At 64.0% G+C, this 115,343-nt stretch carries 87 protein-coding genes and 1 tRNA gene (1 of these 88 only partly in view); 52 read left to right on the top strand and 36 right to left on the bottom strand.

The window, feature by feature from the left end; genetic code table 11:
* Positions 1 to 106: 106 nt before the first annotated feature.
* Both HDE78_RS06645 and pgmB read right to left on the bottom strand, forming a co-directional pair.
* A complete protein-coding gene (locus HDE78_RS06645; RefSeq protein WP_179477749.1) occupies positions 107 to 2,671 on the bottom strand; it encodes a TonB-dependent receptor in 2,565 nt (854 codons plus the stop codon).
* A gap of 69 nt (positions 2,672 to 2,740) precedes the next feature.
* Positions 2,741 to 5,773, bottom strand: coding sequence for a beta-phosphoglucomutase (pgmB, locus tag HDE78_RS06640; RefSeq protein WP_179477748.1), 3,033 nt, complete (start codon positions 5,771 to 5,773; stop codon positions 2,741 to 2,743).
* Positions 5,774 to 6,184: 411 nt separating this feature from the next.
* On the opposite strand from pgmB, the gene HDE78_RS06635 reads away from it, so the two are divergent.
* Positions 6,185 to 7,144, top strand: coding sequence for a LacI family DNA-binding transcriptional regulator (locus HDE78_RS06635; protein ID WP_179477916.1), 960 nt, complete (start codon positions 6,185 to 6,187; stop codon positions 7,142 to 7,144).
* A 36-nt stretch (positions 7,145 to 7,180) separates the two neighbouring features.
* Here HDE78_RS06635 and HDE78_RS06630 read toward each other — a convergent pair whose 3' ends face one another.
* Positions 7,181 to 8,776, bottom strand: coding sequence for a HAMP domain-containing sensor histidine kinase (locus tag HDE78_RS06630; RefSeq protein ID WP_345776037.1), 1,596 nt, complete (start codon positions 8,774 to 8,776; stop codon positions 7,181 to 7,183).
* 235 nt (positions 8,777 to 9,011) lie between these two features.
* Between HDE78_RS06630 and sucC the strand changes: the two genes are divergently transcribed.
* Together sucC and sucD are read left to right on the top strand one after the other, a co-directional pair.
* On the top strand, positions 9,012 to 10,256 hold the full coding sequence (gene sucC / locus HDE78_RS06625; protein WP_255457677.1) for an ADP-forming succinate--CoA ligase subunit beta: 1,245 nt from the start codon (positions 9,012 to 9,014) through the stop codon (positions 10,254 to 10,256).
* 15 nt (positions 10,257 to 10,271) lie between these two features.
* Positions 10,272 to 11,147, top strand: coding sequence for a succinate--CoA ligase subunit alpha (gene sucD / locus HDE78_RS06620; RefSeq protein WP_179477745.1), 876 nt, complete (start codon positions 10,272 to 10,274; stop codon positions 11,145 to 11,147).
* Positions 11,148 to 11,249: 102 nt separating this feature from the next.
* On the opposite strand, the gene HDE78_RS06615 is transcribed toward sucD, so the two are convergent.
* Complete coding sequence (locus HDE78_RS06615; RefSeq protein ID WP_179477744.1) at positions 11,250 to 12,170, bottom strand: LysR family transcriptional regulator ArgP; 921 nt, start codon at positions 12,168 to 12,170, stop codon at positions 11,250 to 11,252.
* Positions 12,171 to 12,298: 128 nt separating this feature from the next.
* Between HDE78_RS06615 and HDE78_RS06610 the strand changes: the two genes are divergently transcribed.
* Complete coding sequence (locus HDE78_RS06610) at positions 12,299 to 12,916, top strand: LysE/ArgO family amino acid transporter (RefSeq protein ID WP_179477743.1); 618 nt, start codon at positions 12,299 to 12,301, stop codon at positions 12,914 to 12,916.
* Positions 12,917 to 12,986: 70 nt separating this feature from the next.
* A complete protein-coding gene (locus HDE78_RS06605) occupies positions 12,987 to 14,609 on the top strand; it encodes an NAD+ synthase (protein WP_179477742.1) in 1,623 nt (540 codons plus the stop codon).
* Between the two features lie 76 nt (positions 14,610 to 14,685).
* On the opposite strand, the gene HDE78_RS06600 is transcribed toward HDE78_RS06605, so the two are convergent.
* Positions 14,686 to 15,519 carry an outer membrane protein assembly factor BamD gene (locus HDE78_RS06600; RefSeq protein WP_255457676.1) on the bottom strand — a complete coding sequence of 278 codons (834 nt, stop codon included), beginning with the start codon at positions 15,517 to 15,519 and terminating at the stop codon, positions 14,686 to 14,688.
* 92 nt (positions 15,520 to 15,611) lie between these two features.
* Here HDE78_RS06600 and rluD point away from each other — a divergent pair, with 92 nt between their 5' ends.
* Both rluD and pgeF read left to right on the top strand, forming a co-directional pair.
* The gene (rluD, locus tag HDE78_RS06595; RefSeq protein ID WP_179477740.1) at positions 15,612 to 16,586 is read left to right on the top strand and encodes a 23S rRNA pseudouridine(1911/1915/1917) synthase RluD; all 975 of its coding nucleotides are present in this window, start codon (positions 15,612 to 15,614) and stop codon (positions 16,584 to 16,586) included.
* Between the two features lie 24 nt (positions 16,587 to 16,610).
* A complete protein-coding gene (gene pgeF / locus HDE78_RS06590) occupies positions 16,611 to 17,378 on the top strand; it encodes a peptidoglycan editing factor PgeF (protein ID WP_179477739.1) in 768 nt (255 codons plus the stop codon).
* Here the strand turns inward: pgeF and otsA are convergent.
* From otsA to otsB, 3 genes are read right to left on the bottom strand one after another with little or no spacing between them, the layout of a single operon-like run.
* Positions 17,369 to 18,772 (bottom strand): alpha,alpha-trehalose-phosphate synthase (UDP-forming), encoded by a 1,404-nt coding sequence (otsA, locus tag HDE78_RS06585; RefSeq protein WP_179477738.1) that lies wholly within the window; start codon positions 18,770 to 18,772, stop codon positions 17,369 to 17,371. The genes pgeF and otsA overlap by 10 nt on opposite strands.
* On the bottom strand, positions 18,769 to 20,574 hold the full coding sequence (locus HDE78_RS06580) for a glycoside hydrolase family 15 protein (protein WP_179477737.1): 1,806 nt from the start codon (positions 20,572 to 20,574) through the stop codon (positions 18,769 to 18,771). Before HDE78_RS06580 ends, otsA begins: the two co-directional genes overlap by 4 nt.
* Positions 20,571 to 21,377, bottom strand: coding sequence for a trehalose-phosphatase (gene otsB / locus HDE78_RS06575; protein ID WP_255457675.1), 807 nt, complete (start codon positions 21,375 to 21,377; stop codon positions 20,571 to 20,573). Before otsB ends, HDE78_RS06580 begins: the two co-directional genes overlap by 4 nt.
* Positions 21,378 to 21,544: 167 nt before the next feature.
* Here otsB and clpB point away from each other — a divergent pair, with 167 nt between their 5' ends.
* Positions 21,545 to 24,142, top strand: coding sequence for an ATP-dependent chaperone ClpB (gene clpB / locus HDE78_RS06570; RefSeq protein ID WP_179477736.1), 2,598 nt, complete (start codon positions 21,545 to 21,547; stop codon positions 24,140 to 24,142).
* A gap of 78 nt (positions 24,143 to 24,220) precedes the next feature.
* On the opposite strand, the gene HDE78_RS06565 is transcribed toward clpB, so the two are convergent.
* Both HDE78_RS06565 and HDE78_RS06560 read right to left on the bottom strand, forming a co-directional pair.
* The gene (locus HDE78_RS06565; RefSeq protein WP_179477735.1) at positions 24,221 to 26,701 is read right to left on the bottom strand and encodes a TonB-dependent receptor; all 2,481 of its coding nucleotides are present in this window, start codon (positions 26,699 to 26,701) and stop codon (positions 24,221 to 24,223) included.
* A gap of 248 nt (positions 26,702 to 26,949) precedes the next feature.
* Entirely contained in the window at positions 26,950 to 29,364 is a 2,415-nt protein-coding gene (locus HDE78_RS06560; RefSeq protein WP_179477914.1) for a TonB-dependent receptor, read from the bottom strand.
* Positions 29,365 to 29,953: 589 nt separating this feature from the next.
* On the opposite strand from HDE78_RS06560, the gene HDE78_RS06555 reads away from it, so the two are divergent.
* The 18 genes from HDE78_RS06555 (at position 29,954) to HDE78_RS06470 (ending at position 45,442) form a co-directional block, all read left to right on the top strand.
* Positions 29,954 to 30,301: a zinc ribbon domain-containing protein gene (locus tag HDE78_RS06555; RefSeq protein ID WP_179477734.1), complete on the top strand. Its 348-nt coding sequence runs from the start codon at positions 29,954 to 29,956 to the stop codon at positions 30,299 to 30,301.
* A 103-nt stretch (positions 30,302 to 30,404) separates the two neighbouring features.
* Positions 30,405 to 32,171 (top strand): aspartate--tRNA ligase, encoded by a 1,767-nt coding sequence (gene aspS / locus HDE78_RS06550; RefSeq protein ID WP_179477733.1) that lies wholly within the window; start codon positions 30,405 to 30,407, stop codon positions 32,169 to 32,171.
* Positions 32,172 to 32,324: 153 nt separating this feature from the next.
* The gene (locus HDE78_RS06545) at positions 32,325 to 32,996 is read left to right on the top strand and encodes an alpha/beta fold hydrolase (protein ID WP_179477732.1); all 672 of its coding nucleotides are present in this window, start codon (positions 32,325 to 32,327) and stop codon (positions 32,994 to 32,996) included.
* A gap of 94 nt (positions 32,997 to 33,090) precedes the next feature.
* Positions 33,091 to 33,825: a YebC/PmpR family DNA-binding transcriptional regulator gene (locus HDE78_RS06540; protein WP_179477731.1), complete on the top strand. Its 735-nt coding sequence runs from the start codon at positions 33,091 to 33,093 to the stop codon at positions 33,823 to 33,825.
* 81 nt (positions 33,826 to 33,906) lie between these two features.
* Complete coding sequence (ruvC, locus tag HDE78_RS06535; RefSeq protein WP_179477730.1) at positions 33,907 to 34,428, top strand: crossover junction endodeoxyribonuclease RuvC; 522 nt, start codon at positions 33,907 to 33,909, stop codon at positions 34,426 to 34,428.
* Positions 34,429 to 34,492: 64 nt separating this feature from the next.
* Entirely contained in the window at positions 34,493 to 35,089 is a 597-nt protein-coding gene (gene ruvA / locus HDE78_RS06530) for a Holliday junction branch migration protein RuvA (protein ID WP_179477729.1), read from the top strand.
* A 43-nt stretch (positions 35,090 to 35,132) separates the two neighbouring features.
* On the top strand, positions 35,133 to 36,995 hold the full coding sequence (locus HDE78_RS06525) for a potassium transporter Kup (RefSeq protein ID WP_179477913.1): 1,863 nt from the start codon (positions 35,133 to 35,135) through the stop codon (positions 36,993 to 36,995).
* Between the two features lie 168 nt (positions 36,996 to 37,163).
* Positions 37,164 to 38,213: a Holliday junction branch migration DNA helicase RuvB gene (gene ruvB / locus HDE78_RS06520; RefSeq protein WP_179477728.1), complete on the top strand. Its 1,050-nt coding sequence runs from the start codon at positions 37,164 to 37,166 to the stop codon at positions 38,211 to 38,213.
* Positions 38,206 to 38,622 (top strand): tol-pal system-associated acyl-CoA thioesterase, encoded by a 417-nt coding sequence (gene ybgC, locus HDE78_RS06515; protein WP_179477727.1) that lies wholly within the window; start codon positions 38,206 to 38,208, stop codon positions 38,620 to 38,622. Before ruvB ends, ybgC begins: the two co-directional genes overlap by 8 nt.
* Before the next feature lie 144 nt (positions 38,623 to 38,766).
* On the top strand, positions 38,767 to 39,450 hold the full coding sequence (gene tolQ, locus HDE78_RS06510; RefSeq protein WP_179477726.1) for a protein TolQ: 684 nt from the start codon (positions 38,767 to 38,769) through the stop codon (positions 39,448 to 39,450).
* A gap of 14 nt (positions 39,451 to 39,464) precedes the next feature.
* Positions 39,465 to 39,914, top strand: coding sequence for an ExbD/TolR family protein (locus tag HDE78_RS06505; protein ID WP_179477725.1), 450 nt, complete (start codon positions 39,465 to 39,467; stop codon positions 39,912 to 39,914).
* Positions 39,901 to 40,842 (top strand): cell envelope integrity protein TolA, encoded by a 942-nt coding sequence (locus tag HDE78_RS06500; RefSeq protein WP_179477724.1) that lies wholly within the window; start codon positions 39,901 to 39,903, stop codon positions 40,840 to 40,842. The genes HDE78_RS06505 and HDE78_RS06500 overlap by 14 nt, the downstream gene beginning before the upstream one ends.
* A complete protein-coding gene (gene tolB, locus HDE78_RS06495; protein ID WP_179477723.1) occupies positions 40,839 to 42,176 on the top strand; it encodes a Tol-Pal system beta propeller repeat protein TolB in 1,338 nt (445 codons plus the stop codon). The genes HDE78_RS06500 and tolB overlap by 4 nt, the downstream gene beginning before the upstream one ends.
* Positions 42,177 to 42,421: 245 nt before the next feature.
* Positions 42,422 to 42,934 carry a peptidoglycan-associated lipoprotein Pal gene (gene pal, locus HDE78_RS06490; protein WP_179477722.1) on the top strand — a complete coding sequence of 171 codons (513 nt, stop codon included), beginning with the start codon at positions 42,422 to 42,424 and terminating at the stop codon, positions 42,932 to 42,934.
* Between the two features lie 51 nt (positions 42,935 to 42,985).
* Positions 42,986 to 43,777, top strand: a complete 792-nt coding sequence (gene ybgF / locus HDE78_RS06485) for a tol-pal system protein YbgF (RefSeq protein ID WP_179477721.1) — start codon at positions 42,986 to 42,988, stop codon at positions 43,775 to 43,777.
* 10 nt (positions 43,778 to 43,787) lie between these two features.
* Positions 43,788 to 44,480: a 7-carboxy-7-deazaguanine synthase QueE gene (gene queE / locus HDE78_RS06480; protein WP_179477720.1), complete on the top strand. Its 693-nt coding sequence runs from the start codon at positions 43,788 to 43,790 to the stop codon at positions 44,478 to 44,480.
* 138 nt (positions 44,481 to 44,618) lie between these two features.
* Positions 44,619 to 45,305 (top strand): 7-cyano-7-deazaguanine synthase QueC, encoded by a 687-nt coding sequence (gene queC / locus HDE78_RS06475; protein ID WP_179477719.1) that lies wholly within the window; start codon positions 44,619 to 44,621, stop codon positions 45,303 to 45,305.
* A 61-nt stretch (positions 45,306 to 45,366) separates the two neighbouring features.
* Positions 45,367 to 45,442, top strand: a tRNA-Lys gene (locus HDE78_RS06470).
* Positions 45,443 to 45,508: 66 nt separating this feature from the next.
* Here the strand turns inward: HDE78_RS06470 and HDE78_RS06465 are convergent.
* The 3 genes from HDE78_RS06465 to HDE78_RS06455 are packed head-to-tail and all read right to left on the bottom strand — an operon-like array spanning position 45,509 to position 48,572.
* On the bottom strand, positions 45,509 to 46,225 hold the full coding sequence (locus HDE78_RS06465; protein WP_179477718.1) for a VTT domain-containing protein: 717 nt from the start codon (positions 46,223 to 46,225) through the stop codon (positions 45,509 to 45,511).
* On the bottom strand, positions 46,222 to 46,782 hold the full coding sequence (locus HDE78_RS06460) for a nucleoside deaminase (protein ID WP_179477717.1): 561 nt from the start codon (positions 46,780 to 46,782) through the stop codon (positions 46,222 to 46,224). Before HDE78_RS06460 ends, HDE78_RS06465 begins: the two co-directional genes overlap by 4 nt.
* A 14-nt stretch (positions 46,783 to 46,796) precedes the next feature.
* Positions 46,797 to 48,572 carry a glutamine--tRNA ligase/YqeY domain fusion protein gene (locus HDE78_RS06455; protein ID WP_179477716.1) on the bottom strand — a complete coding sequence of 592 codons (1,776 nt, stop codon included), beginning with the start codon at positions 48,570 to 48,572 and terminating at the stop codon, positions 46,797 to 46,799.
* Between the two features lie 134 nt (positions 48,573 to 48,706).
* Here HDE78_RS06455 and HDE78_RS06450 point away from each other — a divergent pair, with 134 nt between their 5' ends.
* Both HDE78_RS06450 and HDE78_RS06445 read left to right on the top strand, forming a co-directional pair.
* Positions 48,707 to 48,985 carry a DUF2007 domain-containing protein gene (locus tag HDE78_RS06450; RefSeq protein ID WP_179477715.1) on the top strand — a complete coding sequence of 93 codons (279 nt, stop codon included), beginning with the start codon at positions 48,707 to 48,709 and terminating at the stop codon, positions 48,983 to 48,985.
* Between the two features lie 66 nt (positions 48,986 to 49,051).
* A complete protein-coding gene (locus HDE78_RS06445; protein ID WP_179477714.1) occupies positions 49,052 to 49,570 on the top strand; it encodes an adenine phosphoribosyltransferase in 519 nt (172 codons plus the stop codon).
* 41 nt (positions 49,571 to 49,611) lie between these two features.
* Here HDE78_RS06445 and HDE78_RS06440 read toward each other — a convergent pair whose 3' ends face one another.
* Both HDE78_RS06440 and HDE78_RS06435 read right to left on the bottom strand, forming a co-directional pair.
* Positions 49,612 to 50,214: a hypothetical protein gene (locus tag HDE78_RS06440; protein ID WP_179477713.1), complete on the bottom strand. Its 603-nt coding sequence runs from the start codon at positions 50,212 to 50,214 to the stop codon at positions 49,612 to 49,614.
* Between the two features lie 69 nt (positions 50,215 to 50,283).
* Positions 50,284 to 51,228: a LysR substrate-binding domain-containing protein gene (locus HDE78_RS06435; RefSeq protein WP_179477712.1), complete on the bottom strand. Its 945-nt coding sequence runs from the start codon at positions 51,226 to 51,228 to the stop codon at positions 50,284 to 50,286.
* Between the two features lie 186 nt (positions 51,229 to 51,414).
* Here HDE78_RS06435 and HDE78_RS06430 point away from each other — a divergent pair, with 186 nt between their 5' ends.
* The 3 genes from HDE78_RS06430 to HDE78_RS06420 all read left to right on the top strand — a co-directional run bounded on the left by HDE78_RS06430 (position 51,415) and on the right by HDE78_RS06420 (position 55,503).
* A complete protein-coding gene (locus tag HDE78_RS06430; RefSeq protein ID WP_179477711.1) occupies positions 51,415 to 51,954 on the top strand; it encodes a peroxiredoxin in 540 nt (179 codons plus the stop codon).
* Between the two features lie 160 nt (positions 51,955 to 52,114).
* On the top strand, positions 52,115 to 52,654 hold the full coding sequence (locus tag HDE78_RS06425; protein WP_179477710.1) for a carboxymuconolactone decarboxylase family protein: 540 nt from the start codon (positions 52,115 to 52,117) through the stop codon (positions 52,652 to 52,654).
* Positions 52,655 to 52,821: 167 nt separating this feature from the next.
* Positions 52,822 to 55,503, top strand: a complete 2,682-nt coding sequence (locus HDE78_RS06420) for a M1 family metallopeptidase (protein WP_179477709.1) — start codon at positions 52,822 to 52,824, stop codon at positions 55,501 to 55,503.
* Between the two features lie 85 nt (positions 55,504 to 55,588).
* Here HDE78_RS06420 and HDE78_RS06415 read toward each other — a convergent pair whose 3' ends face one another.
* Entirely contained in the window at positions 55,589 to 56,521 is a 933-nt protein-coding gene (locus HDE78_RS06415; RefSeq protein ID WP_179477708.1) for an alpha/beta hydrolase, read from the bottom strand.
* Positions 56,522 to 56,732: 211 nt separating this feature from the next.
* Here HDE78_RS06415 and HDE78_RS06410 point away from each other — a divergent pair, with 211 nt between their 5' ends.
* Both HDE78_RS06410 and prmC read left to right on the top strand, forming a co-directional pair.
* Positions 56,733 to 60,893 carry a hypothetical protein gene (locus tag HDE78_RS06410; protein ID WP_179477707.1) on the top strand — a complete coding sequence of 1,387 codons (4,161 nt, stop codon included), beginning with the start codon at positions 56,733 to 56,735 and terminating at the stop codon, positions 60,891 to 60,893.
* Positions 60,886 to 61,707, top strand: a complete 822-nt coding sequence (gene prmC, locus HDE78_RS06405) for a peptide chain release factor N(5)-glutamine methyltransferase (protein WP_179477706.1) — start codon at positions 60,886 to 60,888, stop codon at positions 61,705 to 61,707. The genes HDE78_RS06410 and prmC overlap by 8 nt, the downstream gene beginning before the upstream one ends.
* Before the next feature lie 44 nt (positions 61,708 to 61,751).
* Here the strand turns inward: prmC and dxs are convergent, their stop codons facing one another.
* Positions 61,752 to 63,638, bottom strand: coding sequence for a 1-deoxy-D-xylulose-5-phosphate synthase (gene dxs / locus HDE78_RS06400; protein WP_179477705.1), 1,887 nt, complete (start codon positions 63,636 to 63,638; stop codon positions 61,752 to 61,754).
* 179 nt (positions 63,639 to 63,817) lie between these two features.
* Here dxs and HDE78_RS06395 point away from each other — a divergent pair, with 179 nt between their 5' ends.
* Entirely contained in the window at positions 63,818 to 64,210 is a 393-nt protein-coding gene (locus HDE78_RS06395) for a low affinity iron permease family protein (RefSeq protein WP_255457674.1), read from the top strand.
* 13 nt (positions 64,211 to 64,223) lie between these two features.
* Here HDE78_RS06395 and HDE78_RS06390 read toward each other — a convergent pair whose 3' ends face one another.
* The gene (locus HDE78_RS06390; RefSeq protein ID WP_179477703.1) at positions 64,224 to 64,850 is read right to left on the bottom strand and encodes an HNH endonuclease; all 627 of its coding nucleotides are present in this window, start codon (positions 64,848 to 64,850) and stop codon (positions 64,224 to 64,226) included.
* A gap of 291 nt (positions 64,851 to 65,141) precedes the next feature.
* On the opposite strand from HDE78_RS06390, the gene HDE78_RS06385 reads away from it, so the two are divergent.
* A complete protein-coding gene (locus tag HDE78_RS06385) occupies positions 65,142 to 65,924 on the top strand; it encodes a SapC family protein (protein WP_179477702.1) in 783 nt (260 codons plus the stop codon).
* A gap of 52 nt (positions 65,925 to 65,976) precedes the next feature.
* Here HDE78_RS06385 and HDE78_RS06380 read toward each other — a convergent pair whose 3' ends face one another.
* On the bottom strand, positions 65,977 to 66,450 hold the full coding sequence (locus HDE78_RS06380) for a GNAT family N-acetyltransferase (RefSeq protein ID WP_179477701.1): 474 nt from the start codon (positions 66,448 to 66,450) through the stop codon (positions 65,977 to 65,979).
* A gap of 167 nt (positions 66,451 to 66,617) precedes the next feature.
* Here HDE78_RS06380 and HDE78_RS06375 point away from each other — a divergent pair, with 167 nt between their 5' ends.
* Positions 66,618 to 66,854, top strand: a complete 237-nt coding sequence (locus HDE78_RS06375) for a hypothetical protein (protein WP_179477700.1) — start codon at positions 66,618 to 66,620, stop codon at positions 66,852 to 66,854.
* Positions 66,855 to 67,056: 202 nt separating this feature from the next.
* Here the strand turns inward: HDE78_RS06375 and HDE78_RS06370 are convergent, their stop codons facing one another.
* From HDE78_RS06370 to HDE78_RS06360, 3 genes are all read right to left on the bottom strand, one after another.
* Positions 67,057 to 69,045, bottom strand: a complete 1,989-nt coding sequence (locus HDE78_RS06370) for a CocE/NonD family hydrolase (RefSeq protein WP_179477699.1) — start codon at positions 69,043 to 69,045, stop codon at positions 67,057 to 67,059.
* 156 nt (positions 69,046 to 69,201) lie between these two features.
* Complete coding sequence (locus HDE78_RS06365; protein ID WP_179477698.1) at positions 69,202 to 70,989, bottom strand: acyl-CoA dehydrogenase C-terminal domain-containing protein; 1,788 nt, start codon at positions 70,987 to 70,989, stop codon at positions 69,202 to 69,204.
* 90 nt (positions 70,990 to 71,079) lie between these two features.
* Positions 71,080 to 71,562 carry a hypothetical protein gene (locus HDE78_RS06360; RefSeq protein ID WP_179477697.1) on the bottom strand — a complete coding sequence of 161 codons (483 nt, stop codon included), beginning with the start codon at positions 71,560 to 71,562 and terminating at the stop codon, positions 71,080 to 71,082.
* On the opposite strand from HDE78_RS06360, the gene HDE78_RS06355 reads away from it, so the two are divergent.
* The 7 genes from HDE78_RS06355 (at position 71,561) to HDE78_RS06325 (ending at position 77,436) form a co-directional block, all read left to right on the top strand.
* Positions 71,561 to 71,725, top strand: a complete 165-nt coding sequence (locus HDE78_RS06355) for a hypothetical protein (protein WP_179477696.1) — start codon at positions 71,561 to 71,563, stop codon at positions 71,723 to 71,725. The two genes, HDE78_RS06360 and HDE78_RS06355, sit on opposite strands and share 2 nt — an antisense overlap.
* Positions 71,722 to 72,198 (top strand): SET domain-containing protein-lysine N-methyltransferase, encoded by a 477-nt coding sequence (locus HDE78_RS06350; RefSeq protein ID WP_179477695.1) that lies wholly within the window; start codon positions 71,722 to 71,724, stop codon positions 72,196 to 72,198. The genes HDE78_RS06355 and HDE78_RS06350 overlap by 4 nt, the downstream gene beginning before the upstream one ends.
* 102 nt (positions 72,199 to 72,300) lie before the next feature.
* Positions 72,301 to 72,846: a type 1 glutamine amidotransferase domain-containing protein gene (locus HDE78_RS06345; RefSeq protein ID WP_179477694.1), complete on the top strand. Its 546-nt coding sequence runs from the start codon at positions 72,301 to 72,303 to the stop codon at positions 72,844 to 72,846.
* A gap of 479 nt (positions 72,847 to 73,325) precedes the next feature.
* Entirely contained in the window at positions 73,326 to 74,219 is an 894-nt protein-coding gene (locus tag HDE78_RS21185; RefSeq protein WP_179477912.1) for a hypothetical protein, read from the top strand.
* A 128-nt stretch (positions 74,220 to 74,347) separates the two neighbouring features.
* Positions 74,348 to 76,363 carry a hypothetical protein gene (locus HDE78_RS06335; RefSeq protein ID WP_179477693.1) on the top strand — a complete coding sequence of 672 codons (2,016 nt, stop codon included), beginning with the start codon at positions 74,348 to 74,350 and terminating at the stop codon, positions 76,361 to 76,363.
* Positions 76,364 to 76,541: 178 nt separating this feature from the next.
* Positions 76,542 to 76,874: an SMR family transporter gene (locus HDE78_RS06330; RefSeq protein ID WP_179477692.1), complete on the top strand. Its 333-nt coding sequence runs from the start codon at positions 76,542 to 76,544 to the stop codon at positions 76,872 to 76,874.
* Positions 76,875 to 76,962: 88 nt separating this feature from the next.
* Positions 76,963 to 77,436, top strand: coding sequence for a GNAT family N-acetyltransferase (locus HDE78_RS06325; RefSeq protein WP_345776041.1), 474 nt, complete (start codon positions 76,963 to 76,965; stop codon positions 77,434 to 77,436).
* Between the two features lie 74 nt (positions 77,437 to 77,510).
* On the opposite strand, the gene HDE78_RS06320 is transcribed toward HDE78_RS06325, so the two are convergent.
* From HDE78_RS06320 to HDE78_RS06305, 4 genes are all read right to left on the bottom strand, one after another.
* Entirely contained in the window at positions 77,511 to 79,784 is a 2,274-nt protein-coding gene (locus tag HDE78_RS06320) for a molybdopterin cofactor-binding domain-containing protein (RefSeq protein WP_179477690.1), read from the bottom strand.
* Positions 79,781 to 80,311 (bottom strand): (2Fe-2S)-binding protein, encoded by a 531-nt coding sequence (locus tag HDE78_RS06315; protein ID WP_179477689.1) that lies wholly within the window; start codon positions 80,309 to 80,311, stop codon positions 79,781 to 79,783. Before HDE78_RS06315 ends, HDE78_RS06320 begins: the two co-directional genes overlap by 4 nt.
* Before the next feature lie 178 nt (positions 80,312 to 80,489).
* Positions 80,490 to 81,806 (bottom strand): amino acid permease, encoded by a 1,317-nt coding sequence (locus HDE78_RS06310; RefSeq protein WP_179477688.1) that lies wholly within the window; start codon positions 81,804 to 81,806, stop codon positions 80,490 to 80,492.
* A gap of 351 nt (positions 81,807 to 82,157) precedes the next feature.
* Positions 82,158 to 84,119 carry a S53 family peptidase gene (locus tag HDE78_RS06305; RefSeq protein WP_179477687.1) on the bottom strand — a complete coding sequence of 654 codons (1,962 nt, stop codon included), beginning with the start codon at positions 84,117 to 84,119 and terminating at the stop codon, positions 82,158 to 82,160.
* Between the two features lie 301 nt (positions 84,120 to 84,420).
* Between HDE78_RS06305 and HDE78_RS06300 the strand changes: the two genes are divergently transcribed.
* Entirely contained in the window at positions 84,421 to 85,194 is a 774-nt protein-coding gene (locus HDE78_RS06300; RefSeq protein ID WP_255457673.1) for an outer membrane beta-barrel protein, read from the top strand.
* Positions 85,195 to 85,267: 73 nt separating this feature from the next.
* Here HDE78_RS06300 and HDE78_RS06295 read toward each other — a convergent pair whose 3' ends face one another.
* A complete protein-coding gene (locus tag HDE78_RS06295; RefSeq protein WP_179477686.1) occupies positions 85,268 to 86,149 on the bottom strand; it encodes a PhzF family phenazine biosynthesis protein in 882 nt (293 codons plus the stop codon).
* Positions 86,150 to 86,354: 205 nt separating this feature from the next.
* Here HDE78_RS06295 and HDE78_RS06290 point away from each other — a divergent pair, with 205 nt between their 5' ends.
* From HDE78_RS06290 to murD, 4 genes are all read left to right on the top strand, one after another.
* Positions 86,355 to 87,869: a fumarate hydratase gene (locus HDE78_RS06290; RefSeq protein ID WP_179477685.1), complete on the top strand. Its 1,515-nt coding sequence runs from the start codon at positions 86,355 to 86,357 to the stop codon at positions 87,867 to 87,869.
* A 139-nt stretch (positions 87,870 to 88,008) separates the two neighbouring features.
* A complete protein-coding gene (locus HDE78_RS06285; RefSeq protein ID WP_345776036.1) occupies positions 88,009 to 90,633 on the top strand; it encodes a bifunctional aspartate kinase/diaminopimelate decarboxylase in 2,625 nt (874 codons plus the stop codon).
* 29 nt (positions 90,634 to 90,662) lie between these two features.
* Positions 90,663 to 92,006, top strand: coding sequence for a UDP-N-acetyl-alpha-D-muramoyl-L-alanyl-L-glutamate epimerase (murL, locus tag HDE78_RS06280; protein WP_179477684.1), 1,344 nt, complete (start codon positions 90,663 to 90,665; stop codon positions 92,004 to 92,006).
* Positions 92,006 to 93,364, top strand: coding sequence for a UDP-N-acetylmuramoyl-L-alanine--D-glutamate ligase (murD, locus tag HDE78_RS06275; protein ID WP_179477683.1), 1,359 nt, complete (start codon positions 92,006 to 92,008; stop codon positions 93,362 to 93,364). Before murL ends, murD begins: the two co-directional genes overlap by 1 nt.
* A gap of 14 nt (positions 93,365 to 93,378) precedes the next feature.
* On the opposite strand, the gene HDE78_RS06270 is transcribed toward murD, so the two are convergent.
* The 8 genes from HDE78_RS06270 to HDE78_RS06235 form a co-directional block, all read right to left on the bottom strand.
* On the bottom strand, positions 93,379 to 93,897 hold the full coding sequence (locus HDE78_RS06270) for a DUF4019 domain-containing protein (RefSeq protein WP_179477682.1): 519 nt from the start codon (positions 93,895 to 93,897) through the stop codon (positions 93,379 to 93,381).
* A gap of 100 nt (positions 93,898 to 93,997) precedes the next feature.
* A complete protein-coding gene (locus tag HDE78_RS06265) occupies positions 93,998 to 94,318 on the bottom strand; it encodes a hypothetical protein (RefSeq protein WP_179477681.1) in 321 nt (106 codons plus the stop codon).
* A gap of 81 nt (positions 94,319 to 94,399) precedes the next feature.
* Entirely contained in the window at positions 94,400 to 96,460 is a 2,061-nt protein-coding gene (locus HDE78_RS06260; protein ID WP_179477680.1) for a M13 family metallopeptidase, read from the bottom strand.
* A gap of 208 nt (positions 96,461 to 96,668) precedes the next feature.
* Positions 96,669 to 98,396: a DUF3300 domain-containing protein gene (locus HDE78_RS20820; protein WP_218862100.1), complete on the bottom strand. Its 1,728-nt coding sequence runs from the start codon at positions 98,394 to 98,396 to the stop codon at positions 96,669 to 96,671.
* Positions 98,397 to 98,593: 197 nt separating this feature from the next.
* Complete coding sequence (locus tag HDE78_RS06250) at positions 98,594 to 102,418, bottom strand: translocation/assembly module TamB domain-containing protein (RefSeq protein ID WP_179477679.1); 3,825 nt, start codon at positions 102,416 to 102,418, stop codon at positions 98,594 to 98,596.
* Positions 102,415 to 104,193, bottom strand: a complete 1,779-nt coding sequence (locus HDE78_RS06245; RefSeq protein WP_179477678.1) for an autotransporter assembly complex family protein — start codon at positions 104,191 to 104,193, stop codon at positions 102,415 to 102,417. Before HDE78_RS06245 ends, HDE78_RS06250 begins: the two co-directional genes overlap by 4 nt.
* Positions 104,194 to 104,410: 217 nt before the next feature.
* Complete coding sequence (locus HDE78_RS06240) at positions 104,411 to 107,032, bottom strand: glycosyltransferase family 2 protein (RefSeq protein WP_179477677.1); 2,622 nt, start codon at positions 107,030 to 107,032, stop codon at positions 104,411 to 104,413.
* 231 nt (positions 107,033 to 107,263) lie between these two features.
* A complete protein-coding gene (locus tag HDE78_RS06235; RefSeq protein ID WP_179477676.1) occupies positions 107,264 to 107,731 on the bottom strand; it encodes a Dps family protein in 468 nt (155 codons plus the stop codon).
* A gap of 114 nt (positions 107,732 to 107,845) precedes the next feature.
* On the opposite strand from HDE78_RS06235, the gene hrpA reads away from it, so the two are divergent.
* Complete coding sequence (hrpA, locus tag HDE78_RS06230) at positions 107,846 to 111,964, top strand: ATP-dependent RNA helicase HrpA (RefSeq protein ID WP_179477675.1); 4,119 nt, start codon at positions 107,846 to 107,848, stop codon at positions 111,962 to 111,964.
* Between the two features lie 25 nt (positions 111,965 to 111,989).
* Here hrpA and HDE78_RS06225 read toward each other — a convergent pair whose 3' ends face one another.
* Positions 111,990 to 112,463 (bottom strand): hypothetical protein, encoded by a 474-nt coding sequence (locus HDE78_RS06225; protein WP_179477674.1) that lies wholly within the window; start codon positions 112,461 to 112,463, stop codon positions 111,990 to 111,992.
* Positions 112,464 to 112,660: 197 nt separating this feature from the next.
* Here HDE78_RS06225 and HDE78_RS06220 point away from each other — a divergent pair, with 197 nt between their 5' ends.
* The 3 genes in view from HDE78_RS06220 to HDE78_RS06215 are tightly spaced (at most 12 nt apart) and all read left to right on the top strand, a layout consistent with a single transcriptional unit that may run on beyond the window.
* Complete coding sequence (locus tag HDE78_RS06220; protein WP_179477673.1) at positions 112,661 to 114,790, top strand: bifunctional (p)ppGpp synthetase/guanosine-3',5'-bis(diphosphate) 3'-pyrophosphohydrolase; 2,130 nt, start codon at positions 112,661 to 112,663, stop codon at positions 114,788 to 114,790.
* A 2-nt stretch (positions 114,791 to 114,792) separates the two neighbouring features.
* The gene (locus HDE78_RS21015; protein WP_255457672.1) at positions 114,793 to 114,924 is read left to right on the top strand and encodes a hypothetical protein; all 132 of its coding nucleotides are present in this window, start codon (positions 114,793 to 114,795) and stop codon (positions 114,922 to 114,924) included.
* A 12-nt stretch (positions 114,925 to 114,936) separates the two neighbouring features.
* On the top strand, positions 114,937 to 115,343 hold the 5' end (the start) of the coding sequence (locus tag HDE78_RS06215; RefSeq protein ID WP_179477672.1) for a tetratricopeptide repeat protein. It continues 1,330 nt past the right edge of the window; only the first 407 of its 1,737 coding nucleotides appear in the window; its start codon is at positions 114,937 to 114,939; its stop codon lies beyond the right edge, outside the window.

The following is a 115,343-nucleotide window of genomic DNA, read 5'->3' as shown; positions in this document are numbered from 1 at the left end:
GCGTAGTAATGGCGTGGTCCGACCCGTCTTGGGGCGAGAGTCGGACCACGCTTTTCGCACTAACTCAGCTCTGTTATTGCAGCCTTGTCAACGCCGGGCGCATCGATCAGAAACTGTATTTCGCCTGGAAGTTGACCTCGCGACCTTCCAGCGGACGGGCGAGAATCACACCGCCGGAAACGCCGGTGCCGAAGATGCGCGAGTTGCTCTCGGTCAGGCCCAGCTCGTTGGTGATGTTGGTCCCCTGCAGGCGCAGCTGCCAGTTCTGCTCGACGTTGGCGACGATACCGAAGTCCAGCGTGTTGTAGCTGCCCAGCTGCTGCAGGCCGGAAACGTCCTGCGTGTGTGCGCCGACATGCGTGTAGGTGACGAAGGTGGTGATGTCGCCCCAGCCGAACGGAATGCGGTAGCTCGGCGTAAAGGCATAGTGCACCTTCGGCTGACGCTGCAGCTGCACGCCGTCGATAAAGGCGCAACCGGTCTCGCCCGTTACCGTGTTCGTGAACGAAAGGCAGGAATTGTTGTGCGTGTAATGCCCATCGAGATAGTTGGCTACGAGCGACAGCTTCAGGTTCTCGACCGGTGTGACCGAGCCGATAAAGTTCACACCCTTCGAGTCGGAGCCGTACAGCGCCTGTGGACCGATCGGCGTACCCGAGGCGGTCGTCGGCTGATAGGTCAGGCCGTTGAACTGCTTGTGATAGACACTGATGTCGGCGTAGAACAAGGGCGACTGATACTTGAAGCCGCCTTCGAAGTTCTGGATTTTCTGCAGCGGCGCGGTATTGCCGGTGGTGTTGCCGCGCAGCGCATTGTCGAAGTCGCCGAAATGCACGCCCTTGTTGGCTCGCACGTACAGGCTCATGTTGTCGGCCAGCTCGTAGTTCGCACCGACCGTCCATGAGGTATGCGTTTTGTTGTACGCCGTATGCGCATAAGTGCCATTGCAGACGGGAACGGCGTTGTTGTAGAGGGTGTAGGGATTGTTATCCAGATCCTCGTTGGTCATGTTGCAGACGTTGAGCGTGGATTCTTGGTTCTCCAGACGCGCCGACGCGTCGAACAGCCAGCGGTCCAGATGCCAGGAGTCGGACAGGTAGAACGCCTTGTTGTTCGAGACGCCCTGCTCGGTGATGTCGTAGTTGCCGTTGAGGTTGCTGAAGCCCTGCGGATCGGTCACGTAATAGGTCTTACCGTTGAGCTGATAGCTCACCGCGATCGGCCGCGCGTTCGGCGTATTGGTCATCAGCATCTGGTTGCCCAGCGCCCAGGCGTCGTCGTCGGTGTAATGCGCCAGGTAGACGCCGGCAGTGAGGGTATTGCCGTCGAAGATTTCCTTGCTGAGGCGGAAATCGTTGTTCATGTTGCGCAAATGCTTGTGGATGTACCACCAGCCCTGCTGGATCACGCTTTGATTCGCGCTTACCGGACCTCCACCACCGGGGCCGGCGTAGGTCGCCGTATAGGTTGAGCCGGCCGGCAGCAGCAGGCCGTTCTGGCTGGCGGGCACGTTGTAGAGCTCGTCGTTGAGCGATGCCGGGTTCGAGCCGGAGAACAGCGCGTTGGTGTTGACGTCGCCTTCGTCGAACAGAAACTTGTCGCTCAGCGTGATGCCGTTGCCGAGGTCGTAGTCGAAGTTCGCGCCGAAGAAATTCATCTTGGCACCGCGACCGTTGGCGAGGTTCGCGTTCGAGCCGCCGTTGGGATACGCGGCGAGGAACACATGCTGCAGGTACTTGCTGTTGTAGGTGTCGGTTAGCGGATCGAAGCCGGGGTAGGCGCTGAAATGATCGCTGCCGCTCTGCAGCAGCGGGATCGGCGTGATGAACTGGTTCTTGTCGTCCAGTGTGCGCGCGTACAGGGTGAACGAGCCGTTGTCCGAATCGTGGGTCAGTGTGCCGGTGAGCTGGCCGCCCTTGTCGGCGGCGAACTGCGGATCGCGCACGCCGGAGGAGTCGCGATAGAAACCGCCCACGCTGCCGTACCAGTTGTCGGCGATCTTGAAGCCGTAGAAGCCGTCGACGCGCTTGAGGTCTTCCGAGCCGTAGGTCACGCCGATGCTGCCCGACGGTACTTCGGTGCCCTGCTTGAGAATGAAGTTTTCCGTTGCGCCGATCTGGCCGTCGGCGAACACGACGGATGGGCCACCCTGCACGATTTCGACACGCTCGATGGTGTCATCGAGGCGGAAGATCGATGTCTGTTCGAAGAACGACAGCGACGGCATGCCGTACAGCGGTGAGCCCATCAGCTGCACCGTGTTGAACGGCGCATCGCCGCCGCCCGGAAAGCCGGCGATTTCGATATTGGCGCCGGTCTGGCCGCCGGTGGATTCGGGCCAGAGTCCCGGCGAGATCTTCAGCAGATCGGCGGTACTCTTCGGATTGGCCTGCCGGATCTGTTCGGCATTGGCCGTGGTGATCGTGTAGCTGGCGTCGATTTTCTTGACCCCGGTAGCCGAGCCGGTGACCACGACCTGATCGAGGTTCTTGGTCGTCTTCGCATCGGTGCCGGCGGCATTTTTCTTTGCCGCCGCCGGCGGTGGCGTGGCGGTGGCGTTCTGCGCCGGCGCGCTGGTCTGCGCGCTGGCGGCCGCTGACATCAGAATGCCGGAAATGGTCGCCGACAGTACGAGCATGGCCATGGGCCGGTTGCGCTTGGTGCTTGTCATTTCATCTCTCCCCATCACTTTGGTTTTGATCGCGGCCCCTCGACAGTGAGGGGCCGCGCCAGCTTGCTTTTAGATTTCTGCAAAACGGCCGATGTCGAACGCAGCGACGTCGGGCAACACCACATCCGCCTCGGGCAGCGCGTCCGCGCGTCCGATTCCCACCGCCGCCATCCCCGCGGCATGAATGCTGGCGATGCCAGCCGCAGCGTCCTCCACGCCGAGGCATTCGCTCGGTATCACACCGAGAGCGCTTGCCGCAGCGATAAAAATTTCCGGATCGGGTTTCGAACGAGCGATCCGGTTGGCATCGACCACGTAGTCGAACAAGTCGGCGATGCCCAACCGCTCCAGCAGCAGCGGGGCGTTCTTGCTTGCCGAAGCCAGCGCCGTTTTCAGTCCGGCTTTCTTTACCGAGGCGATCGCTGCGCGCGCGCCAGGCAGCAGGTTTTCCGGTCCGAAATGTTGAACCTGCTCGCGATAGTAATCGTTCTTACGCGCGGCCAGTTCGAGCTTTTCATCGAGGCTGTACTGGCGCGTCGCGCGTTCCAGAACGATGTCGAGTGAGGCGAGCCGGTCGACGCCTTTCAAGCGTTCGCCTACGCTGTCGTCGAAGCCGATGCCGATCTCGTCGGCCAACTGCTTCCAGGCCGCGTGATGCACCACCGCCGTATCGGCGATCACCCCATCGAGATCGAAGATCACGGCTTTCAGCGGTCGTGGAAACGTATAGCTCGTCGCCGACGCGTCTGCGCAGGCAAGATGCAGCGGCCGTCCGGCGTTCAGCTGTTGCCGAACGCCGTTGTGCAGAAAAGTGAGGCTGTCACCATCGGTGAGCGAATAATGCACACCGTTGCGATCCACCTCGACGCGCAGGTGTGCATCGCGCCAGCGCAGGCCGAAGCGATAGCTGCTCCACGGCTGCGGCAGCTGCGGTGCGAGCGACGGCTCGCCGCCGCGTACCCGAAATCCGCCGAAGCCCCAGACCAGCGCCAGCCAGCTGCCGGCCATCGCGGCCATATGGATGCCATGCGCGGCGTTGCCGTGCAGATCGTCGAGGTCGACGCGCAAGGTATCGAGAAAATACTGGTAGGCCTTCTCGCCGAGGCCCACCTCGGTCGCCATCACCGCGAAGGTGGAGGCCGACAGTGTCGAGTCGTGTACGGTGACGCCTTCGTAGTAGTCGAAGTTGCGCCGCTTGGCCGCGGTGTCGATGCCGTCGCCGGCCAGCATCAGCGCCAGCACGGTGTCGGCCTGCTTGCATACCTGGTGGCGGTAGATGCTCATCGGGTGCAGGCGCAGCAGCAGCGGCTGATCGCTCGGCGCATCGGCAATCGCCGTAGGTAGACGCGGCTTGTCGAGAAAGCCGTCGTCCTGTGGAAAGATGTTCAGTCGGGCATCCACCGGCAGATACATCGCGTCGGCAGCGCGCTGCCACAGCGCGGCCTCATCGCTGGTCAGCTCGATGCGGCCGGCCAGCGCGGCGTACTCGGTCGGATGCGATGCCGCCAGCTGCGCCGCGACGGCTGCCGCATCGCGCAGGTGCCGCTGCGCCATGCGGTTGGTGTAGTAGTTGTTGTCGACCAGGGCGGAATACTCGTCCGGGCCGGTGACCTCATGGATGCAGAACGCGCCATCGTGACGCGCGTTGAAATGGCCGATGTCGAGCCAGATGCGCGCGGTTTCGAACAGCATCTCCGCACCCTGCGTGAGCAGAAACGCCTCGTCGCCGCTGGCGTCCAGGTAGAGCCGAATCGCCCAAGCGATGTCGGCATTGATGTGGTACTGCGCCGAACCGCCGGGGAAGTACGATGAACATTCGTCGCCGCTGATGGTGCGCCAGGCGTAGAGCGCGCCGCGCGGATGATCCAGTTCGCGCGCATGCAGACGGGCGCGGTCGAGCGTTTCGTAGCGGTAAGTCAGCAGGCTGCGCGCCAGGCGCGGCGCGGTGGATACCAGTGCGGGCAGCATGAAGGCTTCGGCGTCCCAGAAATAGTGGCCCTCATAGCCTTCGCCTGTGAGGCCCTTGGCTGCCGTGCTGCTGTGGCCGTCGCGCCCGCTGGACTGATACAGGTGGAACAGATTGAAGCGCAGCGCCTGTTCGATCTCGGCATCGCTGACGGCCAGATCGGCGTCGCGCCAGAACTGTTCCAGCGTGCGGGTCTGCCGGGCCAGCAGCGCAACGTAGCCCTGCGCCACGCTGGTCGACAGCGTACGCTCGACTTCACCGGTTAGATCGGTGTTCGGCTTGTCATCGTCCGGCAGCGACCAGGCATAGGCGACGTATTTTTCCAGCGTCACGCTCTGGCCCGGCAGCAGCATGCCGGTGAACGTCTGCGACACGCCGTCGGCAGCCGAGGAAGCGTGCTGAAAGCGCAGGCCGTCGTCGGTCAGTCGATGCTGTTGTCCGCAGGCCAGGCGGATGCGGCTGTTCGCCGTCTGCTGGCGAACCCAGCTGTGCGTATCGCCGGCCTGCGCGTCGATCGTCTGCAGGCCGCCGTGCAGCTGCGCGCCGATGCGCGGGTCGTCGCCCTGTCGGGCGGCGCCGTGTGCGGTGTTTATGGTCGACTCCAGGCTGATCGGCCCGGTGTAGTCGACCGACCTCACCTGGTAGCGCATGGCCAACAGGCCGGGCTCGTCCAGTGCCACGATGCGCTGGGCGGTGATTTCCAGCGTCGCGCCGGTGGGCGAACGCCAGCTCAGTTCGCGCCGGTAGCAGCCGCTGCGCAGATCGAGCGCGCGCTCGAAGCCCAGCCACTCGCCCTCGCCGAGCCGCACGGGCGCATTGCCCAGCTGCAGGCGAATGCCGGTGGCGTCGGCAACGGGCACGCGCGTATCGGTGGTGCGGGCATAGCCGGTAAAGCGCTCGTGATAGTCGATCGGCGAACGCTCCCACACGGCGGCCAGAAAGCTGCCCTGGCTCGCGCTCGGATACTCCTCGATTCCGCCGCGCACGCCGAGCGCGCCGTTGGCCAATGCGAACAGGCTTTCCTCCTGCGCAAAGTCCGCAGGGTTTGTGCCACGGCGCACGAGCTGCCACGGATCGACGGAAGATCCGTTGAAATCGGCCAGTTCGGATGGTTTCCCCTGTGTTGCTACTTGCATGTAGACAAGCTCGTGCTGACTTTCGATGGAGGCGCAACTTATGGCGAAGACGCAGGGCTTTTCGCCGAATGGCGGCGAGCTTGCCAGCAAATGATATCGTTATCAAGATATCGTTATCATTTGCTCAGGCGTTGCGGCACATGGGCTGGCGGCCGGAGGAATAGATGCCGTGACAGGCAAGGGCTGAGCGCAGGTACCTGCTGTGGCCGCCTGTGATGGACGAATGCGTCGCAAGTAGCCAAACTGCAAGGCATTGTTGCGTCGCGCCATCGGATGGGCGAATGGCGCAGGCAAACCAGCAGTTGAGAAAACGGGCGACGATACGACGATGCCGAGCACAGGTCAGGGGGCGGAAACTTGAGTCGCACGGGCAAGAAGCAGCCGGACCCGCTGGGTTCGATGAGCCTGACCATGGCCGATCTGGCGCAGCTGGCCGGCGTGTCGAAGATCACGGTATCGCGCGCACTCAGCGACAGCCCGCTGGTCACCCTGAAAACCCGCGAGCGGATTCAGGCGCTGGCGCGCGAGCACGGCTACAAGCTCAACGTCAGCGCACGCAATCTGCGCTTGCGCCGCAGTCATACGGTAGCGGTGATCGTGGAAATGAAGCCGTCGATCGATCGCACGATGTTCGACCCGTATCCGCTGGTGCTGCTCGGCGGCATCTCGCAGGAGCTCACGGCGGCCGGATACAGTGTGCTGCTGACCACGCGCCAGGGCGCTTCGGCGGCGGCGGTGCAGGCCGCCGACGGGCTGATTCTGCTGGGCCAGGGTGTGCACCAGGATGCGGTACGCCGCTTCGACAAGCTCGGCCTGCCGATGGTGGTGTGGGGCTCGCGCGGCAAGGGCGATACGCAGATCGTGGTCGGCGGCGACAACCGGCTGGGCGGGGCCATCGTGGCCGATCATTTTGTGGCGATGGGGCGGCGGCATCCGGTATTTATCGGCAACCCCAGCCATCCGGAAATCTTTGAGCGCTTGAACGGGTTCGTCGATGCGTTGGCCTTGCACGGCATCAAGCCGTTGCTGATGCGCCGCGACGAGTTCACCCCCGACTCGGGCATGGACGCCGTGCATTCGCTCCATGCGCGCGGCGTGACCTTCGACGCGATTTTTGCCTGTAGCGATCTGCTGGCGATGGGCGCGATCCGCGCGACCATGGAGTTGGGTCATTCGGTGCCTGGCGATGTCTCGGTCGTCGGCTATGACGACATGCCGGTGGGTGCGAGCTTCATGCCGCCGCTCAGCTCGGTGCGGCAGGACTGGCAGGAAGGCGGCACACTGTTGGCGCGCAAGGTGCTGGCCCTGATCAACGGCCACTCGACCAGCTCGGAAACCCTGCCGGTCACCTTGATCGTGCGTTCGACCTAGCGCAATCTGCGCCGCACGTGCCGCGCGCGGCTTGAATCACTTCGAGCCGGTTGCCGGCGTCAGAATCAGTCGGAAGCAGCTGCCGCCGCCGGCGACGCGCACGTATTCCAGTGCGGCCTGGTTCGCCTCGCTCATCTGCCGAGCGAGGTAGAGGCCCAGGCCGGTACCGTATTCGTTGGTGGTGTAGAACGGTTCGAAGATCTGCGCCGCGACCTTGGGCACGATGCCCGGGCCGCGATCGATCACTTCCAGAATCGGCACGCCATGCTCGCCCGCGCGCGCCACCACCATCACCCGCGCCGGTTCGCCCGGCAAGCGGCCGTAGCGCAGCGCGTTCTGTACCAGATTCCACACTACCTGCTGCAGCTGCTGCGGGTCGGCCACCGCCGTCACCGGCGCGCCGGTGGTGGCGACCACGCGCAGCGAGTCGGCGCCGAGGTCATTGCCTTCGCTGTATTCGGCCACGAAATGCTGCGCCCAGTTGCCCAGATCCAGCGTCTCCGGTCGGGAGCGCTCGCGGCGTGACAGCTGCAGGATGTTTTCGATGATTTCGTTGAGCCGTATACAGTGGTTGTTGATGATCTCGACCATGCGCTGGTCGGTCTGATCCATGCTCTTGGACTCGGCCAGCAGCTGTGCCGAGTAGCGGATCGCCGCCAGCGGATTGCGGATCTCGTGTGCGATCGAGGCGGACAGTCGGCCCAGCGAGGTCAGCGTGAGCTCTTCGGCGCGGCGCGACAGCAGCGAGGTGTCGTCGAGAAAAATCAGCACGTGCGAATCGTCGTTCGGCGCCAGGCGGCTGAAGCGCGGCACCACTTCGGGCACGCCGTCGGCCAGTTGCGTCGCGGTTTCGTCGAGCTTGCCCGAGGTCATCCAGTGATACAGGCGCCGCGACAGCTCGGGCGCCAGCTGGCCCAGGTCGCGCTGATCGGCGCCGGGGTTGCCCAGCAGCATCCAGGCCGATTCGTTGATTTGATGAATGCGATTGGCGTCGTCGACCAGCAGCACGCCGGTCTTCATGCGTCGGATGATCAGCTCGTTGACCTGGGCCATGTTGGCCAGGTCGGTGCTGCGCTGCTCCGCCAGCGCCTCGGTCGCGCGCAGCTGGCGCCCCAGCACGTGGCACAGGGTGGTGGCGGCGAAATAGGCCAGGCAAAACAATGCCGATTCGAGCAGGTCCCGATCGCCGGGTCCGCCATGGCTGGCCTGCAGAAAGGTGTGGCCGAGAATGCCCACGGTGGCCAGCGCCGCGAAGAAGCTGGATAGCCGCAGTGGCAGAATCAGTGCGCCGGCGCACAAGTTGACCGCCAGCATCATCGAGATGCCGATGCGCGTGTCGTCCATCGCCGAAATGGCCAGCACTGCCGCAGCGATGTCGACCACCAGCGCGGCAGACACGGCCAGCGTCACAGAGCCCATGCTGCGGCGGTTGAGCGCCAGCGACAGCAGCGCGAACAGCAGATAGAGCGTGACCACGTAACCGGCAAAATGGAGACTGCCGAGCTGAAACCAGCCCAGCCCCAAGGGCGTAAAGGCCAGGCCGACGTAGACCAGCGCCTGGATCACACGGAACACGTTGAGAAACGTGAGCTCGTGGCGGATCGTTTGGTTGCCGGCGTAGCTGGTCGTCACGGATGGAGCGCTGGACACGTGCGGGCATGCTCTGCGGTGGTTTGCGTGAGTATAGAGGCGAGATCGAGGCCGCGCGCGCCGCCTTGGCAGTGGCGGGCAGGCGCATCAAAACGCCATGCGTGACGGCCGGAACGCGCCGGCTCTTTCCATTGCCGCCGGCTTCCGCGAAAATAGGCGGCCGAATAGCGCGGTTTCCCCCCGCTGACGAGTCTGCAGCCCGCATCTCGCCAGCGCGATGCTCCGCCATCCGACCCTCCCGACCCACGCGTGGTTTTGCGTGCGGCCTTTATGTTTCTCCGTTCGCTCGAGGTATCGAATGAATTTCCACGAGTACCAAGCCAAAGAGTTGTTCGCGCAGTACGGCATCGCCGTGCCGCCGGGCAAGGTTGCCAATTCCCCCGACGCCGCTGTCGACGCCGCCAAGCATCTTGGTGGTTCGCAGTGGATGGTCAAGGCGCAGATCCACGCAGGCGGCCGCGGCAAGGCCGGCGGCGTCAAGTTCTGCAAGAGCTTCGACGACGTCCGCGCTGCAGCCAAAGGCATGCTCGGCACCCGCATGGAAACCTACCAGTCGGCCGGCCGTGCGCTGCCGGTGAACCTGGTGCTGGTGACCGATGCGACCAATATCGCCAAGGAACTGTATCTGTCGATCCTGGTCGACCGCGACAGCAAGTCGGTGTCCTTCATCGCCTCCAAGCACGGCGGCGTGGACATCGAGCAGGTGGCCAAGGAAACGCCGGAAGACATCCATACCATCGTCATCGACTTCGTCGAAGGCCTGCAGCCGTATCAGTGCCGTCAGCTCGGTTTTGCGATGGACCTCAACGGCAAGCAGGTCAATCAGCTGACCAAGATCATGCTGGGCCTGTACAAGCTGTTCAACGAAAAGGATCTGGCCCTGGTCGAGCTGAACCCGCTCGCCGTGCTCGAAGACGGCACGCTGGCCGCGCTCGACGGCAAGGTCGACTCGGACGACAACGCGGAATTCCGTCATCCGGATCTGGGCGCCATGCGCGACCTGACCCAGGAAGACGCGGCCGAAGCGGCCGCGGTGCAGAACAACCTCAACTACGTGACGATGGACGGCAGCATCGGCTGCATGGTCAACGGCGCGGGTCTGGCCATGGCCACGATGGACGTGATCAAGCTGGCGGGCGGCGAGCCGGCCAACTTCCTGGACGTCGGCGGCGGCGCGACCAAGGAGCGCGTGACCGAGGCGTTCAAGCTGATTCTGTCGTCGGATAAGGTCAGGGCCATCCTGGTCAACATCTTCGGCGGCATCGTGCGCTGCGACCTGATTGCCGAAGGCATCATTGCCGCCGTGAAGGAAGTGGGCCTGAAGATCCCCGTCATCGTTCGCCTGCAGGGCACGAATGTCGAGAAGGGCCGCGAACTGCTGGCCAACTCCGGACTGGCGATCACGCCGGCCGACGATCTCAACGACGCGGCGCAAAAGGCCGTGGCTGCGGCCAAGGCTTAAGGGAGACATGCAAGCATGAGCGTTCTCGTCAACAAAAACACCAAGGTCATCGTGCAGGGCTTCACCGGCCAGCAGGGCACCTTCCACGCCGAGCAGGCGATCGATTACGGCACCAAGGTCGTCGGTGGCGTGACCCCGGGCAAGGGCGGTTCCGAGCACATCGGTCTGCCGGTCTTCAACTCGGTCGATGAAGCCGTGCTGGAAACCGGTGCCGACGCGTCGGTGATCTTCGTGCCGCCACCGTTCGCGGCCGACTCGATCCTCGAAGCGATCGATGCCGGCATCAAGGTGATCGTGGCGATCACCGAAGGCATTCCCGTGCTGGACATGCTGCGCGTGAAGAACGTGCTGGCGCAGCATCCGGAAATCGTGCTGATCGGGCCGAACTGCCCCGGCATCATCACCCCGGGCGAATGCAAGATCGGCATCATGCCAGGTCATATCCACAAGCCGGGCAAGGTCGGGATCGTGTCGCGCTCCGGCACGCTGACCTATGAGGCCGTGTTCCAGACCACCAATGAAGGCCTGGGCCAGTCCACCTGCATCGGCATCGGCGGCGATCCGATCAACGGCCTGAACTTCATCGACTGCCTGAAGCTGTTTCAGGACGATCCGCAGACCGAGGGCATCATCATGGTCGGCGAGATCGGCGGTTCGGCCGAGGAAGACGCCGCCGAGTTCATCGGCGAGTACGTCACCAAGCCGGTGGTGTCGTTTATCGCCGGCGCCTCGGCGCCGGCCGGCAAGCGCATGGGCCACGCCGGCGCGATCATCTCCGGCGGCAAGGGCACGGCCGCGGCGAAGTTCGCCGCGCTCGAAAAGGCCGGCGTCACCACGGTGAAGTCGCCTGCCGATCTGGGCAAGACGCTCGCCAAGCTGATGTCCAAGTAAGTCGACACTTAAGCCAAGTCGCCGCCGTTTGGTGACACGAAAGGCCGCGGTCATGCCGCGGCCTTTTTTTTATGGGTGCCGGGCATGGCTATACCGATGGCTTTAGCGTCGGTGCCTTGTGCCGTCGGAAATCTGCAGGTCTTGGGCCGCTGCGCGCAGCAGCGCACCGGTCAGTTGCGTCAGGGCCGGCGAGCGGATCGTCCAGTGCTGCCAGTACATCGGTACGTCCAGCCAGCGCTCGGGCGCCAGCGTTTGCACGGCGCCGCTGACTAGCGGCCCGGCGAGCATGGCTGCGGGCGCCATCGCCCAGCCGAGTCCTAGCGCGGTCGCTTCAATGAACGCGGTCGATGACGGTATGTAGTGAATGGGCGGCGCCAGCTTGGCGCGCGTGACAGCGCGCATGAATCGCGTCTGCAGGGCGTCCCTGCGGTTGAAGATCAATACGGGTGCCTGGCCCAGCGCCGCGGCATTGAGACCGTCGCTGAAATACTTTTCGACGAAGGCCGGCGAGGCGATCGGCAGATAACGCATCACGCCGAGCTTTTTCACCGCGCAGCCCTGCACCGGCTTGGCATCGGCCGTGATCGCACCCAGCACCGAGCCGTCGCGCAATAAATCGGCCGAGTGGTCCTGATCTTCCGTTCGGATGTCGAACAGCATGCCGTGCCGCGCGTGCAGCTCCGCCAGCGCCGGCAGCAGCCAGCTGGCCAGCGAGTCGGCATTCGCGGCAATCGCCATGGTCGAGGCTGCCCGGTTTGCCGGATCGGTCGCGGCAAACTCGCCCAGCGTTTCGGCTTCCATCAATTGCATCTGCTGCACGCTGCGCAACAGGCGTTGTCCGGCTGGGGTGGCTCGGCATGGCAGGCGGCGCAGGATAAGCACCTGGCCCAGCCGATCCTCCAGCGCCTTGATCCGCTGCGAGATGGCGGAGGGCGTCAGCGACAGTCGTCGGGCGGCGGCATCGAAGCTGCCTTCGGCAAGCACGGCGGCGAAGGCGGTGAGCTGGGGATTCAACAGGGTCATCAAGGATGCCTTCGGCGTGCGCCGATGCGCTGTCATTAGCTTAAGTAAATCTAATGTAGCTGAAAAATATTTAGCTTTACTGATGCTTTGCACTGCCCCAGATTGCGGTTTACCTGAAGGAAGTCACCATGTCATCCACGGCTTATCTGGCTGGTCTCGGGACCGGCGCCAGCCTGATCATTGCGATCGGTGCGCAAAATGCCTTCGTGCTACGGCAGGGGCTGCAGCGGCAGCATGTCGGTCTGGTGGTGGCGATCTGCACGCTCTCGGATATGTCGCTGATCCTGCTAGGCGTCGCTGGCATGGGCTTGGTGGTGCAGCAACATGCGGGCCTGCTGCAATGGCTGCGTTATATCGGCGCTATCTTTCTGTTCGGCTACGGCTTGCTTGCCGCGTGGCGTGCCTGTCGTGGCACATCCGGACTGCAGCCTGCAGGCAGCGATATCGATGGCACCCGCTGGCGCGTAGTTGCGGCCAGCCTGGGCTTCACCCTGCTCAATCCGCACGTCTATTTGGATACCGTGGTGTTGCTGGGATCGGTGTCCACGCATTACGTGGGTGCGGCGCGCTGGTGGTTTGCCGCTGGTGCCGCGACGGCAAGCGTGGCTTGGTTCATCAGCTTGGGATTTGGTGCGCGATTCCTGTTGCCTTGGTTTCGCAGCGCACTGGCCTGGCGACTGCTGGATGCCTTCGTCGCCGTACTGATGCTGCTGCTGGCGGCCGTGCTGCTCGGTCTTTTCGGCTAAGCGGCGCCGCCGTGGCGGTGCGGCGCTCGGTTATCATGCGCTTCTGCATTCGACGTCGGATCTTTTGGGCATGACCACCTTACGCTTCGCGCTGGCGCAATTCGATTTTTCGGTCGGTGCCGTGGGCGCCAATGCGAAGCGCATGCGCGGCCTCATCGATGAAGCGCAGGCGCAGGGTGCGGCGCTGATCGCGTTTCCCGAGCTGTCGCTGAGCGGTTATCCGCCGGAGGATCTGCTGTTGCGGCCGAGCTTTCTCGCCGCCTGCGAGAGCGAATTGCAGGCTTTGGCTGCAGCGACGTCGAGCACGGCGGTGATCGTCGGTCATCCGCACAGCGAGGGCGAGGTATTCAACGCGGCCAGCCTGCTGCGCGAAGGCGCCATCGAAGTCACTGCGCACAAGCAGGCGCTGCCGAACTACGGCGTGTTCGACGACAAGCGTTATTTTCGCCCCGGCCATGAAAGCGTGGTGGTCACTATCGACGGCGTGCGCGTGGGGCTGCTGATCTGCGAAGACGTCTGGATGCCTGAACCGGCAGCCAAGGCCGCGGCTGCCGGCGCAGAGCTGATCGTCGTGATCAACGCCTCGCCCTGGGACGATGCCAAGCAGTCGACCCGCGAAGCCGTGCTGACGGCGCGGGCGCTGGAAACCGGCTGCGCGATTGCCTACGTCAACGTGATCGGCGGTCAGGACGAGGTGGTCTACGACGGCGCTTCGCTGCTGGTGAACGGCGACGGTCGCATCGCGGGCCGCGCACCGGCGTTCGCCGAAGCGCTGCTGTGGGCGCAGTTCGATTCGAAGACGCGCACCCTGGTGGCCGAAGACTGGCCGCAAGCCACCGATACCTCGCACGAGGCGATTCTCTATGCGGCACTGGTGCGCGGCATTCGCGACTACATCGACAAGAACGGGTTCGGCGGCGTGCTGCTGGGCCTGTCCGGCGGCATCGATTCGGCACTGACGCTGGCGCTGGCGGTCGATGCGCTGGGCGCCGATCGCGTCACCGCCGTGATGATGCCGATGCGCTACACCTCGCAGCTGTCGCTGGACGGCGCGCGCGCACAGGCGCAGCTGCTCGGTGTCGACTATCACGTGATCTCGATCGAGCCGACCTATGCGTCGTTTATCGATGCGCTGACGCCGGCGTTTGCCGGCAAACCGGCGGATACGACCGAGGAAAACCTGCAGTCGCGCACCCGTGGCGTGATGCTGATGGCGCTGTCCAACAAGCACGGACGGCTGCTGCTGGCGACCGGCAACAAAAGCGAGATGGCAGTCGGCTATGCCACGCTGTACGGCGATATGTGCGGTGCCTATGCGCCGCTCAAAGACGTCTACAAGACCGAGGTCTACAAGCTGTCGCGCTGGCGCAACACTCGGCCCGACGGCGCGGAGTTCATCCCGATGGCGGTGATCGAACGGCCGCCTTCGGCCGAACTGCGCGAGGATCAGACCGATCAGGATTCGCTGCCGCCCTACGACGAGCTCGATGCGATCCTCGAACGCTTTATCGAAGACGAGCAGTCGCAGGCGGAAATCGTCGCAGCCGGGTTCGATGCCGAGACGGTGCGCCGAGTCGCGCGGCTGGTGCTGGCCAACGAGTTCAAGCGGCGCCAGTCGGCACCGGGGCCGCGCGTGACCCGGCGCGCCTTCGGTCGCGAGCGGCGTTATCCGATCACCTCCGGCTGGCGCTGAAGGTACATCTGGTACTAAGGACATGAAAAAGCCGGCGATCGCTCGCCGGCTTTTTCATGTCGGACAAATGGCTGACTCAATAATGGCCGGAGAACGGCACCATCTTGCGCAACGTCGACGGCGCGTGCGGCCACTTGGGATCTTTCAGATAGGGATGATTCGGGTAGTTCAAAGCGAGCACCTGACGGGTCTGGTCGGCCAGCTCCTTGTGATCGAGCGCCAGGTAACTGCGGGTGAGGATGGCCAGCGCGTCGCCGGTCTGCGGCGCCTGCTGGTAATGTTCGATGACATACTGCGAGCGGTCGGCTGCAGCGATGTAGGCTTTGTTGCGCAGATAGAACTCGGCCACATCGATCTCGAACTCGGCCAGGCTGTTGCGCAGATAGATCATGCGCTGGCGCGCGTCCGCGGCATAAGCGCTGTCGGGATAGCGACGGGTCAGCTCGGAAAAGTCGTCGAACGACTGCAGGTTGTAACCCTGGTCGCGACGTGCCTGACCGTTTTCGCGGTAAACATAGCGTTCGATGACGCCGCTGGTGCGATCGAAATTGATCAGGCCGCGTAGGTAATAGGCATAATCGATGTGATTATTGGCCGGGTAGGTCTTGATGAAGCGGTTGATCGTCGAGTACGCGTCTTCCATCTGGTTGTTCTTGTACTGCGCGTAGGCCAGGTCGATCTGGGCCTGCTCGTTGTACGGGCCGGACGGGAAACGGGCGATCAGGCGCTGGTAGGCCTTGACCGCAGCCGCGTAGTCGGAGTTTTCCAGCGAATCGTGCGCGGTGTTGTAGAGCGCATCCACCGGCAGGGTATCGAGCGTGTCGCGCTTATGATGGAACAATGAGCACGCGCTCATCGACACCGCAAACGCGAGCACGACCAGCACCTTGAAAACACGCAATTGGGTCATCGGCAGTTTCATTACACGCATGGGAAAAGAATTCAGATGTTTGATCGAAGAGGCATGATAGCCGAAACCGGCCACAGCCCGTGGGGACGGCCATGACCACCATACGGCACGAGGCGGACGTCCCCCTGACCGCCGCGGGACGCAGATTCGACCAGGCATTGGCCGAGATGTTCCCCGACTACTCGCGTTCGCGGCTCAGCGGCTGGATCAAGTCCGGCGCGGTGACCCTGGACGGCGCCCAGGCGCCGCCGCGCCAGCTGCTGCGCGGCGGCGAGCAGGTGCGGCTGCAGGTGGAGCTGGCGGCCGAGGTCACCAGCGAGCCGGAGGCGATCGCGTTGGAGATCGTGCATGAGGACGAGCACCTGCTGGTGCTGAACAAACCGGCCGGGCTGGTGGTACATCCTGGCGCCGGCAACCCCGCCGGTACCCTGCTGAATGCGCTGCTGCATCACGACCCCAAGCTGGCCGAGCTGCCGCGCGGCGGCATCGTGCATCGGCTGGACAAGGACACCTCCGGCCTGATGGTGGTGGCGAAAACCCTGCCGACCTGCACCGCCCTAGTCGATTTGCTGTCCCGGCATGAGGTGGAGCGCCAGTACGAAGCGGTAGTGCTGGGCACGATGGTCTCCGGCGGCACCGTCGACGCACCGATCGGTCGGCACATGGGCGACCGCCTGCGCCAGTCCGTGCGCGACGAGGAGGACGGCAAGCACGCGGTCACGCATTACCGCCTGCGCGAGCGCTTCCGCGCCCACAGCCTGCTGCAGTGCCAGCTGGAAACCGGCCGTACGCATCAGATCCGTGTACACATGGCGCATATCAACCACCCGCTGCTGGGCGATCCGCTCTACGGCGGTGGCCTGAAGCTGCCCAAGGGCGCCTCGCCCGAGCTGATCGCCGTATTGCGCGGTTTTCGCCGGCAGGCGCTGCACGCCGAGCGGCTATCGTTCGTGCATCCGGTAACAGAAGAAACGCTCTCGTTCAGCGCAGAGCGCCCCGCCGACCAGCTGACGCTGATCGAGGCACTGCGGGCCGATCTGGCCGCGCACGGTGCCGACGATTATTGAGCACTATGGCCGAACAGCTTTCCGATGATCGATAGCTGGGTGTTTCCAGACTGGCCTGCGCCGCCTACTGTCCGTGCGGTGGTCACCACGCGGCACGGCCCCGGGGTGTCGGCGGCGCCGTTCGATCGTCTGAACCTCGGTTTGCGCAGCGGCGACGCCGTCGATACGGTGCAGGCCAATCGCGGTGGCTTGCAGCAGGCATTGGCGCTGCCGGCCGCGCCGCGCTGGCTGCGTCAGGTGCACGGCACGACGGTGGCGGAGCTCGGGCCGTTGCCCAGCGCGGATGAGCCGCAGGCGGATGCGGCCGTTTCGCATCTGCCGGGCACGGTGCTGGCGATTCTCACGGCGGATTGTCTGCCGGTGCTTTTCTGCACCACGGACGGTCGCGAAATCGCCGCCGCCCATGCCGGCTGGCGTGGCCTGTCGAACGGCATATTGGAAGAAACCCTCACCGGGCTGCGCGCGGCGCGGGAAAACATTCTCGCGTGGCTGGGGCCGTGCATCGGTGCGCCATCGTACGAAGTGGGCGAAGAGGTGCTTACCGCCTTCGTCGAATTCGACCCGTCCGCCGCGTCGTGCTTCGCCGCGACGCGCCCCGGCCATTGGCTGTGCGATCTGACCGCACTGGCGCGTCTTCGGCTGCAGACCGCCGGCGTATCGCGTGTTTACGGCGGCGGCTTCGACACGTTCACCGACCCACGCTTCTATTCCTACCGGCGCGACGGCGAGCGCAGCGGACGGTTCGGCAGTTTGATCTGGCTGGAGCGCGAGAAAGCTTTGCCTCAGGCCTGAGCCTCGGTCGGTTCGGCGTGGATATCCGTCAGCGCCGCGAGAAAGTTGTTGCGCCACGCGGTGAGATCGTGTTTTTCCAGCACGTCCATCATTGCTCGCCAGCGGCGCTTGCGTTCCTTGAGCGGCATTTTCAGCGCGCGCTCCAGCGCGTCGGCAACCTCGGCAGTATCGGCCGGATTGATCAACAAGGCCTCGGGCAGTTCGAACGCGGCGCCGGCGAAGCGCGAGAGCACAAGTACGCCGGGATCTTTCGGATCCTGGCTGGCGACATATTCCTTCGCCACGAGGTTCATGCCGTCACGCAGCGGCGTGACGAAACCCACGCGCGCATTGCGGTAATAGCCGGTGAGCACGCTGTGCGGAAAGGACTGATTGACGTACCGGATCGGCACCCAGTCCGGCGCAGCGTACATGCCGTTGATGTGGCCGGCGCTGCGCTCCAAGTCGCGGCGTATCTGCTGGTACTGCGGCACTACGCCACGAGAGGTCGGCGCGATCTGCAGAAAGGTGATCTGCCGGTGCAGCTCGGGCGCGCGTTCCAGCAGATGCGCGTAGCCCAGAAAGCGCTCGGGCAGGCCTTTGGAGTAATCGAGCCGGTCTACGCCGATGATCAGCGCGCGATCCGCCAGGCTGCTGTGCAGTTGCTTGATTTCATCGAGCGATTCGGCCTCCCTGGCGGTCTGGGCGACCAGCGTGGTGTCGATGCTGATGGGAAACACCGCTGCGCGAAAGCTGCGCCCGTCGGCGGCGCGCAGCCGGCCGCCGGTGCGCATCGCGCCGCCGATCTCGTGCAGGAAATAATCTTCCAGCGCGCGCAGGTCGCGCGCCGTTTGCAGGCCGACGAGGTCGTAGCTGGCCAGCGTCTCCAGCAGCGCGCGGTGCTTGGGCAGCACGATCAGCAGCGCGGCCGGCGGCAGCGGCGTGTGCAGGAAAAAGCCGATCCGGTTTTTTACGCCGCGCTCGCGCAGCATCGAGGCGACGGGAATTAGATGATAGTCGTGCACCCAGACGATATCGTCCGGCTTGAGCAGCTTCACCAGATGATCGGCGAACAGCGCGTTAGTGCGCATATAGCCGTCCAGATGGCTACGCTGGTAATCGACCATGTCGAGACGATAATGCAGCAGCGGCCACAGCGTGCGGTTGGCGAACCCCGCGTAGAATTCGTCGTGATCCTGACGCGAAAGATCGAAGGTCGCGTAGTCGATGGACTCGTGAGTGATCTGGTTGAGCTTTTCCTCGCTGGACACCTTGCCGCTCCAGCCGAACCACAGCCCGCCATGCTCCTGCAGGGCGGCCTGCATGGCGGACGCCAGGCCGCCGGTGGAGGTTTCTCCGGGCAGCGCGATGCGGTTGGAAATTACCACCAGGCGACCGGGCTTCTTATCGCTCATAGCGCTTCCTCCCAGCGACGCGACAGACGCATGGCCGCCTGAATGAGACCGACCAGCGAATAGGTTTGCGGGTAATTGCCCCAGTGTTCGCCGCTGCCCGGTGCCAAGTCTTCCGACAGCAGGCCCAGCGCATTGCGCTTGCTCAGCATGTTTTCGAACATGGCGCGCGCCTGCTCTTCGCGACCGGTGGCGGCCAGCGCCTCGATGTACCAGAACGTGCAGATGTTGAAAGCGGTTTCGGGCGTGCCGAAATCGTCCGGCGCGATATAGCGAAACAGGTAATTGCCGCGGCCGAGCGCGGCGCCGATGGCATCCACCGTGGCGACGAAGCGCGGATCGGTCGCCTCGACAAAGCCGATGTTCGCCAGCAGCAGCAGGCTGGCGTCCAGGTTTTCGCCGTCGTACGCATCGACGAAATAGCCGAGCTTTTCATTCCACGCGCGTGCCTCGATACGCGCATGCAGCTCCAGCGCTTCGTGATGCCAGTAGCGCGCGCGGTCGTCCAGGCCCAGCTCGGTGGCGATATGCGCCAGCCGATCGCAGGCCGCCCAGCACATCGCTGCCGAGTAGGTATGTACCGAGGCGCGCCCGCGGAATTCCCACAAACCGGCGTCGGTCTGTTCGGCCATGCGCAGTGCGGCTGTGCCCATGCGTTCGAGCCGTTTGAACATGATGGCGTCGCCGCGGTGCTCGATGCGGCGGTCGAAAAACAGCTGGGCCGACGACAGCACGACCGAGCCGTAGGCGTCATTCTGCCGCTGCTGCCATGCGTCGTTGCCCACGCGCACCGGACCCATGCCGCGATAGCCGGCCAGCCCTTCGACCTGGCGCTCGTGCAGCTCACGCTCGAAGGTGATGCCGAAGACCGGGCCGACTTCGTCGTCGCCCTCGACCACGGCCAGGTTGAAGACATAGCGGATGTAGTCCTCCATGGTGCTGGTGACGCCGAGCCGGTTGAGCGTGCGCACGGTGAAAGCCGAGTCGCGCAGCCAGCAGTAGCGGTAATCCCAGTTGCGGGCGGTGCCCGGCGCTTCGGGAATGGAAGTGGTGAGCGCCGCCACGATGGCGCCGGTCGCCTCGTACTGGCACAGCTTCAGCGTGATGGCGGCGCGGATCACCGCGTCCTGCCACTCGTAGGGAATCGACAGGCTGCGCACCCAGTCGCGCCAGTACGCCTGCGTGCGCTCCAGCGCGCGATGAATGAAATCCGCCGGGCTTTCGCTCAGAGTTTCATCCGGACCAAAAACAAAATGCGCCGGGCGATCCAGGCTGAAAGGCAGGCTGCGTTCGATCAGCGGGGTGGCCACGTCGCTGGTCAGGCGCTGGGTGACCTCGCTGAGGATGTAGCGGATATGGTTGCTGCCGGAGGTGGTTGCCGCCGGCTGCGCGCCGTAGTCGCACAGCGGCTGCAGCTTGATGCGAATGCGCGGCGATCCGCTGAGCGGGCTCACCTTTCGTGCCAGCATCACCGGGTGATAGACGCGGCCGAGCGAACGGTGGCGCGGGGCGAAGTCGACGATTTCGATGGCGCCGCCGTGCTTGTCGAAAAGCTTGGTCACCAGCACGGCGGTGTTCGGCAGATATCGCTGTTCCGCTCGCTCGAAGTCTTCCAGCTCGATGGCCCACTCGCCGCCGCCGATCTTCGGCGAGAGCAGCTTGCAGAAGCTGGCATCGGCATCGAAGCGAGGCAGGCAGCACCAGACGATGCTGCCGTGTGGATCGATCAGTGCGGCAATGCTGCCGTTGCCGATGACGCCGAGCTCAAGGCTGGCGGGTAGGTCGTTCGGCGGGTAGGTCGTCATATTTCGGAGGTTCCTCGCGAGAGTGCGTCAAGGACGCTAGCGAGCCAGGCCGCCACCGCAGCAGGGCCGGACAATGAAAAGAACGCGTGCGTGACGCGGGGCGAACCGACCAAAATGCCGACGCCGCCTCTTTTGTGGACGCTGGCAAAGGCGTGCTCGTCGGTCAGATCGTCGCCCAGGTACACCGGCAGCCGGCCGGCAAAAGGCGCGCTGGCCAGCAATTCGCTCACCGCGCGACCTTTGTCCATGCCGGCCGGTTTGAATTCGATCACCAGATTGCCAGGCTGCAGCTCATAGCCGGGCAGCTGGCCGATCATGTCGACAGCGGCATCGCGCAAGTGCTCGAACTGCTGCGGTGCGCGGCGGCAATGCAGGGCAACCGCCATCTGCTTGTCCTCGCGCTCCACGCCTTCGAAGCGGCCGGCAAGCGCCGCCGTGGCCTCATGCATGCGCTGCTGCTGTTCGCCGTCCACCGTTATCCGGCGAAAACTGCCGTCGGCACGTCGCAGTTCCAGCCCGTGCAGGCCCGTCGCCGCCCATTGAGGTTTTCCGAAAAGTCGGTCCAGATCGTCCAGTGCGCGCCCGCTGACCAGCGCCAGCGCGCCGCCCAGCGCTTCATGCAGCGCGTGCAGCAAGCACAATAAATCGTTGCTGACGCTGACGCTGCGTGGATCGTCCCGGAAATCCAGCAGCGTGCCGTCCACGTCCAGAAAAAGCGCCCATCGTGTGTCGCCGGAAGGCAGCGGCGGCGCGGGCAGCGGCGTCTGTTCCATCAGATCGGATCGAGCGTTTGATGTGTCCATTGCTGCACCGTAGCAATTTCTATGTGAAAGATATCTTTGATCTGGATCAACTGGGACGCACAAGCGGGGCTGTCGCGTCTTGATTCACTTCGTGCCGTCCGCATCTTTCAGCCAGTGGCAGAGCGGCCGAGCGATGGCCGTCCGCCAAATCTACCGAGGGCTAATCGATGCGAATGGACAAACTCACGTCGCGTTTCCAGCAGGCGCTGGCGGACGCGCAGTCGCTGGCCGTGGGTCGCGACAACAACATGCTCGAACCTGCGCACGTCATGGCCGCGCTGCTCAATCAGCAGGGCGGTTCGACCGGGCCGCTGCTGACGCAGGCGCAGGTCAACGTGCCGGCGCTGCAGCAGCGCGTCAACGAATTGCTGGAACGGCTGCCGAAGGTTAGTGGTCAGGAAGGCAATATCCACGCGGGCAACGAGCTGACACGCTTGCTCAACCTCACCGACAAGCTGGCCCAGCAGCGTGGCGATCAGTTCATCGCCAGCGAGCTGTTCGTGCTGGCGGCGCTGGAAGACAAGGGCGAGCTCGGCGCGGCGCTGAAGGCGGCAGGTGCGACCAAGTCGAACCTGGAAGCGGCGATCGACAAACTGCGTGGCGGCGAAAAGGTACAGAGCGAAAATGCCGAGGAGCAGCGCCAAGCGCTGGAGAAATACTGCATCGACCTGACCGAGCGGGCCGAAAGCGGCAAGCTCGACCCGGTGATCGGTCGCGACGAAGAGATTCGCCGCACCATTCAGGTGCTGCAGCGGCGCACCAAGAACAACCCCGTGCTGATCGGCGAACCCGGCGTCGGCAAGACTGCCATCGTCGAAGGTCTGGCTCAGCGCATCGTCAAGGGCGAAGTGCCCGAAGGCCTGCGCGATCGCCGCGTGCTGTCGCTCGACATGGGCGCGCTGATTGCCGGCGCCAAATTCCGCGGCGAGTTCGAGGAGCGGCTCAAAGCCGTGCTCAGCGACCTGGCCAAGCAGGAAGGTCGGGTAATCCTGTTTATCGACGAGCTGCACACCGTCGTCGGCGCCGGCAAGGCCGACGGCGCGATGGACGCGGGCAACATGCTCAAGCCCGCTCTGGCGCGCGGCGAGCTGCACTGCATCGGTGCCACCACGCTGGACGAGTATCGCAAGTACATTGAGAAGGACGCCGCGCTGGAGCGCCGCTTTCAGAAGGTCTTTGTGGGCGAACCCAGCGTCGAGGACACCATTGCGATCCTGCGCGGGCTGAAGGAGCGCTATGCCGTGCATCACGGCGTGGAGATCACCGATCCGGCAATCGTCGCCGCAGCCACGCTGTCGCATCGCTATATCGCCGACCGCCAGCTGCCGGACAAGGCGATCGACCTGATGGACGAAGCCGCCTCGCGCATCCGCATGGAGATCGACTCCAAGCCGGAAGAGCTCGACCGGCTGGAGCGCCGGCTGATCCAGCTGAAGATCCAGCGCGAGATGCTGAAGAAGGAAAAGGACAGCGAATCGAAGCAGCGTCTGGCCGATCTGGAAACCGACGTCGACAAGCTCGAGCGCGAGTTTTCCGATCTCAACGAAATCTGGAAGTCCGAGAAGGCGGCCCTGCAGGGCGTCACTCGCGTGAAGGAACAGATCGAGCAGGCGCGGCAGGAGCTCGATGCGGCGCAGCGGCAGCAGGACTACGCCAAGATGAGCGAAATCCAGTACGGCAAGCTGCCCGAGCTGGAAAAGCAGCTCACTGCGGCACAGGCCGCCGAGACGCAGGATTTCAAGCTGCTGCAGGACAAGGTCACCGCCGAGGAAATCGCCGAAGTCGTGGCGCGCTGGACCGGTATCCCCGTCAGCAAGATGCTCGAAGGCGAGCGCGAAAAGCTGCTGCATATGGAAGACGATCTGCATCGTCGCGTGGTCGGTCAGGACGAGGCCGTTCGCGCCGTGTCCGACGCGATCCGGCGCGCGCGCGCCGGGCTGTCCGATCCGAATCGGCCCAGCGGCTCGTTCCTGTTTCTCGGCCCTACCGGCGTGGGCAAGACCGAGCTGTGCAAGGCGCTGGCCGAGTTCATGTTCGACACCACCGATGCGATGGTGCGCATCGACATGAGCGAGTTCATGGAAAAGCACTCGGTGAGCCGGTTGATCGGCGCGCCGCCCGGTTATGTGGGTTACGAGGAAGGCGGCTATCTCACCGAGGCAGTGCGTCGACGTCCGTACAGCGTGATCTTGCTGGACGAGGTGGAGAAGGCGCACTCGGACGTGTTCAACGTGCTGCTGCAGGTACTGGACGACGGCCGTCTCACCGACGGCCAGGGCCGCACAGTGGACTTTCGCAACACCGTCATCGTGATGACCTCGAACCTCGGTTCCAACGTGATCCAGGACATGTCGGACAACGGCGGCAGTCTGGACAGCGAAGAGCAATACACACAGATGAAGGCCTCGGTGCTTGGCGTGGTGCAGGCGCACTTCCGGCCGGAGTTCATCAACCGGCTCGACGAGCTGGTGGTGTTCCGTCCGCTGGACAAAAAGCAGATCGGCGCGATCGCACGCATCCAGCTGGCGTATCTGGAAAAACGACTGGCCGAGCGTCAGCTCAAGCTGGAAGTCAGCGATGACGCGCTGGTCCTGCTCGGCAACGTTGGCTTCGATCCGGTCTACGGCGCGCGGCCGCTGAAGCGGGCGATCCAGCAGCAGCTGGAAAATCCGCTGGCCAAGCAGATTCTGGAGGGACGCTACGCGGCCGGTTCCACGATCGGCGTGGACGTCGAAAGCGGTGAGCTGGCGTTTCACACACGCTGATCGTCGGCCTTCGCCGCGACATACGAACAAAAAAATCCCGGCGTCTGCGCCGGGATTTTTTGTCGAGCGATAGGGTGACTACCAGCTGTAGCGAACCTTGCCGTAGACGTAGGCGCCGTTGTAGCCGAACGGCGAGAAGGTCGAGTAGGGCAGGGTGCCGTTGTTGGTGTTGTTGGCGATATTGCGGTCCGGATAGGTGTCCAGCGCGTCGTCCGCGCCCACTGTGAAGGTCCAGTTGTTCAACCGGTAGTTAACCGCCAGATCCAGCAGCCACTTCGGCGAAAAGGTCTGGTCGACCACGCCGGTGGCGACGTTGTAACTGGCCAGGTTGCTGACATAGCTGGTGTAGCTGCCATAGCGGGTCAGGGTCGCAGTGACGCCCCAGTTGCCGACGTTGTACAGCTCGCTGAGGATCAGCTTGCTGCGGGGGGTGGAGTTGGCCAGATAACCCTCGATGTCCTGGCGGCTCAGGCGTACGAAGTTGACGCCGAGGTTTTGCAGCACCGCCGGATTGGCCTTGACCTGGGTGACCTTGTTCTGGTTGTAGTTGGCGCTGAGTGTGGTGGAGAGCGTTCCCGCGGTACCGAAATCGGCCAGATAGGTGCCGACGAAATCGACGCCGCGCGTGCGCGTGTCGGCCGCGTTGGTGAAGTAGTTGAGGCTGCTGTAATTGAGGTTGGTGATCCCATTGGCGGTCAGATAGCTCACCACGGACGGCGCCGTGGTCGAGATCGCACCGGACAGCGCAATGCGGTTCTGGATATCGATCTGGTAGATGTCCGCGCTGAGCGTCAGCGCATCGGTCGGGTTCCAGACCGCGCCGAAGGTGAAGTTTTCGGACTTCTCCGGTTTCAGCGGCTGCGCACCGAGCAGGCGCGCGATCGGACTGCTGACCGGTACCAGGCCCGAGTTGTAGATGCCGGCGGGCAGGCCGGCCGAATTGCCCGTGGCATAGAACAGCGACGATATCTGCGAGAAGTATTGCTGCCCCAGCGATGGTGCGCGGAAGCCGGTCGAGGCGCTGGCGCGCAGGGCAAAGCGGTCGGTGAAATCGAAGCGGCCGGCCAGCGAGCCCGACGTGGTGTTGCCGAAATCGTTGTAGTGCTCGTGCCGCACGGCGGCCGAAACCGCGAGGCGATCGGTCAGGTTGGTCTCCAGATCGAGGTATTCGGCCACGTCCTGCCGCGACGCGTCCACCGCATTGGCCGGCTGCCAGCCGGCGAACCCCTGCGCGCCGCCGGACACGCCCGATGTGCCGACATACCAGGACGGCAGCGAGCCGGCAGCGATGCTGTAGGTCTGTCGCAGGTATTCGGCGCCGAACGCCACCGTCAACGGGTTGGGCAGCCAGCTCGGCGAAAGGTCCTTGGCGATATCGAGGTCGACCGCTTCCTGGGCGGCGGTGAGAATGCCGTCGTCGAATGTCGTCGGCGTGGTGCCGAAGTCGTGCAGGTAGGCGTAGTTGAGACTGTTCTGGGTTTCGTAGGAAACCCGGTTGCGGCCGAAATTGCCGCTCAGGTCCCAGCGCCAGCCGTCGAGCGTGCCGCGCAGGCCGGTGACCAGCGACTGATCGGTCGAATCGGCGTGCTCCAGCGGCAAAAAGCCGTTGGGGTAGACCTCGCCGATCAGCGCGTTGTTGGACTTGGGCGCGTTGGTGCCGTAACGGAAAAACGCCGGCGAGGTGCTCTGGCGACGACCGAAATGGCCGAACGCGTAGAACTGCACATCGGGGGTGATGTCGTACTGGGTATTGAGCAGCACATTGCTGTCGTGCACGGCCGGATCGCCCTGGCGGTAGTTCACGCCCAGCGCGGTATAGCCCGGCCGCGTGTCCGGCGCGGCGCGGTTGGTGTAGTCCTCGTTGCCGCTCTGTACGGACAGGCGCAGCCAGCCCTTGTCGTCGGCGAGCGGTATGCCGAAGTCGGCCGACCCCTGCCACTGCCGGCCGTCGCCCGCCGAATACTGGCCGCCGGTGACCTCGACGTCGCCACCCTTGGCGCCCTTTTTCAGGATGATGTTGATCACACCGGCAATCGCGTCGGAGCCGTACTGGGCCGAGGCGCCGTCGCGCAGCACTTCGATATGATCGATGGCCGACAGCGGAATGGTGTTGAGATCGACCGACTGCGAACCCCGGCCAATGACGCCGTTGTTCAGCAGAATCGCGCCCGCATGCCAGCGCTTGCCGTTCACCAGCACCAGCACCTGGTCCGGCGAAAGGCCGCGCAGCTGGGCCGGGCGCTGGCTGTCCGCCGTATCCGATGCCGAGGGTCGCGGAAAATTCAGCGACGGGATAATGCGCGCGAGTGCCGTGGGCAAATCGTTGGTGCCGGTCTGCTGCAGCACTTTCGCCGAGACGACATCGATCGGCGTGAGCGAGCTGCTTTCCGTACGGCTATCCGAGCGCGTACCGGTCACGATCACTGCGCTGAGATCCTTGGTCTTGGCTGGCGTGGGTGCTGGTGTGGTGTCTTGCGCTGCCGCTGCATTTGAGAGTGCAAGCGCGATGATGGCGGGCAAATAGGCCGGGATAAAACGGCTTTGGCGCTTGCTGATCATTGCTTTCTCTAAACCTGTGTCTTTGATGGAAGAAATCGCAGGTTAACGACGAATGAATAATCGGTCAATCGATATGGACGTCTATATGTCCAAATGGATATAAGACCAATACATAAGGTTATGGCGGCTGGTTAAGCGTTTGGCTCTTCTTTTTGCCCTTTGTGCAGCGATGCGCTTTTGTACGGCGGTCGCCATCGAATGAAAATCCCGGCGTTGCGGCCGGGATTTTGTCTTGAGTTTATTCGAACTTAGAAACGATACGTGACCTTTCCGTACCAGTAGCGCCCGTTGAAACCGAACGGCGACAAAGCGGAGTACTGCAGGCCCGAGCCGTAGTCGTACTCGTTGTTCGGCGCCACCTTGGTCGGGTACTGATTGGTGACATTGTCCGCACCGACGGTAAAGGTCCAGGCATCCAGGTTGTAGCTGGCCGCCAGATCGAGCAGCCAGCGCGCGGAGAAGAATTGATCTTCGTCACCGTTGGCGTCGTCACCGCGACGTATCACCGAGCCGTAGCGGGTGAGGTTGGCATGCAGGTCGACATTCTGGATGGCCCAGTCGCCGTAAAGCACGTACTTGGTGCGCGGTGTGGACGAGGTCAGTAGGCCTTGGCTGGAGCGGCCGAAGTTGGGATTGGTCACGTCCAGCACGACAGTCTTGTTGTAGTTGCCGCTGAGACCGACGTTGAGTTTGCCCCATTCGCTGAACTCGAAGCGCTGGTTCAGGATCAGGTCCGCACCGCGTGTGCGGGTCGTGCCGCCGTTGACGAAGAACTGCGCGCCGCTGACTTCACCATTGGCGAGAGTGGGGGTGACATTCAACTGGTCGCTGTAGAGTATCTGGTCGTAAATCCGTACCTGATAGGCATCCAGCGTTGCGCTGAAATCGTTGGTCGGTTGCCATACCGCACCCAGGCCATAGTTGGTGGACTTTTCCGGGGTCAATGGCTTGGCGCCCAGGGCAATGGCGGTGGGACTCGAGGTGCGGAACGTACCGACCTGTTGGAGTACGCCATTTTGTTGGAGGGTCACCACGGACTCGTAGTTCTGCTGCGCCAGCGAGGGTGCTCGGAAGCCGTTCGATGCGGTGCCCCGCAGGGCGAAGGTATCGGTCAGCTGATAGCGCAGCGACAACTTGCCGGAGCGGGTCGAGCCCGAGTCGCTGTAGTCCTCGTAACGCGCGGCTACACCGGCGGACAGCTTGCTGGTGATATCCGTTTCCAGGTCGACGTAGGCTGCCTCACTGTGGCGCTGGAAGTTGCCGGCCACTTCTGGGCTGAGGCCCGGGTAGACCTGCGAGCCACCGGGCGCCACGTCACCGCTGATCGGATCGATGATAGCCGGATTGAAGTAATAGGAATTCGGGTCGCCCGCGCCGATATCGTAGTAATCCTTGCGGTATTCGCCGCCGAACGACACGGTGACGGGGTTGGGCAGGAAGCTCGGCGAGTATTCCTTGCTCAGATCGACGTTGGCCACGTCCTGCTTGGTGGTGAAGTTGCCGGCGTTGAAGTAGGTCGGGCTGAATCCGACGCCGGTGGCATCCAGCGTGCTGTAGTACTGGTTGATATTGAGGCTGTTGTTGATATCGAAAACCATGTGGTTGTAGCCGAAATCGGCCGAGGCATCCCAGTGCCAGCCGTTGTCGGTGGTGCCCTTGATGCCGACGACCGCAGAGGCATCGTTCACATGGTTGATGATCTGGGGGAGAAAGCCGTTCGGATAGATCGCCGTGGCATTTCGATAGTTGTCACCGGATCGGTAGTAGCCGTTCGAGGTGACATCGCGGCGGCTTAGATTGAGGTAGCCGTAGAGTTCGACGTTCGGCGTCAGGTCGTAGCCGAAGTTCAGCAGGGCCTGATAGGTCTTTACCGCCGGATCGCCGTAGCGCTCGTACGGCACGCCTTGCGCGTTCGCGTTGTCAGGGGTCAGTGTCGTGGCGATGTCGGTGTTCTGGGCGCGGTTGGTGTTCATCACGTCGGAGTAGTTCCACGCGAGTCTGGCCCAGCCTGGTGCGCTGCCTTGCGGGCCGCTCAAGGGAATGCCGACCGATCCAGACAACCCGTTTTGCGCGCCGTCGCCCTTGTCCATGATGCCGCCATTGGCGGTGATTTCATTGTTGCCTGGCGCGCTGCCGCGCTTGAGGATGATGTTGACCACGCCGGCGATGGCATCCGAGCCGTATTGCGCGGCGGCGCCATCGCGCAGCACTTCGATATGGTCGATGGCGGAAATGGGGATCGAGTTGAAATCGACCGGGGCCGAACCGCGACCGATCGAGTTGTTGTAATTGACCAGGCTGGTGGTGTGGTAACGCTTGCCGTCGACCAGCACGAGCACGTCATCCGGCGACAGGCCTCGCAGGGTCAGCGGGCGGACCGCGTCATTGCCGTCGTTGATGGCGGGGCGAGGAAAGTTGAGCGACGGCAGCAGCGTGTTCAATGCGCTGGCAATATCGGTAGCACCACTGGCGTTGATGTCCGCTGGCGTCAGCACATCGATCGGCGAAAGCGACTCGGCAACCGTGCGCGTGGATTGCCGGGTGCCGGTGACCACCACCTGCTGCAGCTGTTTGGTGTCTTTCGACGGTTCCGCAGCGGTATCGCTGGGCGCGGTGGAGCTTGCAGCGGCCTGTGCCCATAGTGCGGTGCTGAACAGGCTCATGCTGAGCAGTGGAATCAGCGCGCTGGCCAATCGATTACGACGAAATGTTGCCATATTGAAAATCTCCCCAGATTCACTTGCTAGTGGCGGCGGTCCCCTCACCGCGGCACGCTCTATCGGCAGTGCTGGTTCGACCCTAAGTGAAATTGATGCGATGCGCAATAAATAATTCACGTGTATTTCCATTTGTTGAAACACTTGGCATTTCCAAATAAAACAAATACTTGCATATGAAACTATCTCGAGTGTTTCGATACGCATATGTTGCTTTGCAATAATCGATCCCGGGCGGCTCCTGCAATGACAACCCGGGTGGGGTTTTGGCATGGCACAAGCTGTGCGTGCTGGGCGAACGTGCCTCAGGCGTCTGTGGACCGATCTCCGTAAATGGACGTCTGGACGCCTAAATAGGCATCAGGCCACGCGTATCCGCCTGACGCCGCCGATCGGGGCAGGACGAAGCCTCGACGCTTCTACCCCCGAGGGCCGGGGGCGAAGGAATGGCGTTGCCGACGTTGAAATTCGGCCGATCGGGCCGATAATGGCGCGCTGTCGGTCATATGCCGACTTTGAAGTTGGAGTTTTTCAGATGCCTATCTACGAGTTCGAGTGCGCCAGCTGCGGGCATCGCTTCGATCGCCTGCAGAAACTGTCGGACGACGACCCGACGATCTGCCCCAGCTGCGGCGCTCCACAGCTCAAACGGCGCGTCAGCGCGCCCTCGTTCCGATTGGCCGGCAGCGGCTGGTACGAGACGGACTTCAAGTCCGACAGCGACAAGAAGCGCAATCTTGCCGACAGCAAGAGTGAGGGCGGCAGCGCCACCAGCGCCAAGCCCGAGTCTTCCGAAAAGAGCGCGCCTGCTGCCGCGCCTGCGCCTTCTGCGTCCGCGCCGGCGCCATCGCCCTCGACACCGGCCGGTGGCAGCGCCGATTGAGGCGCTTGCTGGCGGCCGGCGTGCGTGGCCGGCCGCCTCGGTGATACGATTGACGGTCTTTTCCACCTGATTCAGCCGCTTCGCGGTCCGGAGTTTCAAGCGCATGCGCACGCACTATTGCGGCCTCATCGACGAGTCGCTGATTGGCCAGACGGTCACGCTTTGCGGTTGGGTCAACACGTTGCGCCTGCAGAGTCACGTGGCGTTTGTCGACCTCAGGGATCATGAGGGTCTGGCGCAAGTGGTGATCGAGCGCGACAACGCGGCCGCCTTTGCCGTGGCTGGTGATATCGGCAACGAGTACTGCCTGCGCGTGACGGGCACCTTGCGTCGGCGCCTGTCCGTCAACGACAAGCTGAAAACCGGCACGGTCGAGCTGCTGGCCGATAGTGTGGAAGTGCTCAACGCGGCGAAAGACTTGCCGTTCGCCCTGCACGAAAACCCGAACGAAGAGATGCGTCTGACGTATCGCTATCTGGATCTACGCCGCCCCGAGATGCAGGCGATGATGCGCAAGCGGATCAAGCTGGTGCAGGCGCTGCGCCGCTATCTGGACGAGCGCGGCTTCCAGGACGTGGAAACGCCGATCCTGACCAAGGCCACGCCGGAAGGCGCGCGCGATTACCTGGTACCCAGCCGCGTGCATCCCGGCCAATTCTATGCATTGCCGCAGTCGCCGCAGTTGTTTAAACAGATTCTGATGATGGCCGGTTTCGATCGCTATTATCAGATTGCCCGCTGCTTCCGCGATGAGGACCTGCGCGCCGATCGCCAGCCGGAATTCACCCAGCTCGACCTGGAGTTCGCCTTCGTCGAAGAGAAGGATGTGCAGGATTTCGTCGAAGAGCTCATTCGTCACGTATTCCGGGAAGTGCAGGGTGTGGAACTCGACGCCGCCTTTCCGCGCATGACCTGGGCCGAGGCGATGCGCCGGTTCGGTTCGGACAAACCCGACCTGCGCATTGCGCTGGAGCTGATCGATATCGCCGACGCGGTGAAACATGTCGAATTCAAGGTGTTTGCCGAGCCGGCCAACGATGCCGGCGGCCGTGTGGCGGCGCTGCGCGTGCCGGGTGGCAGCACGCTGACGCGCAAGGAAATCGACCAGCTCAGCGAATACGTCACGCGTTATGGCGCCAAGGGCTTGGCCTGGCTGCGCATCGACGATCTGACCAAGGGCCGCGAGGGGATCAACTCGCCGGTGGCGAAGTTTCTCGACGACGCTGCGCTGGACAACGTGCTTCGGTCAACCGGTGCGCAGAGCGGCGATATGCTGTTCTTCGGCGCCGGTAGCTGGAAGACCGTCACCGATTTCATGGGCGCGCTGCGCCTGAAGGTCGCCAAGGATCGCGGTCTGGTCGAAGACAGCTGGAAGCCGCTGTGGGTCACCGATTTTCCGATGTTCGAGTACGACCATGAGGCGCAGCGCTACGTCGCCCTGCATCATCCGTTCACCGCACCGAAGGTCGACGACATCGGCGATCTGCGCGTCAACGCGGCTACGGCGGTGAGCCGCGGCTACGACATGGTGCTCAACGGTAACGAGATCGGCGGCGGCTCGATCCGTATCCATCGACCGGACATGCAGAGCGCGGTGTTCGAGCTGCTCGGCATCGGTGCGGAAGAGGCCGAGATGAAGTTCGGGTTTCTGCTGAAGGCGCTGAAATTCGGTGCGCCACCGCACGGTGGCCTGGCCTTCGGTATCGACCGTATCGCTGCGCTGATGGCCGGCACCGAGTCGATCCGCGATGTGATCGCCTTCCCCAAGACCACCAGCGCGCAGGATCTGATGACCGACGCGCCGTCGATGGTCGGCGATGCGCAGCTGAAAGAACTGCACGTACGGGTGGCGGCCGAGCCGATAGGCTGAGCATGGGCCGTCGGCTTTGCTGAGGCGTGTCGAGGGCGTTTGCACAACCCGTTGACATCGGCGACCGGCGTGGCGGGCACAATCGGGTTTCGTACCGCGGGAGTGATAAACGGCTCGCGGCTGTTCTTTCGTAGGTTTGCCGATACCTGTCCCATGACCGAACATGTCATCTTGCTGCACGGCCTGTGGATGCGCGGTTTCGCGCTGGCCATGCTGCATCGTCGGATGATCGAGCAGGGTTTCCGGGTTCACCGTTTCGACTACATGAGCGTGGCCAACTCGCAGGAGCGCATTCTTGGCCGCCTGCTCTCGCGCATGCAGCTGCTGGCCGAGGATTCCGTATCGGTGCATTTGGTGGGGCACAGCCTCGGCGGGTTGCTGGCACTGCAGGTCTGTCATGAAGAAGGCGAACTGCCCGCCGGCCGCATCGTTTGCCTGGGTTCGCCGCTGATGGGCAGCGCGGCGGCGCGCGGCTTTGCACGCTGGGGCCGCGGCAGCGAGGTGCTGCTGGGGCATAACCGCGAATTGCTGGAGCGCGGTTTCGAGCACTGGGATGGCGTGCGCGAGGTCGGCGTGATTGCCGGGCGCACGCCGATCGGCCTTGGCGCGGTGCTGGCCAATATCGAGGGCGAGCACGACGGCACCGTGGCGGTGGAGGAAACCCGGCTGCCCGGTCTGGCCGATCATTGCGTGGTGGACACCAGCCACACCGGCCTGCTTTTCTCCGCCGACGTGGCGCTGCATACGGGTCGGTTTCTGCGCCAGGGCTCGTTTGCGGCGGCAGCGGCGATGCCGGTCGGCGGCGGTTCGATCGCGTCGGTGTGAGCCAATGCATTCGGATCGTTACGCCTTTTGCCGTGTTGCCACCGGAGTGCGGTAAAATCGCCGGCTTGTCCATCCGCGCAGCGCAGGAATCGTCATGGGTAGAGGTCCGTCCATCGAAGGTCGCAAGAGCGTCGAAGACGCCAAGCGAGCCAAGGTGTTTACCAAGCTGATCCGCGAAATCACCGTGGCCACGCGCGCCGGTGTGGCCGATCCGGCCGATAACGCCCGGCTGCGTTCGGCGGTGGACAAGGCGCTGGCGGCGAACATGACGCGCGACACCATCGATCGCGCGATCAAGCGCGGCTCCGGTGCCGATGGCGGCGCGGAAATGCACGAGATGCGCTACGAGGGCTACGGCCCGGCCGGAATCGCCTTCATCATCGACTGCGTCACGGACAACCCGGTGCGCACCGTCGCCGACGTGCGCCACGCGCTGACCAAGCACGGCGGCAATCTGGGCACCAGCGGTTCGGTGGCATTCCAGTTCCGCCGCTGCGGCGAGCTGGTCTTCGTCACCGATGGCGACGAGGCGCTGGAGGAGAAGATTCTCGAGGCGGCGCTGGAGGCCGGTGCGGACGACGTGATCAACGAAGCGGGCGAAAGCAGCGTGCTTTGCACGCCGGACAGTCTCGATGCCGTGCAGCAGGCGCTCGCCGCGGCCGGGCTCACGCCGGCGCGCGCCGAGGTGGTGATGCGGCCGGCCAATCGCAGCGCGGTGCCGGCCGAAGCGCAGGAGACCCTGCTCGATCTGATCGACTGGCTCGAAGAGCTGGACGATGTGCACGACGTGTATCACAACGCGCTGCTGCCGGCCGAGGCTCATCCGTAAGCGCCGGCCGGCGGGCGCCCCCGCCGCTGCGCCCGGACCTCTGGAACACGATGTCGTGCCCGTTTTCGTGAGCCGCCTTTCATGACCCGCATCATCGGCATCGATCCGGGCAGCCAGCGCACCGGCGTCGGCATCATCGATGTGGATGATGCCGGCAAGCTCAGCCACGTGTTTCATGGCGCGCTCGCGGTGGCGGCAGAGGCGACGTTTCCACTGCGGCTGAAACGCATCTTTGACGAACTGTGTGACATCATCGCCACGCATCGGCCGGCCGAGTGCGGCATCGAGCGCGTGTTCATGGCACGCAACCCGGATTCGGCGCTGAAGCTCGGTCAGGCGCGCGGTGCGGCGATCTGCGCCATCGTCAGTCGGGGCATCGAAGTGCATGAATACGCCGCCACGGAAGTGAAAAAATCCATCGTCGGCGGCGGTCGCAGCGACAAGACTCAGGTGCAGCACATGATCGGTATCTTGCTGGGAATCAAGGGGCCGCTGCAGGCCGATGCGGCCGACGCGCTGGCGATCGCGGTGACACACGCCCATACGCGGGCGAGCCTGGCTCGCGTCGGTATTCCACGTACAGCCTGGAGACGCCGCCGATGAACATCCTTGGTGCCGCAACCGATAGAGCGATCGGTGACGTGGCAAGCAGCGAGATCCGCGGGCGATGATCGGTCGTCTTCGCGGCACCCTGATTTCCAAGCAGCCGCCGTGGCTGATGATTGAAGTTGGCGGCATCGGTTACGAACTTGAAGCGCCGATGTCGACCATTTACGACCTGCCGCCCAACGGCAAGGAAGTGACCTTGCTCACGCATTACGCGGTCAAGGAAGACAGCGTGGCGCTTTACGGTTTCATGCACGAATCCGAGCGGGCGCTGTTCCGCAGCCTGCAAAAGGTCAGCGGCATCGGCGCCAAGATCGCGCTGGCGGTGCTTTCCGGCGTGTCCACCGACCACTTCGCGCGTCTGGTGCAAACCGGCGACGTGGTGGCGCTGACCAAGATCCCCGGCATCGGCAAGAAAACCGCCGAACGCATCGTGATCGAGCTGCGCGACCGCGTCGACGGACTCACCAGCGTGTCCGGTACGCGGGTCGGCGGCGTCGACGTACCGCTCGATGCGGCGGGCGAAGCCACGGTGGCGCTGCAGCAGCTCGGTTACAAGCCGGCCGAAGTGACGCGGCTGATACAAAAAGTTGCAGCCGACGGCGACAACGCCGAGGCCATTATTCGCAAGGCGCTGCGCGCCGCGTTGGGAGGTTGATTCCGTGACTCAGGCAATACCGCAGGTCGATGGCACGACCGATATGCGTCGTCGGCTTGCCGTGCTCGCGCTGGGCGCGATCGGCGTGGTTTACGGCGATATCGGCACCAGTCCTCTTTACACCTTGCAAGTCACGCTGACCCACGACGGCATGAGGCCGACACCGGAAAGCATCTTCGGCGTGCTGTCGCTGATTTTCTGGGCGCAGATTCTGGTGGTGTCGCTGAAATACGTGGTCTTCATCATGCGCGCCGACAACAAGGGTGAGGGCGGCATCATGGCGCTGATGGCGCTGGCCCAGCGCAGCGTGCGCGACCGGCCGAATCTGCGCTGGGTGTTGGCGATTCTGGGCATTTTCGGCGCGTCGCTTTTCTACGGCGACGGCGTCATTACGCCGGCGATTTCGGTGCTGTCGGCGGTGGAGGGCGTCAAAGTCGTTGCGCCGCACATGGCCAGCTGGGTGGTGCCGATAACGCTGGTCATCCTGCTGGTTCTTTTTGCGATCCAGCGCCGCGGCACCGAGCACGTGGGGCGGCTGTTCGGGCCGATCATGGTGGTGTGGTTTGTGGTGATCGCGCTGCTCGGCGTGCACATGATTCTGCGCAACCCGCACGTGCTTCTGGCGCTCAATCCCTGGTATGGCATTCGGTTTTTCGAGCTGCACGGCTTCCAGGGTTTCATCGCGCTGGGTGGCGTGGTGCTGGCGCTGACCGGCGCCGAGGCGCTGTATGCGGACATGGGGCATTTCGGTAAAAAGCCCATTCGGCTGGCCTGGTTCAGCTTCGTACTGCCGGCGCTGGTGCTCAACTATTTCGGTCAGGGTGCGCTGTTGCTGAGCGATCCGTCGGCCATCGACAGCCCGTTTTTCCGTCTGGCGCCGGACGTGCTGAAAATCCCGATGATTGCACTGGCCTGCGCGGCCACGGTGATTGCATCGCAGGCGGTGATTTCCGGCGCCTATTCGATGACGCGCGAGGCGATGTCGCTGGGTTATTCGCCGCGCATGGCCGTGGTGCACACGTCGAACGAAATGTCCGGCCAGGTGTTCGTGCCGTGGGTCAACCATTTTCTGCTGATCATGGTGATGCTGGCGGTGCTGGGTTTCCGCTCGTCGGACAATCTCAGCGCGGCTTACGGCATTGCGGTGACCGGCACCATGGCGATTACCTCGATGCTGGCCCTGGTCGTGGCCCGTTACCAGTGGCGCTGGAATTTGTTCGCCGTCATTGCCGTGGGCGCGCTGTTTTTGTTGATCGACCTGTCGTTCTTCAGCGCCAACCTGATCAAGATCGAATACGGCGGCTGGTTCCCACTGGCGCTGGGTGTGGTGGTTTTCGCCATGATGACCACCTGGCGTCGCGGCCGCGAGCTGGTGCTGCGCGAAATCAAGCAGTCGGGCCTGGCGCTGAAGCCGTTCATCGAAAACATCGGCCAACATCCGCCGCTGCGCGTGCCGGGCACGGCGGTGTTTCTCACCGGCAACCAGAACTCGGTGCCCAGCGCGCTGCTGCACAACCTCAAGCACAACAAGGTGCTGCACGAGCGCAACGTGCTGCTCACGGTGGAGATGCTGGAAACGCCTGTGGCCGAGCGCTCCGAGCGCATCAACCTGATCACTCTCGGCGACGATTTTTATGGGCTCGAGCTACATTTCGGCTTTGCCGAGTATCCGAACATCCCGCAGGCGCTGATGGACTGCGGCCGCGAGGGCCTGATGTTCGACATGATGGACACCACGTTCTTCCTGTCGCGCGAAAACATCGTGGCCGATCGCCGCCGCCCGGGCATGGCGCTGTGGCGCGACAAGCTGTTCGTGTTCATGGCACGCAACGCGCTGCCGGCCACGGCGTTCTTCCAGATTCCGGGCAATCGGCTGATCGAGCTGGGCGCGCAGGTGGAAATTTAGGGCGGACGGGAACGGGGACTGGGGAATAGGAAACATCGGCTATTCCGCGACTATATGAATCTGTTGGGCGTAAAAATTTTGCGCGCGCCCGCGTTTTGCTCTCTACGCTCTTTCCCGTTCCCCGTTCCCCGTTCCCCGTTCCCCGTTCCTGCCTGCCATAATTTCCGTATGACCGAAGCGCGAATCATCACTGCCGCCGCACAGCTGGATGACGCGGCCCTCGAAGCCACCATCCGCCCGCGGCGACTCGCCGAATACCTCGGCCAGCAGGCGGTGCGTGAGCAGCTGTCGATTTATATCGAGGCGGCGCGCAGGCGCGGCGGCGCGCTCGATCACGTACTGATCTTCGGGCCGCCCGGCCTGGGCAAGACCACGCTGAGCCACGTGATCGCCAACGAGCTGGGCGTCAACGTGCGCTCCACCTCCGGCCCGGTGCTGGAGCGCGCCGGCGATCTGGCCGCGCTGCTGACCAATCTCGAAGCGAACGACGTGCTGTTCGTCGACGAGATCCATCGGCTGTCGCCGGTGGTGGAGGAGGTGCTGTACCCGGCGATGGAAGATTTCCAGATCGACATCATGATCGGCGAAGGTCCGGCCGCGCGCTCGATCAAGCTCGACCTGCCGCCGTTCACCCTGATCGGCGCGACCACCCGCGCCGGCATGCTCACGGCGCCGCTGCGCGACCGCTTCGGCATCGTGCAGCGGCTGGAATTCTATTCCACCGACGAACTCACCCAGATCGTGCGCCGCGCCGCGCGCATTCTGGGCATTGTGTGTGCCCCCGAGGGTGCTACCGAAATCGCGCGCCGATCGCGCGGCACGCCGCGCATCGCCAACCGCCTGCTGCGGCGCGTGCGCGACTACGCCGAAGTGCGTGCGGAAGGCGAGATCACTCTCGCAGCGGCGAAGGCCGCGCTGGACATGTTGAAGATCGACCCGGAAGGTTTCGACGAACTCGACCGGCGTCTGCTCAGCCTGATCGTCGAGAACTTCGACGGCGGCCCGGTCGGCGTCGAATCGCTGGCCGCGGCGCTCAGCGAGGACCGCGGCACGCTGGAAGACGTGGTCGAGCCGTATCTGATCCAGCAGGGTTATCTGATCCGCACGGCGCGCGGTCGCATGGTCAGCGCCAAGGGTTGGCGCCATCTGGGCCTGGCGCCGCCGCCGCGGGCGACGCAGTCGGCCGATCTTTTTCAGGCGGATGTCGGCGATGTCTGAAACCCTGCTGCCCTTCCACTGGCCGGTGCGCGTGTACTGGGAAGATACCGATGCCGGCGGCGTGGTGTACCACGCCAGCTATCTGCGCTTTCTCGAGCGTGCCCGCAGCGAGTGGCTGCGAGCCATCGGTATTGACCAGTCGATGTTGCGCAAGGCGACCGGATTGGGCTTTGTGGTGAAGGATATGCAGATCGATTTCGTCCGGCCCGCCCTGCTGGATGATGAACTGTCGGTAACGGTGGACGTCAAAGAGCGCCGTGCAGCCAGTATCCTGTTCGCACAGACCGTGCTGCGCGGCGACGGCACATGCCTGGTCCGAGCCACGGTTCGGGCCGCTTGCGTCGAGCTCGAGCGCATGCGGCCGACACAAATCCCGGCGGACCTTTTTCCCGCCGGTTCCATCGCCTGAATTTCGAAACGCGGGTTCGGACCTGACTGTCTGGCCCGTCGACACAAGCTCGCGCGATCGGATTGCCATACGATCGACGCGGGCGCAAACCCGACAACCTAAGTTTTACCTCAATCAAGCCGACCGGCGGAGAACCCTCAAGCAATGAACGGTGGACTGAATATTTTTTCGCTGATCTCCGATTCCAGCATCCCGGTGAAACTGGTGCTGCTGGTGCTGGTGGTGTTTTCCTTCATGTCGTGGGTGATCATCATCCGCAAGCATTCGCAGACCAAGGCCGCGATGGAAAACGCCGAGGCGTTCGAGGAGCGCTTCTGGTCCGGCGGCGATCTGGCGCAGCTGTTTCGCGAGGTGAGCAATCGCGGCGGTGCCGGCGGCATCGAGAACATTTTCGAGTCGGGCTTTCGCGAGTTCGCGCGTCAGCGCCAGCGCAGGACGCACGACGTGCGCACTGTGGTGGAGAGCTCCGAGCGCGCCATGCGCGTCACCGGCACCAAGGAGATCGGCCTGCTGGAGCGCAACCTGGAATTCCTCGCCAACGTCGGTTCGATCAGCCCCTACGTGGGCCTGTTCGGTACGGTGTGGGGCATCATGGGTGCGTTCCAGGGTCTGGGTGAAATGAAGGACGTGACTATCGCCGTGGTCGCGCCGCACATCTCCGAAGCACTGATCGCCACCGCCATGGGCCTGTTCGCCGCGATTCCGGCGCAGTGGGCTTACAACCGCTTCGCCACCAAGGTCGAACGCGTGGCCTCGCATTACGAAGTGTTCCAGGAAGAGTTTTCCTCCGTGCTGCAGCGGCAGATCCAGACCGACGACGTGGTCTGAGCGGAGCAGCATTCATGGCCATTTCCCAGCGTCGCAAACGCTACAAGCTCAAGTCCGAGATCAACGTCGTACCCTACATCGACGTGATGCTGGTGCTGCTGATCATCTTCATGGTCACTACGCCGATGATGAAGAGCCTCGGCGTGCCGGTGCAGTTGCCCGAAAGCAACGCCAAATCGTTGAAGGACATCAAGGACCCGGTGGTCGTGTCGATCGAAGAGAACGGCCAGATCTCGCTCAAGGTCGGCGACGGCAAGGCCGAGCCGGTAAGCATCGAGGAGTTCACGGCCAAGATCACCGCTTTCCAGCAGGCCGATCCGGATCTGCAGGTAATACTTGCCGGTGACAAGAACGCGGTTTACGGCAAGGTCTACGTGATTTTGCCGATTCTCCAGCAGGCGGGCGTGAGCAAGATCGGACTGCTGAGCCAGCCGGGGTCGGGCGGGACGAATGGACGAAAGTAAGGGCACGCCGAAGGCGGTCATACTTTCCGCCATCCTGCACGTCGGTATCGTGGCGTTTCTGTTCCTCGCGACGCTGCCGTGCTCGAGCTTCGAAAACTTCATCAACGCGCTGGGCCTGCCCGCGTGGATGAATCCGATCACCTGTACACCGCCGCTGAATCTGCAGGGGCAGGTGATCCAAGCCGTTTTCATTGGCCCGACCGGCAGCCCGCCGCCGAAAACCGTGAAGAGCAAGGTGACCGACACGGTGCCACCGCCGCCGACCACGCCGCCGCCACCGCCGACGCCGCCCAAGCCGGACGAGCCCAAGATCAAGACCCTGCCGCCGCCGCCGGAGCACCCGGACACGGTGGATCAGGAGAAAGTGGTCGAGAACGCGCTGCAGAAAGCCGAGGACGCGAAGAAGCTCCAGGAAGAAAAGGAGCAGCAGCGCCAGTCCGAGCTCGATGCGCAGGCGGTAAAGAAAAAGCAGGAAGAGCAGAAAAAGGTCGACGAACTATTCAAAAAGATGGATGCGGCGGCCGATCAGACCAAAAAGCTCGACAGCAAGGCCAAGCAGGCCAAGCAGCAGATGGAGGATCTGGCCAGCGACCAGAACCAGCCAGATCTGCCCAAGGCCGACCAGCTGCAGAGCGGCAACAACAGCGATCACACCGATCTCAGCAGCGCGTACGCGGCCGCCATTCAGAATGCGGTCACGCCGAACTGGCTGCGGCCGGATAACATCGCTGCGGCGCCGTGCGACGTTAACATCGTGCAATCGCCGGGCGGCGACGTGATCAGCGCCACCGCCGCAGCCAACTGCCCGTATGACGATGCGGGCAAACGTTCGGTCGAAAATGCTGTTCTTCGTACCAAGACCTTGCCTTATAAAGGCTTCGAAAGCGTGTTCCGTCGCAACCTTACCTTCACCTTCAGGCCGCAATGATCAAGCCCATGCGCAAACTCAGCTCAAGCTTCGCCTTCATCCTGCTGGCCTTCGTGGCGATCTTCGCTACCTCCGCTAACGCGCAGCAGTCTTTGAAGATCGACATCGTCGGTGGCGTCAAGACCGCCACTCCGATCACCGTCGTGCCGTTCGCCCTGCAGGGCGGATCGCAGCCGCCGACCGACGTGGCCGACGTCATCCATAACGATTTCAACCGCTCCGGCAAGTTTCGTGCGCTGGACAAGGCCAGTATCGTCGAGCTGCCGTCGCAGGGCTCTGACATCAAGTTCGCGACCTGGCGTCTGCTCAAGCAGGACTACATCGTGGTCGGCCGACTCAAGGACGCCGGCAACGGCATGGTCCAGGTCGAGTACGAGCTGTGGGATGTGAACAAACAGCAGAGCCTGCTCTCGCAGGCGATGCAGCCGGCGCCGGTAGGCGATCTGCGTAACGTCGCGCACCAGATCGCCGACGCGATCTATGAAAAGATCACCGGTGTGCGCGGCGCTTTCTGGACTCGCATCGCCTACATCACGGCCGTCGGCCTTGGCAACAACACGACCTATTCGCTGCTGGTCGCCGATTCCGACGGCTTCAACCCGCAGGTGGTCGCCCGTTCGAAGGAGTCGCTGCTGTCGCCGGCGTGGTCGCCGGACGGCAAGAAGATCGCCTATGTTTCGTTCGAAAGCGGCAACTCCAACATCTACGTGCAGGACATCACCACCGGCTCGCGCCAGCTGGTGGAATCGCACCCAAAGGGCATCAACGGTGCGCCGGCCTGGTCGCCCGACGGCAGCAAGCTGGCCGTGGCGCTGTCGTTCTCGGGCAACTTGAACATCTACGTGCTGAACATGGCCAGCCGCCAGGAAACCCGATTGACCTCGGACAACCTCGCCATCAATACGCAGCCGGTGTGGTCGCCGGATGGCCAGACGATCTACTTCACTTCCGATCGTTCGGGTAAACCGCAGATCTATCAGATACCGGCCAGTGGCGGCACGGCGACGCGCATCAGCTTCCAGGGTCAGAACAACCAGAACGTCTCGGTGGGCTACGACGGCAAGCAGATCGCGATGGTGCAGGGCAACGGCAACGTGTATCGTATTGCGATCATGGACCAGAGTCTGGGCGGTCAGGTGCGCTTTGTGTCGCCCGGTCCCTATGACGAATCCCCGAGTTTTGCGCCGAACGCCAGCATGTTGCTGTATGCCGCCACCGAGGGGACGCGCGGTGTGCTGTATTCGGTATCGGCCGATGGCAATGTTCGCCAGCGGCTCGTGTTGTCCGACGGTGATGTGCGTGAACCCGCATGGGGGCCGTACCGCGAGCGTTGATTCTTGCAAGATGCCGGCCCGCGATTACGCGCTGGCATCGACCCTCCAAGGAAGGGGCAACGACGCTGCGAACGTTTTATTTCGGCCGCGACACTTCACTGTGTCGTGGTCGTCTCGCGTGGTTGCGCAAGATGATGCACAATCGCGCTCACAGTAGTGTCAAAATAACAGCCGGCCCACCGGCGTCGCTGTCCCGGTACCCATCGTCATCGTTGTCGGAAACTCAACCGTTAAGGAATGTCACCATGAATAAGACCGTACGTATTGCCCTGGTCGCTCTGCTGTGCGTCAGCGCGGCTGCCTGCTCCAAGAAAGCCGTCAAGCCCACCGCTCAGCCGGCCCCCGTCGACAACAGCGCGATGAGCCAGGGTGACAACACCGCCGGCAAATACAAGCTGGGCGACCTGGAAACCGACGCTTGCCTGCGCCAGCGCGTGGTGTACTTCGATTTCAACCAGACCGAGATCAAGCCGGAGTTCCAGCAGATCGTGGCTTGCCACGCGAAGTACCTGCAGGACCGTCCGACCTCGCAGATGCGTCTGGAAGGCAACACCGACGAGCGCGGCACGCGTGAGTACAACCTGGGCCTCGGCGAGCGTCGCGGCAAGGCTGTCTCCGATGCGCTGACAGCTGCCGGCGGTTCGGCCAGCCAGATCAACGTGATCAGCAACGGCAAAGAGAAGCCGGTCTGCCGCGAGCACAACGAGGATTGCTGGAGCAAGAATCGTCGCGTCGAGATCGTCTACACCGCCGAGTAATCAGCACGCATGAAGAAGAAACTGGCTATCAGCTTTGCAGCCAGAACAAGCATGGCGGGCGCGTTAGCGTCCGCCATGTTTTTTGCGTCCGCGGCCATCGCGCAGGACTCGCGTCTGAGTCTCGCCGACCGCGTCACGCGACTGGAGCAACAGGCACAGAACAAGGACCAGGGCGGCATCGGCATGGTCAACCAGATGCAGCAACTGCAGGCTCAGGTGCAGCAGCTGCAAGGTCAGATCGAGGAACTGCAGCACAGCCAGCAGCAGCTCGACGACAAGAACAAAGCCCAGTACGGCGATATCGATGCCCGTCTGAGTCGACTCGAAAACGGCGCGGGCGCCAATGCCGCCAAGCCGCCGGCCAACAATCCTCCCGCGCCACCCCAGAATCCTGCGCCGGCCGCTGCCACGCCAGCCGCCGGTGCCGCCGCCAGCCCCCCTGCCGCCGCCGATCCCGGTGCAGCGGCGGCTTACGATGTCGCCTTCAAGGCGATTCGTGCCGGCGACTACGTATCGGCCTCGCGCGATTTTCGCGGCTTCATCCAGAAATACCCGAGCGATGCGCTGACGCCCAATGCTTTCTACTGGCTGGGCGAGTCGTACTACGCCACGATGAATTACCCCGTTGCGGTCGAGGCGTTCCAGCATCTGCTGACGCAGTTTCCGCAAAGTGAAAAGGCGCCGGATGCCTTGCTCAAGCTGGGCTACTGCCAGATCGAGCTGAAGCAGGTGCCGCAGGCAAAGGCCACGTTGACGGCGGTAGGCAGCAAGTATCCCGGTTCCAAGGCGGCGAGCCTGGCCAAGGAACGGCTGCGTCAGATCCAGCAGTCCTCGGCCAACTGAGGCCGTGGGGGTGAGCGCTGAAAACGCCCGCGTGGTCTCCGCCACGCCAGCCTCGCCCGTCGCCGAACGGCTGCGCATCACCGAGATTTTCCACTCGATCCAGGGCGAGGCCGATGCGATCGGCTGGCGCACAGTGTTTGTGCGCCTGACCGGGTGTCCACTGCGCTGTGTGTGGTGCGATACCGAATATTCGTTCTACGGCGGCGACTGGCACGCGATCGACGACATTCTCGCCGAGGTCGCCAGGCATGGCGTCAGGCATGTGTGCGTTACCGGCGGTGAGCCGCTGTCGCAGAAGCGTTGCCTGATCCTGCTGAAGAAACTGTGCGATGCCGGCTATGACGTGTCGCTGGAAACCTCCGGCGCGATCGACGTGGCGCCGGTCGATCCGCGCGTGCGCAAGGTGATGGATTTGAAGGCGCCCGATTCCGGCGAGAGCGGGCGCAATCTCTGGTCGAACCTCGATCACCTGCTGCCGCACGATCAGATCAAGATCGTGATCGCCAGCCGCGCCGATTACGAGTGGTCGCGCGCGATGCTGGAGGAACACGTGCTGGCGCAGCGCTGCATGGTGCTGTTCTCGCCCGTGCATGGTTCGGTGCAGCCGCGCGATCTGGCCGAGTGGATCATCGAAGACAAGCTGCCGGTGCGTTTCCAGCTGCAGCTGCACAAGCTGCTTTGGGACGATGCGGCCGGAAAATGATTTGCGCGTTCTAACGCGAAGATCAGCAAATCCGCGCTGTGGCGATGTTGCCGCAAGCGCCGGTAAAAACCGCGCGCCGGCCTGTGCTGCCGGTGGCGTTCGTGGCCGGTGACCGGTCAGCATCGTATGGAACATCTCATGTCAGAAAAATCTCTACCTCGCGCCGTCGTGCTGGTCTCCGGCGGCATGGACTCGGCTGTCACCATCGCGCTGGCGCGCGAGCAGGGCTACCGGGTGTACGCGCTCAGCGTCGCCTACGGACAGCGTCACAGCTCCGAGCTGGCCGCGTCGGCGCGCGTGTCGAGCATGCTCGGCGCGGTGGAACATAAAACGGTGACGGTGGATTTGCGCAGCATCGGCGGTTCCGCGCTGACTGCCGACATCGACGTGCCGCTGGATGCCGTGGACAACACCGATATCCCGGTGACCTATGTGCCTGCGCGCAACACCATCATGCTGTCGATCGCGCTGGGTTGGGCCGAGGTGCTGGGCTCCAGCGACATCTGGTGCGGCGTCAACGCGGTGGACTATTCCGGCTATCCGGACTGTCGTCCGGCCTTTATCGAAGCCTTCGAAACACTGGCCAATGTGGCGACCAAGGCCGGCGTGGAGGGTGCGGGGATGCGCATCCACGCGCCGCTGATGCGTATGGGCAAGGCCGATATCGCGCGCGAGGGTCGGCGCCTCGGTATCGATTTTTCCGCGACCGTCAGCTGCTACAACGCCGACAGCGAAGGTCGCGCCTGCGGCCACTGCGACGCTTGCCGGCTGCGTGCGCAGGGCTTCCGTGATGCCGGACTGCCCGATCCCACCCGCTACGTGTGAGCGTGTCTGCTTGTGCCGATGCGCCCCAGCCCGTAAAATTGTGGGCTGGCTTTCGCTAGTCGGGTCGTTAGCTCAGTTGGTAGAGCAGTAGACTTTTAATCTATTGGTCCCGGGTTCGAATCCCGGACGACCCACCAAAATTCAAGGCGCCTCATGGGCGCCTTTTTTGTGAGCTCTCGCTGTCGCTGTCGAGTCGCGCCGGATCACTGCGCAGACCGGCCGGTCTTTCGGTAACGACGCGTCAGCCGCTCGATCAACAGCGGCAGCAGCGCCAGCACGGCAAGTGCGGCCGATGGCAGCAGCACTTCGCGATGCATGAAAAGATCCATGCTGAAGCTCGTGCTCTGGCTGAGCACCGTGCCGATGCCGGCGCCGATCGAGGTTTCGAAAATCAGCGTGATCGTACCGCCCAGCCAAGTCGCGCCGATGAACAGCCACAGCGGACAGCGCAGCCAGGCGAGTCCGACGGTGACGCCGCCGAACGGCAGAATAGGCAGGAAGCGCAGAAACAGCGTGTAACTCACCGGATGACACTCGAATCCGTGATGCAGTTTCGCCACGATAGCCGGCGCCTGGCGGTTGCCTGCACCGAACGCATAGCGGCTGGCGAGAAAGAGAACCAGCGAGCCCAGCGTCAGCGCGATCGATGAACACAGCGTGCCTTCGACGACGCCGAAGGCGAAACCCCCGGCGAGGATCACGATGATGGCGCCAGGAATGCCGGTGCAGGTGGTCAGCGTGAGCAGGCCGACAAAGACCAGCCGACTTAGCCACGGATGCGCGGCAATGTGCGCATGGATCTGGGCCTGATGTGCGACCAGCCGCTGCGGTGTGAACCGATCGAGCGCGCCCGACGCGAACAGCACGATACCGGCCAGTATCAGCAGGATAAGCGGTAGCGAGGCGCGCAGGCGATTCAATACGGCGTACCGTTGGCGCCGTAATCGGCCAGCACCGCGCGGGCGCGATCGCGCAGAATGTCGCGACGTACGGCGATGCCGCGCCGCGCCAGTTCACCGATCCAGTCGTTCGGCAGCGGGCCTTCGTCGAACTCGGTGAGTTCCTCGACATCGTCGGCGCGGGCGCCGATCAGCAGCTCGTCGATGCCGGCCCACACCGTGGCGCCGTAGCACTGGCAGCACGGCTGTGCGCTGGTGGCTAGCACGTAGCGGCCACCGTCCTGATTCAGGCGGTGCTGTGTCAGGCGTTGTTGCGCCACCATCAGCGCCATGATTTCCGCATGGGCTACCGAGCAGCTTTGAGGCACCACGCGATTGACGCCGATGGAAATCAGACGTCCATTCGCCGCATCGAAAACGGCCGCGCCGAAAGGACCGCCGCTTCGCTCGGCCACGTTGCGCCGCGACAGCTCGATCGCCAGCCCGACGCGCTCTTTATCGCCGAGGTAAGCGCGGCCCATATCGACGACATCGCCCATCCAGGGCGGCAAGGTCAGATGGATCTGCAGTGGAAGCATGACGTTCCCTCCCTTTACTGCCCAGCTTGCCTCGCCCAGGTGTCACGCAAGGTGACAGTGCGGTTAAATACCGGTTTCGCGGGCTGATGGTCGACGCGGTCGGCGACAAAATAGCCCAGACGCTCGAACTGGAAGCGCTGTTCCGGCGCGACGTTTGCCGCGGCCGGTTCCAGCCACGCGTGCACCACGCGCTTGGCCTGCGGGTTGATGTGCTCCAGCCAGGTCTTGCCGTCTTCCTCGCTTTCGGGCGCGGCGACATTGAACTGACGATCGTAGATGCGGACCTCGGTGGCCACCGCATGCTTGGCGCTGACCCAGTGGATCGTGCCCTTGACCTTGCGGTCCGCGCCGGGCATGCCATGGCGCGTTTCCGGATCGAGCGTGCAATGCAGCTCTGTCACATGGCCGTCAGCGTCCTTGATCACCTGCTCGCACTTGATGATGCCGACACCGCGCAGGCGCACTTCGCCGTCGGGCTTCAGGCGATGAAAGCCCTTCGGCGGGATTTCGGCGAAATCCTCGCGCTCGATCCACAGCGCGGGCGAAAAGGGCACGTCGCGCTGCCCGAAACTTTCGTCCTTCGGGTGATTGGCGAAGCGCAGCGTTTCTTCGTGATCCGCGGGCAGGTTGGCGATCACCAGCTTGAGCGGATCGAGCACGGCCATGCGCCGTGCCGCGGTGACGTCGAGATCTTCGCGGATGCAGTTTTCCAGAATCGCGTAGTCGATCACGCTGTTCTGCTTGCTCACGCCCACACGCTCGATCAGCAGGCGCAGCCCGGCCGGCGTGAAGCCCCGGCGACGCAGGCCGCGCAGCGTGTTCATGCGCGGGTCGTCCCAGCCATCGACGAAGTTTTCCGCGACCAGCTGCGCCAGCTTGCGCTTGCTGGTGATGCAATAGCTGAGGTTGAGGCGCGAGAATTCGATCTGCCGCGGCTTGGCCGGCTGGGTGCGTACGCCGGCGTCGAGCAGCGACGTCCACAATTCGGGATGGTTCGGCAGATCGACGCTGTCGACAAACCAGTCGTACAGCGGGCGGTGATCCTCGAATTCCAGCGTGCACAGCGAGTGCGTAATGCCTTCCAGCGCGTCGGACAGGCAGTGCGCGTAGTCGTACATCGGATAGATCGGCCACGCGTTGCCGGTGTTCTGGTGGGCGATCTTGCGGATGCGGTAGATCGCCGGGTCGCGCATGTTCATGTTGCCGGAGGCCATGTCGATCTTCGCGCGCAGCGTCTTGCTGCCGTCGGCGAATTCGCCCGCGCGCATGCGGCGGAACAGGTCGAGGTTTTCCTCGACGCTGCGCTCGCGGTGCGGCGAATTGCGCCCGGCGGCGGTCAGCGTGCCGCGGTACTCGCGCATTTCTTCGGCGTTGAGATCGTCGACATACGCCTTGCCGTCCTCGATCAGCTTCAAGGCGGCGCGGTACATCACCTCGAAATAGTCCGAGGCATGACGCAGGTCGTGCCATTCGAAGCCGAGCCACTGCACGTCGTCCTTGATGCCTTCGACGAATTCGGGGTCTTCCTTGCCGGGGTTGGTATCGTCCAGGCGCAGATTGCACCAGCCTTTGAACTCGCCGGCGATGCCGAAATTCAGGCAAATCGCCTTGGCGTGGCCGATGTGCAGATAGCCGTTGGGCTCCGGCGGAAAGCGCGTGTGGATGGCGCGGTGCTTGCCGGTGGCGAGATCGTCGCGCACGATCTGCCGGATGAAATTCTGCTGCACGGTCGGCGTCCCGTTCGATGTGGCCGGGATGACAGGTTCGACGGTGAGGTTTTCGGTCGACATCGTGCAAAAACTCGCGGGCAGTAGCGGAAACGTGCCAGTTTACCCTGTCGCTGCCACCGGGCGCAGAAAGCGGCCGTGCCGGGGAGTCGCGGTACGGCTTGCCGATCGGTCCTGCGGGGGTTAGCTTTCGAGGCATGCAGATCATTTATCGCGCCGCCAACCTGTTTGACGCCCATCTGGTGAAGGATGCGCTGGAGGCCGAGGACATTCCGGCTTTCATCGCTGGCGAATACCTGACCGGCGCCGTCGGCCAGCTGCCGGCCATGGATTACATCGCCGTGATGGTGCCCGAATCTAGCCTGCCTTCGGCCAGCGATATCGTCAGAGACGTGGAGGCGCAGCTGAGCGAGGCGAGGCTGGCGATGAAGGCGCGGGAGGATGCGCCGGACGATCCACTGGCTGCGTTCTGCTAGCCGCCGGCTAAGCCGTTTTATCCCACCCAGATCAGGCCGCGCAGCCAGCGCGGTAAGCCATCAGCCATGAACGATATTGCCCCTTTGATTCGCGCCGTTCCGGACTTCCCCGTTGCCGGAGTGACCTTTCGCGATATCACGCCGCTGTTGGCCAACAGTCGGGCCTTTGCCCAATGTCTCGATGCGCTGGCGGAGCCTTGGGAAGACCAGCGCGTGCATGTGGTTTGCGGCATCGAGGCGCGCGGCTTCATCGTCGGCGTGGCGCTGGCGCAGAAGCTGGGGGTCGGCTTTGTACCGCTGCGCAAGCCCGGCAAGTTGCCGCCGCCGGTCGTGACGGTGGATTATCGGCTGGAGTACGGCAGCGATCGGCTCGAAGCCAGCACCGGCCTGCTTCTGCCCAGGCAGCGTGCGCTGATCGTCGATGATGTGCTGGCGACCGGCGGTACGCTGGCCGCCGCGCATGCATTGGTCGGGCGGCTGGGCGGCGAGGTGACGGGCGCCAGCGTCCTGATCGAGCTCGATGCACTCGATGGACGAAGCCGCTGGCCGCACGACTCGCCTCTGCACAGTCTGGTTCACTACTGACGTTGAGCGAATCGAGCCCCGCCATGGCCGCCGGATGGACGCTAAGGCTTCACGACAGCGAACTGTTCCACATACACCAGCTCGCACGCGCCAGCACCCACATCGTCTCGCGTCATCGAGGTTTTCCAGCGCCAGCCGTTCGGACGGCTGGCGTCGACCAGAAAGCCTTCGAAGTGCACCACTTGGCCGACGCGCACGTGCTCGAGTTCGTATTTGACGCCGGCATCGGCCGGGATCATGTGCATGTTGGCGCTGGAGGTTTCGATCTCGCGGCGGGGAATCGGAAACTGTTCGACGCGCCAGTAATAAAAACGATCGGACTGCGTGATCTTGATATTGGCCAGCACGGCGCTGTCCGACATGCGGCCCCAACCGAGCGCGAGGTCTTCGGGGATCAGCTTGGCATCGTCGCCCCACGAATAGTCTTCGCGGGAAAGCACGCGTGCGGTCACCACGAAGTGCGCGCGCGTGGTGAGGGTGACATCGTTTTTCTGCAGAACCGGCGCATCGGCGCCGAAATCCTCCTGCAGTGGCACATCTGGCGCCAGCACGCCCGCGGGAGGCGTTACCGCGCGATGGCGCCAGTGGGAGAGGGCTCCCCAGCCAACCAGCAAGGCCAAAAGGGCGATCAGTAATCGACGCATGACGCTCTGGCCTTTGCCGGTGGGCTGAATGACGCGCTGGAGCGGTACACGGGTTCGACCGCGGCGAAATCAGTCCTTGGCCCGCTTCGCCTTTCTGGCCGCCTCGATCCCCGGCACAAACAGCTCCGGCGGCAGTTCCTGGAACACCTTGGCCAGACGCGTTAGAAAGCCGGTCATCGAGGCACTCTTGCGCCACACCATGGCGATACGCCGGCTCGGCGGATGGCCGGCGAATTCGATCAGATGCACGTTGTCGGTGCGTGCCATCGGCGGTTTGGTCGCCAGCGTGGGCAGCAGGGTGATGCCCACGTTGGCGGCCACCATCTGCCGCAAGGTTTCCAGGCTGGTCGCGCGGAAGCCCGTTTTTTCGCCGGCGCCGGCGAGCTGGCACACTTCCAGCGCTTGATCGCGCAAACAGTGGCCGTCCTCGAGCAGCAGCAGCCGTTCCGCGGCCAGGTCGGACAGCTTGAGCCGGCCCTTCTGTTTCACCAGCGCATGGTTGTTCGGCACGGCGAGCACGAAGGGTTCTTCAAACAGAAACTCCGAATGCAGCGAATCCTCGTGCAGCGGCAGCGCCAGAATGCCGGCGTCGAGCGAACCGTCGCGCAGCATGTGGATGATGTTCTCGGTCTTGCCCTCGGTCAGCAGCAGCTCCAGCCGCGGAAAACGGTGGCGCAGCAGAGGTATTACATGGGGCAGAAGGTAGGGCCCGAGGGTAGGAAAGATGCCCAGCCGCAGGGTGCCGGCTTCCGGGTCGCGCGTACGCTGGGCAGTGGCCTTGATCTCGTCGACCTCGGCCAGCACCATGCGTGCGCGGCGCGCAATTTCGCGACCGGTTTCAGTGAGCAGCACTTTGCGCGGCATGCGTTCGACCAGCGTCACGCCGAGTTCCTCTTCCAGCTTTTTGATCTGGGTCGACAGGGTCGGCTGGCTGACGAAGCTGGCCTCGGCGGCGCGGCCGAAATGGCGGTGTTCGGCCAGAGCTACGAGGTAGTGCAGGTCGCGCAGATTCATGGGCGGAGTCGATTGCCGTGATAGTCGTCGCCTATGATTGTGATGTAAACCATCAATTTGAACAATCTGCGTCGTCTGCGTAGCATGGTGCATCGCGACACGTTGCAAATGGGATGGCTGCTCAAAAAATAGCCACCTGTTCTGCAGGGCGTCAATTTGCCACACCCCCACCATTGGAGAAAAACCATGCTGACCATCGGCGACAAGTTTCCGCAGTTCAACCTCCTCGCGACCGTCTCTACCGAGAGCGTCGAGAAGGCTTTCGCTCCGATCGACAATGGCACCTACAAGGGCAAGTGGCTGCTGGTGTTTTTCTATCCGAAGGACTTCACCTTCGTCTGCCCGACCGAAATCAAGGGCTTCGGCGACCTGAACAGCCAGTTCGCCGACCGCGACTGCCAGGTGCTGGCTGCCAGCACCGACAGCGAGTTCGTGCATCTGGCCTGGCGCAAGGATCACAAGGATCTGCGCGACCTGCCGTTTCCGATGCTGGCCGACATCAAGAAAGACCTGACCTCGGCTCTGGGCATCCTGGGGGACGACGGCGTGGCGCAGCGCGCTACCTTCCTGGTCGATCCGGACGGCATCATCCGCTTCGTCTACGTCACCGACGGTTCGGTCGGCCGCAACCCGCAGGAAGTGCTGCGCGTGCTGGACGCTCTGCAGACCGACGAGCTGTGCCCGTGCAACTGGAGCAAGGGTGAAGAGACCCTGCAGGTTGCCTGATAGCCGGCGCATGCCGACGGTCGATTGCTCGCAAGACCCCGCGCGTCAGAGTTTGTCCCTCCCCCGCTGACGCGCGGGCACCGGCGGCGAGGTTCGCTTCGCCGCCGGTTTTTTTTGCCCCGAATTTTTATCTACTCCCGAAATTTTACCGAGGTGTTCCATGAGTCTTGCCGATCTGAAAAGCCAGTTGCCCGACTATGCCAAGGACCTGCGCCTAAATCTCGAGTCGGTGCTGACCGAGGGCGGCGCGCCTGGCCTGAGCCAGAAGCAGATTGTGGTGATCGCGCTGGCTTCGGCGATCGCGTCGCGCTACAAGCCGCTGACTGCGGCCATCAACGAACTGGCCGTGCAGCATGCCAGCGAAGACGAGCTCAAAGGCGCGCGCGTGGCTGCGTCGATCATGGGCATGAACAACATCTACTACCGCTTCATCCATCTGGTTGGCGATGCCGAGTACGGCACGCTGCGCGCCAACCTGCGCATGAATGCGATGGCCAATCCCGGTGGCGACAAGGTCGACTTCGAGCTGGCCTCGCTGGCCGTGTCGGCGGTCAATGGCTGCGGCATGTGCCTGGAGTCGCACGAAAAGACCTTGCGCAAGCATGGCCTGTCGGCGCAACCGATCCAGAGCGCCGTACGCATCGCTGCCGTCATCCACGCGGTGGCCGTGGCGCTCGAGCAGGCCGACGTCGCCGGCTGATTCGCCACAGCGATGCCGCATTGAGCCAGGCAACACATACGCCCCCGGTCAGTGATGGCCGGGGGTTTTTTGTGCGCGGGCGCTACCCGGGCATGCCTTCTGGCACTGTGTCGAAAGTCATACGCCGCTTAGCGTGGGCGTTTACTTTTTCGGTACCAGGGTCTTCCATGCGTCGTTTTGTTCGTCCTCTTCTGCTCACGGCCTTGGCCAGCTGCTGCGCTGCCGCGTTTGCCGCCACTACCGATCAGGTGCCGCAGGGCAGGCTGCCGCAGTGGGCGGTGCCGCAGTCGTATGCGCTGTCGTTCAAGGTCGATCCGGCACGGGAGGATTTTTCCGGCACCACCAACATTACCGTCAAGCTCTCCAAAGCTTCCGATCACCTGTGGCTGGACGGTGCCGAATTGAAGGTGTCGAAGGTCGCCGTCACTGACGCGGCAGGCGCCACGTATGCCGGCACCTACACCGTGGCCGATGCGAAGGCCGGCGTGGCCCGCGTGGATTTCGGCACCACGCTGAAGCCGCAGACGTTGACGCTGACCTTTGATTACACCGCGCCGCTCAACGCGCAGTTGCAAGGCCTGTACAAGGTATCGGCCAAGGGACAGCCCTACGCGATGACGCAGATGGAGCCGATCAGCGCGCGCTTCGCCTTTCCGAGTTTCGACGAACCGGGCTTCAAGACGCCGTTCACCATCAGCCTGACGATTCCCGACAAGGACACCGCGGTCGCCAACACCCAGCAGGTGAAGGAGAGCAAGGCCGAAGCTGGCTGGAAGACGCTCGACTTCGCGCCGACGCTGCCGTTGCCGACCTATCTGGTCGCCTTCGGCGTCGGTCCGTGGAGCATCGCCACGGCGCCGGATATTTCGCCGGATGCCTACCGCACCACGCCGCTGCCGCTGCGCGGCATCGCTTCCGATGGCGAGGCGCATCGCATGCAGCATGTGCTGGGCGAAACGCCCAGCATCATCCATGCGCTGGAAAACTATTACGGCTTCGGTTATCCGTGGGACAAGCTCGACGTGCTGGCCGCGCCGGACTTCTCCGCCGGCGCGATGGAAAACGCGGGGCTGGTCACCTTCCGCGACTGGCTGCTGCTGCTGGATAAGGATTCCCCGGCGCGCAACGTGCGCAACTCGTTCAAGGTCACCGCGCACGAGCTGGCGCATCAGTGGACCGGCGATACGGTGACACTGGAATGGTGGAACGACATCTGGCTCAACGAAGCCTTCGCCACCTGGATGCAGCAGAAGGTCACCGAGCAGGTGCATCCGGAATACCGCGCCGACCTCGATCGCGTGACCGGCGCGCAGGGCGCGATGGCCAACGACAGCTTGGTCAGCGCGCGCAAGATCCGCCAGCCGATCACCGGCAATGGCGACATCGAAACCGCCTTCGACGGCATCACCTACCAGAAGGGCGCCAGCGTCATCGGCATGTTCGAAAACTACGTCGGCGAAAAAACCTTCCAGAAAGGCATGCAGGCGTATATCCAGAAACACAAGTTCGGTAACGCCGTAGCGGACGATCTGGTGTCCGCCATCGCCACGGCCGCCGGCAAGGGCGACGATTTCAAGCAGGCGTTCAACAGCTTCCTCGGCCAGTCCGGCGTGCCGTATGTGCAGACGTCGCTGGAGCAGCGGGGTGGCAAGACCGTGCTGAAACTCAGCCAGAGCCGGTTCCTGCCGGTCGGCAGCACGGGCGACAGCAAGCGCGTATGGGGCATTCCGGTATGCGTGCGCTACGGTACTGCCGATGGCAGCAAGGTGAGCTGCGACGTGCTCGCCAAGGCCAGCGGCAGCATGGTGCTGCCGGGCGCCAGCCAGCCGACCTGGATCATGCCCAACGCCAATGCCAGCGGCTACTACCGCTTCAGTCTGGGCAAGCAGGAGCTGAGCGATCTGACCGCGCACGTCGGCCAGCTCAGCGACGCCGAGCAGCTGGCCTATGCCGACGCCATCGACGCCAGCTTCCGGCATGGCGACATCGACGCCGGCGCGGCGCTGGCCGCGCTGAAGCCGCTGACCTCCTCGAAGATTCTGGTGGTGGCGACTGCGCCGCTCGACCAGGTCGAATGGATTTATCGCAACGAAGCCAGTACCGATGCCCAGCGCAGCAAACTTGCCGCCTGGGTGAAAGACGCCTATCTGCCGCGTCTGCAGCAGCTCGGCTATCAGCGCAAGGACGGCGAGTCTGGCGATGATGCGCTGCTGCGCAGCGCGCTGGCCGGTGCGCTGGGCCTGCAGTACAAGCTGCCCGAAGTGCGCGCCGAGTTGCTCAAGCAGGGCGAGGCCGCGCTCGAGCGTCAGCCGAATGGACGTCTGAATCTCTCCGCGGCCGATCCCGATCTGCTCGGTGACGCGCTGGGCGTGGCGGTGCAGGAGCAGGGCAAGCCGGTGGTCGACGCGCTGATCGCCGAACTGCCGCAGACCAGCGATGCGGCGCTGCGCAACAGCATGCTGGCCGGTCTGGCCAGCGTCGAAGACCCCGCGCTCACCAACCAAGTGCGCGACTTTGCCCTGACCAAGCCGGTCAAGGTCGGCGAGATGGATTCGCTGGTGCGTGGTGGTCGCGATACGCAGGTACAGCGTGATGCGCTGTGGTTCTGGTTTACTGCGCACTACCCGCAGATTTTGGCGCGCACGGGCAGCTTCGCCGGTGGTGCTCTGCCACGCTTTGCAGCGGGCGGCGGCTGTTCGACCGCCGAGGTGGATCGTCTACAGGCCTTCTTCAAGCCGCGTCTGAAAGATGCGGCGGGCATCGACCGCGGCCTGGCGCAGACCAGTGAATCGATCCAGCTCTGCAGCGCGCTCAAGGCCAAACAGGATCCGGCATCCATCCTGCGCTGATCGCTCGGATGTTCGGCTGAGACCGGCCGCCGCAAACGAAAACACCGGGCTTCAACGCCCGGCGTTTTTAAGGTGACGTCCCGTCTTAGGGTGCCGTCGGTGCGGACGCCTGACGCCGCTGCGTCACCTGCGCAAGGATGAAATCCACCGTGTCGTTCAGCGCCGGTGCCTTGCCGCGGAACTGCTGCGACAGGGAAAACAGCAGCGCGAAGTGGCCGATGTCCGGATACAGTTTCACCTGCACCGGTTCGTGCTCGCGGCGCATCGCCGCCGCCAGCGAAAGCGTATTGCGCGGCCACACGATCTTGTCGGTCGTGCCTTGCAACAGCAGCATCGGCGGTTCGTCGCCGTTGACGAAATGCACCGGCTGCGAGCGCAGCTGCGCTTCGTGCGTGGGGCCGAACATGTCGACGAAATCCGGATCCTTCAGCGGCAGGAAATCGTACGGTCCGGCCAGGCCGATAAAGCCCGCCAGCTGCTTCGCGTGCATGCCGTCGGCAGCCAGCCACTCATCGTCGGTGGCCAGCAAGGCCGCGATGTGCGCGCCGGCGGAGTGACCCATCACGAACAGTTCGTTGCTGTCGCCGCCGTATTCGCCGGCGTGCGCATGCGTCCATGCCACAGCGCTGGCGCCGTCCTGCATAAAGCCGTCCAGTTTCACTGTCGGCCACAGCCGGTAGTCCGGAATCATCACCACCAGGCCACGCCTGGCCAGCGCCTCGCCGACAAAGCGATACCACTGGCGCTTGCCGGATTTCCAGCTGCCGCCGTAGAAATAGACCACCACCGGCGCGTGCTCGGTATGCGGCAGGCGATAGATGTCCATCGCCAGGCCATGTTCCGGATCGAACCTCACGTCGTGGTCGATGACCACGTCGCCGTGCCGGCTGGTCGCGTTGAGCCCGGCGAAAAACGTCGCCTGGCAACCGGCCAACAGGCCGGCGCCCAGCGCCAGCGCGATCGCCGCCAGCAGTCCGGGGCGCTTGCGCACAGAGGTGATGTTGTTTTTGGACGGCATGCGGTTCCTTCAATTCCGGTAGCGCGGCGGCGCGGACATGTTCTCGAAGCGGCGGCAGCACCGGCCGCAGCAAGAGCCTCTACATACGTGACGGCGTCGAGGCAGGATGCAGGCGCCGCTGTATAGCAGCCGTGTTCCGCCTACACTGTGCCGCCACAGGTATCGAGCAGGGAGCGCAGGCATGACGGAAGCTGACATGGGGAGAATGGGAATGGATCGTCGGTCGTTGGCGTTGCTGTGCTTTTGCGTGCTGTTCGGCTGGCTGCTGGCACGACCGGCCTCGGCACAGGATATTCCGCCGCCGCTGCGCGATTGGCAGGGCTGGGTGCTGCACGGCGTGCCGCGGCATGACTGTCCGTTTCTCGCCAACCAGATGCCGAATCCCGAGAGCTTCCAGTGCGCATGGCCCGGCCGGCTGAGGCTAGATGCCGGCAGCGACGGCGGCCGCTTCAGTGTCGATGCGCATGTGGATGCGCCCAGCTGGGTCGCCTTGCCGGGCGATGTCAGAAACTGGCCGCAGCAGGTCAGCGTCAACAATCAGCCGGCCACCGTCATGGCGCACGACGGCCAGCCCATGCTGTGGCTGGCGCCGGGCGACTACAAAGTGCAGGGCGCGCTGTCGTGGACTGCGCGGCCGCCGCGACTGCGCGTGCCCGCGGCGATCGGTCTGATCACGCTGAGCGTCGACGGCGCCGTGGTGAATCGCGTCGAACGTCAGGGCGATCAGCTCACCCTCGGCGAAGCCGCCTCGGCACAGCGCGCGGCGGACGTGCTGTCGCTGCGCGTCTATCGACGCTTGCAGGATGGTCTGCCGGCGACGCTGGAAACCCAGCTGCAATTCAACGTGACCGGCAGCGCGCGCGAGCAGCTGCTCGGTCCCGCACTGCCAACCGGTTTTGTCGCCACGGCGCTCGCGGGCGATCTGCCGGCGCGACTGGAAAACGACGGCCGCCTGCGCGTGCAGCTGCGGCCGGGCCAATGGACCGTCACCCTGCTGGCGCGCCACACTGATGCGTTGCGCACGATCTCGCTGAAGCTGCCGGGCGCACCGTGGCCGCGGCAGGAAATCTGGAGTTATGCCGACGACAGCGACCTGCGCGGTACGCGTGTCGACGGTCGCGCGGCCGATGCGGTGCAGGCCGGCGTGCCGTACGACTGGCGCACGCTGCCGGCGTTCGCGCTCGACGATACCGATGGGCTCGCGATCGAACAGGGCACGCGCGGCGACGAAGGCGGCCAGGGCGCGCAGCTGCATCTGCAGCGCGAACTGTGGCTCGACTTCGATGGCGGCGGCCTGAGTATTGCCGATCGCCTCAGCGGCGATCTTCGCCATCATCAGCGGCTGGATGTGGCCGCGCCGTGGCAACTGCAGCGCGCCTCGCAGGGCGACGAACCCCTGCTGATCAGCAAAAGTGCGGACGGCCGCATCGGCGTCGAAGTGCGTCAGCAGAAGATCGACCTCAGCGCCGGCCTGCGTTTGCCAAGCCACAGCGGTGCCGTGCCCAGCGCGGGCTGGCGGCTGCCGCTGGAAGGCATCGACGCTACGCTGCACCTGCCGCAGGGTTATCGGTTACTCGGTGCCATCGGCGCGGATCGCTCGCCCGACTCCTGGATAGCGCAGTGGAGCCTGCTCGATCTGTTCGTGGTCGCGGTGATCGCCTTGCTGGCCGGCCGCCTGCTGGGCTGGCCCTGGGCCGTGCTCGCCGTGGTGTTTCTGGCATTGGCACAGCACGAGGACGGCGCGCCGCGCTGGACGCTTGCCATGGCCATCGCCTTGTCGCTGCTGATGCACGCGCTGCCGGAGGGACGTCTGCGCGTGGGCGCACGCGTGGCTGCGGTCGTGCTGTTCGCGCTGACCGTGCTGTGGACCTTGCCGTTCGCGTCGACGCAGCTGCAGTATGCGCTGCATCCGCAGTTGGAGAGTCCGACAGTTTCAAACGTCGAAAACGCGGCCATGGCGGTGGAAGAGGTCAGTCAGAACGCCGTGATGCCGCCGCCTCCTGCTCCCAGGATCGTCGGTGGTATGCCTGTCTCGCCGCCGGTCCCTGCGCCGATGGACAGCGAAGCGACGCCATCGTCGGCCATGGCCAGCAAATCCGTTTCGGAAGATGCCGATGGACGCTCACATGGGCAGTACATGTTGGGGTCGGCAGACACCGCTTCTCGAATCTCACCCGCCACACAGGTCGCCCGGGAGCAGAGCAATCCGGACCTGATTCAGGCCGGCGTCGGCATGCCGCGCTGGGATCAGGGCAACGATTATCATCTGGGCTGGTCGGGTCCGGTGACGGCCGAACAGACCACGCGGCTGGTGATCGCACCCTCGTGGCTGGTACGCGTGCTGCGCGTGCTGATAGTCGCCTTGCTGGCCGCCCTGTTGGCCAGACTGGCGCTGTTCTTGCTGCCGCCGCTCCGTGGATCGTTGAGCTTCCTGCGCGGCCGTGGAGCCATGGGTGCTGCGCTGCTGGCGCTGGCCATCGTGCCGCACATGGCGCACGCGCAAAGCCTGCCGGACCAGCGGCTGCTCGATCAGCTGCGCACGCGCCTTACCGAGGCGCCGCCGTGCGCGCCCACGTGTGCGCAGATCGCCCAGGCGCAGCTGCAGGCAAGTGACGACGGCCTCGACGTTATGCTTGAGGCACATATCGGCGCACCGACCGCGCTGCCGCTGCCGCAAACCGACGATGCGCTGCCGCTGGTCGACGTCAGTGTGGATGGACACCCCGGCGCACCGCTGGCCCGTCGCGCCGATCAGCTGGTGCTGAGGCTCGATCGCGGCGTGCACAAGATCGGCTTGCACTATCGCGCAGGCGACGCGCAAAGCGTGAGCCTGCGCTTTGAGCTGCCGCCGCAGCATATCGCGTTCGACGGCGCCGGCTGGTCGCTCGATGGCGTCGATGCCGGCCGCATGCTGGGCGATAGCCTTGCACTCAATCGCCTGCCTGCCGCCGGCGCCAGCAAGGATTCCGCGCCTGCGCAAAGCTTTCCACCCTACGTGCGGCTCACCCGTAGCCTGGCGCTGGGCCTGGACTGGACCGTGGAAAACGTGGCCGAACGAATCGCGCCGAAAGAGGGTGGCTTCAGCACCACACTGCCGCTGCTGCCCGGCGAGCATCCGCTGGGCGACGACGCGCTGGTCAACGACGGTCGCATCCATGTCACTTTCAGCGCCGGCACCGATACCGTGCGCTGGACCAGCCGGCTCGATCACAACGCAACGCTGTCGCTGAAGGCGCCGGCGCTGGGCGAGCGGGCCGAGGTCTGGCTGATCAATACCGCGCCGATGTGGCACGTGGAGGCTACGGGTGTACCGACCAGCGCGAGCGACGAGGGGCTGCGGTATCAGCCGCTGCCCGGCGAAACGCTGAAACTGGTGCTGAGCCAGCCGACGGCCATCCAGGGCGACAGCCTCGCCTTCGATCACATGCAGCTGGACAGCGCTGTTGGCGAGCGCGTGACAGAAAGCACCCTGACCCTGCTGGCGCGCAGCACCCGCGGCGGCGAGCATGCCATCAGCCTGCCGAGCGGCGCCGAATTGATCGAGGCGAAGCGCGACGATGCAGCGATCAATCTCGCCATTCGCGATGGCAAACTGAGCCTGCCGCTGCTGCCGGGCGAACACACCTATGCGCTGCGGCTGCGCGTACCGGACGGCATCGCGTTGCAAACACGCGCGCCGGCTTTTGCGCTGCATGCGCCATCCGCAAATATCGATCTCAACCTGCAATTGCCGCAGGATCGCTGGGTGCTGTGGACGTGGGGCCCGACCGCCGGCCCGGCGGTACTGTACTGGTCGCAGCTGCTAGTACTGCTGTTGGCGTCTTGGCTGCTTGCGCGCTATGCGCCCACGCCGCTGCGGTTTCATCACTGGCTGCTGCTGGGGCTGGGGTTTTCCGCTTTTGCCTGGAGCGCGTATGCCCTGGTCGTGCTGTGGCTGATCCTGCTCGGTTTGCGCGCCCGCGGTATCGCGTCAACCCGACTTGGCCGGCCCATGTTCAATCTCATCCAGCTGGGGCTGGCGATTCTCACGCTGCTGTCGCTGCTCGTGCTGGTATCGGCCGTGCCCAAGGGTTTGCTCGGCCTACCTGACATGCATGTGGCCGGCAACGACTCCAGTGCGTGGCGGCTGCACTGGTTTGCCGACCAGACCGCCGATGCACTGCCGACGGGCGGCACGCTCAGCGTGTCGTTGTGGGTCTACAAGCTGGCGATGCTGGCCTGGGCGCTGTGGCTGGCCAATGCCTTGATCGGCTGGCTGCGCTGGGGCTTCGAGGCATGGTCCAGCGGCGGCTACTGGCGGCAGCCGCCGGTCGCCGTTGCTCCCCCGCTGCCGTCCATCCCTCCCGTGAACGAGGAGTCGCCGAATGTCTGATGTGCGCAGCGTGCTGACCGACGCCATGCAGCGTCTCGACGAGAGCATCGATGCCGAGATATTGCTGCTGCACGCGCTTGGCAAGTCGCGCAGCTGGTTTATTTCGCATGCCGACGATGAGGTGGATATAGACGTCCAGACGGCTTATGCCGCGCTGGTCGAGCGGCGGGTGAAGGGCGAGCCGGTGGCGTATATCACGGGTCGCCGCGGCTTCTGGTCGATGGATCTGGAGGTGACGCCGGATACGCTGATTCCCCGGCCCGAAACCGAACTCCTGGTCGAGCTGGCGCTGGAACGCCTGCCGCGCGGCACGACCGCACAGGTGGCGGATCTGGGCACTGGCAGCGGCGCGATTGCATTGGCGATTGCCAGCGCGCGTCCTCAGGCCGGCGTCACGGCCACGGATGCCAGCGCCGCCGCGCTGGCGGTAGCGATCAATAACGCCAGACGCCTGCGCATCGCCAATATCGACTTTGTCCAGGGTGACTGGCTGACGCCGCTGATCTTTCAGCGGTTCGCGCTGATCGTTTCCAATCCGCCGTACATCGAAGCCAACGATCCGCATCTCGCGCGCGGCGATCTGCGCTTCGAGCCGGCGAGTGCGCTGGTCTCGGGCAAGGACGGCCTGAACGATATTCGCCGCATCATTAACGACGCGCTCGCGCATCTGGAGCCCGGCGGCTGGCTGCTGCTCGAACACGGCTGGCATCAGGGCGAAGCCGTGCGCAAGCTGCTGGAAGCGGCGGGCTACATCAAGGTGTTTACCGTGCAGGATCTGGAGCAGCGTGACCGCGTCAGCGGCGGGCGCGTTTGATAAAGAGCCCCGCGCATCGGCGGGGCAAAGCGATGCCCGATGGCTCAGCCCGCGCTGGCGATCGTCGCCAGCTGTGGAAAGCGGGCCTTGATGGCGTGGCGGATACTGGGCAAGTCGAGCCCGGCCATGGTCAGCACTTCCTCGCGACTGCCGTGTTCCAGATAGACGTCTGGAAGGCCGAGATGCAGAATGGGTTTGACGATGCCGTGCGCAGCCAGACACTCGGCCACGCCCGAGCCGGCGCCGCCGGCGACGGCGTTGTCTTCCAGGGTGACGAAGGCATCGTGGGTCTTGGCCAGCTCCAGCAGCATCGCCTCGTCCAGCGGCTTCACGAAGCGCATGTTGACCAGGGTGGCGTCGAGCTCGGCGGCAATCGTGGCGGCGGGCGCCAGCATGGTGCCGAAGCTCAGCAGGGCGATACCGTGCCCGCGGCGGCGCAGTTCGGCTTTGCCGATCGGCAGCGTGTCGAGGTTTTTATGGATGGCGGCGCCCGGCCCGTTGCCGCGCGGATAGCGAATCGCCGCCGGCCCCGCGTACTGAAAGCCGGTGCTGAGCATCATGCGGCACTCGTTTTCATCGGCCGGCGCCATGATCACCATATTGGGCAGGCAGCGCAGAAAGGACAGATCGAAGGTGCCGGAATGCGTGGCGCCATCCGGCCCCACCACGCCGGCGCGATCGATCGCGAAGGTGACATCCAGGTTCTGCAGCGCCACGTCGTGGATGGCCTGATCGTAGGCGCGCTGCAGGAAGGTGGAGTAGATCGCCACGACTGGCTTGGCGCCTTCGCAGGCCATGCCGGCCGCCAGCGTCACCGCATGCTGCTCGGCAATGGCCACGTCGAAATAGCGCTGCGGGTATGCCTTGGAGAAGCGCACCAGGCCCGAACCTTCGCGCATCGCGGGGGTGATGCCCAGCAGGCGCTCGTCGCTGGCCGCCATATCGCACAGCCAGTCGCCGAAGATGTCGGTATAGGTCGGTTTGGCCGGCGCGGATTTTTTGGCCAGACCGGCCTGCGGGTCGAACGGGCCGACCGCGTGGTATTCGATCTGCGCCTGCTCGGCCGGCGCGTAGCCTTTGCCCTTGGTCGTGATCACATGCAGCAGCTGCGGGCCGGGCAGATTCTTTACCGTGCGCAGCGCGTGCAGCAGCTGTGGAATGTTGTGGCCGTCGATCGGGCCGGTGTAGTGAAAGCCCAGCTCCTCGAACAGCGTACTGGGCACGAACATGCCTTTGGCGTGCTCCTCCCAGCGCTTGAACCAGCGGCCGAAGAACGACTGCTTGGGTATCGCCCGCTTGGCCCGTTCGCGCCAGGTGTTCAAGGTCTGGCTGGCCATCGCGCGCGCCATCATCTTGGTCAGCGCGCCGACGTTCTCGCTGATGGACATGCCGTTGTCGTTGAACACCACCAGCATGTTCGGCTCGACGTCGCCGCCGTGGTTCAGCGCCTCGAAGGCCATGCCGGCGGTCATTGCACCGTCGCCGATCACCGCCACGACCTTGCGGTGGTCGCCCTTGCGCTGCGCCGCGATCGCCATGCCGAGGGCCGCCGAAATCGAGGTGGACGAGTGGCCAACGCCGAAGGTGTCGTACTCGCTTTCCTCGCGACGCGGGAACGGCGCCAGGCCGTCCTTCTTCTTAATCGTGGTGATGCGGCTGCGGCGGCCGGTGAGGATCTTGTGCGGATAGCACTGGTGGCCGACGTCCCAGACCAGTCGATCGACCGGCGTGTTGAACACGTAGTGCAACGCCACGGTCAGCTCGACCACGCCCAGTCCGGCGCCGAAGTGGCCACCGGAGCTGGCGACCGCCTCGATCAGATACTGGCGAAGCTCGTCGGCAACCGCCGGCAGCTGATCGTCGGATACGCGGCGCAGATCGACGGGCGTGTCGATTTTGTCGAGGTGGGGGTAGCGGGAAAGCTCGGTCATTTGCGTATTGTTGGTCCAGCGGCGAGGTGGGGCAAGGGCGGTGCGCAGCAAATGGGCGGGCAGGCAGCTATGGTGTGGCCTCGGGCCGGTGTGCCCGATGGCTGCGGACGCCCGGCTGGCGGGCTTCTTCCGCTTTGCTTCTTCCACCTTTTAAGGACTTTTACATGAGTGCCTCGTCAATGTTCCGCCGTTTTGCCGCAGGCACGTCGTCCGCCGCCGGCAAGCCCTCCACGTTCCTGGCGGCGGTGTTGATCGTGCTGGTGTGGGCCGGAACCGGGCCCGTGTTCCATTTTGGCAATACCTGGCAGCTGGTCATCAATACTGGGACCACCATCATCACGTTCCTGATGGTGTTTTTGATCCAGAACACCCAGAACCGCGACGGTGCTGCCGTGCAGATCAAGCTGGACGAGCTGATTCGCAGCAGCCGGGCGCACAACGCGTTGCTCAATCTGGAGGAGCTCGACGACGAAACTCTAGCTCGAATCCGCAAGCACTATTGCCGCTTAGCCGACCAGGGGCGCGGTGAGTTGGATAACGTCGAGGAGGCGCTGGCGGCCGATACGGATTGAAGCGGCGCGTGCCCTAAGCGAAGGCCTCTGCCGCTGCAGGCCGGCGATTGCGTGGCAGGTGATTGACCAGAAACTCCATCTGGTCGGCCAGGATGTTGCGGTTGGACAGAATCAGATGCTCGACCCAGCTGGGCCGGTAGGGTACGGCCAGCAGCGGCATGTTGGCCTGTTGTGGCGTGCGGTTGCTCTTTTTCAGATTGCAGTGCAGGCAGGCGCTGACCACGTTTTCCCAGACGTCGGCGCCGCGCTTGGAAATGGGCAGCACGTGATCGCGGGTCAGTTCGCCGCGCGTGAAGCGATTGCCGCAGTACAGGCATAGATGGCGGTCGCGCGCGAACAGCGCGGTATTGGTCAGTGCGGGTGCGGGGTCGATCGCGTGATCGCGGCAGTGGCCGGTGCTGGCGATGATCGGATGCAGATGCATCAGGCTCTGCTCGCCGTGCAGGCGGTTGATGCCGCCGTGTACGGTCAGGCAGGGCTCGCCGAGCGTCCAGGCCACCGCGTCGCGCACATAGAGGCAGACCGCCTCCTGCCAGCTGATCCAGTCCAGGATGCGCCCGGCGGCATCGAGCGACAGCACGCGGGTCGCGTGGATGTCGGCCCGGGTGGGCACTTCTGTCAGAGGGACTTCCATAAGCATGCAGATCGTCCTTCAGCCAAGGCGTCGGAGAGCGCTACAACAATGCAGGATGCGTCATTCTCTCCAGCATAGAACACTTTGATTGCAATTCGCATGCTAACCGTATCGGCGTCCCGGGGGCCTGCCGGCACCGCGATGAGGCAAGGGAGGTTCGGGCCGTATTCCCTGCGGCGACAAGTCGCCCGCCCGCGGCGGCGCTGATATAGTCACCCATCACAACAACCCGACGCCGGGTTATGGGAGGGGACGCTTCGGTGGCGACCCCGGCACGGCGGGGCAGAGGTAGTCAACGTGGCTGAAGTCCTTTTCTACGAGCGTCCCGTTCCGCTCAATCGTGTCGATCACAAGGATCTGCGCCTAAAGAGCGTGCCGAACTTGAAATATGCCATGAAGGCGCATTCGGTGCCGCTGACCGGTACCGAGTTCTTCATCGCCGGGCGCGATCTGATGATCGTTTTCGCCGGCAACGACGTGAAGGACGCCGGCCCGGTGGCTTTGCTCGGCTTGCGCCAGGACGAGAATCTGTACATCGACGCGGAGGGTCATTGGGCCGCCGATACTTACGTGCCCGCCTTTATCCGCCGTTATCCGTTCGTATTGGCCGAGAAGCCGCAGGGACAGCCCGGCGAAGAGCTGACTGTTTTCCTCGATGAGGACTACGCCGGCTTCAACAAGACCGAAGGCGAGCGCCTGTTCAAGGAAGACGGCACCGATACCGAGATGTTGACCCAGGCCGTCGGCTTTCTGGGCGAGTTCCAGCAGAACATTGCGCGCACACGCTGGTTCCTCGAGCAACTCAACAAGCATGACCTGCTGATGCCGCGCAATATCCGCCTGACCCGCGGCGCGCCGGACAGTCCGGACAGCCGGTCGATCAACCTCAACGGTCTGTTTGTGGTCAACGAGGAAAAGCTTCGTACGCTGGACGAAAAGACCACGCACGAGTTTGCGAAGGAAGGCGTATTCGGCTGGATCTATGCACACCTGATGTCGCTCTCGAATATCGACCGCCTTGCGCGTCGACTCGAACAGCGCGAGCTGGCCGAAACGCCGGCCAGCGAAACCCGAAACTAACTGGTCGCGAACGGCTGGCGCGGCGCCTATGGCGTTGCGCCAGCCGTTTTTTCTAGCGCACCGCTTTGGCCAGCCGCAACAGATCCGGCGCATAGCCGCTGGCTTCATACAGCGCCCGTGCGCCCTCGTTACCCGGGAACACCGCCAGGGTCACCAGTTGGCAGTGGTGTTCACGTGCCCACGCTTCGGCGTGCGCCAGCAGGGCCTTGCCCACGCCCTGACGCTCGTGCTGAGGCACTACCGCCAGATCGGAGATATGGCAATTGCTTCGTCCGGTGAAGAAATCTTCAGTGCGCTGAAGATGGATAAAGCCGACCCGCTCGCCATCGGCATTCTCAGCCACGAACAGATAGCTGTTCGCCGGCTGATCCTCCAGATGTTTCAACAGGTCGTCGCGAATGCCTTCGATGCATTCATGCCGACGTCGCCACGGCGGCAATGTGAAATCCACGAATCGCGGCACCAGCGAAAGAATGAAGTCGTCGTCGTCTTCGGCAAGACGGATCAGCAAGTGTGGCTCGGTCATCATTGTGAGGGGTAGCGGGGAGTCCGTATTCTTTTCTACACCCTGCGCCGGCACGGCGGAAGGGCTCGCCCAACCATCGGCGTCAATATCGCCGCCGGAACGGGCGAGAAGAGCGCCCTGCGCCGTCGCTCCTCGAACGTTGGCAAGCCTATTGCATTGCCTAGGGCATGAGCGAATCAGCCTACGACATCTCCTATCTGCTTCAGGCCGAGCTGGCCAAGTTCAGTTCGCCGACGCCGTCGGCCTCTCAAACGGAAACGCTTTCGTCTGCCGCGAAGGCCGCTGAACAGGACGCCGCGGCCATCCATGCCGCCACGGCCCGCGAGCTGCTGGCGCTAGACGACGTGCATGAAGAGCTGATCCGACAATACATGCAGATCAGCAGCTTCAAGGTGCAGGCCTGAGCGAAACGTTTGTGGCGCGGGGCTCCCGCGGTCATGACTGCACCGATCCCGAATTGACCCACTGCGGCACTTTTCTTCGTCTCCGACTGATCTGCTGACCATTTGTGACGCGTACGTTCGAAAGAGCCGTGCTTTGTCACCATCCCAGGAGCCCGGCCAGACCGGGCTTTTTACCGGGTCAACCGCTGAGGCAAACGATCGCCTAGCTTCCGACGACCGGCAGCGCGATGTAGCTGGCCTGCTCCGGCGAGTGGTAAATCCGCTGGGTGGCCTTCTGGTAGTCGGCTGGCGTAGCCTCGAAGATGCTCGGTACGAAGGTCTGCGGATTGCGGTCGTAGAGCGGGAACCAGCTCGACTGCACTTGCACCAGGATGCGATGGCCCGGCAGGAAAACGTGGTTGGTCGCGGGCAGGGCAAAGCGATAAGCCAGCGGCTGGTTGGCGACCAGAGCCTTCGGCGTGACAAAGCTCTCGCGATAGCGGCCGCGGAAAATATCCATCGCCACCGCCAGCTGATAACCGCCCAGATCGGGCCGGTCGGCGACCTGATCGGGGTACACGTCGATCAGCTTGACCACCCAGTCGCTGTCGGTACCGCTGGTGGATGCCGCCAGATGCACCTCGGGCACGCCGCTGATTTTCACCGGCGCAGTCAGCACGTCGCCGGTGAAGGTCAGTACGTCGGTACGACCCGAGGCTTCGCGCTGGTCGTCGACCAGCCACTGCGACCAGGTCTGGCCGGGATCGTAGCCGACCGGCTGGATCGGTCGCGCTCGGAACGGCACCGGATGCGCGGGATCGGAAACGTACTCGTCGTAGGCGGCGCCGGTGGCGGGCGCGTTGAAGCCGAGTTTCAGCCCCGGCTCCAGGTAGAGCGAGCGGCTTTTCGTCGGGCAGCCGCTTTCGCAGACCAGCGGCCAGCGATCGAGACGACGCCATTGATTGGTGCCGGTTTCGAACGCGGTGACCGGGGCGAGATCCGCCTTGGGCGCGCCGTCCTTCAGGTACTGCGCGAGAAACGGCCGCAGGATGTGCTCGCGAAAATACTTGCCGGTATCGCTGTCGAAGCTGATCGCGCCCAGCGAGCTGGCTTCCTCGATCTCCTGGCCGTGGTGCCAGGGACCCATCACCAGTTTGACCATGTCGCCGCTGCTGTCCTTGGGCTTGATCGCGCGATAGACGGCCAGCGCGCCGTAGCTGTCTTCCTGATCCCACAGGCTGTGCACCAGCATCACCGGCACCTTCAGCGGTAGCGTGCCCAGTACCTTGTCGACTGCCTGATCGCTCCAGAACGTATCGTATGACGGGTGCGCCAGCAGCTTGTTCCAGAAACCGAGCTGGGTCATGCCGTACTGGCGGCTCAGCTCGGCGGCCGAGCCGGCCTGCATGAACAGGTCGTATTCGTCGTGGTAGCTGCTCCACCACTTGATGCTGTTGTCGCGGCTGGCGGTCTGCTCGTAGATATAGCTCATGTTCTGCTGGCGGAAAGCGCCGTTGTGGAACCAGTCATCGCCCATCCAGCCGTCGACCATCGGGTTCATCGGCACCGACACTTTCAGCGCGGGGTGCGGGTTGACCAGGGCCATCAGAGGCTCGAAGCCGTCGTAGGAAATGCCCAGCGTGCCGACCTTGCCGTTGGACTCGGGCACGTGCTTCACCAGCCAGTCGATGGTGTCGTAGGTGTCGGTGGCATCGTCGACCGACGTCGGGTTCTGCGGACCGTGCATCGGACGGTTCATCACGTAGTCGCCCTCCGAGCCGTACTTGCCGCGCACGTCCTGCACCACGCGGATATAGCCGTCTTCGACAATCACGTCGGTGGCGTTGTCGTAGCCCTGCAGCATCGGGCCGAGGTGGCCGCTGGGCGTATGCGTGGTCAGGGCCTTCGCATCGTAGGGCGTGCGCGTCAGCAGCATGCCGGCATGCGCGGCGCCGGCGGTGGTCAGCACGCGGGGCACCAGGATGATCGTATGCAGCTTCACGCCGTCGCGCATCGGAATCATCACCTCGCGCCGCACGTAGTCGTAGCTGGCGGTGGCCGGCTTGAAGTCGGCCGGCGTTTCGCTGGGATAGTTCGGGTATTTCGCGGCAGGCGGGTCCGTGGCCAGCAAGGCGCCGCTCATCGTGAGCAGCAGGGTGAACAGCGCAGGCCTCAGCCCGCGCCACGCGACGACGGCACGACTCGACTTCATGATGACTCCCCGTTGGATAGCTCCCCTAGAGTAGCCGCATGTTGCGGCCGCGAGTCATGGTGACGTTGCAATGCCGGTGGGCAAAGCATGGCGCATGAAAAAGCCCGGGCAAGAGAGCCCGGGCTTTTCATTTTCCACTGCCTGTACCGCGAGGACTCAGGCGATTTCAGGCACCGTCGCGATGCCGGCCTCGATCCCTGCCTGATGCATCAGGCAGCGCGTCAGCAGGCGGGCGAAGTAGAAGCTGGCCGTGTCGCGCTTGGCCTGCTTGAACGCTTCGGACTGCGTGCTGGTTTCCGCCGCCGCCACGCCCTTGGCCAGCAGGTAGGCGAGGGCGACATAGCCGGAGTAATACAGGTAGTCGTTCGCCGCGGCGCCCAGTTCTTCCGGGTTGGCCTGGATCTTCTGCGCCAGCTTCATGGTCAGGTCGCCCCACTGCTTGGTCGCCACGGCGAGCGGACCGATCAGCGAGCGCAGCGCTTCATTGTCCTTCTGCGCGTGGCAGAACGTGCTGATCTCCTCCAGGAAATGCTTCAGGCCGACGCCCTGCAGCTGGAGAATCTTGCGGCCCAGCAGGTCGGCCGCCTGGATGCCGGTCGTGCCTTCGTACAAGGTGATGATGCGGGCATCGCGGACGAACTGCTCCATGCCGTTTTCGGCGATGAAGCCGTGGCCGCCGTAGACCTGCAGCGCCTCCTTGGTGCACTCCTGCGCCAGCTCGGTGACCACACCCTTGGCAATCGGAATCAGGAACGCGACAAGCTCGCCGGCCTTCTTGCGTGCGGCCTCGTCAGTGGCGCGGGCTTCGATGTCGGTCTGCAGCGCGGTATAGAGCAGCAGTGCGCGCGAACCTTCCACGAAGGCGCGCTGGGTCAGCAGCATGCGCCGCACGTCCGGCTGCACCAGCAGATTGTCGGCGACCTTGTCGGGGAACTTGGCGCCGGAAAGCGCACGCGACTGCAGGCGCTCGCGGGCATAGTTGAGGCTGTTCTGCAGCGCGCGCTCGGCCAGCGCCAGGCCCTGCACGCCGACGGACAGGCGCGCGGCATTCATCATGGTGAACATCGCAGCCAGGCCCTTGTGCGGCTTGCCGATCAGAAAGCCCTCGGCATTGTCGAAGTTCATCACGCAGGTGGAGCAGGCGTGGATGCCCATCTTGTGCTCGATCGAACCGGCGGTCACGGTGTTGCGCTCGCCGAGCGAGCCGTCCGCGTTGACCTTCACCTTGGGCACGATAAACATCGAGATGCCGCGGCTGCCGGCCGGCGCGTCGGGCAGGCGGGCCAGCACCAGATGCACGATGTTCTCGGTGAGGTCGTGCTCGCCGGCGCTGATGAAGATCTTGGTACCGCTGATCTTGTACAGGTCATGCTCGCCCGACTTGCCCGCCGGTTCGGCGCGGGTCTTGATCATGCCGAGGTCGGAACCCGCCTGCGGCTCGGTCAGGCACATGGTGCCGGTCCAGCGGCCTTCGACGATCGGTTTCATGTACAGCTGGCGCTGCCATTCCTCACCGTGCATTTCCATCGCGTGGGTCGAACCCTCGGACAGCAGCGGGTACAGGCTCCAGGCCAGGTTGCCGGACTGGAAAATTTCCGTGGTGGCGGTGCCCAGCACGGCAGGCAGCGCCTGGCCGCCGTAAGCCTCGGGGTTGGTCAGGCCGGTCCAGCCGCCGTCGGCGAACTGCTTGAAGGCCTCCTTGAAACCCTTCGGCGTGGTCACCGTGTGGGTCGCCTTGTCGAAATGGCAGCCTTCGGTATCGGCGGGCCAGTTGGTCGGTGCCAGCAGCTGCTCGCTGAGGCGGCCGGCTTCTTCCAGCACGGCGTCGAACAGGTCGCGGCTGTGCGCTTCGCCGCCGCTCAGGCTGGTCAGCGTTTTCTCGGCGTCCAGCACGTCGAAGAGGGTGAAGCGCAGGTCGTCGAGGGGAGCTTTATAAGCGGTCATGGCAATTCCTTGGTCGAAGGGTCGTCGTGCAGAAAGTTTTCTGAGTTTGTGTCGAAGCGACGCGCTGCCTTGCGTCGTGTGTGGAAGCGATCAGCGGTAGGTGTTGGGTATGCCTGGCGTCGGCGACAGCGAATCGTTGCCGCTGAAATCGAAATCGCGCGCCTGTTTTTCCTGTTCGGGCTTGGCGTTGGCGCTGCCGCTGACGCGGTAGCCCAACGATCCGGCGCTGCCCTTGGCGCTCACCGCCTGCAGCGCCTTGGACATCGGTGCGGTCGGAAGGATGGTCAACGTGGTCACATCGCCGGTGAGCGCGGGGATATCCAGTTCGAACGTGCCGTGCAGCCGGACCGGTACCAAGTCGGCAATCTGCAGCTGTCCATCCAGCGAGGTGAAATCCATCTCGCCATAGCTGTTGTTCTGGATACGCACGCTCAGCTGCCACTCCCCGTCCGGCAGCAACTTCAGCTGTTGCACGCTGACGGTTGGCGGAAAGACGCTCTTCTTCGGCGGCCCGCAGGCAACCAGCCCGGCCGTCAGCAAAAACATTAGAGAATCGCGCAGCAGTCGATGCATGGATATCATCTCAAACGATTGTTTGAATATTAGCAGGAAGTCGCAAAAGTGCGGTGACGGCCTGGCAAACGTTTTGACGCATAGAAAAATCCCGGGATGGTTCCCATGGCGCGATGCAGCAGGCATCATCGACTTTTCCATTTACACCGGCAGCCTTACATGACCCGTCGCATCGTCGCCCGTCGCTCCCCCATTCACGGCAATGGCGTCTTCGCCGTGGAGCCGTTGGCCAAGGGTGAGGAAGTGATCCAGTACAAGGGCAAGTTGCTGACCAACGACGAGGCCGACGAGCTCTATGGCGACGGCGGCGAAACCGGTCACACGTTCCTGTTCACGCTCAACGACGATTACATCATCGACGCCAACCAGAACGGCAACGGCGCGCGCTGGATCAACCACAGCTGTGAGCCCAACTGCCGCGCGGTGGTCGAGGAAAGTCCCAGCGGCAATCCGCGCCGCGACAAGGTCAAGATCGAAACCATTCGACGCATCAAGCCCGGCGAAGAGCTCACTTACGACTACGGCATTGTGCTCGAAGTACCGCATACGGCGCGGCTGAAAAAACTGTGGAAGTGCCTGTGTGGCTCGCCCAAGTGCACTGGCACCTTGCTGAAATCGAAGACGCAGCACGCCTGACTCGAATTGCGCCATGCGGTGCTCACGCGCCGCATACGCGACGGACACGCGGCGCGCATCCGCCTGCGGCGATAGTCGATGCTCGTCCCCACGGAGAGCGTCATGAGCAAACAAAATTTGAACGGCCGTCATATTGCAGTACTCGCTACCGACGGCTTCGAACAGAGTGAATTGCAAGAGCCCAAGCGCCTGCTGGAAGAAGCCGGTGCTACGGTGCATGTCATCGCCCCGGATGGCGCCAAGCAGATCAAGGGTTGGAACAAGAAAGACTGGGGCGACTCGGTCAAGGTCGACAAGCCGCTCGAACAGGCGCAGGCCGACGACTACGACGCGCTGGTGCTGCCGGGTGGGGTGATCAACCCGGACAAGCTTCGGCTCGATACCAAAGCCATTGCCCTGATCAAGGCCTTTGGCGCGGCCGACAAGCCGATCGCCGCCATCTGCCACGGGCCGTGGACGTTGATCAACGCCGAACTGGTCGAAGGCCGCAAGGTGACATCGTGGCCTTCGCTGCAAACCGACTTAGAGAACGCGGGCGCCAAGTGGCAGGACAGCGAGGTCGTGCACGACGGCAACCTCATCACCAGCCGCAAGCCGGACGACATCCCGGCCTTCACCAAGACGTTGATTGCGGCGATCGCGGCGTAACTATCGCCCGCTTTTCCCTCTATCAGAACAGGTCCTCACCGCCGCACCCACGGGTGCGGCTCTTTCATTCGGCCGTCCAGACGGCTCAGACCCCGGTCTGCTCATCGATCTAGCAGGGAACGCGGTTACTTGGTTAGCCATGTCAAAGATCGCTGAGCTTCCCGCGACAAGGCGGCTTTTCGTTAAGCCGTCTTCTCCAAATTTCGTTGACGATGGCCGTCTGCCAGGCTGTGGTCGACCGAATCGTGCGCGACAGGCGGAACCGCCGGCGCACTTCGAGGTCTGCAGGGGGCGGAATACTGCGCACATGAGATGTATCGGTCCTGCTTGGTTCAAGCGTCATACGGCATGCTTCACCGTTAACTTCGCCACGAGACACCGTCATTACCCATCCGTCGCAGCGCGATCAGCCCCCTGGGGCACCAAGTATCGACCGGCCCGCTCGCGGGCTGGTGCCGCTGGATGAGTCCACCAGCGCGATGCTCCGTGCGCTGCCGCGGCGCCGTTCGACGCGGGATCCCGGCTGGCTATGGCTGTCCATCATTGCGGCCCTGCTGCTGCACGGGTTCTTCACCTGGTTTGTATGGCGCCAGATGCGTCCGGACACGTCGCCCCAGGCCATGGCGGCGCCACCCGGCGCGGACGCGATCGAGATCCGCTTTATTCCTCGCCATCCACCGGTGACGGCACCCCTACCGCCGCCGCCCGCGCCGCTACCGCCGCCGCCGAAAGTGGCTGCCTCGCGTCCGCGCCCCGTGGCCAAGCCGGAGTCGCCGTCGAAAGATGCGATGACCGTGCAGTTGCCGGCGACCAAGCCGGACACCACGCCGCCGCCCACGCTGTTCGACAAGAATGGCCAGCCCCTGCTGCCTGCATCGGCCACCAGCACGCCGCCGAAGGCCGAAGCGGATTACGTTCAACGGATGCCGACGGACGACGACAAGGTGATGCAGCACAGTTCGCCGATCAAGTACGCGCCGACGCGCTTTGACAAGTACTGGCACAAGACCAGCACGGTGGACGGCGCCCTGCAGAAAGCGGTCGATGCCACCACGGTCAAAAAAACTTTCAATCTGCCTGGCGGGGTGCATATCCACTGCGCCGTTTCGGTGGCGATGCTGGCCGGCGGTTGCGGCGGCGATCCGCCACCGCCGCCGCCGAAGAAAGACGGCGACGAGCGCCTGAGCATGGCGCCATCGCAGCAGTTCGGCAAAGACCCGCATCCACCCACGCCGCCCACGCTGGAGGCGTGTATCGCCATGTATCGCGCGGACAAGCCACTGGAGCACGGCTGTCCGGTGGATACGCCCAGTCGCGCGGTCGATGCGGAAAAGGCGCAGGCCGCTGGCAAAGCGGCTACGGGCAAGCCATAGGCCATCGTCGATGACATAGCGGGTATCGGCGAAATCCCGGGGGCGCCGCTACACTGCCGGATATGCCTCTGCCGCCCATCGACCCTTCCGCTGCCGATGATCCCGCCAATCGCCCTGCACGAGTCCTGATGGACTCGCCGCTGGCGACGTCTACCCGCGTGATCGCCCGTCGCCGGCTCACGCGCGAAGAGCCACACGAAAGTTGGCGTCGCATCATCAGCATCGTCGGCGCGGTGCTGCTCCACATTGTGTTTTTGCTCGTTTTCATACTCGGGCCGGTCGACGAGGGCAGGTTGATTCCGGAGCCCAAGGTGGTGGCCCTGCACGTGCGCCTGATCGATGCGCCCGAACCGCCGCCACCGCCACCGATCCGCGGCACCCCGCCGAGAGAAAAGGGGCCTCGACACAAAGGCCAGGCCGCGGCGGCATCCAAGCAGCGCGCCAATGCCAGCCCGCGCAGCAGCGAGCCGTCGACCATGGCGGTCGCGCAGGCCAGCCCGGCGACGGCGCCGCCGGTGGTTGCGCAAACGACCGTAACGCGGTCGCCGACGCCTAAACGAGTCGCGGCCCCGAAACCGCCGGTCAGCCTGCCCAAGACCGCACCCACACCGCAGCTGCAGCCGATTCCCGTAGCCGGCCCGCCGCCGCCGGTGGTGCTGGCCGTGCCGACCATGCATGCGCCGGTACCGCCCAGATTTCAGCCCGAACCCGTGCGTGCGCCGCAGGCTGAGGGCAATCAGCCGATGCCGCCGCCTGCTTCGCTGGCCCTGCCGGACGTACCGCCTCAGGCGATGCCTGCAGTGGACAATCCGACCATCGCTCTGACCAGCGTTGCGCCGCCGGCGAACGTGCCGCCGAGCGTGGCCCCCGCGCGAGCGGAAATGCCGGCCGCTCCACCGGTGCCCGAATTACAGGCGATTCCTTTACCTGCGCAGACCGCGGCCACGGTCAACCTCAAGGCATCGATGAGCGTGGCCGCTCCCGCGGCGCCGCGCGAGCTGCCGCAAGTGCAGGCGCCGACGGTGGAGCCGACCGAAGCTCAGCTCGAGGCGGTACCGGTGTCGCCCACCACCCGTCCGAACGTGGCGTCCGTGGCGCCGACGGTGAAGATCGACGTGGCCGACAAGGCATCGGTGTCGGCCGTCCAGACGTCCATACCCAAACCTGATCTTAGCCTGCAGCCGCTACCATCCGTACCGGCGCCCGCATCCGATCAGTCGTCCAGCGCCAATCAGGCGGCGCCATCGGCGACCAAGGCGGACGCTGCCGATAAATCGGCTGCCCCCGATTCGGCCGACAGCAAATCCGCCAGCACTCGGCCTGATGCCAGCGCCAGCCAGAGCAGCAACGATCGCGACGTCAGCACCGCGCCGAATGCCACGCCCCAGGGCAGCGATACCGCTACGCCCGGCCAAATCAACGGCGTAGCCAACGCGCCGGATACCGAAGGAAAGCAGGGTGCGCAGCCCTCGGCGACACAGGCGCAGGGGGCGGCCAGCGCGGCTCCGTCCAATGGCAAGAATGCCGGCGTCGGCAGGGCCGATACCGGTACCGGTCCTGTCGGCACGATTTCTCAGGCCGGTGCCGAGCAGGGCGCCAAGCAGGGCAACGTAGGCAGTTACGTGCAGGTGATCCCGCATGGCGACACCACGATCATGGATCACCGCGCGCCCAACATCGGCTACAAGCCGACGCGTTTCGACAAGGACTGGACGCCGCCTGGCGAAAGCTCGGTCGATACCGCGCTGCGTCACGCGGTAGAGAAGACCACGACAACGCATACGTTTCATCTGCCGCAGGGCGTACGTATCAAATGTGCGCTCACGCCGCTGCTGCCCATGGCGCTTTTGAGCTGTGGCAATGGCGACCCGCCGCCGCCGCCGGTGGCCGACAAGGTCTACGACCGCATGCATCTCGCGCCGGCCAATCCGCCGGTGCCGCCCGCGCCCGCAGCCAGCGCGGCGCAAGTCGCCAAGGTGGCGCCGCTCAAGCTCGACAACAGCGCCGAGTGCGCCACCGCACGCGTCAGCGGCGGTCCGCCGCCGCCGGGCTGCGAGTCGATCATCCTGCCGGTGAAGCTGGCCCATCCCGCGTCGTCATCGTCGGCCGGCTCGTGGGTGCCGGCGAGCGATCAGTTTCATTGAGCTTCACCTGACCGAACCAACGGGCCGCTGGCAAATGCGTCACCACGGCGGTCATCTGCCGAGTAGCCGACGTGCGCGACGCTCACTTCCCGATGCTCAGACAATTGGTTGCGCTGCAAGACTGTCGTTTGTCGGCAGGAACTCTCAAACTTCCTCTCCATGCTGGAGGGCTGAAACGATGAAAAACTGGCTGTTTCTTGCTGTTGCAATTATCGGCGAGGTTGTCGCCACGTCTGCTCTTAAATCCGCTGACGGCTTCACCAGACCTGTTCCATCGGTGGTGGTGCTTGTGGGTTACAGCATCGCTTTCTATTTCCTCTCTCGCGCGCTTGCGGTTATCCCGGTCGGTATTGCCTACGCTGTATGGGCTGGACTCGGCATTGTCCTTGTAGCGGCCATTGCGTGGATTTTTCACGGACAAAAGCTCGATCTATGGGCCTTCGTTGGCATGGGACTTATCGTGAGCGGCGTATCGGTACTCAATGTGCTCTCGAAGGTCAGCGCTCACTAGCCAGCATCCGCCGGGTCAGGAGTGGCGTCCTGAAATTTTTCGAGGTCGAATCGGTTTCGCGTTTCAACTCAGGCTCAAGGTTTTGACGGTGCAGGCTTACCGATTGAGAAACGCAACTTTCGATGATCTCGAGCTTGCCTACGAGATCACCAAAGATGCCATGCGCGGTTATGTGAAGCATACCTGGGGCCGCTGGAATGAGCGCGAGCAATATCAGAAGCACCGGGATAACTACACATCTGAAACACACAGGCTTATCGAGGTCGGGAACGTGATTGCCGGTTTAGTCGCCACCGAGAACCTGCCTGATCACGTCTGGCTGGTTAAGCTGTATCTGCTGCAGGCCTTCCGTAGCCTGGGCATTGGAGCGGCGGTACTTGAGCAGGTTGTGCAGGAGGCGGCCGAAATGGGCCTGCCGGTGCGTTTGCGGGTGCTGCGTGTCAATGAGCGTGCTCGGGCGCTATATGCGAGACACGGCTTCAGCGTGGTTGGAGAGACGTCCGAGCGCATTTTCATGGAGCGACCGTTGCGCACGCTGGATGTCAGGCCGGAAAAAGTGTGAAGAAATGTTCGTACTTACAGAAAATAAATGGCCGTAAAAACGGCCATTTATTCAGGTCCAAAGGAATATAAAATTCACGATAACCGCGACAGCTCCCGGGTCAGTGGAAGCCGCCTGATACGCACGGCGGTGGCGCGGAACACTGCATTGGCGAGCGCCGGCGCGGCCGTCGGCATGGCCAGAAAGCTGGCGCCGGCCGGGTCGCGATCGCCGGGTACGGTGATCACTTCCACCGCATCGGGCAGCTGCGCCATGCTAGCCAGGGGGTAATCCTTAGCGCTGTGCTGCTGGATCTGGCCATCCTTGAAGGTGATCGACAGATTCAGTGCGGTAGACAGTGCGTCCAACGTGGCGCCGGCGACCTGGCCTTCCAGGCCCATCGGATTGATGATACGCCCAACGTCCACGGCGCAGACTACGCGCTGGACGATGAGCTTTTGATCCTTGGTAGCCACCTCGACCGCATGCGCCACGTAAGCACCGTTGAAGTGCCAGCAGGCGATCCCCAGGCCGTTGACGCTGTGCAGCCAGTTTTTCCATTCGATGCGGTCGGCCACCAGCTTCAGCACGTTGATCAACCGGCCGGTATCGAACGTGCCGCCACCGCTCAGTGGCAGTTCGCGCGCGTCGCCAAGCAGGCGCAGGTGCGTGTCGAGCGGATCCTCTTTCATGCTGTGCGCGATTTCGTCGATGAAGCTCTCCACCGCGAAGGCGTTGCTGAGGTGCGGCATGCTGCGTGCCGGGCCTCGCGGTATGGCCGAGGTCTGCGCGTACCAGTCGCTGCGGTAGTTGGGTACCAGCGCGGCGGGCAGCTGGTCGACATCGACTTCGGAGGTCCACAGGCGGCTGTCCGGCACGCCGCGGTTGACCAGGGCCGAGGCGCTGACCATGCGCTGATACCAGCCGGTGATCTGGCGCTTGCGATCGATGATCACGCTGAGCTGGTGCACGCTGCCGGAGCGGTAGTAGTCGTGCGCGAGGTCCTGATCGTGCGTCCAGATCAGGCGTACCGAGGTGTCGATGTCCTTGTTGCTGGCCAGCATCACCGCCTCGGCCAGGTAATCGTGATCGAGCCGCCGACCGTAGCCGCCGCCGACCCGCGGCACGCCGATTTCGATCTGATCCGGCGAAAGGCCGGTAATCCGGTGTACGACGGCCCAGGCTTTCTGCGGCGCCTGCGTCGGTACGACCAGGGTCGCCTTGTTTTTTTCTACGCGAACCAGGCAGTTCATCGGCTCGGCGGTGGCGTGTGCCAGCCACGGCTGGAAATAGGTGGCTTCGAGTCGGCGCGCGGCCTTTTTGCTGGCCGCGTCATAGTCGCCATCGTTGCGCACGCGAGTGGTCGGGTCAGTCTTGCCCGCGAGCAGGGCGTTAGCCTGCTGCTCCAGCGCGTCGCTGCTTTCGCTGTTGCTCGCGCCCGCCTTCCATTTCAGCTTGAGCTTCTGGCGGCCCTTGAGCGCGGACCAGGTGTCTTCGGCGAGCACTACCACGGCGGTGGCGCTGAGCGTGGTACCGGCCTGCTGGCCGACTTCGGGGCTGAGCTGCAGCACCTTGCGCACGCCTTTGACGGCCAGCGTGTCGGTGAAGTCGATGCCGTCCAGCGTGCCGTCCGGCCACGGGCAGTGCACCACGACGGCGGTGAGCGTGTCGCCGTACTGCTGATCGATCGCAAAGCGCGTCTGGCCGGTGACGATTTCGCGCGCATCGACGTCGCCCGCGGGGTTGCCAATCAGCTGATAGCGCTCGGCGGTTTTCAGCGGCGGCACGCTGGTGGGCATGTCGATCTTGCTGGCGTCCTCGACCAGGCTGCCGTAGGTGAAGCGGCGGCCGTCCAGTGCGATCACCGTGCCCGATTCGCAGCGCAGTCGGTCGGCCGGCACGCCAAGACGACGCGCGGCCGCCTGCAATAGGAGCCAGCGCGCCACGGCACCGGCCTGACGCAGGTCGGCCCACGCGGCCGAAATGGAGCCGCCGGTACCGCCGAGCTGACGGCCGTAAATCCAGCTGGGCTGGCCGTTGTTGTCGGTCACGCCCAGGCCCAGCGATACCACGCTGACGCGGTTCCAGTCGGCGTCGAGCTCATCGGCGATGATGCGCGGCAGCGAAGTGGCCACGCCGGTGCCGGTGTCCGGATCGCGCACGCCGATCAGCACGTTGCCGTCGGTATCGATGCGCACATACGCACCGATACCATAGAAGGTGTCGCCGAGCAGCGACGGTGGCAGTGGTGCGTCGGTATCGGCGGCCTCGGCCGCGCGGATACCGATGACCAGCGCGCCGGCTGTGCCGGCCAGCACCTGCAGAAAGCGCCGGCGCGAGAGCCGGATGCCGCGGTTCGCATCGCTCATGGCTGGCCCGCCTTGCCGGCGGCCACGCGCTTGATCGCCCGGCGCACGCGCGTCTGGCAGCCGCAGCGACAGACATTGGGCAGGGTGTCGATATCGTCGTCGCTGGGCTGCTTCTTGCGCTTGAGCAGATCGACCGAGGCGATGATCCAGCCAGGGGTGCAGTAGCCACAGCCGATCGCGTCCTCGTCGATGAAAGCTTGTTGCACGGGATGCAGGGTGCCGTCGTTGGCGGCGAGTCCCTCGATGGTGACGATCTCAGTGTTCGCTGCCTTGGCCACGGTCACCGAAATGGCCGAGGTCGCCTTGCCCTTGAGCAGGATCAGGTCCGCGCCGCTCTCTCCGTGTTCGCCGCCGTATTTGGTGCCGGTCAGCCGGAGCACGTCGCGCAGATACCAAAGCAGCGGCATTTGCGGATCGCCGGTGTGTCGGTAGTGCTCGCCGTTGATCTGCAGGTCGATGCCGTCACGGATCTTGTCGGGCACGATGGTCTCGGTGGCCGGCAGAGCCTGGGCTTGCGCAAGCGCCATTCAAAATCTCCTCGAAAGCTGTGAGTGCATTGTCGCATCTCGACAGCGTGCTCCGCTGAACAGGCGCTGCCGCGTATGGCAAACATCCCTGCTTCTAGCCGAAAAATTTTTGCCGCTTGTGGCAATCATTACGGCTTAAGGCCGAACAGGTGACGCCACTTGTGGGAGGCGTTACGGCTTAAGGCCGAAAAAGGTGACGCCAAATGAAATACACCGGCACGCCGGCGGCAATGATTATCAGCCCGATACCGGCGTTGACGGGGTTGTCGCGCATGGTGGCAAACACCACGCAGGCGATGACCGCGACAAACACCAGCGGCAGCAGCGGATAACCCGGCACGCGAAAGCGGATGGTTGCGTCGTCGTGACGGCGATACCAGAAAAGCGTCGCCACGCCCACGGCGCAGGCGAGCCAGTCGCCGAACGTGGCGTAATCGAGCAGTTGGCTATAGCTGCCGGTGACCGCAAGCAGGATCGACCAGCCGATCAGGATCAGCAGCGCGATATTCGGCGTTTTATAGCGCGGGTGAAGCCGCGCCACCGACCGAAAAAACAGGCCGTCCTCGCCCATCACCTGCAGCACGCGGGCACCAGCCACCAGCGTGATGTTGCAGAAACCAAGCGCGGAAATGGCCACGCCCAACGCAATAAGTCTGGCACCGAACGATCCGAAAACCATCTGCATCACGTCAGCAGCGGGCGCCTGGCTGGCCGCGAGCCCGGCATGTCCCAGTGCGGCCAGGTAGGCCACGTTGACCAATACGTAGGCCGCGATCACCAGCAGCATGCCGAGCGTCAGGGCGCGCGGTAGCGTGCGCTGCGGATCGCGTACTTCGCCCGCGAGGTTATTGAGGTAGGTGAAGCCCGAATACGCGAACAATACCGGCAGGGCCGCGCTCATGAAGCCGGTGCCGTGATGTGCGGGATCGACGGCCAGTATCTGCGCATGCCCGGCGCCGGCAAGAAACAGTCCGCACACCACCAGCACGGCCACTGCCAGCAGTTTCAGCAGCGCGAAAAGGTTTTGAATCCGCGCGCCCAGCCTGAGCCCGAACAGGTTCATTCCCGCCACAAACACCAGCGCGCCGACGGTCAGCGGCATCGCCCACGCCGAGGAAAGGCCGAAAAGCGTGCTGGCGTATCCGGCAAAAATCTTGGCCACGAAAGCGGTGGAGCCGGAATAGATGACCAGCAGCATGGTCCAGCCGAACAGAAAGCCCGCCAGCGGCCCGAACGCTTCTCTTAAATACACATAGCTGCCGCCGGCATGCGGCCGCCGCGCACCGAGCTCGGCATAGCACAGCGCGCCGATCAGCGTGAGCAGGCCGGCTCCGACCCATAGCAGCAAGAGCGTCAGCCCGGAGTTCGTGCGCTGGGCGACGATACCCGGCGTGAGAAAAATACCGCCGCCGATAATGCCGCCCACTACGATCAGGGCAGCATCCCATGGGCGCAAACTTCGGAGATAACCGGAGGGTGTCGGCGAGGAACTCATTTATCGGGCCAGGGCGGAAACGACGCCAGAGCATGGCGTTTCCCCAGAACACCGGCAAGCCCTCAGTTAGAGCCGGTCCAATATCTCTGCGTGGTGCGCCAGGAGCTGTTTGCGCGAGCCGAGGAAAAACGAGGGAATGGACGTCGGTCCATGACCGAGTGGTGACGCAGGAAGGCGGGCAAACAGCCGCTGCCCTTCGCGTTGCCTCGTCGTGGCCGCCAAGGCAACGCGAGTTACGCGGAGATTATTGAGCAGGCTTCTTACCTCTGTCGTATCCGCATCGGAGAATGTCGGCGAGAGGTGCTGATCGCGGCGATATATCCGCCGTCAGCACCTCTCCTCTTCGACTAATCAGAGACGAAAGCTGAAGAGCCCGCTTTTCAGATACAGATCGAGGTTGGTGACGTCCAGGGTGCCGATGCCTGCGCCCGGCTCATAGCCATGTTTTCCCTGGTAAAACCAGTTGTCGCCCTGGCGGATGTCGTTGAAGGGCGAGTACTTGCCGTAGCCGAAAATGTTCTGCATGGCATACACCTGCGGATTCCACAGGCCGATACGATGATGGTTGCTCTGCGTCAGCAAAGCACTGATGCCGTTGAGCTGGGGCGCAACAAAGCTTGTGCCGCCTTCAGCAATCAGCCCCCCGTCGTAAGTGGATACCACCAAATACCCCGTTTCCGGATCCGCATTGAGTGCGATATCCGGCACATTGCGGCCGCGGAAGTGCGCCGGCAACTTCAGCAGTGTCGTGGGACCTGCAGTCGGATCGTTGTAAGAAAGCGACTGTCCGCTCTCGCTGGTGCGGATGCCGTTGGTGAATAGTTGATAGAACGGCGTGTGCCAGTACACGCTGACGCCGCCGCCGCCGCCGACCGAGAACACATCGACCAAACCCGGACCGAAGTTGGTGTCGAAATAATTCTGGATGTAATCCCAGCCCCAGACGCTTTCCTGAGTAAGCGAAGCATTCGGGCCGCCGTTGAAGCTGTACGTGTAAGGTCGCGTGGTGCCGCCCGCCGCGGTGATATACGGATCGGAAGCCGGAGAGTCCACCGTTAGCGGAGCGGTATAAGTGCCGGGCGCCGTGCCGACGCCGAGCCCACGCACCGTATCGTAGGCGCCAGAGTCGCCGCTGGCAGCGAAGACCGACTGTCCTTGCGCTGCAGCCTCGAGGAAAATTTGATGGAAAGCCTGCAGATCGCCGGCATCGCTGGTATCCGTAATGCTCGCGCCGTCTACATTCAACGCCGCAAAGTTGAAAATCTCCGGACCGCCCCAGCTGGTGGAAATACTGTCGGCCTTGTTGTCGGAAACGGCTTGTGCGAAGGCATCGACAAAGCCATTGCCTGCATTGGGTGCGTCATACACGATGATGCTGGCATCCGGGGCAATGCCGCCGGACTGCTCCACATCAAGCGCAGTCTCGCCGCTGCCGCTGTCGATCGCGCTACCGCCATCCACATGGACCTGGGTGATGCGATTCGGTTTGGTGGCCAGGCCGATGTCGGTCCAATAGGTCTGTGCATCGGCGGGGTAGAAGTTGGATAGGGTAACGATGGCCAGGGTGCTGCCTTTGCCGGTTACGCCGCGCTTATACAAGGGATTGATGTTGTAGAAATTGGCCACGTCGCCGACCGTGTAGCTGCCAGGTTCGCCGGTAGCCGTCGGATTGCCTGCGGCAGCAGTGGCGGTAGCCGAATTGGCGATGGCGGCGGTTGCCAGCTTGGTCTTCTGTGCCGCTGTCGTTGGCGTGCCTGGCAAGTTCAATGCCTTTATCCGATGCGACAGATACTTCTTTTCATTGCTCAGGCCGGATGTGGCGACCACCAGGTCGGCGATCGCCGAAGGCATTAAGACGGTGGTCGAAGGGCGATGAAAATGCTGGCCGTTTGAGAGCGATACGTAGTTGTGGATAGGTGCATTGAAGGCTGCGCCGAGTTGGGCCAGAGTGCCCGTCGCGCGAATCGTCATATGGTTGTCCAGCACTTGGCTGCTCAGCCCTTTCTGCTTCAGATAAGCCTGTACCCGGGCTATTTCAGCCGCACTCGCACCGTACTGGCTGGCGAACTCACTGGTGCTCAGAAACTGCTGAAAATGCCTGCTGCCGGGCGTTACGGTGTCCTGGATGTACTGCTCCAGGGCAGCCTGATTGTGCAGTTTGAGCACGACGGTGACCGTGCTGGTCTGATTGCCGGAGGCCATTCCGACATCGGCTTCCATGTGCGAGTTGGCTGCCATAGAGGCGCCGCTGAAGCCTGCCAGGGTGACGGCGAGGGACGTTGCGAGGGCCGTGCGATTGAAATGGCGGATCATCGGATTTTCCTTCTGAAATGAAAAACGTTGATACCAAGCCGCAACGCCGACTACTGCCCGTTAATGCAAGACAGCATGTTCTTGGTCGGTCTAAAAGCGGCGTCGAGAAATACCCTGAGCGGCGGAGCACGTCCCCCTATCGTCCGTACAATGCCTGTTCATAAACTAGCGCAATGGGATGGCGAATTGAGCGTACAGTGGATCGAAAGTTCTTTCGATACGACTATTTCCTAGATGCTTCTTTAAGTCCGCGCGACGTACTGACGATCGAGCGCTGCCGAAGTACGTCGACACCCGTGATATGAGCGGCTTTAACCTTTTAGAGTGCGCAAACTTTTTTAACCGGCCATGCCGGTTCGTCGCATCAATGACGATGTCCGCTGCGCCGGTGTCGCAGGTACAGATTCCCTATTTCACCCAATTTGGTGAAAATGCGCCGCCCGCATGCATGAGGCAGCGGGAGGGAAGTACCAACATAGGGGAAAATATGAAGCAGCAGATTTTATCGATCGCCGTTGTCGGCGCGCTGGCGGCTGCCTCGGGCAGCGCATTGGCTGACGAACCGGGAGCATTTTTCATCAACGGCAATCTCGGTCAATCGACTTATCACGACAGCACCTTCAGCAACAACACCGACACCAGCGGCGCGATTCGCGCCGGCTACAGTTGGCAGAGCGACGTCGTCGATTTTGGCGTGGAAGCCGGTTACGTTGATCTCGGTACGGCCTCTACCCAGTTGACGTCGAATTTGCCTGGCCTGAGCGAAAAAGTTAGCGCCAAGGCAAGTGGGCCGCTGCTTGGTCTGAACCTCAAGTACAAATTCCAGAGCCACATGTTTGTCTCCGCGCGCGGAGGCCTTTTCCACTCATCGGTGGATGTCGATGTCGGGAACTTCGGATCGGAGCGTTTCCACGGCAACGGCGGTTATCTCGGTGCGGCGGCGGGCTATGACTTCAACCAGCATTTCAGCCTGGGTCTGGCTTACGACGGGTATCACGCACGCATCGACAGCGGCGAGGCGAAGGGCAACGAAAGCATCGGCGTTTTCTCGGGCTTTGCCGAATACCGCTTCTGAGCGGGCGGCTCGTCAAAAACAACGGCCGCGAAAGCGGCCGTTGTTTTTCCCGGGAGGACTGCTGCCGGGCGAGTTAATGCAGCCGCAGCACGCCGCGCACGCCGATGGCGCACGCACCGCCGATGGTGATGGCCGATGTGGCGGCATCGACGCTGACTTCGACGATGCCGTTGCGGCCCACTTCGCGGCCCTGGCTTGCAAGATAGCGAGGACCATAGGTTTTGAGTTCGTCTGTTTCCCGCAGGTAGGCGGCGATCGCTGCGTTGGCGCTGCCGGTGACAGGGTCCTCGGGCATGCCGTCGGCCGGACAAAAGGCGCGCACGGCGATGGAAGCGGTGCCGTCGCGCTCGCGTCCGAATACGCAGACGCCAATCGCAGACGCGGCTTCGCAGATCGACGCGATGGCGAGGAAGTCCGGATGGAGCGCCCTCACGACGCTCGCTTCGTCGAGATCGCAGACGAACCAGACAGGGCCGTTGTCGACCTTGCGCATGCGTGCCGTATTCAGCGGTGTATGCAGGGCCTCGGCTATTTCGCCAGCGAAGGCGTCATCGCAGCGTTCGATCGTCGCCGGTGGTGCCTGTACGTGGATGACGCGCGAATCGCCTTCGCCATCGACCTGCACCGGCAGCAACCCCGCGGCACATTCCTGCACGAGCGAGCGCTTGCCCGCGGTCACCTTGCCGGCCTCGATCGCGACATAGGCGCTGCCGACGCTGGGGTGGCCGGCGAACGGCAGCTCCTGCCGGGTGGTGAAAATGCGCACGCGGTAGTCCGCCTGCGGCTGGATCGGCTTTAGTAGGAACGCGGTTTCGGAAAGGTTGGTCCAGCGCGCGATGCGCTGCATGGCGTCCGTATCCAGGTCGTCGGCATCGATCACCACGGCCAGGGGATTGCCGTCGAACAGCCGGCTGGCGAAGACGTCGAGCTGGACATACTGGAGGCAACGGGTCATGGCGATGGCTTGCACTGGGAAAGTCCCGGAACCATCGCACTCGGGTGCCTGAGCTGGCAAGCACCTCGCTGGTGCTACCGTCCAGTCAGATGCGTGCGGTCCGCTTGCGGCACAATAGGCGGGTGGTGCGCGGCCGACAGACGCCGGGCACGGCACCTTTTCCCTTCACGTCAGCCCGCACTGGCCCATCCTCAAAAGCCGCCTCATGACCATCATCAAGCAAGCCGATCTGATCCAGTCCGTTGCCGATGCGTTGCAGTACATCAGCTATTACCACCCGGTCGACTACATCAAGGGACTCGCCGCCGCTTATGAGCGCGAGGAGAGCCCGGCCGCCAAGGATGCGATGGCGCAGATACTGATCAACTCGCGCATGGCCGCGGAAGGGCATCGGCCGCTGTGCCAGGACACCGGCATCGTCACGGTATTCGTCAAGGTCGGCATGAACGTGCAGTGGGACGCGACGATGTCGCTGGACGACATGATCAACGAAGGCGTGCGCCGCGCCTATAACGATCCGGACAACACGCTGCGCGCCAGCATTCTGGCCGACCCGGCCGGCAAGCGCACCAACACGAAGGACAACACGCCGGCGGTGATCAACGTCAGTATCGTGCCGGGCGACAAGCTCGATGTCATCGTCGCGGCCAAGGGCGGCGGCTCCGAGGCGAAGTCGAAATTCGCCATGCTCAATCCCTCCGACTCGATCGTCGACTGGGTGCTCAAGACCGTGCCGACCATGGGTGCCGGCTGGTGCCCGCCGGGCATGCTCGGCATCGGCATCGGCGGCACCGCCGAGAAGGCGATGCTGATGGCGAAGGAATCGCTGATGGATCCGATCGACATCCAGGAGCTGATCGCCCGCGGCCCGAGCAATCGCGCCGAAGAACTGCGCATTGAGCTGTACGACAAGGTCAACGCGCTGGGTATCGGCGCGCAGGGTCTCGGTGGCCTGACCACCGTGCTCGACATCAAGGTCAAGGATTACCCGACCCATGCGGCCAATCTGCCAGTGGCGCTGATCCCCAACTGCGCAGCCACCCGGCATGCGCATTTCGTGCTCGACGGCTCCGGTCCGGTCGCGCTCGATCCGCCGTCGCTGGAAGACTGGCCCAAGCTTACCTACAACCCGACCAACGCACGCCGGGTCGATCTCGATACGGTGACGCCGGAAGACGTGGCCAGCTTCAAGCCGGGCGAAGTGCTGCTGCTCAACGGCAAGCTGCTCACCGGCCGCGATGCCGCACACAAGCGGATGGTCGAGATGTTGAACAAGGGCGAGCCGCTGCCGGTCGACTTCAAGGGGCGCTTCATCTACTACGTGGGCCCGGTCGATCCGGTGCGCGACGAAGTGGTCGGCCCGGCCGGCCCGACTACAGCTACGCGCATGGACAAATTCACCGAGCAGGTGTTGGCGCAAACCGGTCTGCTCGGCATGGTCGGCAAGGCAGAGCGCGGTCCGGCAGCGATCGAGGCGATCAAAAAGCATCGCTCGGTGTATCTGATGGCCGTGGGCGGTGCCGCGTATCTGGTGGCCAAGGCGATCAAGGCATCGCGCGTGGTCGGCTTCGCCGATCTGGGTATGGAAGCGATCTACGAGTTCACCGTGCAGGACATGCCGGTGACGGTGGCGGTCGATTCGCTCGGCACCTCGGTGCATCAGACCGGGCCCAAAGAATGGCAGGCGAAGATCGGCCGCATTCCGGTGGTCGTGGCGTAACTATCTGTCTGCCTTTTCGCGTCAGGTATCTATGGATGTCTAAACGTCTAAACGCGCAATGTCTCGAAGTCATTGCCATTTTTCCTGTGCAGCGCAACACTGGTGAGATGACCTTTCCCATCGCCGACAATCGACGCCCGTGACCCAGACCAATTCAGCACCTCTGCCTGCGGGCGCCCCGTGGATCGTGATGAAGTTCGGCGGTACCAGCGTGGCGACGCTGCCGCGCTGGCAGAACATTCTCGAGCTGGTCGCCAGCCGCCGCGCCGAGGGTGCGCGCGTGCTGGTAGTGGTATCCGCATTCACCGGTATCACCGATGCGCTGAAACAGATGTGCGCGCAGACCGCCGCGGACCTTCGCCTGCTGTCCGCGCAGGCGATCGCGCAGCGGCATCATGAGCTGCTGGGGCATATGCAGCTCGCTCTGCCCGAGACGTTGGCGGCGCGGCTGCACGACCTGGCAGGGCTGGCGGCGCACGGCGCCGGCGATCTGGCCTGGCAGGCGCAGGTGCAGGCGCACGGCGAACTGATGTCCAGCGCGCTGGGTGCCGCCTTTCTCAGCGCCAATGGCCTGACCACCGAATGGTTGGATGCGCGCGAGTGCCTGGAGGCGGTCACGCTGCCGAACCAGAACGAGCGCACGCGGCTGCTGTCGGCCATCGTCGATTCGCAGCCCGATCCGGTGCTGTCGGCGCATTTGGCGGCGCGCGGTGATGTGTTCATCACCCAGGGTTTCATCGCGCGCGAAGGCGTCGATCCGGACGATGCGTCGAACAAGGGCGGCCGCACGGTGCTGCTCGGTCGCGGCGGCTCGGATACCTCGGCCTCGTATTTCGGTGCGCTGCTGAAGGCGCTGCGGGTCGAAATATGGACCGACGTGGCCGGCATGTTTACCGCGAATCCACGCCAGGTGCCCGGCGCGCGCCTGCTGCGCCGGCTCGACTACGAGGAAGCGCAGGAAATCGCTACCACCGGTGCCAAGGTGCTGCATCCGCGCTGCCTGTCGCCGCTGCGGCTGCCGCGCGTGCCGCTGCTGATCAAGGACACCAACCGGCCGGAGCTGGCCGGTACGCGCATCGGCCCGGAGCTGCGCGAGGAAGCGCCGAGCATCAAGGCGATCAGCACGCGCAAGGGCATCACGCTGGTATCGATGGAGTCCGTCGGCATGTGGCAGCAGGTCGGCTTTCTGGCCGACGTGTTCAACCAGTTCAAGCAGCACGGCCTGTCGGTGGATCTGATCGGCTCGGCCGAAACCAACGTCACCGTATCGCTGGACCCCACCGAAAACCTGCTCGACTCCGACGTCCTGGCCGCACTGGCCACCGATCTGGCGAAAGTCTGCCGGGTCAAGGTGATCGCGCCCTGCGCCGCAGTGACCATGGTCGGGCGCGGCATGCGCTCGATGCTGCACCGGCTCAACCCGGTGATGGCCGAATTCGGCCAGCACCGCGTACATATGATTTCGCAGTCGTCGAACAACCTCAACCTGACCTTTGTGGTGGACGAGAACGTCGTCGACGGCATGCTGCCGCAGCTGCACGAGCAACTGGTGCGGGCCGGCGCCATGCGCACCGACGATGCCGATCTGTTCGGGCCGACCTGGGAAGGCATCTACGGTGCCGAAACGGCCCCGCACGATGAAGCCTGGTGGCTCAACGAACGCAAGAAGCTGATGCAGCTCGCCGAGCAGCGCAGTCCGCGCTATGTGTACCACCTGGGCACCATCCGCGAGCGCGCCCGCGCGCTGAAGGCCAAGCTGCCGGTGGATCGCTTGTTCTATGCGATCAAGGCCAACTCGCATCCGGCGATCCTGCGCGCGCTGGCCGACGAAGGGCTGGGGTTGGAGTGCGTATCGCCCGGCGAACTGGCGCGCGTCGCCGACACCGTGCCGGCCGCGACGCCGCGATTGTTCACCCCCAACTTCGCCCCGCGCAGCGACTATCGCGACGCGCTCGAGGCCGGTGTGATGGTGACGCTCGACTCGCTGCATCCGATGGAGCACTGGGTCGAGACCTTCGACGGCCACGACATCAGCCTGCGCATCGACTTGGGCCGTGGCTCCGGTCACCACGACAAGGTGCGCACCGGCGGCAGCACCAGCAAGTTCGGCCTGCCGCTGGATCAGCTGGACGCCTTCGTGCATCTGGCCAACGCGCGCCACGCGCGCATCGTCGGGCTGCACGCGCATCTGGGTTCGGGCGTGCTCGAGCCGGGTCATTGGGCCGAGGTTTACGCGCAGCTAGCCAGCTTGGCCGAGCGCATTCCCAGCGTGGAGTTTCTCAATATCGGCGGCGGCCTTGGCGTGCCCTCGCATCCCGGCGAGCAGCCGCTGGATCTGGACGCCGTGGGCGAGGCGCTGGCCGAGGTCAAGCGTCTGTATCCGCGCTATCAGCTGTGGATGGAACCCGGCCGCTTCCTTGTCGCCGAGGCTGGCGTGCTGCTGGCCAAGGTTACCCAGCTCAAGGGCAAGGGCAGCTGGCGCTATCTCGGCGTGGATGCCGGCATGCACAACCTGATCCGGCCGGCGCTGTACGACGCCTGGCACGAGATCGTCAACCTCACGCGCTTCAACGAACCGGCTACAGCGATGTATCAGGTGGTCGGCCCGATCTGCGAATCCGGCGACGTGCTGGGCAGCGATCGCCGCCTGCCGGAGAGCCACGAGGGCGATGTCGTGCTGATCGCCACCACCGGCGCCTACGGCCAGGTGATGTCTTCACCGTACAATCTGCGCGGTCCGGCAGAAGAAATCATTCTGGACTGATGTTCATGGCAGCCGGGAAATAACTGCAGGTGATAAACGTGATCCAACCGCGCCTGACCCAGGTGTTTCGCTTTGTTCGTCACGCCTACGACCACGGCGTGGTCGAGCTGGTTTATGCGTTCGACGACGGCGCCGAGTTGATCGAGAAAATCTATTTTCCCGATGCGCCGGCGCTGCCGCCTGAGCGCGCCGAAGCCTTTGCACGTGCGCTGCAGCTGCTGCATCTGATCGCCGGCGTCAGCTATTACAAAGCTGGGGTGCCGCCAACGATTGAAGTGGCGGCTGGACCCTTGGATGACGCGACGGCCGATGTGCTCGATGCGCTGTATCTGCATGGGCTGGCTGAGTTCGCCTATCGCAACGGGCTGGATTTGCGCGGGCGGATAGCCTTTCCGCGAGGTGGTTCCGCGCCATCTGCCGCGATATCGTTGGGTCTGCCGAAGCGCACCCTCGTGCCCATCGGCGGCGGCAAGGATTCGCTGGTGGCGGTCGAAGCGATCAAGGCCATTGGCGGCGAGGCCACGGCCGTGTGGGTCGGCAATTCGCCCTTGATCGCCGCCTGCGCCGAGCGCACCGGTTTGCCGATGCTCAATATCCAGCGCGAGCTGGCGCCAGGGCTGTTCGAGCTGAACCGGCTCGGCGCGTGGAACGGGCATATTCCGGTGACGGCGGTGAACTCGGCGATCCTCGCGGTGGCGGCAGTTCTCTACGGTTACGATTCGGTTGCCTTCGCCAACGAGCGTTCGGCCTCGGTCGCCACGCTGGAATACGACGGCCTGCAGGTGAACCACCAATGGAGCAAGGGCTACGCGTTCGAGCAGCTGCTGGGCGACTGGCTGCATACGCACGTGGCGGCCGATCTGGATTACTGCTCGCTGCTGCGCCCGTATTCTGAGCTGGCGATCACCCGCGCCTTCGCCAGGCTCACGCCGTACTTCGACACGTTTTCCAGCTGCAACCGCAACTTCAAATTGCTCGGCCCGAAGCCGGCCGACCGCTGGTGCGGGCATTGTCCGAAATGCCATTTCGTGTTCTTGGCGCTGGCGCCATTCCTGTCGAAGCCGCGTCTGCTCGGCATCTTCGGGCGCAATCTGCTCGATGACGAAACGCAGTCCGCCGGTTTCGATGCGCTGATGGAGTACCAGGACCATAAGCCGTTCGAATGCGTCGGTGAGGGTGCCGAAGCGCGTGCCGCCATGTTCGCCCTGAGCCAGCGACCGGAGTGGCAGGAGGATGCGCTGGTCGCGCGCTTCCGCAGCGAAATCCTGCCGCAGCTCGATCCGGCGCAGCTGGCGCTGGAGCCGTGGCTGCAGCCGGATGCGGAGCATCGCGTGCCAGCGCGCCTGCGGCCTGCGCTGGCGACCATCGGCTGATGCGCATTGCCGAGCTGGCCGATCGGCGCGTCGCGGTCTGGGGTTTCGGTCGCGAGGGCAGGGCGACGATAGCTGCCGTACGCGAGCAGCTGCCCGAGCTACCGCTGACGCTGTATTGCACTGAGTCGGAAATCGACGCCGCGCGCCATTTCGACAGTGCCCTGGTCGTGCATGGTCGCGAACCCGACGCGTCTGATTTGGCCGGCTATGACGTTGTCGTCAAATCGCCCGGCATCTCGGCCTACAAGCCGGCCATTCTCGCGGCGAAAGCGCAGGGCACGCAGTTCACTTCGGGCACCGCGCTGTGGTTCGCGGAGAATCCTGCGGCGCGGGTGATCGCCGTCACCGGCACCAAGGGCAAGAGCACCACGAGCGCGATGATGGCGCACCTTGCGCGATCGCTGGCCGTGCGCACGGCTTTGGCCGGCAATATCGGTTTGCCGCTGCTCGAACTGCGCGGGCAGTCCGCGGAACTGTGGGTGATTGAGCTGTCGAGCTTCCAGACTGGCGAAGCCGCTGCGCTGGAGCTCGGCGTCATCACCAGCCTTTACGAAGAGCATCTGGACTGGCACGGCTCGCGCGAGCAATACGTCACCGACAAGCTGCGGCTGGCGGCGGTATCACGCCAGCTGTTGGTCAATGCGCTGCAGCCTGTGCTGATGGAGCGCACGCAGGACCATCCGCATCGCCTGCTGTTCGGGCAATCATCCGGCTGGCATGTCGCGGAAGGCTTTATTCGTCGCGGTACCGGCGAGGTGTTTCCCATGGACCAACTCGCCGCCCCCGGCCTGCACAACGCGTTGAACGCCTGCGCTGCCTTGGCGGCGCTGGCCGACATCGGCATGGATGCGCTCGCCGCCGCGCCATCACTGGCGAGCTTTCGCCCGCTGCCGCATCGTCTGCAGCCACTCGGCGAGCGCGACGGGTTCCAATGGGTCAACGATTCCATCTGCACCACGCCGCAGGCCACGCTGGCGGCGCTGGAAAGCGTGCACGGCCAACCGGTGACGGTGCTGGTCGGCGGCTATGATCGCGGTGTGGATTGGACGGAGTTTGCCGTCGCGGTGGCAAAGTCGCCGCCCCATGCCATCGTCTGCATGGGCGCTAACGGGTCACGCATCGAGGCGCTGTTGAACGAAGCTGCCGTGCCTTGCCCTGTGCTGCGCGTCGACGATCTGCACGCCGCGATCGTTGAAGCGAAAGCGCGCGCCGGCGCTAGCGGCGTGATCTTGCTTTCTCCCGGGGCGCCGAGCTTCGATCAGTTCAAGGATTACGCCGAGCGCGGGCGCCGTTTTACGGAGCTGGCCGGTTTCGACGCTGCCCAGATTGCCGGCATCGACGGGCTGGGCATCGCATAATCTTTCTCGATGACTCAGTGCAGGGTGTAGCCCGTCACGCGCCAGTGCTGATCGGGATCGAGATGAAATGACACCAGTTCGTGCACCGTCTTCGGGCTGCTGGCGAATTGCGTGGCGAAGACGACGTTGATATAGGTGCCGGCGGGGACAATAGGCCCGTTACCGGACGTGCCCTGGCCGTTGTAGACAGAGCTTGTGACGGTATCGAGCTTGCGCGATTTCAGCGCGCCTATTGAAGCCCGGGCGGCGCTCACCTGGGTGACAAAAACGTCGCGGGTCACGATGGCCCTGGCGATGTCGGAGGCATGGTCCCAGACATCGCCGGCCTTGTTCTGATCGACCAGCTCGGCGACTTCCGTGGCCACCTTGATTAGCTGGGGGCCGATCTTGTCGACCATCGCCTGCAGCGATTTCTGCTGCGGGGTGAGCGCGACAGGCGCAGAGGGTTTGGAAGAATTCGGTGACGGCGTTTGCGCACGCGCCGCGGCCATCGAAAGCATCAGCAGCACGGCGAAAAACAATCTGGCGGACATCGGACGATCTCCCTCGGGAAGCATGTCGATTCGGCGTTTTCGCTAAGACGTTAGCACGGCCCGGCTTGCCGGGCGTGCCACGCTGCAGCATGGCCGAAGGTCAAAGCGCTATGGCATCGAATTCGGCAAACATCTGCTGTGATTCCTTCAACCGAGCCAGCGGCGTGTAATCGCAGGCCGCGCCGAACTCGGCCCATAGTGCGCCGACTGCCGCATTCGTATGCGCCTGCGCGATGGCCTCGGCCGACCGCCATTCGAATACCTCGACGATGGATCCGTCGACCGCGCGCATAACATAGCCCGGACGATCCGTGATCAGATTTTCCGCCGCCAGTACATCCAGATGCTTTTTTACGACGGCAAGCAGCTGCTCCTCCTTGCCGGGTTTGGGCGTGTAAGCAACGATGACGAAGCGTCCCATGGCGAGTCCTCGACAGTTGTTGTGTTCAAGTTAGCGGGCAACGGTACTTCGCGGCGACTAGACACGTTTGCATACGAGGTCTTACCAGATGCGCACGCGATCGTCCGGCGCAAGGTAAAGTTTTTCGCCCGGCTGCGGCGAAAACGCGTCGTACCAGGCGTCGAGATTGCGCACGGTCTGCGCGCGGAAATTGCCGGGCGCGTGGCCATCGGAAATCACCTGCGCGCGCATCGCCGCGTCGCGGGTCTTTTCGCGCCACGACTGCGCGAAGGCGAGGAAGAACCGCTGGTCGCCGGTGAGTCCGTCGATCACCGGCGCGGGCTTGCCGCCGAGCGACTTGTGATAAGCGAGATAGGCCACGGTGAGTCCGGAGACGTCGGCGATGTTCTCGCCCAGCGTCTGCTGGCCGTTGATGTGCAGGCCGGGCAGCGCCTCGTAGGCGTTGTACTGCGCCACCAGCTTCTGCGTGGCGGCCTTGAAGTGCGCCTGGTCGGCCGGCGTCCACCAATTGGCCAGCTTGCCGCTGGCGTCGAACTCGGCGCCGGTATTGTCGAAGCTGTGGCTGATCTCGTGACCGATCACGGCGCCGATCGAGCCGTAGTTGGCGGCAGGGTCGGCCTTGGGGTCGAAGAACGGCGCCTCGAGAATCGCCGCCGGAAAATTCAGCGCGTTCTGCAGCGGCAGATTCACCGCGTTGACCGTCTGCGGCGTCATCCACCATTCGTTGCGATCGACCGGCGCGCCGAGTTTTGCCTTCTGGTGCTGGTATTCGTGCGCTTCGGCACGCAGATGATTGCCGACCGTGTCGTCGGCCTTGATGGTGAGATCGGCGTAATTGCGCCAGGTTTCCGGATAGCCCACGCCGACATGGGTGGTGGCGATCTTGGCTTTGGCCTTGGCCTTGGTCGCCGGCGTCATCCAGGTCAGCTGGTCCACGCGGCTGTCGAACGCGGCCAGGATATTGCTGACCATCTGCTGCACTTCAGCCTTGGACGAGGCGGGAAAGTACTGCTTGACGTAGAGCTGGCCGACCGCATCGCCGAGATCCCGATTCACCGCGCCAAGCGCCAGCTTCCAGCGCTCGCTCTGCGTCGGTGTGCCCTGCAGCGTGTGGCCATAGAACTCGAAGTTGGCGTCGGCATAGGCCTTGGGCAGCAGGTTGGCGACATGGTTGATGGTGTGGAAAGTGAGGAAAGCCTTCCAGGTTTCCAGCGGCTCGTTGCCTACCAACGCCGATTCAGCGGTGATGGCTGCCGGCTGCCAAGCAACGATCTGCTTCTGGCTATCCAGCCCCGCAGCCTTGAAATAGGCGGCCCAGTCCAGGCCGGGCGCCTTGCCGGCAAAGTCGGCCAGCGACCAGGGATTGTTGGCCTTGTGCACGTCCTCGCTGTCGACCAGGCTTTCCTGCGCCTTGGCGATCTTGGTTTCCAGATCGAAGACGGCCTTGGCCTTGTCGTCCGCATCGGCGATGCCGGCGTTTTTCAATTGCGTGGCGATATAAGCCTGATACTTGGCGCGAAAGCCCGCCATGTCCTTGTCGGTATCGAGGTAGTAGTCGCGGTTCGGCATGCCCAGCCCACCCTGCAGCAGGTACGGCACGCTGCGCGAGGGGTCTTCCAGCCCCTGCGTCACGAACAGGCCGAACAGATGCTCGGTGCTGAAATGGGTCGCGTTGATCGGGTCCACGTCGGCGCGCAGTTCGCTGCCGAGTTCGGCCGCCAGCGCCTCTTTGCTGTCGATGGCGGCAATCGCCTTGAGCTGCGGCTGCAGCGGCGCGAGGCCACGTTTCTCGATACTGGCCATATCCATGAAGGCGGCGTAGTAGTCGGCGATCTTGCGCTGATTGGTGCCAGCCGGCGCCTTGCTGGCTGCGATGGTCTTGATCAGTTCGGCGTTGCGCTTTTCGGCTTTCTCGAACACCTGCAGAAATACGCCGGTGCTGGAACGATCGGCGGGAATCACCGCGGTCTTGCGCCAGTTTTCGTTGGCGTAGCCGTCGAAGTCATCACCGGGTTTGATGCTGTGATCGATGCCGGCCAGGTCGATGCCCGACGGGCCGCGCGGCGCGTCCGCGGCCTCGGTGGTCGCAACGCCGAGGCTGCAGAGAATGGCCGCGGCAAGAATCCATCGTTGGGTCGACATGGCTGGCTACACCTTCAGGAAAAAAGCGCCCCACGATAAACCGCGCCCGATGCCCTCTGTGTGCATGACCTATCTGTGTGCATGCCCGATGGGCCATGCAGTTTGTGAGCCATGGAGCTTGCCTTGGTTGCTGGCGCAGGGGGTATCGGCCTGCGCCAGCCGCGTCGGCTATCGAGCGAACGGTGGACCGTTCGCTCGATCAGTGCAGTCAACGGTGCTTGTCGTCCTTGTGCCGCTCGGCCGGATGCGGAGCGGGATGGCCGCCGCCATGCTGCTGCTGCGGACGAGGTGCCGCTTGCTGATGCGCGACCTGCCGCGGTTGCTCCATGCTCGGGCGCGGCTGCGCCATCGGATGCTCTGACGGGCGCGGCGCGGCCGCCTGATGCTGCTCCGGCTGATTCACGCGCTGCGTCTGGTTGAAACGCTGCGCTTCGGCGGGACGTGCCGCTGCGTGCTGTTGCATCGCGGTATTCGGGCGCTGCTGCGGCGCGAAGCCGGCGCCGCGTGTCGGCTCGACCGGGCGCTGGGCAGCATTGCCGACCCGATGGTTGATCGCTTCGCGGTTGGCTTGTGCGTTCGGCTCACTGTGCGCGATGTTGGCGGCGTTGGCGTGCGCAAAACCGTTCGGCGTGGCGTGTGCAGCGTTGCGCTCGCTTTGCGCCGTGGTCACACCCGGACGCGGCACACCATTGAAGTGCGGCATGCTCATCGGGCCGTGGGTACCGACGGCACCGCTCGCGTTCAGCCGCGCCACGCCCGGATTGCCCGCGATGCCGCGCTGAGCAGCAGCATTCACGCCGAAGTTTGGCGCGGTCGCGCCATGCTGGGCAAATCCGTTTGGACGTCCATTGGCTAGCGCGCCCACCGGGCCGGCACCGGGACGGTTGTTGACGATCGTATTGCCAACATTGCGGTTGTTATTGATGTTGTTGACCGTGCGATTGTTGTAGTTGTTGGTGATGTTGTGATTGACCACCGTGGTGGAACGCGACACATAGGTATTGTTGTTATAGACCACCGCCGGGCGCCCGCCGCCGCCGTAGCCGCCACCATAACCGCCGCCACCGTGGCCGCCCCAGTTCATGCCCCAGTTGTTCCAGCCATAGCCACCGTCATGGTGGTGGCCGAACAGCGAGCCGACCAGGACGGCGGCACCGAAACCGATGGCGCCGGCCACGATCAGATCGCCGCCGCTGTAGCCGCGCGGCTGCACATAGGTGTAACCCGGGTAATAGGGCACTTCTTCGCCATAAACGACCTGCGGGTTGTACTGCGGCACGTAAACCGTATCGGGATCGGTCGGCTGGATTTCGATCACCTGGCTCGGCGCTGGCACTACCGAATACACCGGCTGACCGCCGTTGCTGGCGTAATCGACCGGCGTCACCGTTTGGGTTTGCACGGTCAATTGCGAAGAGGTTTTAAGGCTGCCGTGCGAGGCAGCGCGCTGCCGCATCACCTGAATGGCATTCATTACATCGGTCGGGTCGTTGACATAGGCTTCGCCGAGCGAAGTGGTCCAGTCGATATTCTTGGCCATCTGATCGAGCACGCTGGGGAAAACGGTCAGGCCCTTGACGCTCGGATCCCACGGTTGCTGGGCGATCGCGGTTTGCAGGGGTTCGCCCTTGAGGTTGGGGTTCTGATCGACCACGCTGTCGGCGGCCGTAATTTGATCCGGATAGGTCGAGCCCGCAAGCACCTGAGCCACCAGCTTGTCCGGGAACAGTGCGATGGGTGCCACCATCTGATAGAGCTGGTCAGCGCTCGGCGGCGTATAGGCGGCTTGCTGTGCGCCCGCGCTGGTTTGCGCCGGTGCTGGCGCAGATGCGGAACTTGCCGGCGGCTGCGACGGCGATGCGGGCTGATTGCAGCCTGCCATCGCTACGAAGCCTGCGCAGAGCAGGGTGTACATCGCGTTTCGTGCAAGCGGCATGCGGGTCACGGGACAACCTCTCAGGTAAGGGTTAAGGGCGAAAATCCTGCCATGCGGTTTCTTTCAGGGACGTTCCGTCGAACCTAACGACCCGTGAGAAGTCGAAACATTGCGCGAGCACGCCGCCATTTCAGACGCCCAAGTGTGCGGTGGGGTGGATTATCAGGGCGTGATTTGAACGGTTGCTGTCGCGACCGTTACCGCTCGTAGCGATAGTTCAGGCTGGCGCGATTGAAGTCCGTAGCGTTTTGCGCCTCGAAGTTCCAGCGCTGGGTCAGCCGATAGCGCAGGGTAATCACCTGGCCGGGGTCGAACAGGCCGACGCCGTAACTCAGATAAAGCCGCGGCGACAAATACTTGCCCACGGTGAACGCCGAGTTGCCGTTCAGCGCATCGCTGCTGGTAACGCCGATGTCGTCCACGCCCAGTCGTGTGCCGATGCTCTTGGCGAGCATGTTGCCGCCGGCCGAACCCAGCGCCTGCGCCGCCGAACTCACCGCGCTGCCTTCGCCACCCTTGACGTCCGACAGCGGCTTGCCGGTAATCAGGTAGGACAGCGCGTCGGACTGTTGCATCACCGGATTGGAAAAGACGGTGATGTTCGGCCGCTGCGCCGTACCGGCGATGAGCAGGCCGACGACCTGGCCGTCGTCGATGGTGTTGTTCGGATTGATTTTGCGCACGGCGCGAATGTTGAGGCCCGGGTTGTCGATCGGCGTGGTGGCGAAGAGCAGCTGGCCGTTCTCGATCTGCAGGTTCTGACCGTAGGCCTTGTAGGTGCCGTCGACGGCGATCTGGCCGCGGCCGGTCGTTGCGCGACCGGGCGTGTCGCTGACGGTGAGCTGGCCGCTCAATTTGCCGTCGAGTCCCTTGCCGACCAGATGCGTCTTGTCGCCAAGATCGACCTTCACCTGCGCGCTGATCGGCAGCGCGGTGGCCGCCTGCTCCCGATCCTGCGGCTTCTGATCGACCAGCACGATGTCCGGCGATGCCTTGGTCGCGCCGGCGCCGGGCAGCTTTTCGAGATTGATGTCCGCGCTGTCCAGCGTCACTCCGCCGCCGATGGCGATGCCCTTGCTGTCCTGTTTGATCGTCATGTCGGGCGAGATCACCACTTTGGCGGCCGGGATATCGGCGGCGGTGAACCGGCTGCCTTTCAAGGTCACCAGGGTCTGTGCCGTGGCGCCCAAGCCGACGCTGCCGCCGATCGCCAACGAGCCTTTGCCGGATTGCACCGTGCCGTCCAAGCGGAAGTGCTGGCTGTCGAGCGCGCTGACCACGAGCTTGCCTTGGGTCAGCTTGAGCCCGGCCACAGGCACTTCGGCGGCGAAGTTGCTGAGCGAGGCGTTGCCCAGCAACGAGGGTTGCTTGAGCGTGCCGCCGATACGAAAGCTGCCGACTAAGGCACCCTTGACGTTGGCCACGTCGCTGGTCAGCAGCTCGACAAAGCCCAGTTTGTTGAGGTGCAGGTCCAGCTGTCCCGCCAGCGCCTGCTGCGCGCCGCTGACGGTGATTTGGCCATCCAGACGTCCGCCGCTGTCCAGGCCGCTATGCAGTTCGACGTGCTGGCTATCGGGCGACAGCGTCGCAGCAAGAGTCAACCGGTCGTAGGTGATCAGCGGCGCTTCCGCGTGATCGGTATAGGTGACACTGCCATGCGCCGAGGTGATCGACGCGTTGCCGCTGAACGCACCGGCGGCGTTGCGGCGGATGCTGCCGTTGCCTTCGAGCATGCCGTCTGCACGCATCGGTAGATTGGCTTCGCCCGCGGCGTTCATCAGCAGGGCCAGCGGCAGCTGGCGCAGGCGATAGCTGGCGTCGAGGTTGCCGGCCTTGTCCTGCGTGGCCTGCACGCAAAGCAGCGGATCGCCGGCGCTGAGGCAGGTGTCCGACATGCTCATCGCGCCTGCGACGTAAGCCAGTTGCGAGGGTTGCTGCAGGCGCAGACCGGGCAACCCCTGCGGGAGCACGGTGAGCTCGGACAGCGTGCCTCGCCAGTCCGAGCCCTTCAACGAGCCGCTCAGTGCCAGCGTTGCCGAAAGCTGCGTACCGCGCGCATCGAGATTCAAACGGTGCTGTGCCGCGGTGCCACTGGCCAGCAGGCCTATCTGCGAAAACAGCAGGCCGCCGGCGTTGACGCCATGCAGCTGCAGGTTGAACTTGCCGCCGGGATGGCTGATGTCCGGCACGTTGGCGTCCAGCTGCAGTCCGGCGACGCGCTGCTGCTGATACGCGATGGACTGTCCCTGCAGCTGACCGTCGATGCTGAGCTTCGGCTGCCGGCCGCGCACGTGGAACCCGCCGTTCAAGCGGCCGCCGGCATTGGGCAGCCAGTCGCCCAGCGATGTCACAGCGAGATTCAGCGCGATGTCGTTGGCGGCGGTGGCGCCGTTGTCCGACCTTTTTGCGTCGATGCGCACGGTACTGCCGCCCGAGGCCAGGTTGAGCTGGCCGTCGACGATTTGGTCGGGTGAAAGATGCAGGCTGCCGTCGCCCTTGATCGCGCGCTGGCGCAGCGTGCCACCGAGCTTGCGGATTTCCAGCGTCACGTCGGGGCGGTTCTGCGGAAGCGTACCGTGGCTGGCGATGTCGAAGTTCAGCGCCCCGTTCCAGCCGGCCAGCAGCTGGCCGGGATCGAGCTGATCGGCGGTAGCGTCGACCTGCCAGGCCAGCGCCGGTTGCAGGGTCAGCGTGCCGCTGACCTGCATGCCGCCACGCGCCTGCTTCAGCGCCAGCGTGTGCAGCGCGATCTGCTGCGGCGTGCCGTCGAGATTCAGCGCGAGCGCGGCCAGCTTGCCCGGCGGGCCGATCGCGACATCGCCTTCGGCGTGGTAGCGGTTGGCGCTGCCTTTGGCTTTCAGTGTGCCGTGGCTGACCAGCGGTTGGCCGACCAACTCGGTCGGCAGCTGCAGATCGTTCCATTGAACGGTCAGGTCGGCGCTGATCGGCTGCGCATCGAGCTGTACCGTGCCGCTGGCGGCGACGCTACCCTTGATCTGCGGCGAGCCGACATTGAGCTGACGCAGGGTCAGCGTCTTGAAGTCATGGCTGAACTGCACGCTGAGCGGCTGCAGCAGCAACTTGTAGTCGTTGAGGTCCAGCGTGCCGTCGAGGTTGCCGCTGTAGCGGTCGCCGTGCCCCTGCAGCGAAACGGCCAATGCCGTGAGCGAGCTGGGGCCGATCAACGGCTTCGGATCGAAACCCGGTGCGTCGAGTTTGGCCGTCCAAACGAAATCGCCGCTTTGCCGAAGATCGAGCTGCAGCTGCGCGACCATCGGCTGCGCCAGTTTGACGTCCACGTGCGCGCGATCGCCGTCGCTGTGCGCGGCGAGGCTGCCGGCGTAATCGTTGCCGCCGACCTTCCAGGCGAAGCTCGCGCTGCCGTCACCCCGATAGTTTTTACCGACCGCCAGCTTGCCGCCGAGCGCGGCATGGCCGTCCGGCGATCGTAGGTCGAGCTGGCGCAGCTCGATGCCATTAGCGGTCCAGCTGCCGGCCAGATCGAGGGTGTTCGAGGCGAACAACGGTTGGCCGCCCTGGGTGATGTTCACCGTGCCGACATGCACGCGATCGAGCAGCAGGTCGAGCGGCGGTTTCAGCGAAAAGCTCGAATCGCCTTTTTCCGTGCTCGGCGAGCTCGGTGCAAGAGTCACGTCGACGCCCTCGACGTCGAGATCGATCACCTGCAGCTGTTTGCGCAGCAGCGGCCATGCGCGCAGTTCGAGGTGCGCCTTGGCGACCTGCGCCTCGAGTCCGCTGCCGTCGCGATAGCGCACGCCGGAGAGATCTAGCGGGCCGAGCAGGCGCCCTGCGGCCGACTGCACTTGCAGTGCGCCGTGCGTCAGCGATTGCGCGCGCGCGAGCGCGAAGCGCAAGCCCGATGACGTACCGAGCAGCCACGCGCTGCCGGCAACGGTCAGCAGCAACAGCGTCAGCACGGTGACGCCGATCCAGCGCAGCCGGCGGCGGCGCGGTGCCGCGGTGGGAGCTGCGGGTGGATTCACGCTGCCGAGGTCGCTCATAGATCCGGCCCGATCACCAGATGCAGTTCGAGACCGCTCTGGCGAGAGTTGTGGATGGGGGTGCCGATATCGACGCGTATCATGCCGACCGGCGACAGATACCGCACGCCGAGCCCGGCGCCGATGACGGGGCTGAAAGAAGTGCCGGTGAAAGCGTTGCCTGCGTCGACGAATGCGGCCATACCCCAGGTGCGGTTGAAGTAATGCTCCACTTCGGTGCTCGCGACGAGCAGGTTTTCACCGCCGATCACGCGGCCGTAGCTGTTGAGCGGGCCGACCTGTTGATAGCCGTAACCGCGGATCGACTGGTCGCCGCCGGCGAAAAAGCGCAGCTGCGGCGGTAGGGCAGTGAAGTCGTTCGTCCAGGTGACGCCGGCGGTGCCGCGCAGAATCAGCCGGTTGCGATCGTCGGCACCGAAGGCATCGATCCACTTCGCGTTGGCCATCAGCTGGCTGAAGCGCGCATCGGACAGCAGAGTGCCGGCGGTGCTGCTGGCGGTGAGGCTGAGCGACCAGCCGTGGTGGACGAAGTTGGGGTTGTCGGCCTTCTTGCGCGACAGCGAAGCCTGACCAAACACCTCGGTGCTGCGTCCATGTTCGAGGCCCGGTGTGTTGTCAGGCTCGTCGCCGATCTTGCCGACAGTGAAGGTGCCGGACAGCGCATGCAGGCCGATCGTGCGCGTCCAGCCGCGCCATAGCTCGGTTTCGTTGGCGACCAGCTCCAGCGTGCGCGATTGCGAGGTATCGGTATCGGAATCGCGATAGGTGGCGCCATAGTTCAGGCTGCGCTGGTTCTGCCCAGGCAGGGGAATGGAGTAAAGCGTGGAAACCGTTTTCAGGCGCTGTGCCAGTACGACCTCGTTTTTCCACTTGTGCCCGCGGTCGTTGACCCAGCGCCGCTCGATGCCGCCGCGCACACCCAGGCCGGTATCGGTGCCGATGAACGGACCGCCGGTATAAATCGTGCGCTTGGCCGGCGCCAGCTGCACGGTAATATCGACGACGCCGTTTTTCGCGGTATCCACATCGGGCAGCACGTTGACGACCGAAAAATAGTCGGCGCCGTTCAGCGCCTGCTGCAGCTGCAGCAGCTGGTCCTGCGAGAAATAGTCGCCGGGCTTGAACGGCACGTAGCGATCGAGAAAGTCCTCGCGGAACTGCGAATTGTCGAAATGCACCTGACCGTAGCGATAGCGCTGGCCGGCCTGCCAAGACAGGTTGATCACGGCGCTGTGCTCGGCGCGATTCACCTCGACCCGATGCGTGACCAGCTTCGCATCGAGAAATCCGTTGGCGGTCAACGAACCGCTGATGCGATCGCGCAGATCGTCGTAGGCGCCGTCGTTCAGCGGCTGGCCTTTCTGGCGTTCCAGCGCGCGCATGGATCGGCGGATCGGCGCGATGTCCGATGCCTGTTTGTCCATGCTGAGATTGACGGCCGTGATTTTCACCGGCTCGCCGGGCGTGACGTGTAGGGCCACTTTCCAGTCCTTGCCCTGCTGCTGGATGTCGCCGGTGGTGGTTGCGTCGTAATAGCCGTAGGGCGCCAGCGCCGCTTTCACCTGGGCAGGCGCGTTTTCGTAGAGCCTGCGCACCTGCGCGGCACTGATGTCGCGCGCGGCGTACTGGGAAAGCTCCACGCCGGACGTCACCGCGCCTTTGAGCGTGTCGTCCACGCCGTCCACCGTCAGCTGGACGGCGGCGTGCGCCAGCGGCGTCGACAGCAGCAGAGCAACGATCAGCAGAAGCGGCGAGCGTCGTGAAAATCGGCGCATGCGTGGGGTTTCGTCCTCAATAGCTTCGATACAAACGTCGAACTTACTTACACAAATGTCCGCGTTGTATGAAGGTAACCCAGCGATACAGAACTGATCAGTGCAGGACCGATGAGTTCAGGCCGTTTCCCCGCTGCTGGGCTAGGTACCGCAGCGGGTGCTACCCATCGAGGCAGCCGGCAGTCGAGTCATGGACGCGCGACCTGGCGGCGGGCGTTCAACCGGCCTTGTCGCCGGCCCGATGGGCGATCCATGCACCGGCCACGGCCGAGAAATACGGAATCGACTGCGCGCACAGGATGAAGATCCACAGCTTGCCTTCGATGAGATGCGAGGCGTAGCCCATGGCGATGCCGACCACGCACATGCTGATGGCGAAGGCCATCATCATTTCCTCGCGCACCGGTGCAAACGCCGCGAAGCTCGATTCGCCCAGGCGCCGACTCTTTGCGGTCACCACGAAGGAGGTTTTTTCGCGCGTGAGACCGTGCAGGATGCCGCGCGCGATCGCATGGCTCAGGCCCATGCTGGCCAGCGAGGCCATCAGCGTGTCGTACCAGCTGCAAGGAACGCGAGCGCGATACAACACGATGCCGAAGATCGCCTTGGCGAAGAAGAAGCCGATGATCGGAATCAGGAACAGCTGCATCGGCAGGCTGAACAGTTCGGGGAAAGCGACCATGCCGGCGGTCCAGAAAATCGCCATCAGGCTGAAAAGCAGATGCAGCGCATCGGCGAACCAGCTGAACCAGCCGGTGAGGAAGTGGAAGCGCTGACCGCCAGACAGGGGGCCCGGCTTGGTCATCCAGCGCCAGCGGCCCTTGAGGATCTGCATCGCGCCGAAGGCCCAGCGGTAGCGCTGGCTCTTGTACGCCTTGAAGTCGGCCGGGGTCAGACCCTTGCCCATCAGCTCGTCGACGTAGACCAGGTCGTAGCCGGAGTGCATCAGGCGCAGGCCGAGCTCGGCGTCCTCGCAGATCGTCCATTCCGACCAGCCGCCGGTGCCTTCCAGCGCCGAACGTCGCACCATGGTCATGGTGCCGTGCTGGATGATCGCGTTGCGCTCGTTGCGGTGATGCATGCCGATGCGGAAGAAGCCATCGTATTCCCACGCGGTCATGCGGCGGAACGTATTGTTCTCGAACTCGCGATGCGCCTGCGGGCACTGCACCACGGCGACCTTTGGATCGTGAAAGTGGCCGGTGAGCGTGGCCAGCCAGTCGCTGCGCACCTCGTAGTCGGCGTCGATCACCGCCACCACGTCGGCGGCGGGGTCGGTTTCCTTCAGGCCGAAGTTCAGCGCGCCGGCTTTGAAGCCTGGCCACGGTTCCAGATGGAAGAAGCGGAAGCGCTTGCCGAGCTGCTCGCAGTACGCCTGCACCGGTTTCCACACGTCCGGATTCTTGGTGTTGTTGTCGATCACCAGCACTTCGAAGTTGGCGTAGTCGAGCGCGGCCAGCGAATCGAGCGTGATGATGACCATCTCCGGCGGCTCGTTGTAACAGGCCAGATGGATCGACACGAACGGCTGCTTTTCCGGGCGATCCGGCCGCAGCATGCCGGCACTGCGCACCCACTGGCGGCGCCACAGCACTTCGGTGAATTCGAAGCCGTTGATCAGCAAAATGGCCAGGATCGCGATCTGCGCCGGGAACAGCAGGGCCAGCATGGTCCAGTCGATCCAGCTCAGATAGAAGTTGAACGGCAGCGTCGCCGACCAGGTCAGCAGCCCGCAGGCCAGCTGGATCAAGGCGCAGAAAAACAGCCGGCCCATCGGCTTGAAGCGGCTGAAGCGACGGGCGAACCAGATCATCGGCAGCAGTGCCAAAAGGCTCGCAGCCAGCGCCTTCCACGGCCAGCTGGTGTCCTCGATGATCGGGCCGGTCAGGGGGAACTTCAGTTGGCGATCGGCGTTGAACACGCCCCAGTAGGCGCCGGTGCGGCCTTCACCGAGATTTTCTTTCCACGGCTGGTCGAAGGCTTCGAACAGGTAGTAGTCGATGTTCTCTTTCTTGGCCTCGTTCAGCCACAGGCGGTCGAAGATCGCCTCGTTGGAGATCGACGGATAGGACTGCTTCTGGCGATCGCCGGCGGACGGCCAGCCGATTTCGCCGACCACGATGTGCTTGTTCGGAAAGCGCTGCTGGATCGCGTGATAGGCGCCGAGCGCCTGCCCAACCGCGTCGGACTGGCCGTCTTCACCGCTGGATACGGTCACGCCGTTCCAGAACGGGAACAGATGGATGGTGATGAAGTCGACGTGGTCGGCCAGCTCGGGATACTTCAGCCAGATGTAGTCGGGTTCGGCGATGGATACCGGCTGGTGCAGCGCGGCGCGCACCCGGTCGGCATAGGCCATCATCTGTTCGGGCGTAAGGTCGTTTCGGAACAGAACTTCGTTGCCCACGATGACCCGATCGATCGTACCCGGGTAGCGGCGGGCCTGGGCAATCAGCGCGTCGATCTCTTTCTCGTTACCGTCCAGACCTTTCAGAATCTGTGCGCCGGCCATCACCTTAAGACCCTGCTTTTCGGCCAGTCGAGTGACCTGCGGGTTCTCGACCATCGAGTAGGTCGCGATGCGCGAGGTGTAGTGGCTGAGCAGCTTCAGATCGTTATCGATCTGCTCGTCGCTGGGAAAGTCGTGGTTGAACGGGCTCTGATAGCGCTGGAAGCCGGAGTAAGAGAAACCGCCGATCTGACCATGCCAGTCGCCCGGCCCGTTGGGCAGGTTGCCCCACCACCACAAGCCGATATTCAGGGCGGCCACGACCAGCGCAATCGCCAGGGCGGAGAGAAGCGGGTACTTGCTGTCTTGGTTTGCTGCCGTGGCGCTCAAAAAAATTCCCGAAAAAGCCTGCGTTGAAGCGCATAAGCTCAGGAAGCTTAACCAATACCGGGAGGTAGGCTCAACCAAGCTTGTCTAAGATGGTCAGCGCGAGGTCAGGACGGGTCGGGAAAGAGCCGTAGCAGCCGTGCCCCCCGCGCGGCGCCGTCGGCGGCGGACATGAAAACGGCGCCATCGCATGATGGCGCCGTTCTGTGGCTAAGCGAGAGCTGTGTCGGCTGTTTATTTCAGCAGTGAGCGCAGCATCCAGGCGGTTTTCTCGTGCTCTTTCAGGCGGCCAGTGACCATGTCGGCCGTGCCCTCGTCGCCGGGGCCATCGGCGGCCTTGATGGTCTCGCGAGCGGTGTGCGCGGCGATTTCGTGGCCTTCGACGAGCTGGGCGACCATCTCCTTCCAGTCCGGCACGCCGGCCTCTTCCTTGATCGAGGTGAGCTTGCCGAACTGGCTGTAGGAGCCCGGCGCGGCCACGTCGAGCGTGCGGATGCGCTCGGCGACTTCGTCGGCGGCCAGCCACAGCTCGTTGTATTGCACTTCGAACATGGCGTGCAGCGAGTTGAACTGCGGGCCGGTGACGTTCCAGTGGAAGCTGTGGGTCTTCAGATAGAGCGAGTACGTATCCGCCAGCAGCTTGGACAGGTGCTTGGCGATCGCTTCGCGATCTTTTTTGTCGATACCTATGGAAATGGCCATGTGTTGCTCCTTCCGATGTGAAATCTGTAGTGCTCACATTAGCCGCTGCGAGCGCACGAAGGAAATGAATCGTGCCGATGTCGCCGATAGTCACCGGCTATGATGTGCGGCTTCATGAATAACACCTCCAAGCCACAAGCCAACTCTGCTGCCGATAGCCGCCTGCGCGACCTGCGCCGGGCGCTAGACGGCGCAAGCAGCCGCGATTTCGGCCGGCTGCTGGGACGCTGGCGCGGCCTGTCCCGTCGTCCGGATGATGAAAACAGGCTGGCTTCGCTTGCTGCTGATATCGAAGCGTCTGCGGCAAGGCGTCGCGCCCGTGCGGCGGCCAAGCCGGCGATCACGCTGGACGAGTCGCTGCCGATCACTGCGCGCGCTGACGACATCATCGAACTCATCCGCAAACATCAGGTGGTCGTGATCGCCGGCGAGACCGGCTCGGGCAAAACCACCCAGCTGCCCAAGCTGTGTTTGGCCGCTGGCCGCGGCGAGGCGGGCATGATCGGCTGCACCCAGCCGCGCCGGCTGGCCGCACGATCGGTGGCTCGACGTGTGGCCGAGGAGCTGAACACGCCGCTCGGCGAGATCGTCGGCTTCCAGGTGCGCTTCAACGATCAGGTGTCCGAGCGCAGCCTGATCAAGTTCATGACCGACGGCATTCTGCTGGCCGAAACGCAGGGCGATCCCTGGCTCAGCCACTACGACACCATCATCATCGACGAGGCGCACGAGCGCAGCCTCAACATCGATTTTCTGCTGGGCTATCTGAAGCGGCTGGCGAGAAAGCGTCCCGAACTGAAGATCATCGTCACCTCGGCGACCATCGACACCGCCCGTTTCGCCGAGCATTTCGAGGGTGCACCGATCGTCTCGGTGGAAGGCCGCGCGTTTCCGGTGGAAGTGCGCTGGCGCTCACTCGACCAGATTGGCGCGGCGTCCGAATCTTCGCGCGGCAGCCGGGACATGCAGCAGGGCAGCGCCGAACATATCGCCGCGGTGCTGGATGAAATCAGCCACGACGATCCGCGCGGCGACGTGCTGGTGTTTCTGCCCGGCGAGCGCGAGATCCGCGACGCGCATCTGCTGCTGTCACGTCGGCAGTATCGAGAAACCGAGATTCTGCCGCTGTACGCGCGGCTGTCGGCGGGTGATCAGGATCGCGTGTTCAAACCCGGCAACAAGCGCCGCGTGGTCCTGGCCACCAACGTGGCCGAAACCTCGTTGACGGTGCCGCGCATCCGCTACGTGATCGATACAGGCACAGCGCGAGTCAAGCGTTACAGCCAGCGCAGCCAGCTCGAGCGGCTGCACGTTGAGCCTATCGCCCAGGCGGCGGCCGACCAGCGCAAGGGCCGCTGCGGCCGCGTGTCGGCGGGCATCTGCTACCGGCTTTACGACGAGGCCGACTTCGCCAGCCGGGCCGAATTCGCCGATCCCGAGCTGCTGCGCTCGTCGCTGGCCAACGTGATTCTGCGCATGCTCGCCCTGCAGCTGGGCGAAGTGGAAGACTTCCCGTTTCTCGACGCCCCCGATCCGCGCGTGGTTACCGACGGCTATCGCCGGCTTGCTGAAATTTCGGCCATCGACGAGTCGCGCAAGCTCACTGTCATCGGCCGCATGCTGGCGAAAATTCCGATCGACGTGCAGCTGGCACGCATGCTGGTCGAAGGCGAGAAGCTTGGTTCTCTGCGCGACGTGCTGACCATTGTGAGCTTTCTCAGCGTGCAGGATCCGCGCGAGCGCCCGGCCGATGCGCGCCAGCAGGCCGACGCGGCGCATGCGCTGTTTGCCGATCCCAAGTCCGACTTCGTCGGCGTGCTGAACCTGTGGCGCGCCTATCACGACGTGCACGAAGAGCTCACCCAGTCCAAGCTGCGCGACTGGTGCTCGCGCCACTTTCTCAGTTTTATGCGCATGCGCGAATGGCGCGAGCTGCATCGACAGCTGCTGCTGGTGATGCAGGAGCTAGGCTGGCGGCAAGATGGTGAGGCGAACGCCGATGACGTTGCCGCGCACTCGCCGCGGCAGGAAGCCGGCCAGTCGCAGGGGTCGGGACGCCGTCGACGCGGCCGGCGCGCGCCGGCCGCGGCCGAAAGACCTGCGGCGAAAGTCTTTCAGGCAATGGCGCATCATGGTCCAACCGATGCCGATCAGGACGCCGCCGTGCCAGGTGCCAAGCCGGTCGACAAAGGCGAGGCGCTATTCGAATCGGTGCATCGCAGCCTGCTTGCGGGGCTGCCGACGCAGGTCGGCCACAAGGACGACAAGGGCGTGTATCGCAGCACGCGCGAAAGAAAGTTTCACGTTTTTCCGGGTTCCTCTTTGTCGAAAGTGCCGCCCGCCTGGATTTTTTCCGCGCAGATCCTGGATGTGGGCGGTCGCGTGTGGGGCATGATGAATGCGCGCATCGAACCGCTGTGGATCGAGCAGCAGGCAGCGCATCTGCTGCGCGCCAGCTGCCGCGACGCGCACTGGTCGAAGAAGCGTGGCTGCGTGGTGGCGTACGAACAGGTCAGCCTGTTCGGGCTGGTGCTGGTCGAGAAGCGGCCGGTGACGTTTCAGCTGCAGGATCCGCCGCTGGCGCATGCGATCTTCCTGCGCGAGGCGCTGACCCGCGGCGATATCGACAGTCGGGCGGACTTTGTGCGCGCCAACCAGCGCGTGCTCGAGGAAGCTCTCGGTATCGAGGCGAAGCAGCGTCGTGAGGGTCTGATTCGGCACGAAGACGATCTCGTCGCTTTCTTTGAAGGCAAAATCCCAGAGGAGATCGCCAGCAGCCGTGCGCTCGACGCGTGGTATCGCAAGGCGCGCCCAACCGAACAGGCCGCGCTGCGCTGGTCGCTGGATGATGTGATGGTGGGTGGGCTTGGGCTCGATGCCAGGGCCTTTCCGGCGATGCTGGAGATTCCACCGAAGCGATACCGCCTCGAATACCGCTTCACGCCCGGCGACGAAGCCGATGGCGTCACGCTTCACCTGCCGCTGGCGATGTTGAACGCGCTGCCGACCGCGCGCTGCGAGTGGTTGGTGCCGGGTCTGCTCGGTGAAAAAGTGGCCGAGCTGATCCGCGGCCTGCCCAAACCGCTGCGGCGCAATTTTGTGCCCGCCCCGGATTTTGCGCGTGCGTTTATCGAAGCCGAGTCGCCGCGCGATGAACCGCTGGCGAAAGCGCTGGCGGCATTTCTCAAGCGCGCGACCGGCGTGGAGATCAGTGCTGCTGACTTTGCTGCGGTCGAACTGCCGGCGCATTTCTCGATGCGCTACCGCCTGCACGAAGGCGACGACTCGAAGGGTCGTACCTTGGCGACCAGCCGTGATCTGGTAGCGCTGCGGCGGCAGTGGGAGGGCCAGGCACGCGAGGCATTTTCGCGCAAGACCGATATCGAGCTCACGCGAGAAGAGGTAGCTACCTGGGATTTCGAGGAGATACCGGCGCGCGTGCAGTCCGACGGCGGCCTGATGGCTTTTCCGGCGCTGGTGGATCTGGGCGAAACCGTGGCGCTGCGGGTGTTCGAGCGCAGCGACGAAGCTGCGCAAGCCCATCGACAGGGCGTCATCCGGCTGCTGCGCAATGCGCTGGCCAGCGATGCGAAGCAGGCGCGGCGTCGATTGCCGGTCGGCAACGCGCTGGCGCTGAAATATGCGCCTATGGGAGGTGTCGATGGTCTACGTGAGGATCTGCTGGAGGGCGGCTTCGATGATCTGTTGGCGCGACACGATCTGGACGTCCGAACGGCCGGCGCTTTCGAGGCGTTGCGCACGCAGTGCGCGCGTGAGCTCTTCGCCGCCGGCGTCGAGCGACTGAAGCTGGCCGAGCCGATCATCGAGGCGCAGGCCGAGCTCAGGCCATGGCTGCAGCCGCCGTTGCTGGGCTTCGCCAAGGCCAGCTACGACGACCTGCACGAGCAGCTCGACAGTCTGCTCAGCCCGGGCTTTCTGCGCGAGCTGCTGCTGACGCGGCTGATGCATTTTCCGCGTTATCTGAAAGCGATGCGCCTGCGCGCCGAACGCCTGCAGCAAGATCCGGCAAAGGACCAGCAGCGACTGCTGCAGGTCCTGCCGTATTGGCGCGAATATCTGAAGCATCGCGCCGCGGGGGGCAACGATGTCGACCTTGCGGAACTGCGCTGGCTTATCGAGGAATGGCGCGTGTCGCTTTTTGCGCAAGAGCTTAAAACCGCTGAGCCGGTATCGGCGAAGCGGTTGGCAAAAGTTCTCGCGGCGCTGGACTAAGCGTCCGCTTTTGTCGAACCGAGCTTTAGTTCACGCGTTCCACGTGCACGGTGTCACTGCAGCCGTCGACGAACATCAGCCAGTTGCCCATCAACGATGGCTTGACCTTGGCTGAGGGATTGTTCGCACTCATGCATGACGGCGTTTCATCGCCCACCTGTTTCCAGGTCTGGCCATTGTCGAGCTTGATCGTCTTGCCGCCTGTCCAGCCATCGAAATGTCCGACCACGTGCGCAAAAATCTTGGCGCGCTTGCCCTGGTCGGGATAGAACACGGGCTTGCCCGTCGGCGTGACGACGCGTGTCGTGACCTTGGCATGCGCGCTGAGCCATGCGTCAAGATTCTGCAGCTCCTGCGGCGACAGCTTGTCCAGTCCGGCGGCCTTGAACTCGTCCGCGCTCATGCGCTGCTGCAGGCCGTCGGTCTGCTGTGCGTGTGCGGACAGGCAGCACAGGGCGAGGGCTGCCGATAGAAGGGTGTAGCGCAGGCGAATCATCATGGGATGGATCCTTTGATAGCGAACAAGCGTGGGCGAGACGGGCAGGCCGAAAGCACGACCGATGCGCGATTCTGCGCGGTAACTTACCTTCAAGCCAAGCATTGCCGCTGGACGCGCTGATGCAATGCCAAATGCGGCCGGCGCATCGCATCGGCCAACCGTTAATATGGCTACTCAACTCAAGGACTTATCCTCTCGTGCCGCCAGCCGTCAAACCTTCCAGTCTGCAGCAATGGCGCGATCGCGCCGGCCAGCTGCCGCCCGTGATGGCGGCCGCGCTGGACGCCTGCGCGTCGCAACACTTGCCCGAAGCCGAATGCTGCGACGTGCTGGATTTGCTCGAACTGCTGGGCTGCGATGCGCAGACCCAGGCGGCGGCCCTGTGGTTTGAGCTGGCGCGCGTTTCGCCCGAGGTATGGAAAGCGCAAAGCACCACCTTGCCGGCCGAGCTGAAGCGGCTGGTCGAAGGCCAGCAGGCGGCCGAGCAGGTCTGGGCGCTGCACGCGCAGCACGCGCCGGACAAGGCGACGGAGGGTTTGCGTCGTCTGCTGCTGGCGATCGTGCGCGATCTGCGGGTGGTGTTTGTTTTGCTGGCGCGGCAGCTGGCCCGGATGCGCGCCGCGGTGGATTTGCCGACGGAGCAAAGCGCCGCGCTGGCGCGGCTGACCCGCGATATCCATGCGCCGTTGGCGAATCGTCTCGGCATCTGGCAGCTGAAATGGGAGCTGGAGGATCTGGCCTTCCGCTTCCTGCGGCCCGACGTCTACCGGCGCATCGCCAAGCTGCTCGACGAGCGCCGCGGCGATCGCGAAAAGTTTATTCGTGAGGCGCTGACCGAACTGGGCCAGACGTTGGAGGCCGCCGGCATCCGCGCTGACCTGGCCGGCCGTCCCAAACACATTTACTCGATCTGGAAAAAGATGCAGCGCAAGTCGCTGGATTTTTCCGACCTGTACGACATCCGCGCGGTGCGCATCCTGGTCGACAGCGTGGCCGACTGCTATGCCGCGCTGGGCCTGGTGCACGCGCGCTGGCCGCACTTGCCCGGCGAGTTCGACGACTACATCGCGCGGCCCAAGGCCAACGGCTACCGCTCGCTGCATACGGCCGTGCTCGGGCCATCCGGCAAGACGCTGGAGGTGCAGATACGCACGCACGAAATGCATCACGCCAACGAGCTCGGCGTGGCCGCGCACTGGCGCTACAAGGAGGGCGGCAGCAGCGACGTCGAGTTCGAGGCGAAGATCGCCTGGATGCGCAAGCTGCTCGAACCACGCGGCGAAGACGACAGCGCGCTGGCTGCCGACCTGCACAGCGAGCTGTTGGAAGACCGCGTCTATCTGCTGACGCCCAAAGGCGAGATTTTCGACCTGGCGCACGGCGCGACGGTGCTGGATTTCGCGTACCTCGTGCACACGGAAGTCGGCCATCGCTGCCGCGGCGCCAAGGTCAACGGCCGCATCGTGCCGCTGACGTTTCAGCCGCAGAGCGGCGATCGGGTCGAAATACTCACCACCAAACTGGGCGAGCCCAGCCGCGACTGGCTGTCGCCGCATCACGGCTATCTCACGACGGCGCGGGCGAAGGACAAGGTGCGTGCTTGGTTCCGGCGCATCGCGCACGACGCCAACGTTGCCGTGGGCCGCACGATGTTCGAGCGCGAAATGAAGCGGCTGGCGCTGCCGAGCATGGATATCGCCAAGCTGCCGGCGCACTTTCATCTGAAAAATCACGAGGAGCTGCTGGTCGCGCTGGCGCTCGGCGAACTGCTGCCCGGGCAGATTTCGCGCGTGCTGCAGGAAGCGGCGCAGCCGCCGGCTCCGCCGGTCGCGCCGGCGCCGGCCTACGTCGCGCGGCCGTCGTCTCTCGATCACAGCGCGCTCAGCATCGAGGGCGTTGGCAACCTGCTCACCACGCTGGCGCGCTGCTGCCAACCGCTGCCGGGCGATGCGGTGCGCGGCTTCGTCACCAAGGGTCGCGGCGTGTCGGTGCATCGAGCCGACTGCGCCAGCCTGGCGCGGCTGATGCGCACCGATCCGGATCGGGTCATCGAGGTGAGCTGGGGCAACGCCGCCAATCAAGCCTATGAGATCGATATCGAAGTGCGCGGTTACGACCGTAAAGGTCTGCAGAAGGACGTGACCGGCATCATCAGCAATACCAATGCGCATATCATCGCCTCGTCCAGCCGCCTGTTTGCCCGCACCGGGGAAGTGGAAATGCGCTACACGCTGCGCGTGCGCGACTTCGAACAGCTCTCGACCCTGCTCAGTAAATTGACCGTATTGCCCAATGTGGTCGATGCGCGGCGATTGGGTACGGCCTAGCGATGCCCACCTTGCGTCTTTCCGGGCTCGCCGACGCGGCGCGCCTGAAAGCCCTCGACCCGCAAGCTGAACGCGCGATTTTTCGGGCCGAAGCAGGCCCGTGGCGCGATGCTAAGCTGCCGCCATTCATCTGAAGCCCCAAAACCATGAGCGGACGTCGAGACCAGCACGAAGCCGATCCCCCTCGCCGCACCGAGCCCACGCTCGGCGATATCGATCATCTGGATTCGCCACGTGGCCCGGCCAGCGACGGCCTGCCACAGGTCAAGGTCGAAGCGCGCAGTGCCCGGCCGGGCGGCCCGCCACCACGCTCGCGCAACCGACCCGGCGGCGGCAAGCGCGGCTGGCTGCTTCCGGTGCTGCTGCTCGTGCTTATTGCCGTGATCGCCACGGCGTGGCTCAACCAAGGCTGGCTGCGTGGCAAGCTGCCCAACACCGAACTCAACGATGTGCTGGGCCGCGCGCAGCAGGCGCTGCAGGCTGGCCATCTGGACGGCCAGGACGGCACCAGCGCGCGCGAACTTTTCCAATCCGCCATCGCGCTGCAGCCGGA

This window comes from Rhodanobacter sp. K2T2, from assembly GCF_013408815.1.
Taxonomy (GTDB): domain Bacteria; phylum Pseudomonadota; class Gammaproteobacteria; order Xanthomonadales; family Rhodanobacteraceae; genus Rhodanobacter.
The sequence above is the reverse complement of the archived record's forward strand: the minus strand, read 5'-3'. Positions and strand labels throughout refer to the sequence as shown.

Excerpts from the sequence above, each read along its gene's own strand:
- HDE78_RS06645 (WP_179477749.1), bottom strand. The coding sequence starts at position 2,671 with ATGACAAGCACCAAGCGCAACCGGCCCATGGCCATGCTCGTACTGTCG.
- pgmB (WP_179477748.1), bottom strand. The coding sequence starts at position 5,773 with ATGCAAGTAGCAACACAGGGGAAACCATCCGAACTGGCCGATTTCAAC.
- HDE78_RS06635 (WP_179477916.1), top strand. The coding sequence starts at position 6,185 with ATGGCCGATCTGGCGCAGCTGGCCGGCGTGTCGAAGATCACGGTATCG.
- sucC (WP_255457677.1), top strand. The coding sequence starts at position 9,012 with ATGCTCCGCCATCCGACCCTCCCGACCCACGCGTGGTTTTGCGTGCGG.
- sucD (WP_179477745.1), top strand. The coding sequence starts at position 10,272 with ATGAGCGTTCTCGTCAACAAAAACACCAAGGTCATCGTGCAGGGCTTC.
- HDE78_RS06615 (WP_179477744.1), bottom strand. The coding sequence starts at position 12,170 with ATGACCCTGTTGAATCCCCAGCTCACCGCCTTCGCCGCCGTGCTTGCC.
- HDE78_RS06610 (WP_179477743.1), top strand. The coding sequence starts at position 12,299 with ATGTCATCCACGGCTTATCTGGCTGGTCTCGGGACCGGCGCCAGCCTG.
- HDE78_RS06605 (WP_179477742.1), top strand. The coding sequence starts at position 12,987 with ATGACCACCTTACGCTTCGCGCTGGCGCAATTCGATTTTTCGGTCGGT.
- HDE78_RS06600 (WP_255457676.1), bottom strand. The coding sequence starts at position 15,519 with ATGACCCAATTGCGTGTTTTCAAGGTGCTGGTCGTGCTCGCGTTTGCG.
- rluD (WP_179477740.1), top strand. The coding sequence starts at position 15,612 with ATGACCACCATACGGCACGAGGCGGACGTCCCCCTGACCGCCGCGGGA.
- pgeF (WP_179477739.1), top strand. The coding sequence starts at position 16,611 with ATGATCGATAGCTGGGTGTTTCCAGACTGGCCTGCGCCGCCTACTGTC.
- otsA (WP_179477738.1), bottom strand. The coding sequence starts at position 18,772 with ATGAGCGATAAGAAGCCCGGTCGCCTGGTGGTAATTTCCAACCGCATC.
- HDE78_RS06580 (WP_179477737.1), bottom strand. The coding sequence starts at position 20,574 with ATGACGACCTACCCGCCGAACGACCTACCCGCCAGCCTTGAGCTCGGC.
- otsB (WP_255457675.1), bottom strand. The coding sequence starts at position 21,377 with ATGGACACATCAAACGCTCGATCCGATCTGATGGAACAGACGCCGCTG.
- clpB (WP_179477736.1), top strand. The coding sequence starts at position 21,545 with ATGCGAATGGACAAACTCACGTCGCGTTTCCAGCAGGCGCTGGCGGAC.
- HDE78_RS06565 (WP_179477735.1), bottom strand. The coding sequence starts at position 26,701 with ATGATCAGCAAGCGCCAAAGCCGTTTTATCCCGGCCTATTTGCCCGCC.
- HDE78_RS06560 (WP_179477914.1), bottom strand. The coding sequence starts at position 29,364 with ATGAGCCTGTTCAGCACCGCACTATGGGCACAGGCCGCTGCAAGCTCC.
- HDE78_RS06555 (WP_179477734.1), top strand. The coding sequence starts at position 29,954 with ATGCCTATCTACGAGTTCGAGTGCGCCAGCTGCGGGCATCGCTTCGAT.
- aspS (WP_179477733.1), top strand. The coding sequence starts at position 30,405 with ATGCGCACGCACTATTGCGGCCTCATCGACGAGTCGCTGATTGGCCAG.
- HDE78_RS06545 (WP_179477732.1), top strand. The coding sequence starts at position 32,325 with ATGACCGAACATGTCATCTTGCTGCACGGCCTGTGGATGCGCGGTTTC.
- HDE78_RS06540 (WP_179477731.1), top strand. The coding sequence starts at position 33,091 with ATGGGTAGAGGTCCGTCCATCGAAGGTCGCAAGAGCGTCGAAGACGCC.
- ruvC (WP_179477730.1), top strand. The coding sequence starts at position 33,907 with ATGACCCGCATCATCGGCATCGATCCGGGCAGCCAGCGCACCGGCGTC.
- ruvA (WP_179477729.1), top strand. The coding sequence starts at position 34,493 with ATGATCGGTCGTCTTCGCGGCACCCTGATTTCCAAGCAGCCGCCGTGG.
- HDE78_RS06525 (WP_179477913.1), top strand. The coding sequence starts at position 35,133 with ATGCGTCGTCGGCTTGCCGTGCTCGCGCTGGGCGCGATCGGCGTGGTT.
- ruvB (WP_179477728.1), top strand. The coding sequence starts at position 37,164 with ATGACCGAAGCGCGAATCATCACTGCCGCCGCACAGCTGGATGACGCG.
- ybgC (WP_179477727.1), top strand. The coding sequence starts at position 38,206 with ATGTCTGAAACCCTGCTGCCCTTCCACTGGCCGGTGCGCGTGTACTGG.
- tolQ (WP_179477726.1), top strand. The coding sequence starts at position 38,767 with ATGAACGGTGGACTGAATATTTTTTCGCTGATCTCCGATTCCAGCATC.
- HDE78_RS06505 (WP_179477725.1), top strand. The coding sequence starts at position 39,465 with ATGGCCATTTCCCAGCGTCGCAAACGCTACAAGCTCAAGTCCGAGATC.
- HDE78_RS06500 (WP_179477724.1), top strand. The coding sequence starts at position 39,901 with ATGGACGAAAGTAAGGGCACGCCGAAGGCGGTCATACTTTCCGCCATC.
- tolB (WP_179477723.1), top strand. The coding sequence starts at position 40,839 with ATGATCAAGCCCATGCGCAAACTCAGCTCAAGCTTCGCCTTCATCCTG.
- pal (WP_179477722.1), top strand. The coding sequence starts at position 42,422 with ATGAATAAGACCGTACGTATTGCCCTGGTCGCTCTGCTGTGCGTCAGC.
- ybgF (WP_179477721.1), top strand. The coding sequence starts at position 42,986 with ATGGCGGGCGCGTTAGCGTCCGCCATGTTTTTTGCGTCCGCGGCCATC.
- queC (WP_179477719.1), top strand. The coding sequence starts at position 44,619 with ATGTCAGAAAAATCTCTACCTCGCGCCGTCGTGCTGGTCTCCGGCGGC.
- HDE78_RS06460 (WP_179477717.1), bottom strand. The coding sequence starts at position 46,782 with ATGCTTCCACTGCAGATCCATCTGACCTTGCCGCCCTGGATGGGCGAT.
- HDE78_RS06455 (WP_179477716.1), bottom strand. The coding sequence starts at position 48,572 with ATGTCGACCGAAAACCTCACCGTCGAACCTGTCATCCCGGCCACATCG.
- HDE78_RS06450 (WP_179477715.1), top strand. The coding sequence starts at position 48,707 with ATGCAGATCATTTATCGCGCCGCCAACCTGTTTGACGCCCATCTGGTG.
- HDE78_RS06445 (WP_179477714.1), top strand. The coding sequence starts at position 49,052 with ATGAACGATATTGCCCCTTTGATTCGCGCCGTTCCGGACTTCCCCGTT.
- HDE78_RS06440 (WP_179477713.1), bottom strand. The coding sequence starts at position 50,214 with ATGCGTCGATTACTGATCGCCCTTTTGGCCTTGCTGGTTGGCTGGGGA.
- HDE78_RS06435 (WP_179477712.1), bottom strand. The coding sequence starts at position 51,228 with ATGAATCTGCGCGACCTGCACTACCTCGTAGCTCTGGCCGAACACCGC.
- HDE78_RS06430 (WP_179477711.1), top strand. The coding sequence starts at position 51,415 with ATGCTGACCATCGGCGACAAGTTTCCGCAGTTCAACCTCCTCGCGACC.
- HDE78_RS06425 (WP_179477710.1), top strand. The coding sequence starts at position 52,115 with ATGAGTCTTGCCGATCTGAAAAGCCAGTTGCCCGACTATGCCAAGGAC.
- HDE78_RS06420 (WP_179477709.1), top strand. The coding sequence starts at position 52,822 with ATGCGTCGTTTTGTTCGTCCTCTTCTGCTCACGGCCTTGGCCAGCTGC.
- HDE78_RS06415 (WP_179477708.1), bottom strand. The coding sequence starts at position 56,521 with ATGCCGTCCAAAAACAACATCACCTCTGTGCGCAAGCGCCCCGGACTG.
- HDE78_RS06410 (WP_179477707.1), top strand. The coding sequence starts at position 56,733 with ATGGATCGTCGGTCGTTGGCGTTGCTGTGCTTTTGCGTGCTGTTCGGC.
- prmC (WP_179477706.1), top strand. The coding sequence starts at position 60,886 with ATGTCTGATGTGCGCAGCGTGCTGACCGACGCCATGCAGCGTCTCGAC.
- dxs (WP_179477705.1), bottom strand. The coding sequence starts at position 63,638 with ATGACCGAGCTTTCCCGCTACCCCCACCTCGACAAAATCGACACGCCC.
- HDE78_RS06395 (WP_255457674.1), top strand. The coding sequence starts at position 63,818 with ATGTTCCGCCGTTTTGCCGCAGGCACGTCGTCCGCCGCCGGCAAGCCC.
- HDE78_RS06390 (WP_179477703.1), bottom strand. The coding sequence starts at position 64,850 with ATGCTTATGGAAGTCCCTCTGACAGAAGTGCCCACCCGGGCCGACATC.
- HDE78_RS06380 (WP_179477701.1), bottom strand. The coding sequence starts at position 66,450 with ATGACCGAGCCACACTTGCTGATCCGTCTTGCCGAAGACGACGACGAC.
- HDE78_RS06375 (WP_179477700.1), top strand. The coding sequence starts at position 66,618 with ATGAGCGAATCAGCCTACGACATCTCCTATCTGCTTCAGGCCGAGCTG.
- HDE78_RS06370 (WP_179477699.1), bottom strand. The coding sequence starts at position 69,045 with ATGAAGTCGAGTCGTGCCGTCGTCGCGTGGCGCGGGCTGAGGCCTGCG.
- HDE78_RS06365 (WP_179477698.1), bottom strand. The coding sequence starts at position 70,989 with ATGACCGCTTATAAAGCTCCCCTCGACGACCTGCGCTTCACCCTCTTC.
- HDE78_RS06355 (WP_179477696.1), top strand. The coding sequence starts at position 71,561 with ATGGATATCATCTCAAACGATTGTTTGAATATTAGCAGGAAGTCGCAA.
- HDE78_RS06360 (WP_179477697.1), bottom strand. The coding sequence starts at position 71,562 with ATGCATCGACTGCTGCGCGATTCTCTAATGTTTTTGCTGACGGCCGGG.
- HDE78_RS06350 (WP_179477695.1), top strand. The coding sequence starts at position 71,722 with ATGACCCGTCGCATCGTCGCCCGTCGCTCCCCCATTCACGGCAATGGC.
- HDE78_RS06345 (WP_179477694.1), top strand. The coding sequence starts at position 72,301 with ATGAGCAAACAAAATTTGAACGGCCGTCATATTGCAGTACTCGCTACC.
- HDE78_RS21185 (WP_179477912.1), top strand. The coding sequence starts at position 73,326 with ATGCTCCGTGCGCTGCCGCGGCGCCGTTCGACGCGGGATCCCGGCTGG.
- HDE78_RS06335 (WP_179477693.1), top strand. The coding sequence starts at position 74,348 with ATGGACTCGCCGCTGGCGACGTCTACCCGCGTGATCGCCCGTCGCCGG.
- HDE78_RS06330 (WP_179477692.1), top strand. The coding sequence starts at position 76,542 with ATGAAAAACTGGCTGTTTCTTGCTGTTGCAATTATCGGCGAGGTTGTC.
- HDE78_RS06320 (WP_179477690.1), bottom strand. The coding sequence starts at position 79,784 with ATGAGCGATGCGAACCGCGGCATCCGGCTCTCGCGCCGGCGCTTTCTG.
- HDE78_RS06315 (WP_179477689.1), bottom strand. The coding sequence starts at position 80,311 with ATGGCGCTTGCGCAAGCCCAGGCTCTGCCGGCCACCGAGACCATCGTG.
- HDE78_RS06310 (WP_179477688.1), bottom strand. The coding sequence starts at position 81,806 with ATGAGTTCCTCGCCGACACCCTCCGGTTATCTCCGAAGTTTGCGCCCA.
- HDE78_RS06305 (WP_179477687.1), bottom strand. The coding sequence starts at position 84,119 with ATGATCCGCCATTTCAATCGCACGGCCCTCGCAACGTCCCTCGCCGTC.
- HDE78_RS06300 (WP_255457673.1), top strand. The coding sequence starts at position 84,421 with ATGAGCGGCTTTAACCTTTTAGAGTGCGCAAACTTTTTTAACCGGCCA.
- HDE78_RS06295 (WP_179477686.1), bottom strand. The coding sequence starts at position 86,149 with ATGACCCGTTGCCTCCAGTATGTCCAGCTCGACGTCTTCGCCAGCCGG.
- HDE78_RS06290 (WP_179477685.1), top strand. The coding sequence starts at position 86,355 with ATGACCATCATCAAGCAAGCCGATCTGATCCAGTCCGTTGCCGATGCG.
- murD (WP_179477683.1), top strand. The coding sequence starts at position 92,006 with ATGCGCATTGCCGAGCTGGCCGATCGGCGCGTCGCGGTCTGGGGTTTC.
- HDE78_RS06270 (WP_179477682.1), bottom strand. The coding sequence starts at position 93,897 with ATGTCCGCCAGATTGTTTTTCGCCGTGCTGCTGATGCTTTCGATGGCC.
- HDE78_RS06265 (WP_179477681.1), bottom strand. The coding sequence starts at position 94,318 with ATGGGACGCTTCGTCATCGTTGCTTACACGCCCAAACCCGGCAAGGAG.
- HDE78_RS06260 (WP_179477680.1), bottom strand. The coding sequence starts at position 96,460 with ATGTCGACCCAACGATGGATTCTTGCCGCGGCCATTCTCTGCAGCCTC.
- HDE78_RS20820 (WP_218862100.1), bottom strand. The coding sequence starts at position 98,396 with ATGCCGCTTGCACGAAACGCGATGTACACCCTGCTCTGCGCAGGCTTC.
- HDE78_RS06250 (WP_179477679.1), bottom strand. The coding sequence starts at position 102,418 with ATGAGCGACCTCGGCAGCGTGAATCCACCCGCAGCTCCCACCGCGGCA.
- HDE78_RS06245 (WP_179477678.1), bottom strand. The coding sequence starts at position 104,193 with ATGCGCCGATTTTCACGACGCTCGCCGCTTCTGCTGATCGTTGCTCTG.
- HDE78_RS06235 (WP_179477676.1), bottom strand. The coding sequence starts at position 107,731 with ATGGCCATTTCCATAGGTATCGACAAAAAAGATCGCGAAGCGATCGCC.
- hrpA (WP_179477675.1), top strand. The coding sequence starts at position 107,846 with ATGAATAACACCTCCAAGCCACAAGCCAACTCTGCTGCCGATAGCCGC.
- HDE78_RS06225 (WP_179477674.1), bottom strand. The coding sequence starts at position 112,463 with ATGATGATTCGCCTGCGCTACACCCTTCTATCGGCAGCCCTCGCCCTG.
- HDE78_RS21015 (WP_255457672.1), top strand. The coding sequence starts at position 114,793 with ATGCCCACCTTGCGTCTTTCCGGGCTCGCCGACGCGGCGCGCCTGAAA.